At 40.7% G+C, this 115343-nt stretch carries 96 protein-coding genes, 4 tRNA genes and 1 pseudogene (2 of these 101 cut by a window edge); 54 read left to right on the top strand and 47 right to left on the bottom strand.

The genetic code is table 11. The features are described 5' to 3' along the window. Positions 1 to 412: the 5' end (the start) of a GLPGLI family protein gene (locus ACWPKD_RS07295; protein WP_455412024.1), read on the bottom strand. It extends 470 nt beyond the left edge of the window; only the first 412 of its 882 coding nucleotides appear in the window; its start codon is at positions 410 to 412; its stop codon lies beyond the left edge, outside the window. Between the two features lie 112 nt (positions 413 to 524). Between ACWPKD_RS07295 and ACWPKD_RS07300 the strand changes: the two genes are divergently transcribed. From ACWPKD_RS07300 to ACWPKD_RS07315, 4 genes are all read left to right on the top strand, one after another. Then, complete coding sequence (locus ACWPKD_RS07300; RefSeq protein ID WP_455412025.1) at positions 525 to 1316, top strand: hypothetical protein; 792 nt, start codon at positions 525 to 527, stop codon at positions 1314 to 1316. Next, positions 1316 to 1930, top strand: a complete 615-nt coding sequence (locus ACWPKD_RS07305; protein WP_455412026.1) for a deoxynucleoside kinase — start codon at positions 1316 to 1318, stop codon at positions 1928 to 1930. The genes ACWPKD_RS07300 and ACWPKD_RS07305 overlap by 1 nt, the downstream gene beginning before the upstream one ends. A 90-nt stretch (positions 1931 to 2020) precedes the next feature. After that, positions 2021 to 2428, top strand: coding sequence for a hypothetical protein (locus ACWPKD_RS07310; RefSeq protein WP_455412027.1), 408 nt, complete (start codon positions 2021 to 2023; stop codon positions 2426 to 2428). 124 nt (positions 2429 to 2552) lie between these two features. Next, positions 2553 to 2945 carry a hypothetical protein gene (locus ACWPKD_RS07315; RefSeq protein WP_455412028.1) on the top strand — a complete coding sequence of 131 codons (393 nt, stop codon included), beginning with the start codon at positions 2553 to 2555 and terminating at the stop codon, positions 2943 to 2945. Here ACWPKD_RS07315 and ACWPKD_RS07320 read toward each other — a convergent pair. From ACWPKD_RS07320 to ACWPKD_RS07360, 9 genes are all read right to left on the bottom strand, one after another. Next, on the bottom strand, positions 2942 to 5395 hold the full coding sequence (locus ACWPKD_RS07320) for a beta-mannosidase (protein ID WP_455412029.1): 2454 nt from the start codon (positions 5393 to 5395) through the stop codon (positions 2942 to 2944). The two genes, ACWPKD_RS07315 and ACWPKD_RS07320, sit on opposite strands and share 4 nt — an antisense overlap. Then, positions 5395 to 6063 (bottom strand): copper homeostasis protein CutC, encoded by a 669-nt coding sequence (locus tag ACWPKD_RS07325; RefSeq protein WP_455412030.1) that lies wholly within the window; start codon positions 6061 to 6063, stop codon positions 5395 to 5397. The genes ACWPKD_RS07320 and ACWPKD_RS07325 overlap by 1 nt, the downstream gene beginning before the upstream one ends. Next, positions 6063 to 7067, bottom strand: coding sequence for an isoaspartyl peptidase/L-asparaginase family protein (locus ACWPKD_RS07330; RefSeq protein WP_455412031.1), 1005 nt, complete (start codon positions 7065 to 7067; stop codon positions 6063 to 6065). The genes ACWPKD_RS07325 and ACWPKD_RS07330 overlap by 1 nt, the downstream gene beginning before the upstream one ends. A 43-nt stretch (positions 7068 to 7110) precedes the next feature. Continuing rightward, on the bottom strand, positions 7111 to 9378 hold the full coding sequence (locus ACWPKD_RS07335) for a glycoside hydrolase family 20 protein (protein ID WP_455412032.1): 2268 nt from the start codon (positions 9376 to 9378) through the stop codon (positions 7111 to 7113). Positions 9379 to 9472: 94 nt separating this feature from the next. Continuing rightward, a complete protein-coding gene (locus ACWPKD_RS07340) occupies positions 9473 to 12046 on the bottom strand; it encodes a sodium-translocating pyrophosphatase (protein WP_455412033.1) in 2574 nt (857 codons plus the stop codon). Positions 12047 to 12160: 114 nt separating this feature from the next. Beyond that, entirely contained in the window at positions 12161 to 12691 is a 531-nt protein-coding gene (locus ACWPKD_RS07345) for an inorganic diphosphatase (RefSeq protein WP_455412034.1), read from the bottom strand. Positions 12692 to 12798: 107 nt separating this feature from the next. Then, positions 12799 to 13401, bottom strand: a complete 603-nt coding sequence (locus ACWPKD_RS07350) for a DNA-3-methyladenine glycosylase family protein (RefSeq protein WP_455412035.1) — start codon at positions 13399 to 13401, stop codon at positions 12799 to 12801. Further along, positions 13401 to 15881, bottom strand: coding sequence for a DUF5686 family protein (locus ACWPKD_RS07355; protein ID WP_455412036.1), 2481 nt, complete (start codon positions 15879 to 15881; stop codon positions 13401 to 13403). The genes ACWPKD_RS07350 and ACWPKD_RS07355 overlap by 1 nt, the downstream gene beginning before the upstream one ends. 65 nt (positions 15882 to 15946) lie before the next feature. Continuing rightward, positions 15947 to 16924 carry a pyruvate dehydrogenase complex E1 component subunit beta gene (locus ACWPKD_RS07360; protein WP_455412037.1) on the bottom strand — a complete coding sequence of 326 codons (978 nt, stop codon included), beginning with the start codon at positions 16922 to 16924 and terminating at the stop codon, positions 15947 to 15949. A 324-nt stretch (positions 16925 to 17248) separates the two neighbouring features. Here ACWPKD_RS07360 and ACWPKD_RS07365 point away from each other — a divergent pair, with 324 nt between their 5' ends. The 7 genes from ACWPKD_RS07365 (at position 17249) to ACWPKD_RS07395 (ending at position 22517) form a co-directional block, all read left to right on the top strand. Continuing rightward, on the top strand, positions 17249 to 17995 hold the full coding sequence (locus tag ACWPKD_RS07365; RefSeq protein ID WP_455412038.1) for an electron transfer flavoprotein subunit beta/FixA family protein: 747 nt from the start codon (positions 17249 to 17251) through the stop codon (positions 17993 to 17995). 74 nt (positions 17996 to 18069) lie between these two features. Then, positions 18070 to 19038 (top strand): electron transfer flavoprotein subunit alpha/FixB family protein, encoded by a 969-nt coding sequence (locus ACWPKD_RS07370; protein WP_455412039.1) that lies wholly within the window; start codon positions 18070 to 18072, stop codon positions 19036 to 19038. A 91-nt stretch (positions 19039 to 19129) separates the two neighbouring features. Further along, the gene (locus ACWPKD_RS07375; protein ID WP_455412040.1) at positions 19130 to 19759 is read left to right on the top strand and encodes a bifunctional nuclease domain-containing protein; all 630 of its coding nucleotides are present in this window, start codon (positions 19130 to 19132) and stop codon (positions 19757 to 19759) included. Positions 19760 to 19829: 70 nt separating this feature from the next. After that, entirely contained in the window at positions 19830 to 20654 is an 825-nt protein-coding gene (locus tag ACWPKD_RS07380) for a thymidylate synthase (RefSeq protein ID WP_455412041.1), read from the top strand. 13 nt (positions 20655 to 20667) lie between these two features. Next, positions 20668 to 21618, top strand: a complete 951-nt coding sequence (locus tag ACWPKD_RS07385) for a TonB family protein (RefSeq protein ID WP_455412042.1) — start codon at positions 20668 to 20670, stop codon at positions 21616 to 21618. A 74-nt stretch (positions 21619 to 21692) separates the two neighbouring features. Next, entirely contained in the window at positions 21693 to 22031 is a 339-nt protein-coding gene (locus ACWPKD_RS07390; RefSeq protein ID WP_455412043.1) for a 2TM domain-containing protein, read from the top strand. Beyond that, positions 22032 to 22517 (top strand): dihydrofolate reductase, encoded by a 486-nt coding sequence (locus ACWPKD_RS07395; RefSeq protein ID WP_455412044.1) that lies wholly within the window; start codon positions 22032 to 22034, stop codon positions 22515 to 22517. It abuts the gene before it with no gap. Between the two features lie 72 nt (positions 22518 to 22589). On the opposite strand, the gene ACWPKD_RS07400 is transcribed toward ACWPKD_RS07395, so the two are convergent. Then, the gene (locus ACWPKD_RS07400; RefSeq protein ID WP_455412045.1) at positions 22590 to 22889 is read right to left on the bottom strand and encodes a hypothetical protein; all 300 of its coding nucleotides are present in this window, start codon (positions 22887 to 22889) and stop codon (positions 22590 to 22592) included. A gap of 236 nt (positions 22890 to 23125) precedes the next feature. Between ACWPKD_RS07400 and ubiE the strand changes: the two genes are divergently transcribed. Both ubiE and porT read left to right on the top strand, forming a co-directional pair. Beyond that, positions 23126 to 23857 (top strand): bifunctional demethylmenaquinone methyltransferase/2-methoxy-6-polyprenyl-1,4-benzoquinol methylase UbiE, encoded by a 732-nt coding sequence (ubiE, locus tag ACWPKD_RS07405; protein ID WP_455412046.1) that lies wholly within the window; start codon positions 23126 to 23128, stop codon positions 23855 to 23857. Between the two features lies 1 nt (position 23858). Next, positions 23859 to 24563, top strand: a complete 705-nt coding sequence (gene porT, locus ACWPKD_RS07410) for a type IX secretion/gliding motility protein PorT/SprT (RefSeq protein WP_455412047.1) — start codon at positions 23859 to 23861, stop codon at positions 24561 to 24563. A gap of 18 nt (positions 24564 to 24581) precedes the next feature. Here the strand turns inward: porT and ACWPKD_RS07415 are convergent, their stop codons facing one another. Beyond that, positions 24582 to 25313, bottom strand: coding sequence for a TrmH family RNA methyltransferase (locus ACWPKD_RS07415; RefSeq protein ID WP_455412048.1), 732 nt, complete (start codon positions 25311 to 25313; stop codon positions 24582 to 24584). A 36-nt stretch (positions 25314 to 25349) separates the two neighbouring features. Between ACWPKD_RS07415 and tamL the strand changes: the two genes are divergently transcribed. The 4 genes from tamL (at position 25350) to ACWPKD_RS07435 (ending at position 30812) form a co-directional block, all read left to right on the top strand. Beyond that, positions 25350 to 27911: a translocation and assembly module lipoprotein TamL gene (gene tamL, locus ACWPKD_RS07420; RefSeq protein ID WP_455412049.1), complete on the top strand. Its 2562-nt coding sequence runs from the start codon at positions 25350 to 25352 to the stop codon at positions 27909 to 27911. A 46-nt stretch (positions 27912 to 27957) separates the two neighbouring features. Continuing rightward, positions 27958 to 29025 carry a class II fructose-bisphosphate aldolase gene (gene fbaA / locus ACWPKD_RS07425; RefSeq protein WP_455412050.1) on the top strand — a complete coding sequence of 356 codons (1068 nt, stop codon included), beginning with the start codon at positions 27958 to 27960 and terminating at the stop codon, positions 29023 to 29025. Positions 29026 to 29104: 79 nt separating this feature from the next. Continuing rightward, positions 29105 to 29959 (top strand): acetyl-CoA carboxylase, carboxyltransferase subunit beta, encoded by an 855-nt coding sequence (gene accD / locus ACWPKD_RS07430; protein WP_455412051.1) that lies wholly within the window; start codon positions 29105 to 29107, stop codon positions 29957 to 29959. A 115-nt stretch (positions 29960 to 30074) separates the two neighbouring features. Next, positions 30075 to 30812 carry a hypothetical protein gene (locus tag ACWPKD_RS07435; protein ID WP_455412052.1) on the top strand — a complete coding sequence of 246 codons (738 nt, stop codon included), beginning with the start codon at positions 30075 to 30077 and terminating at the stop codon, positions 30810 to 30812. A gap of 25 nt (positions 30813 to 30837) precedes the next feature. On the opposite strand, the gene ACWPKD_RS07440 is transcribed toward ACWPKD_RS07435, so the two are convergent. Continuing rightward, on the bottom strand, positions 30838 to 32103 hold the full coding sequence (locus tag ACWPKD_RS07440) for an ABC transporter permease (protein WP_455412053.1): 1266 nt from the start codon (positions 32101 to 32103) through the stop codon (positions 30838 to 30840). 293 nt (positions 32104 to 32396) lie between these two features. Here ACWPKD_RS07440 and purH point away from each other — a divergent pair, with 293 nt between their 5' ends. From purH to rodA, 6 genes are read left to right on the top strand one after another with little or no spacing between them, the layout of a single operon-like run. Continuing rightward, entirely contained in the window at positions 32397 to 33923 is a 1527-nt protein-coding gene (purH, locus tag ACWPKD_RS07445; protein WP_455412054.1) for a bifunctional phosphoribosylaminoimidazolecarboxamide formyltransferase/IMP cyclohydrolase, read from the top strand. A gap of 55 nt (positions 33924 to 33978) precedes the next feature. Then, positions 33979 to 35007: a rod shape-determining protein gene (locus ACWPKD_RS07450; protein WP_455412055.1), complete on the top strand. Its 1029-nt coding sequence runs from the start codon at positions 33979 to 33981 to the stop codon at positions 35005 to 35007. Between the two features lie 10 nt (positions 35008 to 35017). Beyond that, positions 35018 to 35845: a rod shape-determining protein MreC gene (gene mreC, locus ACWPKD_RS07455; protein WP_455412056.1), complete on the top strand. Its 828-nt coding sequence runs from the start codon at positions 35018 to 35020 to the stop codon at positions 35843 to 35845. Continuing rightward, positions 35838 to 36344 (top strand): rod shape-determining protein MreD, encoded by a 507-nt coding sequence (locus tag ACWPKD_RS07460; protein WP_455412057.1) that lies wholly within the window; start codon positions 35838 to 35840, stop codon positions 36342 to 36344. Before mreC ends, ACWPKD_RS07460 begins: the two co-directional genes overlap by 8 nt. After that, entirely contained in the window at positions 36341 to 38347 is a 2007-nt protein-coding gene (mrdA, locus tag ACWPKD_RS07465) for a penicillin-binding protein 2 (RefSeq protein ID WP_455412058.1), read from the top strand. The genes ACWPKD_RS07460 and mrdA overlap by 4 nt, the downstream gene beginning before the upstream one ends. Next, positions 38344 to 39600, top strand: a complete 1257-nt coding sequence (gene rodA, locus ACWPKD_RS07470; protein ID WP_455412059.1) for a rod shape-determining protein RodA — start codon at positions 38344 to 38346, stop codon at positions 39598 to 39600. Before mrdA ends, rodA begins: the two co-directional genes overlap by 4 nt. Positions 39601 to 39607: 7 nt before the next feature. On the opposite strand, the gene ACWPKD_RS07475 is transcribed toward rodA, so the two are convergent. Then, complete coding sequence (locus ACWPKD_RS07475; RefSeq protein ID WP_455412060.1) at positions 39608 to 40435, bottom strand: DNA/RNA non-specific endonuclease; 828 nt, start codon at positions 40433 to 40435, stop codon at positions 39608 to 39610. Positions 40436 to 40500: 65 nt separating this feature from the next. Here ACWPKD_RS07475 and ACWPKD_RS07480 point away from each other — a divergent pair, with 65 nt between their 5' ends. Beyond that, entirely contained in the window at positions 40501 to 41049 is a 549-nt protein-coding gene (locus ACWPKD_RS07480) for a hypothetical protein (protein ID WP_455412061.1), read from the top strand. A 45-nt stretch (positions 41050 to 41094) separates the two neighbouring features. Here the strand turns inward: ACWPKD_RS07480 and ACWPKD_RS07485 are convergent, their stop codons facing one another. Then, entirely contained in the window at positions 41095 to 43272 is a 2178-nt protein-coding gene (locus tag ACWPKD_RS07485; RefSeq protein WP_455412062.1) for a carboxy terminal-processing peptidase, read from the bottom strand. A gap of 165 nt (positions 43273 to 43437) precedes the next feature. Between ACWPKD_RS07485 and surE the strand changes: the two genes are divergently transcribed. The 9 genes from surE (at position 43438) to ACWPKD_RS07530 (ending at position 54370) form a co-directional block, all read left to right on the top strand. Next, positions 43438 to 44199 (top strand): 5'/3'-nucleotidase SurE, encoded by a 762-nt coding sequence (gene surE, locus ACWPKD_RS07490; protein ID WP_455412063.1) that lies wholly within the window; start codon positions 43438 to 43440, stop codon positions 44197 to 44199. Between the two features lie 17 nt (positions 44200 to 44216). Further along, complete coding sequence (locus tag ACWPKD_RS07495; RefSeq protein WP_455412064.1) at positions 44217 to 44489, top strand: hypothetical protein; 273 nt, start codon at positions 44217 to 44219, stop codon at positions 44487 to 44489. Between the two features lie 2 nt (positions 44490 to 44491). Beyond that, positions 44492 to 45604, top strand: coding sequence for a lipid-A-disaccharide synthase (gene lpxB, locus ACWPKD_RS07500; protein WP_455412065.1), 1113 nt, complete (start codon positions 44492 to 44494; stop codon positions 45602 to 45604). Between the two features lie 114 nt (positions 45605 to 45718). Beyond that, positions 45719 to 46342 (top strand): response regulator, encoded by a 624-nt coding sequence (locus ACWPKD_RS07505; protein ID WP_455412066.1) that lies wholly within the window; start codon positions 45719 to 45721, stop codon positions 46340 to 46342. 127 nt (positions 46343 to 46469) lie between these two features. Next, complete coding sequence (locus ACWPKD_RS07510) at positions 46470 to 48893, top strand: ATP-binding protein (RefSeq protein ID WP_455412067.1); 2424 nt, start codon at positions 46470 to 46472, stop codon at positions 48891 to 48893. A 144-nt stretch (positions 48894 to 49037) separates the two neighbouring features. After that, positions 49038 to 51407, top strand: a complete 2370-nt coding sequence (locus ACWPKD_RS07515; RefSeq protein WP_455412068.1) for an ATP-binding protein — start codon at positions 49038 to 49040, stop codon at positions 51405 to 51407. An 11-nt stretch (positions 51408 to 51418) separates the two neighbouring features. Further along, positions 51419 to 51859, top strand: coding sequence for a response regulator (locus ACWPKD_RS07520; protein ID WP_455412069.1), 441 nt, complete (start codon positions 51419 to 51421; stop codon positions 51857 to 51859). A 26-nt stretch (positions 51860 to 51885) separates the two neighbouring features. Continuing rightward, positions 51886 to 52284 (top strand): response regulator, encoded by a 399-nt coding sequence (locus ACWPKD_RS07525; protein WP_455412070.1) that lies wholly within the window; start codon positions 51886 to 51888, stop codon positions 52282 to 52284. A gap of 61 nt (positions 52285 to 52345) precedes the next feature. Further along, the gene (locus ACWPKD_RS07530; RefSeq protein ID WP_455412071.1) at positions 52346 to 54370 is read left to right on the top strand and encodes a ComEC/Rec2 family competence protein; all 2025 of its coding nucleotides are present in this window, start codon (positions 52346 to 52348) and stop codon (positions 54368 to 54370) included. On the opposite strand, the gene ACWPKD_RS07535 is transcribed toward ACWPKD_RS07530, so the two are convergent. The 6 genes from ACWPKD_RS07535 to ACWPKD_RS07560 form a co-directional block, all read right to left on the bottom strand. After that, the gene (locus ACWPKD_RS07535; protein WP_455412072.1) at positions 54363 to 54842 is read right to left on the bottom strand and encodes a thioredoxin family protein; all 480 of its coding nucleotides are present in this window, start codon (positions 54840 to 54842) and stop codon (positions 54363 to 54365) included. The genes ACWPKD_RS07530 and ACWPKD_RS07535 overlap by 8 nt on opposite strands. 2 nt (positions 54843 to 54844) lie before the next feature. Beyond that, the gene (locus ACWPKD_RS07540; RefSeq protein ID WP_455412073.1) at positions 54845 to 55324 is read right to left on the bottom strand and encodes a thioredoxin family protein; all 480 of its coding nucleotides are present in this window, start codon (positions 55322 to 55324) and stop codon (positions 54845 to 54847) included. A 54-nt stretch (positions 55325 to 55378) separates the two neighbouring features. Next, positions 55379 to 56881: a peptide MFS transporter gene (locus ACWPKD_RS07545; RefSeq protein ID WP_455412074.1), complete on the bottom strand. Its 1503-nt coding sequence runs from the start codon at positions 56879 to 56881 to the stop codon at positions 55379 to 55381. 1 nt (position 56882) lies between these two features. Beyond that, entirely contained in the window at positions 56883 to 58535 is a 1653-nt protein-coding gene (locus ACWPKD_RS07550) for a peptide MFS transporter (RefSeq protein WP_455412075.1), read from the bottom strand. Between the two features lie 68 nt (positions 58536 to 58603). Further along, complete coding sequence (locus ACWPKD_RS07555; RefSeq protein WP_455412076.1) at positions 58604 to 60310, bottom strand: peptide MFS transporter; 1707 nt, start codon at positions 60308 to 60310, stop codon at positions 58604 to 58606. 30 nt (positions 60311 to 60340) lie between these two features. Continuing rightward, on the bottom strand, positions 60341 to 62512 hold the full coding sequence (locus ACWPKD_RS07560) for a S9 family peptidase (RefSeq protein WP_455412077.1): 2172 nt from the start codon (positions 62510 to 62512) through the stop codon (positions 60341 to 60343). Between the two features lie 223 nt (positions 62513 to 62735). Between ACWPKD_RS07560 and ACWPKD_RS07565 the strand changes: the two genes are divergently transcribed. The 3 genes from ACWPKD_RS07565 to ACWPKD_RS07575 are packed head-to-tail and all read left to right on the top strand — an operon-like array spanning position 62736 to position 71561. Further along, positions 62736 to 69260: a PAS domain S-box protein gene (locus ACWPKD_RS07565; protein ID WP_455412078.1), complete on the top strand. Its 6525-nt coding sequence runs from the start codon at positions 62736 to 62738 to the stop codon at positions 69258 to 69260. 46 nt (positions 69261 to 69306) lie between these two features. Then, on the top strand, positions 69307 to 70626 hold the full coding sequence (locus ACWPKD_RS07570; protein WP_455412079.1) for a hydroxymethylglutaryl-CoA reductase, degradative: 1320 nt from the start codon (positions 69307 to 69309) through the stop codon (positions 70624 to 70626). A 20-nt stretch (positions 70627 to 70646) separates the two neighbouring features. Beyond that, on the top strand, positions 70647 to 71561 hold the full coding sequence (locus tag ACWPKD_RS07575) for a GYDIA family GHMP kinase (RefSeq protein ID WP_455412080.1): 915 nt from the start codon (positions 70647 to 70649) through the stop codon (positions 71559 to 71561). Between the two features lie 62 nt (positions 71562 to 71623). Here ACWPKD_RS07575 and ACWPKD_RS07580 read toward each other — a convergent pair whose 3' ends face one another. The 5 genes from ACWPKD_RS07580 to ACWPKD_RS07600 all read right to left on the bottom strand — a co-directional run bounded on the left by ACWPKD_RS07580 (position 71624) and on the right by ACWPKD_RS07600 (position 76554). Continuing rightward, positions 71624 to 73729, bottom strand: coding sequence for a peptidylprolyl isomerase (locus ACWPKD_RS07580; RefSeq protein WP_455412081.1), 2106 nt, complete (start codon positions 73727 to 73729; stop codon positions 71624 to 71626). Positions 73730 to 73823: 94 nt separating this feature from the next. Continuing rightward, entirely contained in the window at positions 73824 to 74000 is a 177-nt protein-coding gene (locus tag ACWPKD_RS07585; protein ID WP_455412082.1) for a hypothetical protein, read from the bottom strand. Position 74001: 1 nt separating this feature from the next. After that, on the bottom strand, positions 74002 to 74565 hold the full coding sequence (gene lptC / locus ACWPKD_RS07590) for an LPS export ABC transporter periplasmic protein LptC (RefSeq protein WP_455412516.1): 564 nt from the start codon (positions 74563 to 74565) through the stop codon (positions 74002 to 74004). A 5-nt stretch (positions 74566 to 74570) separates the two neighbouring features. Continuing rightward, positions 74571 to 75827, bottom strand: coding sequence for a hypothetical protein (locus ACWPKD_RS07595; RefSeq protein ID WP_455412083.1), 1257 nt, complete (start codon positions 75825 to 75827; stop codon positions 74571 to 74573). After that, positions 75820 to 76554, bottom strand: a complete 735-nt coding sequence (locus ACWPKD_RS07600; RefSeq protein ID WP_455412084.1) for a type III pantothenate kinase — start codon at positions 76552 to 76554, stop codon at positions 75820 to 75822. The genes ACWPKD_RS07595 and ACWPKD_RS07600 overlap by 8 nt, the downstream gene beginning before the upstream one ends. 130 nt (positions 76555 to 76684) lie before the next feature. Between ACWPKD_RS07600 and ACWPKD_RS07605 the strand changes: the two genes are divergently transcribed. Continuing rightward, positions 76685 to 76757: transfer RNA gene (locus ACWPKD_RS07605), tRNA-Phe, on the top strand. Between the two features lie 71 nt (positions 76758 to 76828). Here ACWPKD_RS07605 and ACWPKD_RS07610 read toward each other — a convergent pair. Next, entirely contained in the window at positions 76829 to 77509 is a 681-nt protein-coding gene (locus tag ACWPKD_RS07610; protein ID WP_455412085.1) for a response regulator transcription factor, read from the bottom strand. Next, positions 77502 to 78911, bottom strand: coding sequence for a sensor histidine kinase (locus ACWPKD_RS07615; protein ID WP_455412086.1), 1410 nt, complete (start codon positions 78909 to 78911; stop codon positions 77502 to 77504). The genes ACWPKD_RS07610 and ACWPKD_RS07615 overlap by 8 nt, the downstream gene beginning before the upstream one ends. A gap of 121 nt (positions 78912 to 79032) precedes the next feature. On the opposite strand from ACWPKD_RS07615, the gene ACWPKD_RS07620 reads away from it, so the two are divergent. Beyond that, the gene (locus ACWPKD_RS07620; RefSeq protein ID WP_455412087.1) at positions 79033 to 80040 is read left to right on the top strand and encodes a TlpA family protein disulfide reductase; all 1008 of its coding nucleotides are present in this window, start codon (positions 79033 to 79035) and stop codon (positions 80038 to 80040) included. 206 nt (positions 80041 to 80246) lie between these two features. Here ACWPKD_RS07620 and ACWPKD_RS07625 read toward each other — a convergent pair. Continuing rightward, a tRNA-Leu gene (locus ACWPKD_RS07625) sits at positions 80247 to 80328 on the bottom strand. A 245-nt stretch (positions 80329 to 80573) separates the two neighbouring features. Between ACWPKD_RS07625 and ACWPKD_RS07630 the strand changes: the two genes are divergently transcribed. After that, positions 80574 to 81962, top strand: coding sequence for a dipeptidase (locus tag ACWPKD_RS07630; protein ID WP_455412088.1), 1389 nt, complete (start codon positions 80574 to 80576; stop codon positions 81960 to 81962). A gap of 36 nt (positions 81963 to 81998) precedes the next feature. Here ACWPKD_RS07630 and ACWPKD_RS07635 read toward each other — a convergent pair whose 3' ends face one another. Further along, a complete protein-coding gene (locus ACWPKD_RS07635; RefSeq protein ID WP_455412089.1) occupies positions 81999 to 82841 on the bottom strand; it encodes a hypothetical protein in 843 nt (280 codons plus the stop codon). 203 nt (positions 82842 to 83044) lie between these two features. On the opposite strand from ACWPKD_RS07635, the gene ACWPKD_RS07640 reads away from it, so the two are divergent. The 5 genes from ACWPKD_RS07640 to ACWPKD_RS07660 all read left to right on the top strand — a co-directional run bounded on the left by ACWPKD_RS07640 (position 83045) and on the right by ACWPKD_RS07660 (position 89137). Continuing rightward, positions 83045 to 83461 carry a hypothetical protein gene (locus tag ACWPKD_RS07640; protein WP_455412090.1) on the top strand — a complete coding sequence of 139 codons (417 nt, stop codon included), beginning with the start codon at positions 83045 to 83047 and terminating at the stop codon, positions 83459 to 83461. Position 83462: 1 nt separating this feature from the next. After that, positions 83463 to 83834 (top strand): BlaI/MecI/CopY family transcriptional regulator, encoded by a 372-nt coding sequence (locus ACWPKD_RS07645; RefSeq protein ID WP_455412091.1) that lies wholly within the window; start codon positions 83463 to 83465, stop codon positions 83832 to 83834. After that, entirely contained in the window at positions 83831 to 85558 is a 1728-nt protein-coding gene (locus ACWPKD_RS07650) for a M56 family metallopeptidase (protein ID WP_455412092.1), read from the top strand. The genes ACWPKD_RS07645 and ACWPKD_RS07650 overlap by 4 nt, the downstream gene beginning before the upstream one ends. Before the next feature lie 128 nt (positions 85559 to 85686). Then, positions 85687 to 86787, top strand: a complete 1101-nt coding sequence (locus ACWPKD_RS07655) for a DUF4407 domain-containing protein (protein WP_455412093.1) — start codon at positions 85687 to 85689, stop codon at positions 86785 to 86787. 67 nt (positions 86788 to 86854) lie between these two features. Then, positions 86855 to 89137, top strand: a complete 2283-nt coding sequence (locus ACWPKD_RS07660) for a TonB-dependent receptor (RefSeq protein ID WP_455412094.1) — start codon at positions 86855 to 86857, stop codon at positions 89135 to 89137. 28 nt (positions 89138 to 89165) lie between these two features. Here the strand turns inward: ACWPKD_RS07660 and ACWPKD_RS07665 are convergent, their stop codons facing one another. Genes ACWPKD_RS07665 through ruvC form a run of 5 tightly spaced genes read right to left on the bottom strand, consistent with a single transcriptional unit; the run spans position 89166 to position 92887 of the window. Then, positions 89166 to 89888: a PH domain-containing protein gene (locus ACWPKD_RS07665; RefSeq protein ID WP_455412095.1), complete on the bottom strand. Its 723-nt coding sequence runs from the start codon at positions 89886 to 89888 to the stop codon at positions 89166 to 89168. 55 nt (positions 89889 to 89943) lie between these two features. After that, positions 89944 to 90309 (bottom strand): MmcQ/YjbR family DNA-binding protein, encoded by a 366-nt coding sequence (locus ACWPKD_RS07670; protein ID WP_455412096.1) that lies wholly within the window; start codon positions 90307 to 90309, stop codon positions 89944 to 89946. A 35-nt stretch (positions 90310 to 90344) separates the two neighbouring features. Further along, positions 90345 to 91124: a cyclase family protein gene (locus ACWPKD_RS07675; RefSeq protein ID WP_455412097.1), complete on the bottom strand. Its 780-nt coding sequence runs from the start codon at positions 91122 to 91124 to the stop codon at positions 90345 to 90347. A gap of 12 nt (positions 91125 to 91136) precedes the next feature. Beyond that, positions 91137 to 92273, bottom strand: a complete 1137-nt coding sequence (hemW, locus tag ACWPKD_RS07680; protein ID WP_455412098.1) for a radical SAM family heme chaperone HemW — start codon at positions 92271 to 92273, stop codon at positions 91137 to 91139. Between the two features lie 59 nt (positions 92274 to 92332). Beyond that, on the bottom strand, positions 92333 to 92887 hold the full coding sequence (ruvC, locus tag ACWPKD_RS07685; RefSeq protein WP_455412099.1) for a crossover junction endodeoxyribonuclease RuvC: 555 nt from the start codon (positions 92885 to 92887) through the stop codon (positions 92333 to 92335). Positions 92888 to 92942: 55 nt separating this feature from the next. Here ruvC and ACWPKD_RS07690 point away from each other — a divergent pair, with 55 nt between their 5' ends. Both ACWPKD_RS07690 and ACWPKD_RS07695 read left to right on the top strand, forming a co-directional pair. Continuing rightward, positions 92943 to 93887, top strand: a complete 945-nt coding sequence (locus ACWPKD_RS07690; protein WP_455412100.1) for a hypothetical protein — start codon at positions 92943 to 92945, stop codon at positions 93885 to 93887. Further along, on the top strand, positions 93875 to 95002 hold the full coding sequence (locus tag ACWPKD_RS07695) for a glycosyltransferase family 2 protein (protein WP_455412101.1): 1128 nt from the start codon (positions 93875 to 93877) through the stop codon (positions 95000 to 95002). The genes ACWPKD_RS07690 and ACWPKD_RS07695 overlap by 13 nt, the downstream gene beginning before the upstream one ends. On the opposite strand, the gene ACWPKD_RS07700 is transcribed toward ACWPKD_RS07695, so the two are convergent. Further along, positions 94995 to 95720 (bottom strand): DUF4184 family protein, encoded by a 726-nt coding sequence (locus tag ACWPKD_RS07700; RefSeq protein WP_455412102.1) that lies wholly within the window; start codon positions 95718 to 95720, stop codon positions 94995 to 94997. The two genes, ACWPKD_RS07695 and ACWPKD_RS07700, sit on opposite strands and share 8 nt — an antisense overlap. Beyond that, the gene (locus ACWPKD_RS07705) at positions 95720 to 96202 is read right to left on the bottom strand and encodes a hypothetical protein (RefSeq protein WP_455412103.1); all 483 of its coding nucleotides are present in this window, start codon (positions 96200 to 96202) and stop codon (positions 95720 to 95722) included. Before ACWPKD_RS07705 ends, ACWPKD_RS07700 begins: the two co-directional genes overlap by 1 nt. A 40-nt stretch (positions 96203 to 96242) precedes the next feature. On the opposite strand from ACWPKD_RS07705, the gene ACWPKD_RS07710 reads away from it, so the two are divergent. Further along, a complete protein-coding gene (locus ACWPKD_RS07710) occupies positions 96243 to 96743 on the top strand; it encodes a DUF456 domain-containing protein (RefSeq protein ID WP_455412104.1) in 501 nt (166 codons plus the stop codon). On the opposite strand, the gene ACWPKD_RS07715 is transcribed toward ACWPKD_RS07710, so the two are convergent. The 6 genes from ACWPKD_RS07715 to ACWPKD_RS07740 form a co-directional block, all read right to left on the bottom strand. Further along, entirely contained in the window at positions 96740 to 97597 is an 858-nt protein-coding gene (locus ACWPKD_RS07715) for a DMT family transporter (protein ID WP_455412105.1), read from the bottom strand. The genes ACWPKD_RS07710 and ACWPKD_RS07715 overlap by 4 nt on opposite strands. A gap of 130 nt (positions 97598 to 97727) precedes the next feature. Beyond that, the gene (locus ACWPKD_RS07720) at positions 97728 to 97967 is read right to left on the bottom strand and encodes a GIY-YIG nuclease family protein (protein WP_455412106.1); all 240 of its coding nucleotides are present in this window, start codon (positions 97965 to 97967) and stop codon (positions 97728 to 97730) included. A gap of 47 nt (positions 97968 to 98014) precedes the next feature. Next, positions 98015 to 98091 (bottom strand) — tRNA-Asp (locus ACWPKD_RS07725). 270 nt (positions 98092 to 98361) lie between these two features. Further along, a tRNA-Asp gene (locus tag ACWPKD_RS07730) sits at positions 98362 to 98438 on the bottom strand. A gap of 87 nt (positions 98439 to 98525) precedes the next feature. Further along, on the bottom strand, positions 98526 to 99452 hold the full coding sequence (locus ACWPKD_RS07735) for a DUF58 domain-containing protein (protein WP_455412107.1): 927 nt from the start codon (positions 99450 to 99452) through the stop codon (positions 98526 to 98528). 211 nt (positions 99453 to 99663) lie between these two features. Further along, on the bottom strand, positions 99664 to 103572 hold the full coding sequence (locus tag ACWPKD_RS07740) for a tail fiber domain-containing protein (protein ID WP_455412108.1): 3909 nt from the start codon (positions 103570 to 103572) through the stop codon (positions 99664 to 99666). A 154-nt stretch (positions 103573 to 103726) separates the two neighbouring features. Here ACWPKD_RS07740 and ACWPKD_RS07745 point away from each other — a divergent pair, with 154 nt between their 5' ends. Next, positions 103727 to 104431, top strand: coding sequence for a LytR/AlgR family response regulator transcription factor (locus ACWPKD_RS07745; protein ID WP_455412109.1), 705 nt, complete (start codon positions 103727 to 103729; stop codon positions 104429 to 104431). Then, on the top strand, positions 104428 to 106482 hold the full coding sequence (locus ACWPKD_RS07750) for a tetratricopeptide repeat-containing sensor histidine kinase (RefSeq protein WP_455412110.1): 2055 nt from the start codon (positions 104428 to 104430) through the stop codon (positions 106480 to 106482). Before ACWPKD_RS07745 ends, ACWPKD_RS07750 begins: the two co-directional genes overlap by 4 nt. Before the next feature lie 50 nt (positions 106483 to 106532). Here ACWPKD_RS07750 and trxA read toward each other — a convergent pair whose 3' ends face one another. Next, entirely contained in the window at positions 106533 to 106850 is a 318-nt protein-coding gene (gene trxA, locus ACWPKD_RS07755) for a thioredoxin (RefSeq protein ID WP_313805038.1), read from the bottom strand. A 204-nt stretch (positions 106851 to 107054) separates the two neighbouring features. Next, positions 107055 to 111578, bottom strand: a complete 4524-nt coding sequence (gene dnaE / locus ACWPKD_RS07760; RefSeq protein ID WP_455412111.1) for a DNA polymerase III subunit alpha — start codon at positions 111576 to 111578, stop codon at positions 107055 to 107057. A 201-nt stretch (positions 111579 to 111779) separates the two neighbouring features. Between dnaE and ACWPKD_RS07765 the strand changes: the two genes are divergently transcribed. Both ACWPKD_RS07765 and ACWPKD_RS07770 read left to right on the top strand, forming a co-directional pair. Then, a complete protein-coding gene (locus ACWPKD_RS07765) occupies positions 111780 to 112163 on the top strand; it encodes a hypothetical protein (protein ID WP_455412112.1) in 384 nt (127 codons plus the stop codon). A 4-nt stretch (positions 112164 to 112167) separates the two neighbouring features. Then, the gene (locus ACWPKD_RS07770) at positions 112168 to 112683 is read left to right on the top strand and encodes a hypothetical protein (RefSeq protein ID WP_455412113.1); all 516 of its coding nucleotides are present in this window, start codon (positions 112168 to 112170) and stop codon (positions 112681 to 112683) included. Between the two features lie 160 nt (positions 112684 to 112843). On the opposite strand, the gene ACWPKD_RS07775 is transcribed toward ACWPKD_RS07770, so the two are convergent. Continuing rightward, positions 112844 to 113191 carry an RNA recognition motif domain-containing protein gene (locus ACWPKD_RS07775; RefSeq protein ID WP_455412114.1) on the bottom strand — a complete coding sequence of 116 codons (348 nt, stop codon included), beginning with the start codon at positions 113189 to 113191 and terminating at the stop codon, positions 112844 to 112846. 195 nt (positions 113192 to 113386) lie between these two features. Between ACWPKD_RS07775 and ACWPKD_RS07780 the strand changes: the two genes are divergently transcribed. From ACWPKD_RS07780 to ACWPKD_RS07790, 3 genes and pseudogenes are all read left to right on the top strand, one after another. Continuing rightward, positions 113387 to 113956: a 30S ribosomal protein S16 gene (locus ACWPKD_RS07780; protein ID WP_455412115.1), complete on the top strand. Its 570-nt coding sequence runs from the start codon at positions 113387 to 113389 to the stop codon at positions 113954 to 113956. 16 nt (positions 113957 to 113972) lie between these two features. Continuing rightward, entirely contained in the window at positions 113973 to 114500 is a 528-nt protein-coding gene (gene rimM / locus ACWPKD_RS07785) for a ribosome maturation factor RimM (RefSeq protein ID WP_455412116.1), read from the top strand. A 46-nt stretch (positions 114501 to 114546) separates the two neighbouring features. Then, positions 114547 to 115263, top strand: a pseudogene (locus ACWPKD_RS07790) (tRNA1(Val) (adenine(37)-N6)-methyltransferase); the annotation flags it as partial. Here ACWPKD_RS07790 and ACWPKD_RS07795 read toward each other — a convergent pair. Next, on the bottom strand, positions 115264 to 115343 hold the final stretch of the coding sequence (locus ACWPKD_RS07795; protein ID WP_455412117.1) for a response regulator. The gene runs 529 nt beyond the window's last position; 80 of the gene's 609 nt are visible here — the last part of the coding sequence; the start codon falls outside the window, past its right edge; the stop codon is at positions 115264 to 115266. It lies immediately after the preceding pseudogene.

A 115343-nucleotide genomic window follows, 5' to 3' on the forward strand; every position in this document is an offset into this window, starting at 1 on the left:
TCAGTTTCGGTAACGAATCCACTACTAGGAATTCCTTCCCCATAAACTCTTTGTCAACGGTAAAATTTCGCTCTTTTACATTTTTGTAGTACGTTCCGCCACCGCCCATCATGGAGCCCATCATACGGAAACCGCCACCACCCTGACCCGGTGCATCCAGTTTTTCTTCTTCTTTATAAATAGAGGAGGTTTTGTCAAAATTCAGGATAAACGTTTTTTCGAACATTTTCTTCATACGCTCTTCGATCATTTTTCGCATTTCCGGAGTAATATCTTTGTTACCCTCCATTCTTGCTTTGAAATCGTTGGTACTGGTTTTGGATTCATAAACCGCCATCCCCTGGAAATCCTGGGCATAGGAAACTAATGATGAAGCAATTAGCGCTATAAAGGTTACAACTGTTTTTTTCATGTTGAGTATCAGGTTTTTTAAGACTAATTAGACGATTGAAATGCTTTATTGTTACAAAAAATTATTTGTTAGACTTATACTATTGTAAAAGGTTTATTCGTAATTTGGCTTTATGCGCAGTTTTTTACTTTTTATTTTATTTCTTCAAGGCATACTCGGAGACGCTCAGATTCATTCCGGTGATTTGAAATTGATCAGCACGGAACCTACAACGGCCACTCTGTTCATCGGCAAAGACTCTTATGGCAATACGTATTCCGTTCAGGATAATGAAGTGCGCAAAGAAAACCCTCAAAGTAAATTAAGTTATAAAAACATCTCGCTGGGAAAAATTTCCCAGATTGACTTACAGAACCCGCTTCAGGTTGTCGTGTTTTATAAAGAGATGAATGCCGTGGTGCTGTTGGACAGCCAGCTGAACGAAACGTTTCGCGTCAATTTTTCGGAAACCAACCCGGAACTTCTTCCGCAACAGATTGGCTTAGCGGCTCAAAACCGGCTTTGGCTTTTCGATCTGTCTTCACAGAAATTAGGGCTGTACGATTACTCCAAAAAAACATTTTCACCGGTTAGCGTCGTTTTTGAACATCCAATCATCTACGCGCAATCCGACTATAATTATTTTTACTGGATGGACGATCAGCGCAAAGTGTTCGTTTCCAGTCTTTTCGGCAAAATCAATTATCTCGGTACCGTTCCGGAGCACGAGGCCATGCAGATTATTTCTTCCAAAGAAATTCTGTTAAGAAAAGGCAATGTTCTGAGTCTTTTCAATCTGGAAAAAGAAACTTCGCAAATCATACCGTTAAACGAAAAAAGCCTTAAAAGTTTTTACTATAAAGAACAAATTTTATCTATTTTTACCGACAACGAAATCAGAACATACAAAATAACATTACCATAATGCACATAGCAATAGCAGGGAACATTGGCGCAGGGAAAACAACTTTAACCCGACTTTTGGCGAAACATTTCAAGTGGGAACCGCATTTCGAAGACGTGGTGGACAACCCGTATCTGGATGATTTTTACCATTCGATGGACCGCTGGTCGTTCAATTTACAGATTTACTTCCTGAACAGCCGTTTCCGCCAAGTATTGCAGATTCGTGAAAGCGGCAAGAAAATCATTCAGGACCGTACCATCTATGAAGATGCGCATATTTTCGCACCCAACCTGCATGCGATGGGACTGATGAGTAATCGTGATTTTGAAAATTATTCTTCGCTGTTCGACCTGATGGAAAACCTGGTAGGCTCTCCGGATTTACTGATTTACCTGAGAAGTTCTATCCCGAACCTGGTAGCCCAGATTCACAAGCGCGGCCGCGAATACGAAAACAGTATCTCCATTGACTATTTAAGCCGATTGAATGAGCGTTATGAAGCCTGGGTACAAACCTATAACAAAGGAAAATTATTGATCATCGATGTCGACAATGTTGATTTTGTAAACAATCCTGAAGATTTAGGAAACGTTATCAACCGCATAGATGCCGAAATAAACGGATTATTTTAAAACATTCCACCCCGATTTCTTCGGGGTTTTTTGTACCTTTACACTTACAACCTACTGATGCTCATTAAGTTTAACTTAAAACTTCAAGACATGGGCCATCACTACAACAAAACAAAGCTTATCTGCTTTATCTTAACCTTTCTAATCCTTTTTGAAAGTTGCCATGTTTACAGGAACACGTCCATAACATTGGATCAGGCTTCCAAAACAAACGACCGCGTCAAAGTCAAAACCACGGATAACCGAAGAATGGTATTCAGAAAAATTGAAAAAATAGACAGTACCTATTATGGCTCAAAATATAAGAACCAGCAATACAAAGTTCCTTTAAAAGAATCCAATATTCGTGAGATACGACCCGTCAACAAAGGCCTGTCAACCACTTTGACTGTTATCAGCATTACTTTGAGCGTACTCACTGTAGTAGTTTCGATTGTGGTTGCCGAAACGCTAAATGATCTGGAAAATATCAATTTTGATTCTTCGAATTCTAAGTAACCTCTCTAGTTTTTCACTTTACCGTACTGATATCCCTTAGCCGTACCGATACCAATTTTAACGTATACAATCTGATTTACATCGGTATTTTTCATACCTTTAAATCCAATCAAAGGATTGAAAAATGGCAGTTTTAAAAAAACACAAATGGATTTTTTATCTTCTGACGATAAGTTTATTGTTCGGAAGTTGCCATATCTATCAAAAAGTACCGGTATCCCTGGATGATGCTGCCGCTTCAAAGCAACGGGTAAAAATTATCACAGCGAACAACCGGAAACTCTTCTACAAAAGAATCGAAAAAACAGACAGTACTTATTACGGCCTGGAGGAATCCGGATTTGACATCATCCGAAAACCGATCCAAAAAGAGGAAATCCAAAAAGTGCAACTCATCAATAAATCCAAATCCAGACTGGTAAGCATTGCCGGGGTAACCGTTTCCGTAGGAATCCTTGTAGCACTGATCAGTTCCGGCGGATCAAGCACGGGAGCAGGACCTGTTGGCGGTTTCTAAAGCCCAAAAAGACTTTTAACCTCAACCCCTTTGATATTACCTTCAAAACGAATTTCTTTTTTCTCACCCGGCAGCAAATCGAAATAATTGTCACTGAATTTCACCTTATCGGCTTTAAGAAAAACGTTTTTCGCCAACACATCGGTTGTAACTTCCACAGTAGTATCATCAATTTGCCTTACAATGATTTTTGGTTCTTTCAGTTGTAACACTTTAGGTTTTACAAAATAATGCAAAGCTCGTTTATCTTCGAATGCTGCAGAAAACACAATCTGATTCAGATGCAATCCTTCCCACTCTTTTTTATCCAAAGCAAAAAACAGCTGAGAACTGTTATCGCCGAACTTAATATTCATCGCTTTTTGCCAAACAATTTTTCCGTCAAAATCTAAAAGTTGTAGTTGCAATTTTCCGCTTTTAACAGCCAATCCATCATTAACCACATAGACTTTCAGCTGATTTTTTTCTTCTGTAACCGATACCAAAATATCCTCAAAACTTCGTTTCACCTGATAATGAAAGGCTTTCCAATTTCCAAGATAATCCACCGAACTCCATGAAGTGACCGGCCAGCAATCGTTTAACTGCCAATACAAGGTTCCCATACAATACGGCTTCGCACGGCGATGGGCTTCAATAGCGGTTTTCATGCCTTCCGCCTGCAACAGTTGCGAGACATAAATATAATCCTCGAAGGAAGAAGGAATTTTGTAATCCCACTCCATATAGGTTTGGATTGTCTGATAGCCCGTCGGATGTTTTTGATGGCTTTTTACCGTTTCGGAAGTCAGTTGCAGTTCGTCATTCGCGGCAAAAGTTTCGAAAGTTTCCTTATTTGGCATGCCCTGAAAACCGTATTCGCTCATAAAACGACCTATTTTCTCTTTATAGATTTCAAACGGTTCCATACCCCACCAAACGCCCCAGTAATGGGAATCGCCCTGCAGCAGGCTTTCTTTTCTGCCCCAACCGATCGATGGCGAAGAAGGCCAGTAAATATTCTTCTCTTTCGACAAAAGACTGTCCAGTGTCTTTGGGATCACTTCGTGAAATACCTTTTTATAATCGTTCCAGATTTTGGTGGAATCGGCTGCTGAATAGTTGTATTGTTTTTGCCAGCCCCAGTTGTGCCAGCCTTCATCATTTTCGTTATTGCCGCACCAAATGGCTAAACTTGGATGGTTTTGCAAACGATTTACATTATCGATCACTTCCTGCTTCACATTCTGCAGAAATGCTTCATCACCTGGATACATAGCGCAGGCAAACATAAAGTCCTGCCAGACCAAAATTCCGTTTTTATCGCAGGCCTCGTAAAAAGCATCATCTGCATACACCCCGCCACCCCAAACGCGAAGCATGTTCATATTGGCATCGACCGAATTTTTCACAACGCTCGCATACACCGAATCGGTAGCTCTTGGCAGAAAACTGTCCGGCGGAATGTAGTTAGCCCCTTTCATGAAAACCGGAACACCATTCAGTTTGAAATAGAAACTTTTGCCGGCCTTGTCTTTCTCCTGAACCAGTTCAAGGGTCCTCAGACCTATGTTTAAAATTCGCTGTTCCAGTGTCTTTTTATTCATTTCTAAAGAAATCTGAAACGGATACAGATAAGCTTCACCCAAACCGTTCGTCCACCAACGTTTTGGATTTGCTATTTCGTAGGCACTCTTTATAACATTTTTTCCTTTTTTCAGCTGATGCGATGATAACTGATTATTAATTTTCAACTGATACTTTCCGGATTTATAACAATCGATTGTGGTGCTAAAAACCAAGTCCGCTTTGGCGTCGGTTAAGGATTGCTGTTCGAATTTTACATTTTGGATTACTGCCGAGTTACTGAAACGCAATTGCACTTTTTTCCAGATCCCAGCCGTGATAAAACGCGGCCCCCAGTCCCAACCGTACTGATATTGGGCTTTTCGGGTGAATATTTTTTCATCCCCGGGTAAAGTATAAGGTAACCTTTTAGCGTTTTCTTTCCCTCTCATTACGGCAGATTCGAAAACGATTTGCAGTGTATTCACTCCTTTTTTAAGCAGTTTTTTCACATCGATTTTCCAGGTTCGGAACATATTGTCTGCTTTCAGGATGGATTTTCCGTTGAGCAAAACTTCGGCATAAGTATCAAGACCGTCAAATTGCAGTTCGATGGTTTGGTTTTTCAAATCCTCTGATGATAGGATAAAAGTCGATTCGTATTCCCAGGCTTCATTTTCAATCCATTGCAATTGTTTTTCATGGGTTCCAAAGAAGGGATTTTTGATAACTTCATTTTGCAGCAAATCCGTATGAACGGTTCCCGGCACCTTGGCAGCCAACCATTTGGAATCACCTTTTTTTCTGAAACTCCAGTTTTCTTTTGCTAAATCACGCTGAAAATTCTGCCCTGAAGCAATTATGGAAAAACAGAAAAACAATAAAAACGACAACGACTTTTTCATTAACCAAGATTCAATTTTAGCGCTTTAACTTCTTCAATATCGGCTTTTCCGTTACTATTGGTAATGGCTGAAGAATGGTAAAATCCTGCGTTGGTCTGCGATTGAATCAACTCGATATTGGTGGAACGTAGGCCTCCGCCCGGCATGATCACAATACGGTTATTGGCTTTTTCCACTAATTGTTTTAATACGGAAACCCCTTCCACCACATTAGGCATCGTTCCGGAAGTAAGTATGGTTGAAAAACCACATTGAATCACATTTTCCAACGAAGGAAAAACTTCCTGAACTTCATCAAAAGCACGGTGAAACGTACAGGGAATCGGTTTGGCCAATTCAACCAATTCTGCATTTTGCCGAATATGAACCGCTTTGTTTTCATCTAAAATTCCAAAAACAAAACCATTTACCCCTAACTTTTTATACTCGAGTATCTGTTGTTTCATCAAGTTGAATTCTTCTTCCGAATAAACAAAACCGCCACCTCTTGGCCGTATCATCACATAGAGATCGATATTCAACGTTTTTCTGGCCAGTTTGGTGATTTCGACAGTTGGTGTGGTTCCTCCTTCTTCAAGGTTATCACACAATTCCACACGATTGGCGCCACCTTCCTGGGCAATCAGAGCCGATTCTAAGTTAAAACAGGCAATTTCCAATTTTTTCATTAGGCTTTCAGATAATAGTTAGCATCAAGTAACTTGTTCCCGGTTTCATCGTATTTGGCGTAGTTGAATCCGCCCTGAACACAATAGGCCCCGTGTTCGCCTTTTTTATTTAACGCAATAAAGCCCACCTGAATATCCTTTAGGTTTTTCTTTCGATTTTGGGTCAGTTTCACGATGCGCATTACAGCCTCTTCACAGGCTTTTTGAGGTGATTTTCCCTGACGCATCAGTTCCACTACCAAATGACAGCCCGCAATTCGGATTACTTCTTCTCCATGTCCGGTTGCGGTTGCCGCCCCAATTTCGTTGTCCACGTACAAGCCCGCTCCGATAATCGGTGAATCACCCACGCGCCCGTGCATCTTAAATGCCATACCGCTTGTAGTGCACGCGCCGGATAAATTTCCGTGCTGGTCCAAAGCGATCATGCCGATGGTATCGTGGTTTTCAATATTTACAATGGGCTTATAATTACTGGTTTTCAGCCATTCTTTCCATTCTTTTTCGGATTCTTCCACCAGCAGGTTTTCCTTCTTATAGCCCTGTGACAAAGCAAATTGCAACGCCCCTTCTCCCACCAGCATGACATGCGGCGTTTTTTCCATCACCGCTCTTGCCACCGAAATAGGATGCTTGATATGTTCCAGACAAGCCACAGACCCAATATTGGAAAATTCATCCATAATACAGGCATCCAGGGTTACGCGTCCGTCACGATCGGGTCTTCCGCCGTAGCCAACACTTCGCTCTTTCGGATCTGCTTCGGGAATACGGACACCGGCTTCTACAGCATCTAGCGCCCGTCCTTTTTGCTTCAATACTTCCCATGCGGCTTCATTGGCCTGCATACCGAAATTCCAGGTGGAAAGCACGATCGGTTTTTTAACTTTCCCGGTAACCGGAATTTCTGTTTCAACCGCATCGGATTTACCTTTAAACGCGTTTAACGCAACGGCTACCGAAGCGATCGCCGTGGTTTTTATAAAATTTCTTCTGTTTGCCATATCCTTTTGATTAGCCTCGAATTACACAAATTTTCTTTTGAAATTATTCAACCATGATTTCATCTGCAAACAACCAGCTATCCGAACCGGCTCCTGCTTTTCCATCGGGTATTTTACCAGCATTTGGCGCGACAACTTTGATATATTTTGCTTTCTGTTTTTCAAAATTCAGACTTACAACACCCTTCAGTTGAGCAATTTCCGTCGCGCTTACTTTTTTGACCGAATGATACTTTTTCCCGTCATTGGAAACCAGCACTTCTATATGTTTTGGATAGTGAATCCAGCTTCCTTCACTGCTTAACACATCAACAGTCACTTTGGAAACTGTTTGCTTTTTTCCTAAATCGATGATGGCCTCTAAATCTTTTCCCCAGAAACCAATCCAGTCGCGGCCGAATTTCTGCATGTTCCCGCGCATACCGTCCACCAAAGTAAAACTGCCGCCGATAGCATAATTTTCATGCGGCGGATGCACCAAACTGATTTTCTTCCCTGTAGCTTTACTGACGAAAAAAAATTGTTCGATTACCGCGCTTTTCTGTTTGCCATTTTCAAAATACGCAGCTTTTACGGTTTGGTTTTTACTGATTAGAATCGGTTGCTTATACGGTTGTGAACTTGCTGTCGGAGCCGTACCGTCAGTGGTATACCGAATTCCCGGATTGCCTGACTTCAAACTGAAAAGCACGCCGTTTCCGTTTACACCGGGTGCTGCTTTTGAGGTTACTTCAAAAATCGCCCTGCTGTAATGGATGCCTTTTTTATCGTACACCGAAAAGTGCTGCATCAGGCGGTTTTGGAAATCATTGTATTTTTCTGGTTGTGAGGTGCCCCAAGTCACTTCGGCTAAGGCGGCCATTCTTGGCATGATCATGTATTCAACATGCTCCTGCGTATTGATGTATTCTGTCCAAAGATTGCCTTGGGCTCCTAAAATGTATTTTGCTTCCTCAACAAACAATTCTTTTGGTGTGGGCTGAAACGAATAGACTTTTTCTACAGTCGTGTAGCCTCCGAAGGCTAACGGTTCGTTTTTCGGTTCTCCCTGATAATGGTCGAAATAGCAATGTGAACCGGGACTCATAACCACATAATGCTTTTGCTTTGCGGCGGCAATCCCGCCTTCGGTACCGCGCCAACTCATTACGGCAGCGTTTGGTGCTAATCCGCCTTCCAGAATTTCATCCCATCCGATGATTTTTCGTCCTTTGCTGTTTACAAATTTTTCGATGCGCTTGATGAAATAGCTTTGCAGTTCGTGTTCGTCTTTCAGTCCTTCTTTCTTGATTAGTGCCTGGCAATGCGAACAGGTTTTCCAACGGATTTTCGGGCTCTCGTCCCCGCCAATATGAATAATTTCGGAGGGGAACAACGTCATCACTTCCGTTAAAACATTTTCCAAAAACTCAAAAGTGCTTTCTTTAGGGCAAAAAACATCGTCCAAAACACCCCATTGCTGCGCCACCTCAAAAGGCCCGCCGGTACAGGACAACTCCGGATACGAAGCCAAAGCCGCCATAGCATGGCCCGGCATCTCAATTTCAGGGACTACGGTGATGTGACGTTGTTTTGCATAAGCCACAATTTCTTTTACATCATCTTGCGTGTAATAACCGCCGTAGCGAATGTTGTCAAACTTCTGATCGTTATAATGGCCTACCATCGAGCCTTTTCGCCAGGCGCCGACTTCGGTCAGCTTCGGATATTTTTTGATTTCGATACGCCAGCCCTGATCATCGGTTAAATGCCAATGAAAAGTGTTCATTTTGTACATCGCCAGGTAATCGATGTATTTTTTTATGAATTCCTTCGGAAAGAAATGACGGCAAACATCAAGATGCATGCCGCGCCAGGCGTATTTAGGCTCATCTTTAATGGTTACACAAGGTAGTTTCAGCTCGTTCTTTTTTTCAGTGGGGAATAACTGTTGCAGGGTCTGAAAAGCATAAAACAAACCTAAATTACTTTTGGCAAATACTTCAATATGGTCGGAAGTAATATTCAGTTCATAATATCCAGATTTTTCATCTCCGGAATGCTCAACCTGAATCTGAATAACATTAGACAAACTCTTGGAATTATCTGTAAGCTTTAGTTCAAAGCCGTAACTGGTTTTCAGAAAATCGTTAAACAGTTTTATTTCGTTAGCGCTTTCCGAATTGGAAACTAAAATTATCGTGCCGGGATTAAGAGAAAAAGTGCCTTGATTTTGTTTTATTTCTTTAGGCTGCGGAATTAAAGGCAACGGATTTTGAGCCATAGCAAAATGCGTTACAACCAATAAAAGTAAGGTATAGATTTTGGGCATTGATGTTGTTTTGTTGTTTCGCTAAAGGTACTAAAATAAAAAAGCCTCATCTCGTTTTTTTAGAACGAGATGAGACTTTTATTTCCCATACAGGCTATTTATTCCCTAATGCGTCTATTTTTGCCTGAACTTCTGCTTCGGTTCCTTCAAAAACTTTTTCTTCCGTTGTGGATTTTCCGTTTACATCCGTAGTAATCGTAACGGTGGCTTTCACTTTTCCGTTTGTTACTTCTTTATTGATGGAAATCTGCTTGGAAATTTCATTTTTCATCATGCCGTCAGCACAACACGCCATTTTGCAATCGGCCTTTTTCATGAATTTTCCGTTTTCGTCGAAATGCGCCATACACAACGCTTTTTCTTCTTCGGAACAACCCATTTCCTCACACATTTTGGCACATTCATCTTTTGTCATCGTGGCCATTTTTGTCATGTCGCATTTCATGTGGTGACCTGCGTGCATTTCGGTTTTGGAACAACAAGAACTTTTTCCGTGTTGAGCACCATGTCCGTTACCGCTTCCTAAAATCGGTGCGATTACCAATCCTACCAAACAGGTTAATTTGATCAAGATGTTCATCGATGGCCCTGAAGTATCTTTGAACGGATCTCCAACGGTATCTCCCGTTACGGCTGCTTTGTGCGCATCGGAACCTTTAAAAGTCATTTCACCGTTGATCATTACACCGGCTTCAAACGATTTTTTAGCATTGTCCCAAGCGCCCCCGGCATTGTTCTGGAAAATCGCCCAAAGTACACCGGAAACACAAACACCGGCCATGTACCCTCCAAGTGCTTCTGGTCCCATAACCGCTCCAACGATGATTGGAGTGATGATGGTGATAGCGCCCGGTAACATCATTTCGCGTAAAGCCGCTTGCGTAGAAATGTCTACACATTTTCCATATTCCGGTTTTCCGGTACCTTCCAAAATTCCAGGGATTTCACGGAATTGACGACGTACTTCGTTTACCATGTCCATCGCAGCTTTTCCTACAGACTGCATCGCAAGAGCCGAGAAGATTACCGGAATCATGCCTCCGATAAACAAAGCGGCCAATACATCGGCTTTGAAAATATTAATACCATCGATTCCTGTAAAGGTTACATACGCTGCAAATAAAGCCAAAGCCGTTAACGCTGCTGAAGCAATCGCAAAACCTTTACCTACTGCCGCTGTAGTATTTCCAACCGAATCCAAAACGTCTGTTCGCTGACGTACTTCTTTCGGTAATTCGCTCATTTCGGCTACACCTCCTGCGTTATCGGCAATCGGTCCGAACGCATCGATTGCTAACTGCATCGCTGTAGTGGCCATCATTGCCGAAGCTGCAATTGCAACGCCATAGAAACCTGCCAATTCGTAAGAGCCCCAAATCGCTCCCGCGAAAAGGATTACTGAGGAAAAGGTCGATTTCATTCCTGTTGCTAAACCTGCAATAATATTGGTTGCTGCTCCGGTAGAGGAATTCTGAACGATGTTCAAAACCGGTTTTTTACCTAAAGCCGTATAGTATTCTGTGAACGCTGAAATTAACCAACCCACAGCCAATCCTACTAAAGTGGCATAGAAAATATGGCGACTTGGAATTTCTTTTACACCTTCTCCGAAGAATTTCATGTGAATGGTTTCCGGCAACATGAAGTCGATTAAGAACCAACACACTACTACCGTTAAACCTAAAGCGATATAATTTCCAAGATTTAAGGCACTTTGTACCTCAGCTTCTTTAGCATCATTATTGCTAATTTTCACAAAGAAGGTTCCGATAATCGACGATAAAATACCGGTTCCCGCAATTACTAACGGCAACAAGATCGGCCCCATACCGTTGAAAGCATCAGTGAATTGTGCCCCGGCAGCTTCGGTCATGTCCTTGATGATATAGTTTCCTAACACCATTGAAGCCAATACGGTTGCCACATACGAACCGAACAAATCGGCACCCATTCCGGCTACGTCTCCTACGTTGTCTCCTACGTTGTCTGCAATGGTCGCAGGGTTACGCGGATCGTCTTCCGGGATTCCGGCTTCCACTTTTCCTACCAAGTCGGCACCTACATCGGCCGCTTTGGTATAGATTCCTCCACCCACACGGGCAAATAACGCAATGGATTCCGCACCCAGGGAGAAACCGGCTAAACATTCCAGAGCAATAGTCATTTCCTCATAGAAATTACCGGCTCCGGTTACAAACATATTGGTGAATAAAATAAAGAAGATACTTAGTCCTAAAACCGCTAAACCGGCAACACCAAGCCCCATAACAGTTCCTCCGGAAAAGGAAACTTTCAAGGCCTGTGGCAAACTGGTTTTAGCAGCTTGTGTGGTCCGTACGTTCGCCTGAGTGGCAATACGCATACCGATGTTTCCTGCCAAGGCCGAAAAGAACGCCCCGAAAACAAAAGCCACAACAATAATCCAATGGGAGGTTTCCACAAATCGGGAAACGGTAAACAATGCAACGGATGCAATCACTACAAAGATTCCCAAAATTCGGTATTCGGCTTTTAAGAACGCCATCGCTCCTTCCTGAATACTTTTGGAAATGCCTTGCATTTTCTCGTCACCTGCGTCCTGGCTTTTCACCCAAGCGGCTTTAACGCCCATAAACGCAAGACCTAATATGGCCAGTATTATTGGCACATAAACAATCATTTTCTCCATAAATTTGGTTTTGGTATTTGGTTAATTTTCGTAAATATAACGAAACCAAAACAAATAAAAAAGCAACATTCTTTGCAGAACATTGCTTTTTTTATAAAATTTTAGGAAATCTTTTTATTTTATACTAAATAAGCCTTCCGGTTTATTCTCAATAGCCGCGAAACGATCCACACATTCTTTTAAAATTCTTTTGGCATCGTTAACATCACCCCAGCCTTCCACATCAACTTTTTTATTCTCCAAATCTTTATATACCTGGAAGAAATGTTCGATTTCTTTTACCAAATGTGGGTTCATATCTGCCAAATCATCCAATTTATTCCAGATTGGATCCGAAACCGGCACACAAATAATTTTCTCATCCGGTCCTTTATCATCGGCCATGTGGAAAACCCCGATTGGTTTTACTTCGATTACACATCCCGGGAAAGTCGGTTTGGTTACCAACACCAATACGTCAAGCGGGTCACCGTCTAAAGCCAAAGTTTCAGGGATAAATCCGTAATCTGCAGGGTACATCATAGAGGAGAACAACATTCTGTCGAAACGCATTCTCTTTAAATCGAAATCGTATTCGTATTTGTTTCGGCTTCCGCGAGGAATTTCAACCAATACATCAAAAGTGGTTACTTTATCAGCTGTCATTTTATATACTTGTTTAATTTTGAGGGTGCAAAAGTACTACAAAACGAACTGACTTACAAGAAATCTTAGTACTAAAAAATCAGATTTAGCACAATGTTGATGTAATTTTAATACGGATTTTTTCTTCCTCTTTTACGAAGATAATAATGCCAAAGGAAAAAAGTAGCTCCCGAGCGGTAGGGCTTCCATTTTTGGGCATAATCCGCCATCGCTTCCTTATCATGGATGTCGAACAATTCTTTAATCGTATTCACTACCGCGATGTCACCTAGCGGAATAATATCAGGTGACTGCAGACAAAACATGAGATAAACATCGATGGTCCAGTGCCCGATCCCTTTTATTTTTATCAGTTCTTCACGAACGGTTTCCGGATCTTTAAAAGCAAGACTTTCCACATCCAATTGTTTATCAAGAATAGCTTGGGAGAGCGCTTTCAAATAGGCGGTTTTCTGACGACTGACACCACACGCCCGAAAAGCTTCATCAGAGAACAACACAATAGTTTCAGGAATAAAATCCGGAATAGCGGTTTTGATTTTTAAAAACGTGGCTTTGGCCGAATCGATGGAAACCTGTTGCTCCAAAATAAGCAAACACAAGGTCTCAAAACCCGAAGGCCTTGTCACGAAAACAGGCTTTCCGAACTGTTCTACGATGTGCTTGAATTTTTCCTCTTTCTTCAGAAGAAAATCAATAGCCTGATCCATTAGAAATAGAATCCGAAAGAGGCTTTCACCCCGAATTTGTTCGCATCCGGTAAATTCATATAACTGCCTCTCCAGGCAAAATCAATACGAAGCACTTTGAAGATGTTCCCAACACCCGCATGGTATTCCCAATAGCCTTTTTCCGGAGCGAGATACGTAAGTCCGGAAGCATTGATGGCTCTGTTTTCATCGGAAACTGTTCCGTAAACGGCTTTTATGCCTACGATTTCACGCCAGTTCAGCTTACGCAATAACGGAATACGCGAGAACAAACGCCCGTTGAAATGATGTTCCAAATGCAGGGAAGCATACTCGTCGGCTACGAATTCATAATAATTCATCAGGTTGTAGGTATTCTCGATCTGGAAATAGGATTGATTCCCCGGAATTACCCCCATCAGCCCTAAAGGCACTTTACCGAAAATCTTTCCGGTTTCAAAAGTCGGGAACAAACGCCCGAACCCACCGATAAGAATCGGGTGACGGTAATACAACTGTAATTTCTGGTAATCAAAATCACTGTCAAGAACGCCTTTCATTCCATGGCTGTAATTCACGAAAACTCTCGGGAAATTATAATCCACCAATTGACGCTCCACACCGTGACCGATGGTCTTACGTTTCGGCGTATAATCTACCATTAAGTTAAGTTCCGATTGTTTTACCTGACTTTGAATGTTACCGTCCTCATCAAAATAATCAAGACTGAAGCGATCCCAGGCTGATTTTAAAGTACGATAGGTAAACCCGGTCTGGAAGGTCAGGTTTTTAACCGGCTCCATTTCAAGGGAAGCCATGGACAGGTTAATCGAAGTCAATTTATCATTATTCCCACTGGAAAACAACGAATTGGAAGCAAAACTTCTTCCTAAAACATCGTTAGTTGTCGTTAAACTTACCCCAATCTGCTCAATATCACGGCGGTTTCCTCCGGATAAGATCAAGCGGTTCCTTTTGTTAAGTAAAAATTTACCGGATATCCCGTATTTAAACTGGGTATCCTTAAAACCATAAGCGGTATAGGCCTGAATACGCCATTTATCATTTGGACCGAAATAGGTCCTTCCGCCGGCGCGCAAACGGAAACCTTCCACATTGTTATACCCAAAAGTAGAGAAAAGCGGCCCGTAATCCATTTTCCATTTCGGAATCTCGATATAACCACTGGCCAAAATGGTCGCAATGTTGTAGATCCTCTTGAATTTCGGAATGGTGTTCAAGGTGTCTAACAAACCATAAATACCTTTTTCGTTCTTGTTCAGGTTTTCAAAGCGGTTTTCTTCCCAGAAATCATCCGACTTGCTGTATATCTCGGCATCAAAATTATCGACCTCCTGTTTGTAAAACTTATCGTCTTTAGGAATATTGAATTGATGGTTGCGGTACAGCGACGTTCGTTTTCCGTAAACCCCTTTCGACTTTTCCTTTTTGGAAAAACTGAAATCAGACATCATGTGATCACGCTTCAGCAAAAACACAGAATCGTTCAACACTTCAAACTCCTGCTCGATATAAATTTCTTTTACCCAGTTGATGTTCGCACTTTTACTAGCTTCCAGATTGATCTTCTTGATGGCAAACGTCGTGTCATTTACCCAAAAATCCCCTTTAAAGGTAAGTTCGTTTTTACGTCTTGGATAATAGATGATATTAAAACACCATTTGTTGTCGATAAAAGCACTATCCGCCAAAACATAGTTATACACGTTAATCCCAGTTCTTGAGAGCGGGCTCACAAAATCCTTATCGAAAAACTTCAGGTAATTGTTGTAGATATCATATTCCGCATACAAATCTTTGATAAACGTACTTACCCCATCACCTTGCCCTAAACCGGAGTTCTTACTCGCGCTGACAATTTCTTTTTTACGGTTGTTTACGTTATCCCCATAGACCTGACTCAGGTTTTCGTTGATAAAAATCGGAAGGAAGGCTTTTCCGGTCACACGGGAAGTATCGATACGGTCCCAGATGAATTCCATGCCTTTAAAAATCTTATTGGCTTTGAAGGCGCTGTCAATCGAATTCAGGTCGAACTCAATTTTTTCATATTTATCGTATTGGTACTGATCGAACATGTTAAGCCCGTTCTTTCTTTTTCGTTCCCAGATTTTACGCAAGATATCGATGGCCGGATTGTTCTTTTTAGATGTTTTTCCGGCATATACTTTCACCTCCTGTAATTGGTTATCCGGCTTAATGGTAATCTTCAGATTAAGCATAACCGATTGAGTAATTGGAATTTCCACCGCTTTATACCCTACAAAAGAAGCTACCAAAGTTTTATACGTTTTATCGGACTGCAGATAGAAACGTCCGTTTTCATCCGACACTATCCCTTCGGTTGATCCTTTGAAATAAACGTTGGCATAGCCCATCGGCTGATTGGTTTCGTCATACACGATCCCACCGACTTTGGTTTGGGCGAACAACGAAACTCCGAAAAACAAAACAAAAAGCAGCAGTAATATTTTCTTCATATGTATCCAAAAAAAAACTTCACCAATGTTTTATTGATGAAGTTCCAAATATAAAGTATTTTTTCTTACTTGTACATTACTTTTTTTACGGCCTTTACCACATCATTTGCGTTAGGCAACCATTCTTTCAACAAAGTTGGCGAATAAGGCGCCGGCGTATCAGCTGTAGTGATTCTCTGAACTGGTGCATCCAAGAAATCAAAGGCTCTTTCCTGAACCATATACGTGATTTCAGAAGCTACCGAAGCAAACGGCCATGCCTCTTCCAACACTACTAAACGATTAGTTTTTTTCACCGAATTGATGATACAGTCATAATCCATCGGACGAACCGTTCTCAAATCGATGATTTCGCAGGAAATATTTTCTTTTGCCAATTCCTCAGCAGCCGCATACGCTTCTTTAATAATTTTTCCGAAAGATACGATGGTTACATCCGTTCCTTCTCTTTTGATATCGGCCACACCCAAAGGAATGGTGTATTCCCCTTCTGGCACTTCCCCTTTATCCCCGTACATTTGCTCAGATTCCATAAAAATCACCGGATCGTTGTCACGGATAGCCGATTTCAACAAACCTTTGGCATCGTATACATTCGACGGAACCACCACTTTTAAACCAGGGGTGTTGGCGAACCAGTTTTCGAAAGCCTGAGAGTGTGTCGCCGCTAACTGACCTGCAGAAGCTGTCGGACCGCGGAAAACCATCGGCATCGGGAATTGTCCGGCAGACATCTGACGCATTTTTGCAGCGTTGTTAATGATCTGGTCAATTCCTACTAACGAAAAGTTAAAAGTCATGAATTCAACGATCGGACGACAACCGTTCATCGCTGAACCTACTGCAATTCCGGCAAAACCAAGCTCTGCAATCGGCGTGTCGATTACACGTTTCGGCCCGAATTCATCTAACATTCCTTTTGATGCTTTGTAAGCACCGTTATATTCCGCTACTTCTTCACCCATTAAATATACCGATTCGTCGCGACGCATTTCTTCGCTCATCGCCTCACAAACCGCTTCTCTAAACTGTATCGTTCTCATGTATTTTTCTTTATCCAAAAATTATTGAAAGGCAAAAATAAAAATTTTATATCAGTTATGGCATACATATTAAAGTATAACACAAATTATTTACGGTTTATGATTAATTTACCGGACAAAACCGCATCAACATCACCTAAAAAACAATGTCACAACTGAGAAAAACGCACACCGCAGCCATTTCAAAAGACTCTTTTTAAAATTCTTCAAAAAAATCCTTCATTTTGTTGAAAAAATCGCATTTATTATGCATGCATAATAAATTATTAGAAATATTTCACTAAATTCGTAGCCCGAAATAATCAACATTATAACTTTATAACAATGAAAATATTAGTTTGCATCAGCCACGTGCCTGATACTACTTCAAAAATTAATTTCATTAACGGTGATACGGAATTCGACACTAACGGCGTACAGTACGTAATCAACCCTAATGACGAATTTGGTTTAACAAGAGCGATTTGGTTCAAAGAACAGCAAGGCGCTAACGTAACGGTTGTAAACGTTGGTGGTACTGATGCAGAAGCTACTTTAAGAAAGGCTTTAGCTATCGGTGCTGACGAAGCTATCCGTGTGAACGCAAACCCAACTGACGGTTTCTTCGTGGCTAAGCAATTAGCTGAAGTGGTTAAACAAGGTGCTTACGATTTAGTAATCGCCGGTAGAGAATCCCTAGATTACAACGGCGGAATGGTTCCGGGAATGTTAGCTGCTTTAACAGGTGCTGACTTCGTAAACTCTTGTATCGGTTTAGACATCAACGGTACCGCTGCTAAAGCAGTTCGTGAAATCGATGGTGGTAAAGAAACGATTTCTGCTAACTTACCATTGGTTATCGGTGGTCAGAAAGGTTTAGTGGAAGAGAAAGACTTACGCATCCCGAACATGCGCGGAATCATGACAGCAAGAACTAAAGCTTTAACTATTTTAGAGCCGGTTGGCGCTGACAACAACACGAAAGCAGTGAAATTCGAGAAACCGGCTGCAAAATCAGCAGTAAAATTGGTTAGCCCGGACAACCTGGATGAATTAATCAACTTATTGCATAACGAAGCCAAGGTAATTTAATTTTGAATTTTAAATGATGGATTATTCGGAAATCATTTAAAATTTAACATTCAACATTCAAAATAATAGAAATTATGTCAATTTTAATATACGCGGAATCCGCAGAAGGAAAATTTAAAAAAGTAGCTTTCGAGTTGGCGTCTTATGCTAAGAAAGTGGCAGAACAAATGGGAACTACTGTTACAGCCGTTACGGTTAACACAGGAGATGTTTCAGGTTTATCAAAATACGGAGTAGACAAAGTATTAAAAGTAACTAACGATAAATTAGGCGCTTTCAACGCTAAAGCTTACGCTGACGTTATCAAACAAGCAGCTCAGAAAGAAGGAACTAAAGTGGTTATCTTATCTTCCACTACAGATTCTTTATACTTAGCACCGCTTGTGGCTGTTGGATTGAATGCAGGTTACGCTTCTAACGTAGTGGCATTGCCGGAAAGCACTTCACCTTTCACAGTAAAAAGAAACGCATTTTCAAACAAAGCCTTCAACATTACTGAAGTGACTACAGATGTAAAAGTTTTGGGAATCGCTAAAAACTCATACGGATTAGTAGAAACTGCTTCATCTTTAACCGAGGAAGATTTCTCACCATCTTTAAACGATGCAGATTTCTCTGTAAAAGTAGAATCAGTAGAAAAAGTAACCGGAAAAGTAACGATTGCTGATGCGGAAATCGTGGTATCTGCAGGTCGTGGAATGAAAGGCCCTGAGAACTGGGGTATGATCGAGGAGTTAGCAGCTGTTTTAGGAGCTGCAACGGCTTGTTCAAAACCGGTTTCTGACTTAGGATGGAGATCCCACAGCGAGCACGTAGGACAAACTGGAAAACCAGTGGCGGCTAACTTGTATATCGCAGTTGGTATTTCAGGAGCGATCCAGCACATTGCGGGAATCAACTCTTCTAAAGTAAAAGTAGCCATCAACACCGATCCGGAAGCACCTTTCTTCAAAGTGGCAGATTACGGAGTTGTAGGAGATGCTTTTCAGGTTATCCCTCAGCTAATTGAAAAATTAAAAGCTTTCAAAGCGGCACAACATTAATATTTTTACTTAATTTGTGCCTATAAAAAGGCTGTCTGAATTGGAGATAGTTCGTATCTTTGTTTAGACAGCCTTTGTTTATTATACAACTATGAGCTTAGTAAAACTTACTATAAAAGGAATCTCTTACAGCCAGACGCAAAACGGCGCATATGCCTTAATTTTAAATGAAGTGGACGGCGAACGAAAACTGCCGATTGTTATTGGTGCTTTCGAAGCCCAATCCATTGCCATTGCCCTGGAAAAGGAAATCCGACCACCAAGACCTTTAACCCACGATCTGTTCAAGAATTTCGCAGACCGATTCGATATCGTGGTGAAACAGGTAATCATCCACAAATTGGTTGATGGTGTTTTCTTCTCAAGTATCATTTGTGAAAGAGACCGTATTGAAGAAATTATCGACGCAAGAACATCGGATGCTATTGCTTTAGCCTTACGTTTCAATGCTCCGATTTTTACCTATAAAAATATTTTGGACAAAGCCGGAATCTACTTAAAAGTAAACCCAAGCGAAGAAGGCAAAAACCCTGAAGAAAGTGATGACCCACTTACCAGCCCTGAAACTTTCGGCCTGGTGGGAGAAGAATCGGTAACGGGGGAATCCTACGGCCAATACACTTTGGCCGAATTATACGAATTACTGGAAACTGCCGTACAAAACGAAGATTACGAAAAGGCAGCCAAAATCCGTGATGAGATTTCAAAAAGAGAATCATAAATGATAATTTGGTTATTTGTCGATTTGGTTATTCGAATCCACAAATAACCCGATAACCAAATACACGACCATGAAGCAATATTTAGATTTAGTTAAGCACGTTTTAGAAAATGGCAATCAAAAAGGCGACCGCACCGGAACCGGAACCAAGAGTGTTTTCGGCTACCAGATGCGCTTTGATTTAAGCGAAGGTTTCCCAATGGTAACCACTAAAAAACTGCACCTGAAATCTATTATCTATGAACTGCTTTGGTTTTTAAACGGCGACACTAACATCGGTTATTTAAAAGAAAACGGCGTTAGGATTTGGGACGAATGGGCTGATGAAAACGGTGATTTAGGTCCGGTGTACGGCCATCAGTGGCGCAACTGGAACAGTGAAGAAATCGATCAGATAACCGAGCTTATCGAAACCCTGAAAAGAAACCCAAACAGCCGACGTATGCTGGTTTCCGCCTGGAACCCATCGGTATTGCCGGATGACAAAAAAAGTTTTGCCGAAAACGTAGCCAACGGAAAAGCAGCTTTACCTCCGTGCCATGCCTTCTTTCAGTTTTATGTGGCCGAAGGAAAATTATCGTGCCAGTTATACCAGCGAAGTGCCGACATCTTTTTAGGCGTTCCCTTCAACATTGCTTCCTATGCTTTATTTACAATGATGATTGCACAGGTTTGCGACTTACAGCCGGGTGATTTTATCCACACCTTCGGAGACGCGCACATTTACAACAACCATATCGAACAACTGGAACTGCAATTGTCGCGTGACCCGAAACCGCTTCCGAAAATGATTTTAAATCCGGAGATAAAAAACATCTTCGATTTCAAATTTGAAGATTACACTTTAGTAGATTACGACCCGCACCCGCACATTAAAGGTCAGGTGGCCATTTAGTTTATAAAAAATTATGCTTAAGAATATCGCTTTCCTTTTATTGTTGCTTTTCGCAACGACAGGCTTTTCGCAAAACACTTCTGACAAAACAATTTATCTGGATTCTTTAGGAAATGAAGTCTCGAAGGAAAGTCACAGTTTTTATCGGGTAATTAAAGACTATGAAAAGGAAATCCCGACCTATTTTATTCAGGAGTTTTACAAATCCGGCGCCATCAAAAATTCGGGAAACTCAACAAGAAAAGAATACATCATCAAAACCGGTGAATGGCTGCATTTTTACGAAAACGGAAATAAGAAAACCAGTATCTCGTATGGTGAAAAATCAAAACCTGTCGGAAAAGAAACCAACTGGTATGAAAACGGCAGTTTAAAAAGCGAAGAAGAATACATCGAAAACCCTCCCAAACCGGACTTCCAGAAAAAGATGCTGAACTTCTGGGACAAAAACAAAAAGCAAACCGTTAAGGACGGTAACGGCTATTGCAGCAACCAGAATGATGAGGAAACCTCCGAAGGTACATTCAAAAACGGATACAAAGACGGAGAATGGAAGGGCAAAATCCTTAAAACAACTTATAAATACTTCGACACATACCAGGAAGGTGTTTTCGTTTCCGGGTATACCATCAACGGTGATAATGCACGGACAGACTACACACTACTTGAAAAACAACCGAGACCGAAAAGTGGTTATGAAGATTTTTATGCTTTTGTAGGTGAAAATTTCACCTATTCCGATGAAGCCTTCAAAAAAAACATAAAAGGTAAAGTTTTAATCGGGTTTATTGTGGACAAAGAAGGTAACCTTACTGATTTCAGGGTTCATAAAAGCCTGCACCCGGATTTGGATCAGGAAGCTATCAATGTAATTTGGCGCTATGGCAAATGGCTTCCGGGCGAACGTCGTGGAAGAAGAGTCAGATATTCCTTTGCTTTACCATTGGCACTTCAGGGCCGCTAAGAACATTTTTCTGAACGATATACCTTTCAATATTAGGAAATAAATCCTATCTTTAATTCCGTAAAAAAATCTTTATGGACATCAATCAACATGAAATGTATGAATACGCAAGACAACGCTTGCGTCAGAAAAAACATTTGTATTTCCATTTTGTCCTGTTTTTCGTAGGAAGTATTTTCATGGTCGTAGCCAACAAACTTCTTAACGTAAAACCTGAAACAAACTGGTATGCCTGGGGAATTACTATTTGGGGTTTTCTGTTTGTATTACATTTTATAAGGGTTTTCATTACCGACAGTTTCATGAACAAGAAATGGGAACGTGCCCAAATTGATAAATTAATCCTGAAACAGGAACGCAAACTTGAGCAACTCGAAAAAGACCTGAATCAGAAAAACAATACTACTTCATAAATGATTATCTTAATTGCTGCCGCTGCAGAAAACAATGCCCTGGGAAAAGACAACGACCTTATCTGGCATTTACCGGATGACTTCAAAAGGTTCAAACAACTTACCACCGGCCATTACATCATCATGGGAAGAAAAACCTTCGAAAGTTTTCCCAAACCGCTTCCCAACCGCACCCATGTAATCATTTCACGTCAAAAAAACTACGCGGCTCCAGAGGGCTGCATTGTAGTGAGTTCTCTTGAACAGGCTCTTACTGCTTGCCCAAAAGAAGAAAACATATTCATCATCGGAGGCGGGGAAATTTACAGGCAGTCAATGGAAATCGCAGACTGTATTGAATTGACAAGGGTTCACACGGCTCCGGAAGCCGATACTTTTTTTCCGGAAATCGATTCGCAGGATTGGAAACTGGTGTTTGAAGAATTTCACAACAAAGATGAAAAACACCAATTTGACTTTACTTTTCTAACCTACAAAAAGGTATAAACGAAAAACATCCCGATAATAATTTACCGGGATGTTTCAACTAACAAACTAAAAATGTTCCAAACTAACGGATTATTCGAGGGAAAGTACCTGAAAACATAAAATAAAAATTACTACTGCCAGCAATATTCCTGAAATGAATATTACCACATTAGCAAATTTTCGAGAATACATCTCAAAAAAGCCCTTAATACCAAATACCACAAAAGTACTAAAGACAAAAAAAACTAAAATTTCCAAAAACAAATTTAACCCAAAGAACGTTTGCGGCACCCCTGAACCAGCAGTCTCAAAAAAGAAACTACTGTTGACACTTTCCACAAGAACTAACGAGATTACTAGTGCCAGTAATACCCATTTTAGTTCCGTCATAAAAAGTTTGAACAACATATTAGCCTATTTGTAACTTAGATGTAAAGTTCTGCATAAAAAGAACTCTAATCAATCGCCAAAATCGTGTATTTTTAGCATCACCAAATTTGGTGATGGACCAATTTTAACTTCTACAATAAGCTTAAGAACTCATTAATTGAATATTAAATTTACAAACTAATTCAGAAGCTGATATCATAAAGATTATATTATCTTTGTATAAATTAATTTTATCGATGAACGACAACATTACGCCATACAAAGACTCTAATCTTGGCAAAAAAGAGCAGGTTACACAAATGTTTGACACTATTTCAGGCAATTATGATGATTTAAATCGTGTAATCTCCTTTGGCATTGATGTAAAATGGCGTAAAAAAGTGCTTCAGTTGGTAACCGAACAAAAACCGGATAGCATACTCGATATTGCAACCGGAACCGGCGACCTTGCCATACTGATGGCTAATACCGGTGCTCAGAAAATAGTCGGTCTTGATATTTCTGCCGGCATGCTTGAAATCGGTAAAAAGAAAATCGCCGAGCGAAAACTTGACAACCGTATTGAAATGGTTTTGGGGGATTCAGAAAAAATTCCTTTTGAAGACAATTATTTCGACGCCATCACTGTTGGTTTCGGCATCCGTAATTTCGAAAACCTGGAACTGGGCCTCTCCGAAATCCTTCGCGTATTGAAACCCGGCGGCCGTTTTGTCATTCTTGAAACCTCCGTACCTACTAAATTCCCTTTTAAACAAGGGTATTATATCCATACCAAATTCATACTCCCGCTTATCGGTAAATTATTTTCCAAAGACAAAACCGCCTACTCGTATTTGTCGGAATCCGCTTCTCATTTCCCTTTTGGTGAAGCGTTAAACAATATTTTACGAAAAGTTGGGTTTATAGATGTAAAACACTTGCCTCAAACCTTTGGAGTAGCAACCATTTATTCGGCTTCAAAAAAATAGTATGAGAAAATTATTTGTTTTACTTGTCTTTACAGTATCGTTAAACGGTTTTTGTCAAAAAAGCCTGGGGATGTTCAGCAAGGATCCGATTGTCAACCTGGAAAATTTCGACAAGCAACGCGTGCATTGGGGCTATTATCTGGGCTTTAACAGTTATGATTTCAAATTTGACTATATAGATGTAGACAAAGATATCGAAGTACAAACCACTACAGGTTTCAATGTGGGATTGATCGGGAATCTTCGTCTGATGGAATATATAGACCTGCGTTTTGAACCCGGCTTATATTACGCCCAGCGTAACCTGACCTATCCGAATATCACAGACCAGTTCGACCGCTTACGTGAGGTAAAGTCAACCTATATTCATTTACCGCTCTTGCTGAAATTCTCCTCCAAACGAATCGGTAACTTCAGACCTTACTTGATAGGAGGCTATTCACAGTCGATGAACTTAGGAAGTAATTCCAAGTCCAAAGATGACAACTACAACGAACGTTTCCGTATGAAAAGAATGACCAGCAATTATGAGGTTGGTTTCGGAGTTGATCTTTATTTTGAATACTTCAAATTCTCTCCGTCCATTCGTGGTGTTTTCGGTATTGAGGACGAGTTGATCCGTGACAACAATCCGGACAGCCCGTGGACCGGAAATGTTTCATCCATGAAAACACGCGGTGTGTTTATCAATTTCGCCTTCCATTAAGAAGCCGTTTCACTGTCGCTAGCGCTCGAGTCTTCGGAACTCACTTAGGACGATTGCCGTCGCGGTAGCTACATTTAAACTTTCCGTTTGCTGCAACTTCCCAAACCGGGGAATGGAAATCCTGTGACTGCATAATTTCTCTACGGCTGTCGAAATGCCATTGGCTTCATTGCCCATTACGATTATTCCTTTTTGAGGCAAATCGGATTTATAAATAGTTGCCCCATCCATAAATGTTCCGAAAACAGGCAGTTTGGTTTTGGTTAGGAAAGACTCCAAATCAGTATACACTATATTCACCCTTGTAAGGGAACCCATGGTCGCCTGCACCACTTTCGGATTATAAACATCAACCGTTTCACCGGAACACACTACCTGCTCTACCCCGAACCAATCGCACAAACGCAGGATCGTCCCCAGGTTGCCGGGATCGCGGATATCGTCCAGCACCATTATCAGCCCTTCTTCTGAAACAGGTTTTTCCTGAGGCATTTCAAAAAGTGCCAAACAATTGTTAGGCGTGGTCAAAGCCGTTATTTTTTTCAACTCCGATTCCGTAATGGTCGAAATTTTACCCGACGGTACATTTTCAAAAACCGCATCCGTTACGAAAAGCTGCTGCAAAACAAAATTGGAATTCAGTAATTCCTGTATTACCTTTATCCCTTCAGCTATAAACAGCCCGTGCAATTTTCGGTACTTTTTTTGCTGTAGACTCGTTATTAATTTGATTTGGTTTTTACTAACCATAAAAAAACGTATTTTTGACTTACTATTGTAATCGCCTTGAAAAATAATTCATCAAAAATAGCACTATTTATCCTATTAGGTGCAATTTTATACTCCTGCTCCATTGTAAAAAGAGTTCCGGAAGGAAAACATCTTTTAACCAAAGCAGATATTGTGGTAAACAATGAAAAGCAAAAAGAGGAGATCCTGACCAATCAGCTTTATCAGAAACCCAACAGTTCCTTGGTATTGGGGTATCCCTTGCGTTTACACCTTTACAATCTGGCCAAACCGAATGCCGATTCCTCCTATCAGGCCTGGCTGGCAAAAAAACCAAACAGACATAAAAACCTGGCCAATTTACTTTCCGAAAAACAGGTACAACGTTTAGGGAAGTCATTTTTTGTGTCCGGGATGAGCAATTTTCTCAAAAAGAACGGCGAAGCGCCCGTAATCATAGACGAGACAAAAACCAAAAAATCCAAAAACCGCTTTTTGGCCTATTATTTCAACAAAGGTTTTTTTAACACCAAGGTAAATTACAAAATCGACACCCTTAAAAACAAGAGAGGTACGGTTCAATACGACATTATTACTGGCAAACCGTATATTTTAGACTCGATTTCATCCACGATAGAAACACCGGCACTGGATTCGTTATACCAGCAAATCAAAGGGAAATCCCTGATAAAAACCGGCAAACAATACGACTCAAAAGATTTTACAGACGAAAGAAAGAGAATTTCCGGTCATTTCAGAAACAACGGTGCTTATACGTTTCAGGAAACCTACATCAATTACGACATTGACACCCTTAACAGAAACTATAAGGCAAATGTCAATATCAATATTGAAAACCAAACCGTTAAAAAAGGAGATTCCTTGGTAAAAAAGCCTTTCAAGCTTTATAAAATTAGCGAAGTAAATATTTTCACCGACAACACGTCGAGCCGAAACATAGAGAAAGTAGCCGACAGTATTACCTACAACAATTTCAACCTATACAGTTCCGACAAATTAAACTATCGTCCAAAAGCCATTACGGATGCTATTTTTATCACCAAAGGAAGCAAATTCAGTGATAACCGCCGCGTACTGACCTCAAAAGCCATCAGTAACCTGAGAGTGTTCAACTATCCGTCCATCCAATATGTGGAAGACAAAAGAGACACCACGGGCACCTCGCTGATTACCAATATTTTCCTGACACCGAGAAAGAAATTCAACTTCAACATTACAGCGGATTTCATGCATTCCAACATTCAGGATTTTGGTATAGCCGGAAGTATGGCCTTATCGATCCGAAACATTTTTCGCGGGGCGGAAATTCTGGAAATCTCCACACGGGGTAATATCGGTGCTTCGAAAGACCTTGCCAATCCGAACGACGTTTTCTTCAACATTTCGGAATATGGTGCCGATGCCAAACTAAGTTTCCCGCGCATCTTTTTCCCGATAAAAACAGATAAGATCATCCCTAAAACCATGTTCCCGACCACTTTGGCCAGCTTTGGTGTTTCCCGACAGCAGAACATCGGTTTGGACAAGGAAAACTTCACCGGAATACTTAGCTACAACTGGCTTCCCAAGAAAAACAATTCCGCGCGATTTGACCTGTTTAATGTTCAGTTCGTCCGAAACCTTAATCCGGGGAATTATTTCAGCGTTTACAAATCGTCGTACAACACCCTGAATACCATTGCACAAATCTACAACACCGATCCCGACAACGTAGACAGCGAGGGAAACCTGACCATAGCCGAAGGTGGAACCGAGGGGTTTATCAGTGATGTCCTTTCCGGAAATACATCGCTTACGCCAAACAGTTCCGAATACAGTTCCGTTAAAAGCATAGAAGAGCGAAGAAGCAGATTAACCGAAAACAACCTGATTTTTGCCTCCAGTTTTACCTTTACGAAATCTACCAAAAAAGAATTGCTGGACAACAGTTTTTCCATCTTTAAAACCAAAGTGGAATCTGCCGGAAACTTTTTGTCACTGATCTCAAAAATAAAAGAAGAGCCGTTGAGTGCCAATGGCATGAAAACATTCTTGGATGTTGAATATTCACAATATGTAAAAACAGAACTTGATTTCATCAAACACTGGGATTTCGGTCACAAAACCGTATTGGCGATGCGCTCGTTTTTCGGAATTGCCATCCCTTACGGAAATTCGGAAAGCATCCCGTTTTCGCGAAGTTATTTTGGTGGTGGATCCAACGATAACCGTGGCTGGCAATCCTACGATTTAGGACCGGGACGAAGCGGCAGCGTGAACGATTTCAACGAAGCCAACATGAAGCTGGCCTTCAGTACCGAATACCGCTTCAACATCACCGGAAAATGGAACGGGGCACTTTTTGCAGATGCTGGTAACATCTGGAATACCATGGACAATGTCGATGACGAACGCTTCACTTTCAATGGATTCAAATCCCTTAAAGACATCGCTTTAGGAACCGGATTGGGTATTCGTTACGATTTCAACTTTTTCATTTTCAGAACCGATCTGGGCTTTAAAACCTACAATCCTGCCAATGAAGAAGACCGTCGTTGGTTTAAAGACATGCGCTTTGACAAATCGGTTATAAATATTGGAATTAATTATCCGTTCTAAGTATAGAAATTATTACTTTTGTCACCTATAATAAAATTACAACACAATGGCTCACAATATTAAACCCGGAGTAGCAACCGGAGATCAGGTTCAGGAAATTTTCAGATATGCGAAAGAAAAAGGTTTCGCTTTACCCGCTGTTAACGTAACCGGTTCCAGCACCATTAACGGTGTAATGGAAACCGCTGCAAAACTGAAAGCCCCTGTAATCATCCAGTTTTCCAACGGTGGCGCTTCATTCAATGCCGGAAAAGGCCTTTCAAACGAAGGACAGCAATCGGCTATTTTAGGAGCTGTTGCGGGTGCAAAACACATCCACACTTTAGCGGAAGCTTACGGAGCAACGGTGATCCTGCATACTGACCATTGTGCCAAAAACCTTTTACCTTGGATTGACGGCTTACTGGATGCCAGCGAAGAGCATTTCAAACAAACCGGAAAACCTTTGTACAGCTCCCACATGATCGATCTTTCGGAAGAACCGATTGAAGAAAACCTTGAAATTTCAAAAAAATACCTTGAGCGTATGAGCAAAATGGGCATGACTTTGGAAATTGAATTGGGTATTACAGGTGGTGAAGAAGACGGAGTAGACAACTCAGATGTAGACAGTTCAAAATTATACACCCAACCGGAAGAAGTAGCCTACGCTTACGAAGAACTGATGAAAATCAGCCCTCGTTTTACCGTAGCAGCAGCTTTTGGAAACGTACACGGTGTTTACAAACCGGGTAACGTAAAATTGACACCGGTTATCCTGAAAAATTCACAGGATTTCGTACAGCAGAAATTCGGTACGGGACACAATCCGGTGGATTTTGTATTCCACGGTGGTTCGGGATCAACCTTGGAAGAAATCCGTGAGGCTATTTCCTATGGCGTAATCAAAATGAACATCGATACCGACTTGCAATTCGCCTTTACAGAAGGAGTTCGTGATTATGTTAGCGACAAAATCGACTATCTGAAAACACAAATCGGAAACCCTGAAGGCGAAGAAGTTCCAAACAAAAAACATTACGATCCGAGAAAATGGGTTCGTGAAGGTGAACTTACTTTCAACAAACGATTAGAACAGGCTTTTGCCGATTTAAATAACGTTAATACACTTTAATTATGAGTTATGAATTATGAATTATAAGCCATACTTGTAACTCATAACTTATAACTTTTAACTCATAACTGAACAAATTATGGCTTGGTTTAAAAGAACAGAAAAAGGGATTCAAACCGCAACTGAAGATAAAAAAGACGTTCCGAAAGGACTTTGGTATAAGTCACCAACCGGAAAAATTGTAGATGCAGAAGAATTGGCAAAAAATCTTTGGGTAAGCCCGGAAGATGGTTTCCACGTGCGTATCGGCAGTAAAGAATATTTCCAGATCTTGTTTGACAATAACGAATTCAAAGAGTTGGATGCTAACATCACCTCAAAAGATACTTTAAAATTCGTTGACACTAAAAAATACAGCGACCGTTTAAAAGACGCGATGGAGAAAACCAAACTAAAAGACGCAGTGCGTACGGCAGTAGGGAAATCCAAAGGAAAAGATTTAGTGGTAGCCTGTATGGATTTCGCGTTCATCGGGGGATCGATGGGAGCTGTTGTGGGTGAAAAAATCGCTAGAGCCATTGATTATTCCATCAAAAATGAAGTACCGTTCGTGATGATTTCAAAATCCGGAGGTGCACGTATGATGGAGGCTGCCTACTCGTTGATGCAGTTAGCTAAAACATCAGCTAAACTGGCACAATTGGCAGAAGCTAAAATCCCATATATCTCACTTTGTACTGATCCAACAACCGGAGGAACAACCGCTTCTTACGCAATGTTAGGTGACGTAAACATTTCTGAACCAGGCGCTTTGATCGGATTTGCCGGACCACGTGTAGTAAAAGACACTACCGGTAAAGAATTACCAGAAGGCTTCCAGACGGCCGAGTTCGTATTGGAGCATGGTTTCCTGGATTTCATCACGCCAAGAAAAGAGCTTAAAGACAAAATCAACTTATATCTGGATCTGATTCAAAACCAATCCATTCGATAAAACAAAATCCCGATTCATCATCGGGATTTTTTATTTCCAGACCTGCCAAAAATATCTTGCAAAAAGGTATCCCAAAAACAATCCGGAATCTCTATTTTTACGAAAATCTTTCCTGATGTTTGCGAAAATAAAAACCACGGTACTCTTTATTGTATTGCTCTTCTTCAGCCAAAACCTGTTGGCGGATGCTACCCCATTCAAAAGAAGGTTAACCATAAACCTTGACATACAACATTCAAAGAAGGATGCAATTCAAAAAGTATGCATACTGGAGCATTTCGAAGGCAAAATAAAGGATAGTATTTGCGGTTGCCATGGATCAACCTGCCTGGTTCTGGAAGACAAAACCATCAGCATTTCAAGAAGTGTCCCTGAAGATTTCAGGCTTTTTTTCCTAATCGGCGGTAAACAACGGATTAGCCCCGTTTTAAACAAAACCGGTTCTGATTCGTTAATTGAATTAAAAATAACGGATAATGAAATCATAGAAACCACTCCTTTTTTCAGGGTTCCGTTTGATGACTACTTACTGGCGTTTTCTTTAACCATTTTGTTCGAGCTACTTTTCGGCTGTGCTTTTTTCATCAAACACAAAATCAAACTTTCCAATCTGAAGTTTATATTGCTTTGCAACCTGATTTCGCATCCTTTGTTATGGCTGAGTTGTTCTTATTTAATCGGATGGGATTTATTTCTTATACCGGCTGAAGGAATTGTAACTCTTTTTGAAGCGGTTTTGCTTTACTGGCTTATAAAACCAAAATTAGCCTTCCAAACATCGTTTCTCCTAAGCGTAATACTCAATGCGGCCAGTTTTATTTTCGGAGGAATTCTTTATTTGATTTTGAGTTAAATTGTTTTATTACAGAAATCCAAAACTACATCCCGCTTCTGATCGCCTCTACCGGATCCAGTTTCGAAGCAGCTATGGCCGGGATAATTCCTGAGACCAAACCGATAAAACCTGCTAGAGAAGTTCCGATCATGATGTTGGAGAAGCCAAGGACGAATTCAAAATCGAGGGCTTTGGTAAGTATCATGGCAATAATCCATACCAGAAGCATCCCAACAATTCCGCCGATTACTGAAAGTATGATGGCCTCGAACAAAAACTGAAACAGGATGAAACGGTTTTTAGCCCCCAACGCTTTTTGGATTCCGATCAGGTTGGTACGTTCTTTTACGGAAACGAACATGATATTGGCGATTCCGAAACCACCCACCAATAAGGAAAAACCGCTTATCGCCCAACCGATCCCGTTCATTTGCCCGACTATATTATCTACCGCGTCGGTAAACCCGGAAAGTACGTTGATAAAAAAGTTGTTTGGCTCGCTGATTTTCATCCCTCTGCTGGTGCGGATTTTTTGAGCCAATTCCCCTTTAAACTCATCCATATCAATTCCTTTCTGCGGCTTGATGGTAATAACCGGAGTCAGGAAATCCGTATTGTCCCCATAGAGTCGGCGGACAAAATTACACGGAAAGTAGGCGCGGGTATCATTACTCCCGAAAACGGTTTCCCCTTGTTTTTCCAATACACCAATCACCTGAAAACGTTGCCCGTACAAACGCACCTCTTTTCCAAGCGCATTAAAATTCCCAAACAGGGTTTTAGCCACTTCATAGCCGATTATAATTACAGGAGAACCGCCATTCGACTCGGCTTCGCTGAAAAAACGCCCTTCATCGATTTTCAGGGCTTCGATTTGTTCGGATTCATTGGTACACGGCACTACTTCGATACCGCTGGCGGTTTCTTTCTCGTATTTGATGCTTTCCCTTTTGGTAAAATACATATAGGCAATATTCTCTATATCGTTCATATTCTTCTTCAGATACAGGAATTCATCGTATTTTACATCGGGATACTGCCCAATTTTCCATTGCGGAATATCGGTAGGGGCAAACGAAAATTTCATTAAGTAGACCGTGTTTTTATCCAAACCGCTCAAATCGTTTTTGATTTTACGGTCCATGGAATCCACGGCGGCCAAAACGGCGATAATGGAAAAAATTCCTATGGTCACGCCCAACAACGACAACAAAGTACGCAACTTATTGTTTCGCAAAGCATTAAGTGCAAACCCAAGACTTTCTTTTAAAAGGCGTACATATAACAAGGTCGTATTTTGCTGACTCATGGAATTTTTCTTTAACGTTACCCAACGGGCTTTCCTGAATAAGTGTGAAAGATACTCAAAATGTTACAGAAATTCAAGACAAAAATTCCTTAGCCCCGGTTGTAGCGGCATCCTTTTTTCAGGGTTTGAGGCTTCCGAAATACCCTGGGAAAAGATACAGCGGAAGACGGGAAAACAGCTCCCAAATAAGCACAGAACCTCCGCTCCGAAAAAACTCTAAAAACTATGTTATAATCATTTGATTGTTAAGCCTACAATGACTATTTTTGCACCTCAAAAAAAACAACAACACAATGAGCACTGCAAAAACCATTCAATCGGCCTTAATTTCGGTATTCGACAAAGACGGATTAGAACCTATCGTTAAAAAATTACACCAGCACAACGTAACCATTTATTCAACAGGTGGTACGGAAGAATTCATCAAGAGTTTCGGTATTCCGGTAGTGGCGGTGGAAGATGTAACGTCTTACCCTTCTATTTTAGGTGGCCGTGTAAAAACGCTTCACCCGAAAATTTTCGGAGGCATTTTGAACCGTCAGGACCATGAAGGCGATGTGGCACAGATGGAAGAATTCCAGATCCCGCAGATTGATTTAGTGATTGTAGACTTGTACCCTTTTGAAAAAACAGTTGCTTCCGGAGCAAGCGAAGCCGACATTATCGAGAAAATCGATATCGGTGGTATTTCACTAATCCGTGCCGCAGCCAAAAACTTTAAAGATACCGTAATTGTTCCGTCGGTAAACGAGTATGCTCTTTTCCTTGAGATGATCACTAACGGAAACGGCGCAACTACTCTAGAAGAAAGAAAAGTATTGGCAACCAAAGCGTTCCATGTTTCTTCCCATTATGACGGTGCGATTTTCAACTATTTCAACACCGACGAAACGGTTTACAAAGCAAGTATTGACAACGGACAGGTATTACGCTACGGGGAAAACCCACACCAGAAAGGTTTCTTCTTCGGAGAATTCGATAAAATGTTCACCAAATTACACGGTAAAGAACTGTCATACAACAATTTATTGGACGTTGATGCTGCCGTAAACCTAATCAACGAGTTTAAAGGCGCTAACCCTACGTTTGCGATTTTAAAACACAACAACGCTTGTGGTTTTGCCACAAGAAACACAGTTAAAGAAGCGTATTTAGATGCTTTGGCAGGGGATCCGACTTCAGCTTTCGGTGGCGTTTTGATCTCGAATGCAAAAATCGACGAGGCAGCAGCGGAAGAAATCAACAAGTTATTCTGTGAAGTAGTAATTGCTCCTGCTTACGATGAAAAAGCGATTGCAATTTTAGAAGAAAAGAAAAACAGAATCATCCTGATCCAAAACGAGGTGGAATTACCTACAAAACAAGTACGCACTTGTCTTAACGGTTTGTTAATTCAGGAAAAAGATAATATTACAGACAATAAAGAGCATTTAAAAGTCGTTACCATTACAGCTCCGACAACACAGGAAGTGGAAGACTTATTGTTTGCCTCTAAAATCTGTAAACACACCAAATCCAACACCATTGTTTTTGCCAAAAACGGACAACTGTTAGCTTCCGGAACCGGACAAACTTCGAGAGTAGACGCATTGCGTCAGGCTGTTGAGAAAGCCAATTCTTTCGGATTTGACCTAAACGGGGCAGTAATGGCAAGTGATGCTTTCTTCCCTTTCCCGGATTGCGTGGAGTTAGCAAAAAATGCAGGAATCACCGCTGTAATTCAGCCGGGAGGTTCCATTAAGGACGAATTGAGTATCAACTATTGTAACGAAAATAAAGTTTCGATGGTATTTACGGGAATTCGTCATTTTAAACATTAATTTTACTATTTTTGTAAGCTAAATATTTATAAACGAATTAACCCCTTTGTAAGGTATGGGATTTTTTGATTTCATGACTGAGGACATCGCGATTGACCTTGGTACCGCTAATACGCTGATCATCCATAATGATAAAGTAGTTATTGACAGCCCTTCCATTGTTGCCCGTGACCGTATCTCAGGAAAAATCATTGCTGTAGGTAAGGAAGCTAACATGATGCAAGGTAAAACCCATGAGAACATCAAAACCATACGTCCGTTAAAGGACGGGGTTATTGCTGACTTCGATGCTTCGGAGAAAATGATCAGCATGTTCATCAAAAGTATTCCAGCTTTAAAGAAAAAAATGTTCACGCCGGCGCTTCGCATGGTCGTATGTATCCCTTCCGGAATTACCGAGGTGGAGATGCGTGCGGTAAAAGAATCCTGTGAGCGTGTAAACGGTAAAGAAGTATATCTTATCCACGAACCGATGGCTGCGGCTATCGGTATCGGGGTAGACATCATGCAGCCGAAAGGAAACATGATCGTCGATATCGGTGGAGGAACCACTGAGATTGCGGTAATCGCGTTAGGTGGAATTGTTTGTGACAAATCGGTTAAAATTGCCGGGGACGTGTTCACCAACGACATCATCTACTACATGAGAACCCAGCACAACCTTTTCGTTGGGGAAACCACTGCTGAGAAAATCAAAATCGCTATTGGAGCTGCCACGGAAGACCTTGACACACCACCAGACGAAATGGAAGTACAAGGACGTGACTTGTTAACCGGAAAACCGAAGCAGGTAAACGTATCCTACCGTGAGATTGCCAAAGCGTTAGACAAATCCATTCAGCGTATTGAAGATGCGGTTATGGAAACCCTATCCCAAACGCCTCCGGAATTAGCAGCCGATATTTACAACACCGGTATTTATCTTGCAGGTGGAGGGTCGATGCTAAGAGGATTGGACAAACGAATATCCCAAAAAACAGACCTACCGGTTTACATTGCGGAAGATCCTTTAAGAGCCGTAGTACGAGGAACCGGAATGGCACTGAAAAACATTCAAAAATACAGAAGTATTCTTATCAAATAACGAATAATACATGCAGCAAATAATTAATTTTATATTTAAAAACAGCCTTCGATTGCTGTTTTTGCTGCTTTTAATTACCTCGTTAACACTGTCGATTCAATCGCATTCCTACCACAGAAGCAAGTTCGTGAGTTCCGCAAATGAGGTGACCGGGGGTGTGTACCAGAGGATCAGCAATGTAAAGGAATATTTCAGCCTTCGTTCGCAAAACGACAACCTTGCCAAAGAGAATGCTTACCTGAAACAATTGCTGTACAACAAACCGGACACGGTGATTGCCTCTACGGAATTGATCCCGGCAGGATATGAAGACATCAAAGTAATTCAGTCGAAGGTAATCAACAACACTTTCAACGTTCACGAAAACTACCTGACCATTAACAGCGGTTCTAAAGACGGCATCAAAGTAGACATGGGCGTGGTAAACAGTTTGGGGATCGTCGGCATCGTAGAAAAGACTTCAAAAAATTTCGCCACAGTGCAGAGTGTCCTGAACGTGAAATCGGAAATCAATGCCAAGATCAAGAGCTCCAATCATTTCGGCTCCCTGCGTTGGGACGGAAAGAATGTCGGTTATGCCCAATTAATCGATGTTCCGAGACTGGCCACGGTTAAAAAAGGCGACACTATCGTAACGGGAGGCCGCTCCGTTATTTTCCCGGAAAACATCCCAATTGGAAAAATCGACAAGGTCTATATCGACAAAGTCACCAACTATTACACCATCAGCATACGATTGTTTAATGACATGACCAATTTAGGACACGTTTACGTGATTGAAAACGTGAAACGCAAAGAAGTCATCCAACTGGAAGAAGAAACGAAAAAGAATGAATAGCACACTTATTCTAAATATTTTCAGATTTGTAATCCTGCTTGCCCTTCAGGTTGCTGTTTTTAATAACATCAATTTTTTGGGGTACATCAATCCTTTGCCGTATATCCTTTTTATCATCCTTTATCCGGTAAATGGAAACCGCGCAGGACTTTTGGTAGCCAGCTTCCTTTTAGGTTTGGCTATGGATATGTTTTGTGATTCAGCAGGTTTCCACGCCACAGCCTGTCTGATTTTAGCCTATGCCCGTCCTTCCATTTTCCGTTTTGCCTTTGGTATCAGTTATGAATATCAGACGGTTAAAATTGCGGACAAACTTTCACCGGAACGTTTTACTTTCCTGTTAATTGCGATTCTTATTCATCATTTTACTTTATTTTTTCTTGAAATTTTCAGATTTAATTTCTTTTGGGAAATATTATTACGAACTTTACTAGCAACAGTATTCACTTTAGTACTTTCTATTATAACGCTATATCTGATTAAGCCAAGCAAACGATGAGAAAAATTCTTTTACCCGGGTTAATACTTGCAGCCACGGTTCTTATTCTGGCAAGGCTTTTTTATTTGCAGATTCTTGACGATTCGTACATTAAAAAATCCGATAACAATGCCATTAAAATTGTATACGATTATCCGGAAAGAGGCTATATGTACGACCGTAACGGTGAATTGCTGGTAGCCAATCAGCCTTCTTATGATATCATGGTAATCCCCAAGGAAATCAAAAATCTTGATACCCTTGAGTTTTGCACTATCCTGAACATCTCCAAAGAAGAGTTCGACAAAAAAATCCAGAAAGCTATTGTTTACAGCCCTCGACTGCCCTCGGTCTTTTTACCACAGCTGAACAAAGTAGAATATGCCGCTTTTCAGGAAAAAATCAGAAAGTACAACGGTTTTTACATACAGAAACGTTCCCTTCGTGATTATCAGGTAGAAGTGGGTGCTAACATTTTCGGCTATATCGCTCAGGTAAACGACGCCATCATCCAAAAAAAGCCTTACTACAAAAGTGGGGATTTGATTGGAATGCAGGGGATTGAAAGCGAATACGAAGAAATCCTGCGCGGGGTTAAAGGGGTTAAATACCGCCAGCGCGACCGTTTCAACAAAGACATCGGCTCGTACAAAGAAGGCAAATACGACACCATAGCGGTTCAGGGCAAAGACATAACCCTTACCATCGATGTGGAACTGCAAAAATACGGCGAAGCCTTAATGAAAAACAAACGCGGCGGAATCGTGGCCATCGAACCCAAAACCGGTGAAATCTTGGCTTTGGTTACCGCGCCATCCTATGATCCGGCTATTTTGGTTGGACGCGAACGCTCGAAAAACTTTACAACTTTATACAACGACACCATTTCCATGCCTTTGTTCGACAGAGGTTTATTGGCCGAATACCCTCCAGGTTCGCCTTTTAAAATCCTAACAGCCTTAATTGGCTTGCAGGAAGGCGTAATCGATGAAGAAACCCAATTCAGCTGTCATGGAGGATTTTCATACGGTCGTGGTGCTTTCATGCGTTGTCACTGTGGTGGCGGGGTTCGTAACCTGCATGTGGGGATATACAAATCCTGTAATGCCTATTTTGGTAATGTTTTCAAATTGACTATTGACAAATACCCTAAACCGCGTTTTGGTGTAAACGCCTGGAGCAGTCATATGAAGAGTTTTGGCCTTGGTGAGTTTATGGGTTATGATTTACCACCCGGGCGAAAAGGACACATTCCAACCTCGCAATATTATGATCGTTGGTATCCTAGCGGTGGCTGGAAAAGTTCGACCATTATTTCAAACTCGATTGGTCAGGGGGAAGTCCTGATGACACCGATGCAATTGGCCAACATGATGGCAACCATTGCCAACGAAGGGTATTACTACACCCCTCACATCATTAAAAAAATAAAAGGACAGGAGATTGACAAAAAATTCCGGACCAAACACATAACGACTATTGATAAGCAATATTTCAAACCGGTAATTAACGGATTGTTTGACGTTTACAACCTGGGTACTGCTTATGGATCCCGCGTGGAAGGCATCGAAATATGCGGAAAAACCGGTACAGCGGAGAATTTCACCAAAATAGACGGACACAGGGTTCAGTTACAGGATCACTCCGTGTTTGTGGCCTTTGCGCCAAGACAAAATCCTAAAATTGCTTTAGCGGTATTGGTTGAAAACGGGCATTATGGGGCGACCTGGGCGGCTCCTATGGCGAGTTTAATGATCGAAAAATACATCCGAAGAGACACCATCACAAGGGTAGATCTTGAAAAAAGAATGCTGAACGGCAGTTTACAGTTTGAATATGAAAAAGTAACCAATGGTTATTATCTGGTTCCTAAAGACAAACGCGCCGAATTAGTTGCCAAAAACGAAGAAGAGAAAAAAGCAGCAGAAGAAAAGAAAAAGGAGAAAAAAGACAACTCCGATAAAAATAACGCCAATATTAAAGCCACGACAGTGGAGCAAAGAAAAAAGGCCGATAAACGATGAAAAACCAAAGTGTTGTAAATAACATCGACTGGATCACGGTAATTATTTATACTATCCTGGTAATCATGGGATGGATGAATATTTATTCCGCTTCATTGCCTATTGAGGAAACATCGATTTTTGACATGAGCCAGACCTATGGCCGTCAGATGCTTTTTATCTTCCTTACCATTCCTTTGATTTTCATTATTTTATCGATGGAAGCCAAGATTTTCGAAAAGTACTCCACCGTCTTTTATATCATTGGAATTCTCTCATTATTAGGACTTTTTGCCTTTGGAAAAACCGTCAAAGGACAAACCAACTGGTACCAGTTCGGGGGCTTCGGTTTTCAGCCTTCAGAATTTGTTAAAACAGCCACAGCCTTATTGCTGGCCAAATTGGTGAGCGACTCGCAGGTCAATCTAAAAAAATTCAACCATCAACTCTTTGCGTTAGGGGTTTTCTGCTTTCCGGTTTTACTGATTTTGATGCAGCCGGACGCCGGAAGCGCCATGATCTTCCTTTCCCTGATTCTTGTATTGTATCGCGAAGGATTGCCGAGCTGGTATTTATGGACCGGTTTCCTCGGCGCTGCCCTGTTCATTTTAGCACTGATTGTCAAACCGACTTTCCTGATCGGATTTGCCGCATTGGTAATGATCATCCATTTCATTTTCAATACCCGGATTACACGAAACCCGATCATTTACGGCATCATCTTTATCATGATTTCCGCCATGGTTTTTTCAGTGGATTATGTGTACGAAAACGTATTGGAACCTCACCAGAAAGACCGTATCAATGTATTGATTGGTGAAGATGTCGATATGAAAAAAGAAGGCTACAACCTGAACCAGTCCATGATTGCTATTGGTTCCGGAAGCTGGCTGGGCAAAGGCTATCTGGAAGGCACACAGACCAAAGGAGGTTTCGTTCCCGAACAGCATACCGATTATATATTCACTACCGTTGGGGAAGAATGGGGCTTTGTTGGCGCCACTGTGGTTATCGGCTTATTCGTTTTATTATTTCTCCGCCTGATTCATTTAGCGGAACGGCAGAAAACAAAATTCAGTCGGGTGTACGGCTATTGTGTGGTGTCGTACCTCTTCATGCACTTCTTTGTGAACATCGCCATGCTGATACGAATGTTCCCCACCATCGGGGTTCCGTTACCCTTTTTCTCGTATGGAGGCTCCAGTTTATGGGCGTTTACCATTTTATTGTTCATCTTCATAAAAATGGATGCCAACAAAGTAAACGAGTGGTAAAACGCATTTAAAAACTCCAGCCTTTATAATCATACGCTTTTTCCATTCGACTTTCGACAGCATCCGGTAATTTTGGAAAAAAATCGATGCCGGTAAGTTTTTCTATGGTATCCACTTCCACCACTATATCATAAAGCTGTTGGTCACTACCCTGATGCGGCACCAGAAACCCGATCATTTTCGTTCTATCCTTTGTCATCAGGACCTTGTAAAAATAATTGGGCACCGACACATGCTCTTTTCCGATAGTTTTCAGGTTGTCACTCAAAACACCGCCGGTTACCACATATAAGCCATTGTATTTCTTGGCCCAATAGCGGGTTTTCTGCTCCAGACGATTCCAAATTCCATCGTTGAAATCATGGCGCTGTGGGGAAATATTCGAAGTATAAAAGGTTTCTTTAAAAGATTCGTACGAACTTTTTCTGTCGCCGGCCGGACAAAGATGTCCTTTATCATACCCTGATTTTTTATAATTGCGCCAATCTGCAGATTGGGTTTTGACTTTGGGATCTTCAATAAAAAAAGGGCGTTCGTAATCCCTGTTGGAAAAATCAGCGGAAGACAATTCGTAGGCCACCCACTCCGATTGCTCATGCTCTTCCGAATACGAAAAGGCAAAGCCGTCCCTCACCACAACTGATCCTGTCGTAGACGTTGGGAAATAATCAAACTTTCGAGATTCGGTTTCCATAACAGCTTCACTCCTATCCGGCTCTTCAATAGTGGTGCTTTCACTTTCTGATGCTTTTCGTTCAGAACAGGAAATCAACACCAGGCCCAGCGCAGTTACTGCAAGTTTTGGACGAAATATAAAACGCGTAGGAAAAATCATTTGTGGCTTAATATTTGTTAGTTTTGTAAAGATATTAAGATAATGTCTAATTTAAATCCGAATCTATGAAAATCAAAGCAATAGCCTTTTTCACTTTTATGGCCACCCAAATGGCTTGGTCCCAGGAAACCACAAAGGATTCTTTAGCTACAAAACCTACAGACGGTACCATGGTTGAAACCCCAAACAAAGTTGATGCTGAAAAATTGGCCGCCGAACAAAAAGCCAAACAACTGGAAGCTGAAAAAATAGAAAAAGAGCGCATCCGAATTTTAAAAGAATCGGAAAATCTGCGCAAAGAAGCCGAAAGAGAAAAAGAAAAAGCTGAAAAAGAGCGTAAAAAACTAGAAAAAGAACTCAAGAAAGCCGAAAAGGAAAAAGAGAAATTCGAAAAAGCCCAAAAGAACGTAGAAAGAGCCAAAGAAAAAATTGCTGACAATAAAAAGCAACTTGAAAAAGAACAGGACAAGTTTGACCGTCAAATGCGAAAAGGAAAACTGGATGCTGCTGAAGAACTCAAAGCAAGAGAAAAGCTCCTGAAATTGAGCAACAAGCAAAGAGAACTTCATCTTGATTTGGAAAAAGCCCAACACAAACTTGAAAAGTTAAGATAAAAAAAAAGAGCCATTCTAACGAATGGCTCTTTTTTGTTTAGCAGTTTATTGTTTTATTTCTGCCAATTTATTCTTCTTGTCTTTCAAGCTGATGGTACCTTTATTAAGTAAAGCTTTCGACTTCATATCGGAAAGCACGTTCAACGCTTCTTCCACGTAGATATCTTTTGAAAGGCTCTCATGCCATCTTACTCTTTTCTGCGCTAAAACAGTATCGTTTTTAAACATTTCCTGTTCGTATGGCAAAGAAGCAAACTGCAGGTTGTTTTTGTAATCCACTATCGCTTTGTATTTCTTAGCGGTAGTTTCCACAGCATCTTCCTCAGCTTTAAACTTAGCGTAATTCAAACTGTACACATTAACGTCTTTTCGCTCGTTAATCCATTTGGCGTTATCATCGATTAATTTAAACGTTGCATTGGAAGCCATACGTTCTTTACTCTTAGTGATCACATCATCAAAACTTGCGGTTTTAGACACTTTATATCCTGCTTCATCAATCTTATCCCAAGGCATGGCATTCTCGATGTCGCGTTCGCCCATATCGATATACGAATAACGATCCGGCATCACAATATCACTTAAAACACCTTCACGTTGGGTAGAACCTCCGTTGATACGGTAGAATTTCTGGGTAGTGGTTTTTAGCGCTCCTAAATCCCCGAAAGAACTGCTGCGCACGAACTGGTTCAGATCGATTACATTCTGAACGGTTCCTTTGCCATAGCTGTGTTTACTTCCGATCACGATACCTCTTTTATAATCCTGAATGGCTGCTGCGAAAATTTCAGAGGCCGAAGCTGAGAAATTGTTCACCATTACCACCAGCGGTCCGTCCCATTGTACACGGGAATCTTTATCATAAAGCACTTCTTTGCGTTTTCCTGCCGATTTGATTTGCACCACCGGTCCGTCTTCGATAAATAAACCAACCATGTCCACAACGGTTTGCAGCGAACCCCCTCCGTTATCACGCAAGTCCATTACAATACCTTCTACCCCGGCTGCTTTCAGGCGCTCAATTTCTTTGGCCACATCTTTAAAAGCATCGCGGTTGTCTTTATTTTCAAAGTTGATGTAGAATTTCGGCAGGTAAATTACCCCGAAAGTTTTATCGCCTTGTTTCACCACGCTGGATTTCGCATACGTCTCTTCCAACTCCACCACTTCACGAATGATGGAAATTATTTTTATGGTTCCGTCAACTTTTTTAACGGTCAGACGTACTTCAGTACCTTTTTTACCTTTGATCTTTTTCACCACATCGTCCAGTCGCATTCCCACTACATCAACCGGTTCGTCACTTCCCTGGGCCACTTTAAGGATCAAATCGCCTTGCTCCAGTTCTTTTCCGCGCCAAGCCGGTCCGCCCGGGATCAACTCGGAAATTTCAGTAATGTCGTTTTTCTTTTGCAAACGTGCCCCGATACCTTCCAAAGTACCGCTCATGGTTACATCAAAACGATCTTTTTCCTCCGGGGCAAAATAGAACGTATGCGGGTCAAAACGCTCCACAATAGCATTAATATAGATGGAAAACCAGTCGTTACGATCAAGATCGTCTACAAAATCAAAATACTCGTTCAAGGATTTCAAAGTGGTTTCACGGGAATCTTTTTCCATATCCGCCATGGTTTTCACTTTGTAACCTGCTTCATTCTTCTGTTTATCCTGCTCCAGTTTTTCCTTGTCTGTCACTGACGATAATACAGACAACTTCAGCTGTTTTTCCCAACGGCTTTTCAGCTCCTGTCTGTTTTTGGAGAACGGCAGTTTCTCATAATCCGTATCGATGGTCTCGTCTTTGTTGAAATCAAAAGGCTTGTCCAAAATCTCTTTGTAGATTTTTCTGGATTCGCTCATTCGCTCGATCAGACGGGAATAGGTCAATTCGAAAAATTTCAAATCCTTATTTCGGATCATGTCGTCAATCTGGGTTTCGTATTTTTTGAATTCCTCAATATCCGACTGTATGAAAAAACGTCTGGAAGGATCTATCGCATTGATATATTCTTTGAAAACACTTTTTGAAAACGTATCGTCCATTGCTATTGGATCGTAATGGCCTTTCTCCAATACAAACGTAAGAAGTTCCAAAAGAAGCCTGTCTTTTTCAGGGTCTTCTTTCTTGCTAGGCACAAAACTCCACAGTATAGCCGATAAAGCGGTTATCAGCAATACAATCTTATAATTTCTCTTCATAAACTGCCAAAAAGTATTCATTACTATTTTTCACTAAATTACATAAAAAAGGAAGCGTCTTTCTTAATGTTCCAATAATTTTTTGTTAAAGATTCCTTCAAGTTCTTAAAATCTAAAAAGCAAAAATTGTACCATACGAAAATAGAAATTGCTTACTTTAGCGAAAATAAACAATTAAGCGGTACCATGACAAAAAAACCTTTGATTTTAGTGACCAACGATGACAGTATTGTGGCACCCGGCATCCGGGCTTTAATCGAAGTCATGAAAGAAATCGGAGAGGTGATCGTGGTGGCTCCGGACAGTCCGCAGTCCGCCATGGGGCACGCCATCACCATCAACAATACGCTGCACCTTGAAAAAGTAACGATTGACAAGGAACTGGAAAACGAATACAGTTGTTCGGGCACCCCGGTTGATTGTGTTAAAATTGCGGTACATGAAATCCTGAAACACAAACCGGACTTATGTGTATCGGGCATCAACCACGGCTCGAATTCCTCTATCAATGTAATTTATTCCGGTACGATGTCTGCAGCTGTGGAAGCCGGTATAGAAGGCATACCCGCGATAGGTTTTTCGCTGCTGGATTACAGCTGGAATGCCGATTTTGAACAAGCAAAGCCATACATCAAGAAAATTGCGCTGGAAGTCCTGGAAAAAGGCTTACCCACAGGGGTGGTTTTAAACGTCAACCTGCCAAAGACCACCATAAACGGTATAAAAATATGCCGTCAGGCCAAAGCGGTATGGGAAGAGCGTTTTGACAAACGGGTGAATCCGCTGGGCAAAGAATATTATTGGCTTTCGGGAGAATTCGTTAATCTGGACAAAGGCGAAGACACGGATGAATGGGCCTTAAAACACAACTTCATTTCAATAGTACCAGTACAGTTCGACCTTACCGCACATCATGCCATTCAGGAACTGAACACCTGGAGTTTATAAAAATCAAATGATCAAAAATGAATAAAAAAGATTTGCTTATCGGGTTTATCATCGGATTGGTTTCCGCCACTTTAGGCTGCCTCCTTTTTCTGTTTTTTTTCACCAAAATCCGCTCAGTTGAAGCGCTGCAAACGATTCGGGACTATGGTTACATGGGCAAACTGATCACTTTGGGCGCAATTTTCAACATCATTGCCTTCTTCTATCTTCTGAACAAAGACAAAGAAGTAATGGCCCGAGGCGTAATCCTGGCCACCATCGTATTGGCTATTTTAACCGTAATTCTTTAAAAATGAAGTACTACATCATTGCAGGAGAAGCTTCCGGTGATTTGCACGGTTCGAATCTGATGAAAAATATTTTCAAGCACGATCCTCAGGCGGACATTCGTTTTTGGGGCGGCGACCTGATGCAACAAGCCGGCGGGACTTTGGTAAAACATTACCGCGATTTGGCCTTCATGGGATTTGCCGAAGTACTCATGAACCTGAAAACCATATTGGGGAACATAAAATTCTGCAAGGCCGATATCCAAAGATTCCAGCCTGATGTACTCATTTATATTGACTATCCGGGGTTCAACATGCGAATAGCCAAATGGGCTAAAAAAGAAGGCATTAAAAACCATTATTATATTTCTCCGCAAATCTGGGCGTGGAAAGAAAGCCGCATTAAAGCCATCAAACGCGATGTCGACAAAATGTATGTGATTTTGCCTTTTGAGAAAGATTTTTATGAGAAGAAGCACCATTTCCCGGTTGAATTTGTAGGACATCCGCTGATTGACGCCATTCACAACCGACCAGTGACCGATCCGGAACAGTTCAAAAAGGAAAATCATTTAGATAACAGACCGATCATTGCGCTTTTACCGGGCAGCCGAAAACAGGAAATTGCCAAAATGCTTACTGAAATGTTGGCGGTCATGCCGGATTTTCCTAATTATCAGTTTGTCATTGCTGGGGCACCAAGCCAGGAATTTTCGTTTTACCAGCAGTTCCTTACCAACGATCAGGTACATTTCATCTCCAACAAAACGTATGATTTACTGAGTGTGGCGCATGCTGCTTTGGTAACTTCGGGAACCGCAACCCTTGAAACCGCCCTTTTCAAAGTGCCGGAAGTGGTTTTATATAAAGGGAACTGGATTTCGTATCAGATTGCCAAACGGATCATCACCCTGAAATACATATCCTTAGTAAATCTGATCATGGACCGGGAAGTCGTTACCGAACTGATTCAGCACGACTGCAATCCGAAGCGCATAAAAGCTGAATTGGAAAAACTTCTTGCACCGGAACATCGTTCGGAAGTATTGCTGCAGTACGACGAACTGGAACATAAATTGGGCGGTGAAGGCGCCAGTGAAAAAACGGCCGAATTAATCATTGCAGCCTTAAAATAAAGTATTTTCTTATCATATATTGCATTTTGACGAGAAAAGGGGAAACTTACAGTCCTTTTTCAACTTTTCCGATGATTTGTTTGTAAATTAGAGTATGACTTGTATTTGCAAACCATGAGCGAGCACTTTAAAATACTAATCCTCGAAGACAATCCCAGCGATGCGGATTTACTGATGCGGGAACTGAAAAAATCAGCCCTGTTATTCGACTTTGAAATCGTAAGGAACCGGGAATCGTTTGAAGATGCTTTGCACCGTTTTAGTCCAAGCCTGATATTGTCCGACTTTAACCTGCCCACTTTTGACGGGTTAAACGCCTTCCTCATCAAACAAAAAATCTCACCGGATGTCCCCTTTTTAATCGTTTCCGGGGCCATCGGTGAAGAAAGAGCCGTAGAACTGATCAAAAACGGGGTAACGGATTATGTTCCAAAGGACAAACTCTTTACACTATCCCAAAAAATCGACAGGGCACTCAAGGAAGTGGAAGAAAAGCGGGAGAAAAAAATCGCAGAAGAAAAAATAACGGAACAGAACCAGAAATTGCTGGAAATTGCCAACCTGCAATCCCACCAGATCCGTAGGCCGGTCGCTGATATATTGGGGCTGATTGATTTGTTCAACACCGAAAATGCCGCCGATCCTTTAAACCTGGAGATATTGTCAAAACTTGAAGTGGCCGCAAAAGACCTGGACACGATCATCCGTGAAATTGTCGTGAAAACGGAGAACATCTGAAGCTTTTTATTTTCAACATGCCAGTTGTTATCGGCTAAAAATCAGTAGAAAAACTATCCATAGCCTTTCATTTTAGTATTACTATTCTTAAAAAATTCGTATCTTTAAAGGACGATATTTTTTTTTATTGAAAAAACTACTTTCAATATTTATATTTCTGGCTTGTGTTTTTAACACACAACAAAGTTGTATTGCGCAAAATTCAAAAATTGATTCCCTCCAAATCTTATTAAAAAAGAAAATTGCAGATACTACAAAAGTCAGTATACTGACGGCACTCAGCGATGAGTTCATTTCTTACGACATCAAAACGGCGGAAAACTATTCCGGTCAGGCTTTGGATTTAGCAAAAAAAAAGCATACCAAAGCGGGTGAAGCTTATTGTTATATAGTACTCTCAAAGATTGAACGTTCAAAAGGCAATCAGCTGGAATCGCTCAACAAAATCATTATAGCCATAAAAATATTCGAACAGTTACATCACAAAAAAGGACTGGCAGAAGCGTACTTTGAACTCGGCTATCTGTATAAGGACACCGATAATTATAAGAAATCCATAGAAAGCTTCACGAAATCCCTGACACTCTACAATGAAATTCATGACGAATTAAATGCAGCCTTATGCCAAATGGTTATGGGCCATGTAAATGCCGACCACGCCTGGGTTGTAAAAGATACCGCTTATTTGCGCAATACCTTAAATTTATACGGAAAAGCGCTCGACTATTACACCAAAATCGACAACAAGGAACGAATTTGCGTTTCCTTACTGAACCTTGCCAATTCTTATCTGGGTTACGACAGGCTGATCCCTTCGGAAGCTTTTCTGAAAAAATCCCTGGAGTATTCCAACCAATCTTTAAAGATTAGTATAAGCATGAAAGACAACACCCGAACCGCCATCAACCTGCTCAATATCGGGGAAGCATATCGGGCGTTAAAAAAATACCCGGAGGCCGTCAATTATTTATCAAAAGCATATGCCCTAACCGAAAAAAGCGTAGGCACTGATATCAAAATGGCTGCCATCCGCCAACTGATCCTTACTTACAAGGAGACCGGTTCGTTTGACAAAATTTTTAAATTGTCTGACCAAGCCGTTCCCATTGCTCAGAAAAACCACTACATAGGTTATTTAAAGGAGCATTACAAAATAATGTCTGAGATATATTCCGCGTTAAACAGTCCAAAAAAAGCCTATGAAAACCGTCTGCTTTACGAGGTATATACCGACAGCATCCTGAATGAAGAAAAGGCAAATGCCCTGATAAAATACCAAATCGAATTCGAATCCGAAGCCAAGGACAAAGAAATTGCTTTATTGAACAAAAACCAGGAGCTGCAGGACACCAAAATCGAACAGCAACAAACCATCCGTAATGCCCTGGCCGCTGCGGTAGCCTTGACTTTATTATTATTATTACTTCTGTACAGTCGGTTTAAAAACAACATCAAGACCAGCCGGATCATCAAAGAGAAGAACAAAAAACTTGAAAAACTCTCCATTGTGGCCCGCGAAACCGCCAACGGTGTTTTCATAACCGACAAAAACGGAAATGCCGAATGGTTCAACGAAGGGTTCTCAAAACTCTTCGGTTGGGAAAATCTTGAAGAATACCTTGAAAAAAGGGGACGGAACATCTCCGAAGTAAGCGGCAAAAACGACATTAAAGAAGTCATCAAAAAATGTGTCTCGGAAAAAAAATCAATTATTTACGACGCCATAAACCCGACTAAATACGGCACTGAAATTTGGGTCCAAACCACCCTTACCCCTATTTTCAACAAATCCGGAGAACTGAAAAACCTAGTTTTTGTTGATGCCGATATCACCGAACTGAAAAACAGCGAAGAACGCTATTCTAAGGTAAACAAGGAACTGGAGGCCTTCTCTTATTCCGTCTCCCACGACTTAAGGGCGCCTTTGCGGGCCATCAACGGATATTCGCAAATCTTAAAAAGCGATTACGGCCTTTTGTTTGATGAGGACGGGAAAAACATACTGGAAGCCATTTTGAACAATTCCAGAAAAATGGGGGAACTCATCGACGACCTGCTTACATTTTCAAGACTGGGGCGAACCGAACTCAATACCACTATGCTCAACATGGAAGATTTGGTAAAAGCTGTTTTAGAAGAACAGATCCGTCCGGAAGATCCTTCGGTTGAAGTTACGATAAACGAAATACTTCCAGCCAAAGGAAGCCCCTCCTTACTTACGCAGGTTTGGGTCAACCTTATCTCCAATGCCCTGAAATTTTCGAAAGACAAAGAAAAAATAAGGATTGAAATCGGTTCTTACCAAGAAGAGGACATTATCATTTATTACATCAAAGACAACGGAGCCGGATTTGACATGCAATATTATCATAAACTCTTCGGTGTTTTTCAGCGTTTGCATTCACAGGAAGAATTTGAAGGAACCGGAATTGGTTTAGCCATTATACAACGGATTATCCAACGGCATAACGGAACCGTCTGGGCCGAATCAAGACTGACCCAAGGATCATGTTTTTATTTCAGTTTACCTGCTGTTAGCGGTATAGTGTAAATAACAACAACAAAAATAACTTTTGCAATTTATTTTATTATGCGTAAGTAATTATTTATATTTATTAACCTTATATCAAGATTACGTAATTAATTGAAAAAAATATTTTTCATATTACCCACATTTATTCTAAGCATTTTTGTAATGCCGTTAGAAGTTATATCACAAAATTCAAAAAGGACAGATTCTCTTGAAAATTATATAAAAGCCCCAACTACAGATAGTATTAAAGCAAATGCATTAATAGTATTAAGTGGTGATTTAATCCAGTACGATATAAAAAAAGCGGAACGTTATGCTTCTGAAGCGTTGCATATAGCTCACAAAATAAAATCTCAAAAATTAGAAGCGGATGCGTTTTTAGCTTTTTCAAAAATTCATCGCATCCAAAACAACTTTTTACTTGCACACGATAAAGCAATTGCTTCATCAAAAATATTTGAAAACCTTAATGATAAAACCGGGCTTGCTAATTCTTATTTTGAACTGGGATGTATTTATAAAGGAATTGATAGTTATAAAAAATCCATGGAGAATTTCACCAAATCGCTCCAGCTATACAAAGAAACCGGAGATAATCTAAAAGCAGTCAATTGTCAAACATTAATGGGGCATCTGAATATAGATCGTGCCCATGAATTAAAAAAAACAATATACCTCGACAAAGCTTCATCTTTGTATATTGAAGCTTTAAACTATTATAAAAAAACACAAAATAAAAAGAAAATTTGTGACGGCCTGGTAAACATGGCCAATGTATATCTTAATTACAATCAGCTTTCGCCCTCTGAAACCTATCTGAATAAATCAATCGATTATTCTAATCAATCCCTGAAAATAAGCCATGAACTCAACGATCAATTAAGTATTAGCTACAACTTAATCAATATTGGGGAAGCCTATTATGCTCAAAAAAAATATGACATCGCTTTAGACTACTTCCTTAAATCGTATGAGGCTGCTAAAAAAAGTGGTAATGTCATTTCCTTACTTTTCCCTTTACAAGACATTACCATTACTTACAATGCAATCAAAGAATACCATAAAGCTTTAGAATTTTCTAAAAAGTATATCGAAACAGCCAAACAAAGTAATTATAATGGTGATTTGAAAAATCATTACAAATTACTTTCAGAGATTTATACGGCACAAAACAATTTTGAAAAAGCCTATGAAAACCGCTTGTTATATGAGAGCTACTCTAACATTATACTGAATGAAGAAAAGGCAAAAGCACTAATCAAATCACAAATAGAATTTGAATCTGAAAAGAAGGATAAAGAAATTGCCTTGCTTAGCCAAAATCGTGAATTACAGGATGCCAAAATAAAGCAGCAAAATACTATTCGCAATTATTTAATTGCAAGCATTCTATTGATCTTATTGCTTTTGATGGTAATTTACAATCGTTTTACCGTAAAAGCAAAAACCACTAAAATAATTGAAGAAAAAAACAAAGAACTTCAAAAGCTTTCCATAGTAGCACGCGAAACCGCCAATGGTGTACTCATTACCAATGCTCAAGGCAATTTAGAATGGTTTAATGAAGGATTCTCCAAATTATTCGGCTGGAAATCTATTGAAGAATATACAAATGAAAGAGGCCGAAACATTTTTGAGGTAAGCGGAAATGACAACATAGACAATCTGATTAAAGAAGCCGTTGAACAAAAAAAATCCATTATTTATGAAAATGCAGTAGCCACAAAAAATCATACTGAATTATGGATCCAAACCTCCTTAACTCCTATTTTTAATCAAGATTGGGAATTAAATAAATTAGTATTTATCGAAACCGATATTACAAAATTAAAAAACTCCGAAGAACAATTATTGGAAGCAAACAGAGAGCTGGAGGCCTTTTCGTACTCCGTTTCCCATGATTTGCGTGCACCTCTTAGAGCTATCAACGGTTATTCAAAAATTTTGCAGGAAGATTGCGCAACAAAGCTAAACGCTGACGATATGAATGTGCTTAATGCAATCCTGGAGAACTCAGGAAAAATGGCGGAACTCATCGACGATTTGCTCACCTTTTCCAGATTGGGAAGAACGGAAATGAATACTACTTTGCTGAATATGGAAGAGTTGGTACAATCCGTTTTAGAAGAACAGATCCGTCCGGAAGATGCTACGGTTGAAGTCACGTTAAACAAAATGCTGCCGGTCAAAGGAAGTCCTTCCTTACTTACACAGGTTTGGGTCAACCTCATCTCCAATGCCCTGAAATTTTCGAAAGACAAAGAAAAAATAAAGATTGAAATCGGCTCTTACCAAGAAGAGGACGCTATCATTTATTACATCAAAGACAACGGTGCAGGTTTTGACATGCAGTACTATCACAAGCTTTTTGGGGTTTTTCAACGACTCCATTCGCAGGAAGAATTTGAAGGAACCGGCATAGGACTGGCCATCATCCACAGAATTATTAAGCGCCATGGCGGAACGGTCTGGGCCGAATCGACTTTGGGTGAAGGCACTATTTTTTATTTCAGTTTACCAAGTATAACCTAATCGATAACCACATGAAATACAACAATATTGATATCGTATTTGTAGATGACAACATGGACGATGCCACGCTAACGCTGCGCGCACTCAGAAAAGGCGGCTTGAGCAACACCATTATCCATCTAAAAGACGGCGCGGAAGCCCTGAGTTTTATGTATGCACAAGATGAATTTAGTTCCCGCAACAAAAGCCAGCACCCGAAACTGATCTTGTTGGATTTAAAAATGCCGAAAGTATCCGGGCTTGAAGTACTGGAAAAGTTAAAAACGGATGCGGATTTTAAAACTATCCCAATAGTGATCCTGACCTCCTCAAAAGAAGATCCGGATGTAAAAAAATGCTATGAATTGGGTGCAAATAGCTACATTGTAAAGCCCGTAGAAAGCGAGAATTTTTTTTCAGCAATAAAGGAACTCGGTTTTTTCTGGATGATTTTAAACCATCCGGCAAAATAATAACCGGTAAATTATAACTTTGTGTTATGGACAAACCAAAAACTTTAGCCTTAATTGATGATGATGAAATCATCGTGTACCTGACCCAACGGATTGTTTCGGAAACCAATCTTGTTGAATTGATCAAGGTGTTCCGAAACGGCCAGGAAGCCCTTGATTTCATCAAAGAAAACCTAAAAAACCCAGAAGCGCTACCGGAAATTATTTTCCTCGACCTTTCCATGCCCATCATGAACGGTTGGGAGTTTTTGGAGCATTTCCATAACATTAAAGACCAAATCCAAAAACCCATTACGATTTACGTCATTACTTCCTCGACTTCTTCCGAAGACATGACCAGGGCCAAACAAATCAGTGAAGTACACGATTATCTTATCAAACCGGTCACCAAAGCAAATTTTATTGAAGTCATCAGTAAATTATAATTTTAAATAAAATTCTTACAAATATTGTAAAATTCTGATGGATTTTAGCTATTTTCGTTTTATGAAAGTAGCGAAATTTCCTATATTTATAATAAGTACTGGCTTTTGTTTAGGCATTACGGCAGACCATTTTGCCGCTTTCAAACCACTTACCGTAATTGTTTTTTGCCTTACTACCCTACTGATTTTAGTAGTAGCCGGAAGAATAGCCAAAAAAGATCTAGTCCAAAAAAATTATTTTGGATTTGCTGTGCTGCTTACGGCGGTTTCCTGTGGTTTACTAGCGCATTGCCTCCAGTCTGAAGTCAATTATGATCATCATTACAGCCATTATTCAAAAAAGGAAAACAACCTGATTATCGGAACCATTGCCGAGCGTTTGAAACCCAATGCTTATGCTGAAAAATACTATCTGAAAATATCACAAATCAACAAGCAGGGAGCCTCTGGGAAAATTTTACTAACTGTTCCTAAAAAAGAATTCCCTAAGCAATTCAAAGCCGGAAGCCAACTGATGATCTATGCTGATCTGCAAAGTATTCCAAAATCGATAAACCCATACCAATTCGATTATGCGGGCTACCTGGAAAAACAACAGGTGTACCATCAGATTTATTTAAAAAAACAAAACACCCATTTTCTTGCTCTTAAACAAAACAAGGATTATCACATTGAGCACTATAGAAACACCTTACTGAACAGTTTTCAGATCCATCATTTTTCAGAAACCCAACGCAACATCATCAAAGCACTGCTTTTGGGTCAGCGTCAGGATCTTGATGCAGCAATCAATCAGGAGTATACCGATACCGGCGTTGTACACATACTGGCCATTTCGGGTTTGCATATTGCCATACTGTACGCCATGCTGCAGCTTTTACTGACACCTTTATCGCGTTTCCGAAAGGGTAAACTTTGGCAATTAGTGATTTCACTTGGCTTGCTTTGGAGCTTTGCGCTCCTTTCAGGCATGTCTGCTTCGGTGGTTCGTTCTGTGGTGATGTTCAGTTTTATGAGTTTTGGACTGTATCTGAACAAAACAAGTAACATGTACCATGCCATGGCCGTTTCCGCGCTTACCATCCTGTTTTTCAAACCGAATTTCCTTTTTGATGTCGGTTTTCAGCTCAGCTATGCCGCAGTATTTGCCATTGTCTGGCTGCAACCTTTGTTCCGAAACTTTTACAGTGGTAAAAGCCGCATTGTAAGGTATTTACTGGATTTGGCAATCATTTCCATAATTGCCCAAATTGGTGTGCTGCCCATCAGCCTCTATTACTTTCATCAGTTTCCAAGTCTGTTTTTAGTGGCAAATCTGGTGGTCATTCCGCTGTCCAGTATTATCCTGGTTTTTGGTGTTTTTATACTCCTGATGAATTTCATTTGGCCACAGGCTTCTGTCTTTCTGGGACAACTCCTGTCTTTGTCTATTGAACTGATGAATACTTACATCGCCTGGATTGCTTCATTCAGGGATTTTACCTTAAAAGAAATCCCTTTTACGCTTCCTTTACTGATAAGCCTGTATCTTTTGATCGGGACAGGCGTTTTTTGGTTTTACAGAAAAACCTACCATCGTCTGACTGCTTTGCTTTTCAGCGGAATGGTGTTTCAGATAGTAGTGCTTTACAGCATGCATCAAAGTCGAAACCAAAACGAATTCGTCGTCTTTAACAACAAAAAAACAAGCCTCTTGGCGGAAAAAAGAAACAATACGATTTTAGTATATACGGATGAGCCACAAGCAGCACAAAACCAAAACCTAAAGGTGTATAACAGAGGAAATTTTAATCAGCGGCTGGAAATACATCCTCTTGAGAATACCGCTTTTTACAAGGACAAACGAATATTGATTGTAGACAGTACCGGCATTTACAATTCGCTGACAAAAAAGCCGGAAATCGTTTTGCTTACCCAATCGGCCAAAATAAACCTGGAGCGGCTAATCCTGACACTACATCCCAAACAGATTATTGCAGACGGTTCCAATTACAGAAAAACCGTGGTGCGCTGGAAAGCCACTTGCGAAAAAGAAAAAATCCCTTTCCACGCTACTGCCGAAAAGGGATTCTATAGAATTAATTGATTTTTTTGAGCTCGTCAATCAGCTGGTCTGCTGTTCTGTACCCGATAATGGCCGGTTTCACCTCTCCTTTCACATCCAGAACATAAACGGACGGATAGCCCTGAACCTTCAAAAAAGACGTGAATTCGTGAGCGGAATTACGGCCTTTTCGGTTTGGGTCAAAGTTTGGATTGGTATACTTCTTACCTTGGTGGTTCACTTCCGCAGTCCCTTCGCCGTTGAATTTTACCGGAAAATAATTTTCGTTGATGTACGCGACAAATTTCGGATCGTGAAACGTGTTCTTATCCAGCATTTTACATGGACCACACCAATCGGTATAAACATCCATAAAAATCGGTTTTGCTTTTTTAGGCTTTTTCTGTTGTAAAGCCAATGCTTCGTCGATAGTCATCCATTTTATTTCGGCCTCCTGTGCCTGAACCGCCAAACTTCCCAAAACTAAGAAGAAGGCAAATACCATTTTTTTCATTCTTATCCTTTTTTATTGTGTGTTAATATCTGATTGGCACCTTTTAACCATGCCTCAGGTCCACCGGCAACATATCCGGTACTGCCCAACTGGGTCAAATTGATGTTCCCTTCCGGTTTTTTCTCGGCGGTAACAAACCAAATAGTCGGGTAACCCTGTACCTTAAGTGCGTTTTGCAAACCATAGTTTTGCTGCATCATAGCGGGTTCCAACTGTTTTTTTCTTGGAAAGTCCAACTCCACCAGCACCACATTATCCTTTGCCCATTTTACAAATTCAGGTTGGTGAAAAACTTCTTTCTGCAAACGAATGCACCAGCCACACCAATCGCTTCCCGTAAAGAAAAGCAACATCGGTTTCTTCTCCTTTTGTGACACTTCCATGGCTTTGTCAAAACTGGTCAACCATGTCAATTCGCTTTCCTGCGCCTTAACAGCACTGAAACTTGCAAAAACAAATAAAAGTAAAAGTATTCTTTTCATCATCATTGTGGTTTTCAGCATACTAAATAACAAAAATAATGCCGATTTGCACTATTATTTAACGTCTTGCATTAATTTTTTAACCAATGGCGAGATTGCAATAAGCGCTACCCCGGCAATTAAAGCATATATCGCCAGCTGCTCGTAGCCATCGGCATACACGTTTAATTTTTCCAGATTGGTTGCATTTGCCGAAGCTTCCGCAATGTTCGCCCCTAGCAACCCTGCAAAATACTGTCCGTAGGCACTGGCCAAAAACCACATCCCCATGATTACCGCCTGGGTTTTCTGTGGCGACAGTTTTGTCATAGCACTCATCCCGATAGGTGACAGACACAATTCCCCGAAGGTTATGATAAACCACCCGAAAGTAAACAAATCCAAAGAGGTTTTCCCGTCCGGACCGGCAAAAAATTTCGTATAGTAGAACACCCAGAAACCACCGGCCAGGAATAAAAATCCTAATCCGAACTTTACCACGGTATTTGGTTCAATTTTCTTTTTGGCCATCCACAACCAAACCATTCCCACCAAAGCCGCGAAAGCGATTACAAACAAGGAATTTGCCGAATTGTTAACGCCGTTGGGATCCAACTCAAAACCTAAAACGGTATTATGAAGGTTATTAGCAGCAAAAAGACTTAAAGAGCCACCACTTTGTTCAAAAAAGGCCCAAAAGAAAATGGAAAAAATGATAAAAACCAAAGCGGCCAATAATTTCAAATTCTCTTCTTTTGAGAAATTTTTCATCTCATAAAAAAGATATAAAATCGAAGCCGGACCAATCACCATCATGAAATAATCCGTGTATTCTGTATTAGCTACCATCAATATGATAACCGGTACAATTGCCAAAGATCCTATATAAGTAGCAATTTCAAAAATTTTACGTTTTGAAGCTTCCAGATGCATTAAAGGTGAAAGCCCTATTTCCCCAAGACTTTTTTGGGTTTGTGTAAAGGTCAGCAAACTGATAATCATTACAACGGAAGCAAATCCGAAAGCAAAATTCCAACGCAAATGCTCCGGAACAAATGAAGCCCAAAGATTCCCATTAGCAACTGCAATACAGATATAACCTCCAATTAAAGCCCCCAAATTAACTCCGGCGTAAAACAAGGAAAACCCTGCATCACGTCGCACATCGCCATCCTTATACAACTGTCCTACCATTGAGGAAATATTAGGCTTAAAAAAACCGGTTCCTACAATAGTAAACGAAATTCCTAAAAAGAAGAAGTTCTTAGGGTCTACAGCCAGAATAATACTTCCGACAATCATCAAAAGCCCACCCCAGAAAAGAGAACGGCGCAATCCTAAAATCTTATCGGCAAATAATCCTCCAATAAAGGTGAAGGCATATACCCAGGCCTGAGTAGCTCCGTACTGCAAATTGGCAGTAGTTTCGTTCATCGTTAACTGACTTACCATAAATACAGTAAGCATCCCACGCATCCCGTAGAAACTGAAACGTTCCCACATTTCACTGAAAAACAAATACCAAAGCTGCTTTGGATATTTTCCTTTAAAATCCTGAATTTGTTCTATACTGGTCATCTTAATTCAATCCTTTTTCACGCATTACGGCGTTTAAGCGTTTCAAAATCGAAAGCCCTAACAACGTTGCAAATAATAATAATCCACAGTTTACAATAAAAAAATTGGCCTTGTTCTCATAATCGTACCACATACTGGCCAACACCCCTGATAATTTATTCCCGATGGAAATCGACAGGAAGAAACCTCCCATCATCAAAGCCGTTAAACGCGGAGGGCTTAACTTGGACACGATGGACAATCCCATTGGAGACAGGCACAATTCCCCTACGGTAATCACACCATAAGTTCCTACCAGCCATAACGGTGATACTTTTACAGCGCCGTTACTTCCAATATACACCGCAGCTACCATGAACAAACATGATAAAGCCGATATGAATAATCCCAATACAATTTTAGACGGCGTGGTCGGTTCTTTCCCTTTACGACGTAACAATGCAAAGAAGCCTACAACCAAAGGTGTCAACACTATAATCCAGCCCGGGTTGATCGATTGGAACAATTCGGTATTGATTAACGATACTTTCTGCTCCGGATTGGCTTCTAAAGCCGCTCGCTGCTGCTCTGAAACATTGGTAAAATACACGTCTTTTCCTTGTACTTTTATCGGTTCTCCAGCATCGTCTTTCTCGGCCTGAAACTGACTGTCGTATTTCTGCACTTCCTTGGTCTGGAAATCTTTCTGATCCACCAGGTAAATATTTTCTAAAGCACTTTCCGTTGCACCGGTAACCTGACGGTCCGTATAGTAATTTGCCCATCGGGTTAGCGCTGTTCCGTTCTGTTTGAATACCGCCCAGAACAACATCCCTACCGCAAAAATGGCCAATAGAGCACCCAAGGGTCTTTTGTCTTCGTGATTAGCCTTCAGGTACAATCGAACGTAGAAAATAATCACCGGGATACACGCAAAAATGAACGCATCGGTAGAATCACTTTTGAAGATATTCCCCGGAATGATCCATCCTATGACCCCTGCAACAATCGCCGGTAAAAATACACTTGATAAAATACGGTTCAAACTGATATCGCCTTCCTGCTTTGGTTTCATCACGTTGGCATGTTCCAAATGTTTTTTACCTAAGAAGAAGATAATCAAGCCTAGGAACATTCCTACTCCAGCCGTTATGAAAGCGGCACTCCAGCCGTACTGGTTGCGCATAAACGCAGCAATGATGTTACAGATAAAGGCACCAATGTTGATCCCCATGTAGAAAATGTTATACCCTGCGTCTTTATTGGCTTTGTATTCTTCGGTAGAATATAAATTCCCCACCAATGTGGAAATACTCGGTTTAAAGAATCCGTTCCCCACAATAATCAATGCCATGGAAACGTAAAAAGCGGTCAGGTTGTGAAACCCTAATCCTATGTAACCGCATCCCATCAGGAAACCTCCTAAATAAATTGCTTTGAAATACCCTAAAACCCTATCGGCAAGGAAACCTCCTAAAAACGGGGTTAAGTAAGTCAATGCGATATAGGTTCCGAAGATATCATCGGCATATTTGTCTGAAAAAGCCAAACCACCAGTGGCAGCAGGGTCAATCATGTACAAAACAAAAATCCCGATAATCAGATAATAACCAAAACGCTCCCACATTTCGGTAAAAAACAAAAAGAGTAATCCTTTAGGGTGTTTATTTTTCATAGTTATAAATTAAAAAAGCCTGTAACTGGGTTACAGGCTTGAAAGATATAAAATATTTTCGAATGGGCTTATCTTACGCCGTGCATCATTCTTTTTAACATTGGCGTCAATAAGAATAAAATAACCGAAGCTACTCCACACAACACCACAAATACCATGAAAAATTCAAACAAATTGTGAATTTCAAAACCGGCAAAAGTCTTATAATGATCACTGATCTGATTATCTGCTAACAATTTAGCCTGTTCTGCGGTTAAGGCAACTTTCTTATCTAAAACTTCCTGTAGATTAATACCAAGCTCTTTCGCTTTTTTGAATTTATCTCCGGTAGCCGGTAAAATAGAACCCAATGTTCCTGCTAAGGCGTAACCTGCAGCATTCGAAATAAAGAAAACACCATATAGTAATGAAGCGAAACGTTTTGGCGCCAATTTACCTACCAATGAAAGACCGATTGGTGACAGACACAATTCTCCACAAGTCTGGATAAGGTATAACAAAACCAACCATTTTACTGCTAACAATCCTGAAGTCCCTAAATCTTTAACATTATGAGCGATGATAAAATAACTCAACGCAATAATTGCCAAACCAAGCGCTTGTTTGTTAGGGGAAATCGGCTCTTTTCCTTTTGCTCTTAAAGTATCCCACATGATACTGAAAGGAACTGCCAACAACACTACGAACAATCCGTTAAAAATCTGAACCATTGAGGCTGGCATCTCCCAATTAAAGAAGTGACGATCCGTCTGGTTGGAAGCAATAAAGGTTAACGATGAACCTGCTTGCTCAAAAGCTGCCCAGAAAAAGATGATAAAGAATGAAATAATATAAATCACACAAATCCTTTGGGTTTCAATTTTAGTTAAAGTAGAGTCTAACAAAATCAACACTGCCAAAGAAATACCAGCTCCGTAAATGATCGGATAAATAATCCCTTTTACTAAAGTTCCGATTTCAAAATTGCTGAAACCAAACTCTCCTACAAGAAAATACCTGAAGGCAAAAAACAAAATCACGAACAAAACAGCAACGATTCCGATAGATTTCCCAGAAAACTTAGCCTGCTCGTCTACTTCACCATGCGCTACATTTTTGTTTGGTTTTGCACCGATTGCTTTTCCTTCCGGTGTAACTACATATTTATTTTTAAGGACGAAGAAAATCACCGTTCCTAAAATCATCGCGATACACGCCATTAAATATCCCCATTTGAACACTGTAGGATCTTGCACATCATTAACTTTTACATCAGCAAAAAGCGGTACAAAATATTGGCTCAATAATGCTCCGATGTTGATTCCCATATAGAAAATCGTAAAAGCAGAATCTAATTTCGTTTTAGCTTCAGCCGGGTATAAACTACCTACCATCGAAGAAATATTCGGCTTAAAGAAACCGTTACCAAAAATGATCACTAAAAGTCCAAGCCAGAACAATCCTTTGGACAAATTCAGATTGGTATCATAATTTGTTGCACTGTAAAACAATAAAAACTGCCCAATAGCCATTAAGGTACCTCCCAGCATGATACAGTTTCTGTTCCCTAAATACTTATCTGAAATGAATCCTCCAAGTAAAGGTGTCAAGTAGCATAATGCCAAAAATCCTCCGTAGATAATAGAAGCATTCGATTCCCCCAACATCAGGGCATGCACCATAAATAAAGTTAATATGGCACGCATTCCGTAGAAGTTGAATCGCTCCCACATTTCTGTTCCGAATAGTACCCAAAGCCCCTTTGGATGCCCTTGTTTAGCAGTAGTTTCGCTCATTTTTAGTTTTTGGTTTAAAATATATAGTTATTATAGTTTCTCCTTAATGAAATTGGTCATCTTGGTATACAACTGTAAACGGGTTTTACCCCCGAAGATCCCGTGATTTTTGTCCGGATAAATCGCCCAGTCAAACTGTTTGTTGGCCTGCACTAAAGCTTCAACCATTTTCATGGTATTCTGCACGTGTACGTTGTCATCAGCCGTTCCATGGATTAAAAGGAAATTCCCTTTAAGTTTACTTACGTGGTTGATCGGTGAATTGTTATCGTATCCGCCACTGTTCTCCTGAGGCGTCTGCATGTAACGCTCGGTATAGATACTGTCATAAAATCTCCAGCTGGTTACCGGAGCCACAGCGATAGCCGTTTTGAACACGTCTGCGCCCTGGAACAAACAGTTAGACGACATAAATCCTCCATAGGACCATCCGAAAATACCGATTCTCGATTTGTCTACATATGCATAGGTTCCGAACAATTTCGCCGCATCAATTTGATCTTCCACTTCGAATTTCCCCAATTCTTTCTGGGTACATTTCTTGAATTCCGCGCCTTTGAAACCGGTTCCGCGCCCGTCCACACACGCTACGATATAGCCTTGCTGCGCCAACATCATAAACCAATAATCATCGGTACTGTTCCAGTTGTTGTCCACTTGTTGGGATCCCGGACCGGAATATTGGAACATGAAAACAGGGTATTTTTTAGTCGGATCGAAATCTTTCGGTTTGATCATCCATGAATTTAGCTTATGCCCTTTTTCCGTGGTGATTTCGGTAAATTCTTTCGTTGGTAAATCGTATTTTGCCAGTTTCGTTTCAAGCGCTTCATTGGAAACAATCGTCTTGATTACTTTTCCGGTTTTGGTTTCCACTAAAGTATACTTAGGCGCATTTTTAGCGCTGGAATACGAATTGATAAAGTACTGGAAGTTAGGGCTGAAAGTCGCTCCGTTGGTACCGGTCAATGGGCTTAAACGCTTTTTGCCGGATCCGTTAAGTTTTATGCTGTACACATCGCGGTTGATTGAACCGTTTTCTGTAGATTGGAAATAAATAGTGCCGTTTTTCTCATCAAAACCGTAATACGCGGTCACTTCCCATTTCCCTTTAGTCAACTGATTTTTCAGTTTCCCGTTTTTGTCGTAGTGATAAATATGATTGAAACCGTCTTTTTCAGAAGTCCAGATAAAACTGTTGTCTTTTAAGAACGTAAGATTGTCGGTTACATCCACATACGCTTTGTCTTTTTCATTCAAAACCACTTTTGCAGCACCGGTAGTTCCGTCCACAAACAACAAATCAAGGTTGTTCTGGTGACGGTTCAGTACCTGCGCGCTTAACGTATTAACTTCATTAGTCCACTCGATACGCGCAATGTAGAAATCGTTGTATTTATCTAAATTTATTTTTTTGGTTGCTGCTGCTTTCACATCATAAACATGTAGCGAAACCTCAGAATTTTTCTCTCCGGCTTTCGGATACTTAAACACGTTCTGCGTTGGGTATAAGCCCTGAACATAAAGGTCCATTGAAAACTCCGGCACATTGGTTTCATCAAAACGGATGAAGGCAATTTTATCTCCCGAAGCATTCCAGTCAAAAGCGCGTACAAACGAAAACTCTTCTTCATATACCCAATCCGTGATTCCGTTGATTACGGCATTCTTTTTACCGTCTGCAGTAATTTGCGTATGTTTCTTTGACGCTACATCATACACAAACAGATTGTTTTGGTAAGCATAAGCGATTTTGGTACCGTCCGGTGAAAAAGTAGGCTCCTGCACTTTATAGTCGGCTAATTTCACTAAAGACTTTGACGCGGTATCGTAAATAAAATAATCGGCTACAAAGGAATGACGGAAAATCTGTTCCGAATTATTGGCAATAAGGATTTTCTTCTCGTCTTTGCTAAAGGTATAGGCATCAATCCCTTGCAATTCCTTGTGGTTTTTGGAATCTATCAAGGTGGCTACTTTTTCAAGCGTGGCGAAATCGTACAAGTCGATTTGGTTGGAACGAGTTGCCCTGTCAAAATTTAGTACGGTATACTGATTGGTATTTTTCATGGCCTCCAAGGCAGTCATACCCTGGGTTCTGAAAGCCCCTCCCCAAATTTCTTCAAGGGTAAGTTTTTGTTGCCCAAGTGCGGTGAACGATGTCAGCACCAATAAAAACAGACATTTTGTGATATTTCTCATAAGATTGATGATAAAAAAACTTCCAATTTTAGTGAAAATTTATCAATTGCTGGAAATTAATTTGTTAAAAGGCGAAAAATCAAATGATTTGCATTATATTTTATCGATGATTTTTAACACTTTATCGATATATTTTTAAAAATAAACACAAACAAACTGATAATTATTAGTTAAAGTGTTATATTTATTAGTCACTTGCTAAATCAGACTCCATACCCGTCGTATGATAAAAAAAATAGCGTTTTACAGCCTACTACTTTTTTTAGCTTGCCAAAACACATTTGGTCAGGTCTTCAACTATGAAATACTTGACCAAAACTCAGGATTACCTTCTTCTTCGGTAATCAGCATTACCCAAGACAGCCGCAATTTGATCTGGATCGGAACAGATGGCGCCGGGCTCATCCGTTATGACGGGCAAAATTTCCGCATCATCAACAAATCTAAAAAAGCGGAAGGTTTCTTTGTGACCGACATCGCCGAAGACTGCAACAAAAACATCATAGCCGCAACAAAGTTCACTGGCCTGCTGATATACAACGGCCAGGAATTCATCAAAGAACTGGATTATAAAAATTCCCCAATAAAAGGCTCTTATGTCCAGAAACTGATTCCTGCCCTTAACGGCACCTACTGTTTCACAGACAAAGAAGTTATTTTCCTTAAAAAAGATTACACACCGGTAGTTATTGCTGAATTCAACGGGGAATTTCCGGAAATCAATTCTGCTTTAATTGACGGGCTCTCTACCATATTTCTGGGCACACAAAACGGGATCCTTAAAATACAGGGCAAAAATGTAACTCGGTTCGAACCTGAAAAGTTTAGTGGCTACACCTGCCTGACCGCCATTGGTCCCGACCGGTTTGCCATCGGGAATTCGAAAGGCGAGGTATACAAATTAGTCTCCAAAAGCAAAACCAACTTTGAAATTTCTTTCGTCGACAAAGTGATGGTTTCCGAAAAAGAAGCGTTTTCCATCACCAAAATGCTTAAAGGGCGAAGCGGTTTTATATGGATGGCCGGCACCGGAAAACAAGGCCTGGCCATGCACATGAAAGGCTACACGAGTTTCATTAACGAAAAGAACGGGTTTACGGGAGAAAACGTTTTCTGTATGTACCAGGACAAAGGCGGCCAAATGTACATCGGAACCTACGGAACCGGGCTTTTCAGGACAAGCTCCCAAAATTTTTACAACTACAGCAATATCCCCGAATTAAAATCCCCGTATATCTTTTCGGTTTTAACCACTGAAAAAGGGTTGTATGCAGGGGTCTTAAACAAAGGGGTCTACTATTTCGAAGGCGACGAAGTGGAAGAACTCCGGCTCAAAACAAAACACCTTAACGGAAAAGGGGCTTCCTGTCTTTTCATGAATCACAAAAAAGAAGTACTGGCCACAACAACAGGCGGTGTATTCGTCGTAAGTGAAAGAGGATTGCTTCCGACACCGATCAACAGTAAACTTCCAAAGAATTTAGGCATCAGCAGCATCAAACAGGACAAGCAGAACCGGTATTTTATAGGAACCACAAAAGGTGTTTTAATAACAGATGCTGCCTTCAAACAAGTCGCTTTCCTAACCAAAATGAATGATGGACAGGAACTGGGAAACACCACCAGTCTTGAAGAAATAAACCCGAAACAATGGTATATCGGTACCAATATGGGACTTTTCAGGGTTACCGAAAAAAACTCCGGTTCCTTCGAAGTTTCCGCACCATTAATCGCCAAAACCGTAACCACTTCCTGTAAGGACAGCAATGGCAATTATTGGTTTGCCGGCTCCAACAAACTGCATTTCGTGAGCGGATCTACCATTAAAGCGTTCACTACTGAGCAAGGCCTGACGTCCACCTTTATCTACACGCTTTCTGCCGACAAGAACTCAAATATCTTTATCGGTTCGAATTTAGGAATCGACAAAGTAACCGTTACCAAAGAAGGTAAAATCACCAACATATACAATTACGATTCCGAGAACGGTTTTAAAGGACTTGAAACCAATGTAAGAGCACAGACTACCGACGAATACGGTAATTTGTTTTTCGGCACACCTAAAGGGCTCTACAAATACCTAACCCAATACAAGCCCCGCAACAAAGAGCAGGCCGTTTTAAAATTAACCGGCGTGGATGTTTTCAACCAGTCCAGAAACTGGGCTACCGAAACAGCCTCCAGTGATTATTGGTTCAACATTCCTGATCAGGGACATGTTTTTGACTCCAAGGACAACCAGCTTACCTTCCGGTTTGGCGTCATCAATTTTAAAAACGATTCCGAAGTCTATTACACCTATTACCTGAAAGGCGCAGACAATGCCTGGTCAAAACCGCTCAAAACAAGAGAAGTCACCTATACCAACCTAAACCACGGCGATTATACCTTCGAGGTAAAAATGGTAGATAAACTGGGGAATATCACAGGGCCGTCAGCCAATTTCCGTTTTGAAATCGAAGCACCTTATTATTACAAATGGTGGTTTCTGTTACCCGTTTTCTTTTTTATTGGACTGTTTGCAAAAATTGCTTTCGAAAAAGCTTCCACCTACAACAAAGATTTCATCAAGAATTTTGCGGAAGATTACGACAACTCCAACGAATTCCGTACCTACTATTTCTTCCTCGGTATCATTTTCCCACTGACGGAAGTCATCAACCTTTTCTTTATTGAACGGAGCAATTTCGACCTGATCGCCAACCTTATGGTAGGGATTTTTTGCTTCGCGATGTACTATTTCTCCAAAGACAATAAAAAAATACGGAATGCCTTAGGACCGGTTTTCATTATCTTCATCTGCCTTTACACCATCGTGGTAGTATACAAGATCATCACGGAGCCGTTTGATTTAATCACGTTTACTGAGTTCCTGCTGATTCTGTTCTTTTCATACAGTATTTTCAAGAAAGTGAACTACTACCTGTTTTTTGTCATATCACTTATTGCGGTTTTAATCGTTTTATTGTTCAACCTGACAGCGGAAACCAAACAAATCATCACACTGATTAACACTTCCTTTATTGTTCTGGTTATTAACTACGCCCGCCGGATTGCGATATTAAATGCCAACGACAAGATTATTTTCACCAACAGTATTATCAACAATTCCAACTCACTTACCATTGCCACCGACAATCAGGGGAATTTAACATTTTGTGGAAAATCGATAGAAAAGATTCTCGGCTATACCTCTGAGGAGGTAATGGGGCAGAATTTTTGGAAACTAACACAAGATGAGTATTTTAAAGAAATAGATTACAATTCCATCTATGTACCTGAATCAGTTTACATCCGAAAACTCCGCTGTAAAAACGGAGAATACAAATACATCCAATGGGCCGATCAAAAGTACAGCGACAACCTTTTTGTGGCCAACGGACAAGACATTACCGGCAAAGTATTGGTGGAAGAACAATACCGGAACCTGGTGCAATACGCCTCGGATATCATTTTCGAAATCGACCAGAAAGGGTTTTTCACCTTTGTAAACCAATTTGCAGAAAAATCCCTTGGTTACCCGCTGGATTATTTTATAGGTAAGCATTTCTCAGAGCTGATCCCGTCAGAATATGCCAAAATGGTGAACGACTATTATGTTTTACACAATTTAGACGATTCCGAATTTGATGTGATTGAATTCCCGATTGTAAAAAAAGACGGAGAAAAACTATGGGTTTCCCAGAAAGTAACCGTCAAAAAGGATGACAAAGGCAAAACCATCGGCTATTCGGCTATCGTAAGAGACATTACTGCTTCCAAAAAAAGTGAACTGGAAGAAAACCTGCGCAAAGAAAGAAGCCTGAGCCTGAACCAAACCCTGAACAAAATTTCCACCATTAATTTCCTGCAGTATGAAAGCCAGGAAAAACTGATTCATCATATTATGAAACAAGCGGCCTTAGCCATGGGGATTGACCGCTCAAGTTTATGGAACAACTACAACGATTATATCGAACTTTACACCTTATATGAAAAGGCAACGGACTCCTATCATTCCGGAAAAACACTGCACAAAAAAGACTATCCCATTTACTTCAATGCCATTGAAAACAGGGGAAGTATTGTAGCAGACGATGTGGAAACCGATCCGGACACCGTAGAATTCACAAACGATTACATCAAAACCTACAACATAAAATCACTGCTGGATTTCCCGATTATCGTTTCCGGGGAACTGGTGGGCGTAACTTGCTATGAAACCATCGGACAGGCTAAAAAATGGAGCCTTGATGAAATCAATTTTGCCCGAACCGTAGCCGATATTATCGCTTTGGCCATAGAAACCATAAAACGTAAAAACGCCGAAGAACAGATCATTTTCAAAAGCGAGATCCTTACCTCGATTGCCATTACTACCGACCGCCTTTTAAAAAGTGAAAACGTAGGGCAGATTTTCGAGGAATCCATGCGCTACATTGGAGAAGCCACCAAAGTGGACCGGGTGTATTATTTCGAAAACGATCCGAACAGCAATCTGATGAGCCAGCGTTACGAATGGACAAAAGACGACAGTTTAAAAGAAATCGACAATCCGGAACTGCAAAACATTCCGCATGACGCTTATCCGGAGTTCATGCACAAACTGCTTAAAAACAAACCTTACATCGCCAAGGTTAAAGAAGTGAAAGATGAAAGTTTGAAAGAAATCCTTCAGGAACAGAAAATACAATCGGTATTAATCCTGCCGATCTTTATCAAAGAAACTTTTGGCGGGTTCATCGGTTTTGACGACTGCACCATCGAAAGGGAATGGACCTCCGACGAAGTAAACATCCTTCAGACCTTCACCAACAATATTGCTTCGACCATCGAGCGGATCAACAGTGAAAAATTCATTAAGGAAAGTGAAGAAAAATTCCGATTGCTGGCCGACAACATTCCGGCAGCCGTATATCTTGTAAAATACAATCCGGAGCGCACCAAGGTATTCCTCAACGATGAGATCGAAAAGTTAACGGGCTATCCGAAAGATGACTTCTTTCAGGGAAAAATCTCCTTGTTCGACTTATACCATCCGGACGAACGCGATCGTGTTTCAAAAGAAATTGAGAAATGCATCAAACTAAACAAACCATTCCATATTTCCTGCCGATTAATCCGAAAAAGCGGAGAAATCATCTGGATTGAAGAATACGGGGAAGCCATTTCCATTGAAAAGGACAGCAAATACATTGAAGGGGTTGTTATCGACATAACGGAAAGACGCAACATTGAAGATGCCTTAAAAGCCAAACAAGTGGCAGAAGCCGCCAACAAAGCCAAAACGCAGTTCCTGGCCAATATGAGTCACGAGATCCGCACACCTTTGAACGGTATCATCGGTTTTACCAACCTGTTACTCAAAACGGAATTGTCCTCCGTTCAGGAGCAGTACACCGTGACAGTTAACCAATCAGCGGATGCATTGCTGGAAATTGTAAACGACATTCTCGACCTTTCAAAAATCGAGGCCGGAAAACTGGAATTAGATGTCACCAAAACCAATCTGCACGACATTGTCAATCAGGTAATTGACATGGTAAAATATTCGGCTCATGAAAAAAACCTGGAGCTTATCGTAAACATACGAGAAGACATTCCTTGTTTGATTTGGGTGGATGAAATACGCATGAAACAAATTCTGGTAAACTTATTGGCCAATGCTGTTAAATTCACCCTGGAAGGCGAAATCGAACTGGAAGTACAATACGAACCTGTGAGCGAGCACAAATCGAAAATGAAGTTCTTCGTTAAAGATACCGGTATCGGCATCAAACCCGAAAACCGAAAACGTATTTTTGAAGCCTTTTCACAGGAAGACAATTCCACGACCCGAAAATTTGGAGGTACCGGTTTGGGTATCCCGATTACCGACAGTTTATTACAGCTCATGAGCAGCAAACTCCAGATTGAAGACCGTCCGCAGGGAGGAACGATTTTTTTCTTTGAACTGGAATTCAGAGCTGAGCATTGCGGCTCCTTAAAACAGCTGGAAAACAACAAATTCAAAAACATGCTGATCGTGGAGGACAACGGAACCAACCTTGAAATCCTTCAGCGTATGTTGACGCATTTCAAAATCAAATCCGTGGCGAATAAAAACTATCAGAATGCCTATAAATTCAATACTAAGGCAGACCTTTTCATTGCCGATTACGAACTGATCGGAAAAGAAGGCCTGGAAGAATTGTCAAAATTTGGCAAACCGATCATCCTGATGCAGAATTCCAACGCCAATACGATAAACCTGCCGACAGATGCTGTGATTAAACCGCTGGTAAAACCAATAAAAATACACGTCCTTCAGCAATTGCTAACCGAGCTGAACAATCCGGAGTACATTCAGAAAGTAACACAAATACCTGCGCAGAACGTAGTACATTTTGACAGTGATATCCGAATACTAATCGTAGAGGACAACAAAATCAACATGTTACTTTCCAAAACCTTAGTGGAAAAAATATTCCCGAAAGCCCAAATTTATCAGGCAAAAAATGGTGAAGAAGCCGTTGAACAGCACCTCGCGAATAAGCCGCACATCATTCTGATGGATATCCAGATGCCGGTTATGAACGGGTATGAAGCCACACAAAAAATAAGGGAAGTAGATTCCGATTGCGTTATTATTGCCCTTACTGCAGGAATCATTAAGGACGAACAGGAATATTGTCGGGAAATAGGTATGAATGACTATCTGGCCAAACCGATCAATCGGGAAATCCTTGAAAAATCACTCATGAAATGGGCAAAAACAATCCGTTTTTAAAACGCTAAAAACGTATCTTTGTCCTAAGATTTAAATGCACTTTATAATGACAAAAGCGGTTAGTGGGTTTTCAAAACTTTCCAAAGAAGAAAAAGTACAATGGATTGCGAAACAACATTTTTCAGATCCTGAAACAGCCATTTCGGTAATCCAACAATACTGGAATACTGATGCGGATCTGCAAAGGTTACACGATGAATTCATTGAAAACACCATTTCAAACTTTTACCTACCGCTTGGCGTGGCGCCCAACTTTCTGATAAACGGCAAAACCTATACCATCCCGATGGCAATAGAAGAAAGTTCTGTCGTGGCTGCAGCAGCAAAAGCAGCTAAATTCTGGGCAAACAGGGGCGGCTTCAAAACCACCATTATCGGAACCGAGAAAATCGGTCAGGTACATTTTATTTTCAAGGGCGAATTTCAAAAACTTCAGGGCTTTTGTACTGCCATCATGCCGAAATTTTACAATGCTACAGAAAGCATTACCAAAAACATGCAGAAACGTGGCGGCGGTATCCAATCCATTGAATTGCGAGATAAGACCGAAGCATTGGAACATTACTTTCAGCTTCATGTCACTTTTGAGACCAAAGACAGCATGGGAGCTAATTTCATCAATTCGTGTTTAGAGCAGTTTGCCAAAACCCTTAAAGAAGAAGCACTCAATTACGCTCATTTTTCCGAAGAAGAAAAAAACATTCAGGTCGTGATGAGTATTTTGTCGAATTATGTTCCGAATTGTATCGTACGTGCGGAAGTTTCCTGCCCTGTATCGGATTTGAAAGAAGACAAAAACATTTCACAGGAAGAATTTGCAGAAAAATTTGTCCGCGCCGTACGCATTGCCGAAATAGAACCTTTCAGAGCCGTGACCCACAACAAAGGCATCATGAACGGAATTGACGCCGTAGTGATTGCCACCGGAAACGATTTCCGCGCGGTTGAAGCCGGAGTCCATGCGTATGCCTCCCGTAACGGCAACTATTCAAGCCTTTCACACGCCAAAGTGGAAAACGGCATTTTCTCCTTTTGGATCGAAGTACCACTTGCACTGGGAACCGTAGGCGGTTTAACAACTTTGCATCCGTTGGTAAAGGCTTCTTTGGAAATGCTAGGCAACCCTTCAGCCACGGAATTAATGGAAATCGTAGCAGTAGCCGGATTAGCACAGAATTTTGCAGCTTTGCGCTCGCTTACCACAACCGGTATTCAGCACGGACACATGAAAATGCACCTCATGAACATCCTGAACCAATTCAAAGCTACTGAGGAAGAGAAAAAACAAGTTGTGCAGTACTTTGAAAAAAATACCGTATCGCATTCCGGTGTGGTGGATTACCTTGAAAGCCTGCGCAAATCATAATTCAGGATGCTTCCAAAACTATGAAACAAACGTTCTACAGCAACGGAAAACTACTGATAACAGGAGAGTATGTGGTGCTTGATGGCGCCAAAGCACTTGCCCTACCCACAAAATTCGGACAATCGCTAGAGGTTGCGCCCGCAGAAAAAGATAAAATCTCCTGGAAAAGCCTTGATGCGGATGGTACGGTTTGGTTTGAAGCTATCCTCACTTTTGAGGACATCAAACAGAAAAACAACTTTGGCAAAACTGCAGCGGTTAAAAATACTTTAGTTGAAATACTGCATCACGCCTATCAACTGAAAAAATCATTTCCGGAAGATTCACAAGGTTTTCAAGTGACCACAACACTTACGTTTCCGAAACATTGGGGACTTGGTACTTCGTCGACCTTAATCAATAATATTGCGCAATGGTTTGCCATCGACGCTTTTGAACTCTTACAGAACAGTTTTGGCGGCAGTGGTTACGACATTGCCTGCGCACAAAATGATAATCCAGTGCTTTATCACCTGGAACAACAAAAACCAATAGTTGAACCTGTATCGTTTGACCCCGTTTTTAAAGAAAACCTATATTTTGTTTATCTGAATAAAAAGCAAAACAGCAAAACTGCCATTAAAAACTATTACGAAAAGAGACAGGACATCGACCGGATCCTTCCAAAAATAAACAAGCTCACTTTGGAATTACTGACAACCACTACCCTTAAAGAATGCGTTCAAATTCTTGAGGAACATGAAGCCATTATGAGTGCTGTTTTAGATACAGCTACTGTGAAGGAAGCGTTGTTCGGTGATTTCAAAGGCACTATTAAAAGCCTTGGTGCCTGGGGTGGTGATTTCGTTTTAGTAATAACCGAGGAAGATCCGCTGCCTTACTTTAAAGCGAAAGGCTATGAAACCGTGATCCCTTACGCAGCCATGATCAAATAAAAAAACAATAAAAAAAGGCTTACTTCTCAGTAAGCCTTTTTTTATATTTATTCAGATATCAATTATTGAAAATCCGCTCTGTTATCTTCGATATCCGCAGCTGCTTTAAGCGCTCCGAATGCTCTTCCGTAAACCGAACCTTGGTTCTGGGATTTAACTTTAGTGATATACGGTACGTAGTTTGGTAAAGCTGGTGCTTTTACTACATTCTTAGTTCTGATCATATATACACCCGCTTGCCCTTCAATTAACTGAGACGTTTTTCCGTTAGCCAATCCAAATGCTTTTCCTACCACTTTAGGCTCAGGACCTACAGCAGGAATGAATGGATTTTCCAAAGAAACCGCCGCAGCAGGAAGGATAGACGCTCCTGTTTTCTGAGATACAGCCTCTAAAGTAGAACCAGTCATTTTAGCTTTGATCATAGCAGCTTTTTTCTCGTTTCTTAAAATTGGCGCTACGCTGGTTTTAGCTTCTTCAATTGACAATAAGCCAGATTCGTTTTTCGATTTAACACGTGCAATGATGTGCCCTTGTAAATTATCAAACTTCTTCACATCCCCTTCAGCAGTTTTATTATTGAAAGCCCAAGTAATAACAGCTCTCTGACTTCCAACTGTTGGTAAATACTCGTCGATAGCTTTTACCGTAGCAGGGGTTACGGCCAATTTTAATTCTTTAGCCACAGCCGCGAAATCTTTCTCATTGGCATCTGCCTCAAATTTTGCTGCTTTAGTATAGATTGCATCTGAAGTCGCTTCAGAAGGCTCAATTTTTCTTGCGATAGTTGCTAAACGAACTGCATCGTTTTTCCCGTCAACTTTGATTACGTGGAAACCGAATTCCGTCTCCACCACTCCGATTTTACCTACCGGGTTGCCGAACAAGAAATTATCAAACGACTTAACCATTTGTCCCGGTACTACGTTATCGTAAGAACCTCCATTCTGTTTTGAACCTGTGTCATCAGTATTGGCCATAGCCAACATTGGGAACATTCCAGGATTAGCCTGCGCCTGAGCCAACAACTCATTTGCTTTAGCCTGAGCTTCTTCTTTAGTACGTTTAACGGTCAGGTTAGGTGTTTTGCTTCCTTCGTAACCGATAAGTATATGACTCACTTTTGCTGTTGCTCCTGATTTTCTTCCTAACATTTTAGAAAGACAGTAGTAACCGTTGTGGATATACGGTCCGAAAACTTCTCCCTGAGGCAAGTTGAACAACTGCTCCTGGTTTTCTAACGGTAAATCTTTTTTCGCTACATAGGTCGAATCGAATTTAACATCAGAGTTAGCATTTACAAACTCTGCTACGTTAGCAGCCGCTTTAAATCCAGGTAATGTATCGTTTTTCCCTGTCTGGTTGTTGTAAACCACTCTTCCGGTCAACAAACCGTTGATTGTAGTTTTCATCTCCGTTTCGTCTTCAACAGAAGGTTTGTTTTCTATGAATACGAATTCAATATCTCTTGAGTTATCAGATTTGTATTTTTTAGGGTGTTTTTTCATATACTCCACAAGCTCACTGTCGGAAATTTTCACATCCTCATCTTTGATTGTAGAATAAGCCACCGTTACATAATCAAAATCAACTTTATTGTTTTCTCTCTCGTATGCGTTTTTCCCGTCCGCTTTGGTAGCCACCATACCCGATTTGATCATGGTGTAGTACATTTGCTCCAATGCATAGTTTTCGATGTTTTTCTCATCTTTTAACCAAGCATTCCATCTTTCAGGATCTGAACTCTTAAGCGTATTTAAAAATTCATTGAATTTGTTTACGTCAAAAACTCCGGCTGCATTCAAAAACTGAGGGTTTTGAGCAAAACTTGGATTTTGCTTCATTATGTTCACCAACTGGTCTTTACCAATTTTCAAACCTAATTTATCAAACTCCTCACTAAAAAGGATTCTTTTTACTTCCTGCTCCCAAACCGAGTTTGCAGCCTGGGTGTTACTGATACCCTGCCCACCTTTCTCAGCATTGTTTACTTTTTCCAAAAATTCCTGAGCCAGGATGTTTTCACCATTAACACTTCCTACATTTCTAGAAGTCTGGTTAAACCCTCCACTCTGGATTATATCACCAATTACAAATGCCAATAAACAAAACCCAATTACACCTATAAGTAATATCGAGCGTTGTCTGATTTTTGATAAAACTGCCATTATATTTCGTTAATTTTTTTATTCAGAGGGCGAAAATACAATTATCTATTTAATAATAAAACAATCCTAAAGGTTTTTTCGACTCTCGTTTTAATTATTTTTTCATTCTGTTCAAAAACCTTCTTCGAAAGAAAAACATAAAAACCGCTAATCCCGTGAAAAGAAAACTTACAACCGGGTTTTTGTCGTTTTGAATCCTGTCTATAGCATCCACCAGAAACAAAACCGCGAGGATAAGATAAAGATAATGTGTGTATTGAAGTATTTTCATTTTATTCGATTTTTGTAACCTGTCCGTGACTGTTCTGCATACTGAACACCTTAAAATCCTTACTGAAGTCTACGCCCGGGCCTTCTAAATACCCCCCGGCCGCATCAGTATACTTAAAGTGTTTTTCTGTAAAAAACCATTCGTTTTTCTGATCGTAGTACAACTGATCGGTTTCCAAAACCTTACCGTCATGCGAGGTAATCTTCACGTGCCCCTGCAAGTCTATGATATCCGTCTTGGCATAAGTAATGGCGTAATCCGAAACCACATAGCTCTTCTGCGCTTTATCGTCATACAAGGTCACATGAATTCCTTTTGGAAATTCCGTAAAAGGATATTTCAGATTGGAATAATCCAGCAGCTTCGGGCTAACCAAAATCGCCTTCACTTTCCCGGAATCGGTGTATTTCAAATTTACATTTTCGGCTTCTCCCGTCGGGGCGAATGTGGTTTTATTGATATTTTGGACATCTTTAAAATTAGTCTCGCAGGAAACAGCAAATGCTCCTGTCAACACCATCAAAGGCAGCAAAAAAACCTTATACCTTGTAAATTGCCCCAAAATCAGTCTTAGTCGTATTTTGTTTTGATAAACCAACGGTCACTGAACGAAAGCCCTACGCTAACATTAAAGTAGTTCTCCTCGATCAATCCGTTACTTCTTGTTCCTCGCTTACCATATTCTAACCCAAGGTTGATTTTCGACAGGATATTCCCTACCGGAAGCCCAAGACCTACTGTAACCCCGTGATCTACGATGGATTTATTGTTAATCACCAATCCGGTTTCTTCAAATTTATATCCGGCTCTATAAGTAATTCTGTCGAAATAATTCGAGAAGGAGTCATACTTTGGAATATAGTAGCCTCCTAACGAAAATCGCTTTGAAGCTTTTTGCTCTACTGAATAAAAGCTGTTCTGATTGTATTTTGCAAAATCCCCTTCTCCTTTAAACACAATTTCCGCCCCGGCAAACCATTTCTTTACATTACCGTATCCGGCAGCAAAAGAAAGTTTTGAAGGCAAGGTGAATTCCGTATCTTCATGAATGGTATTTACGTGGTCATTGATAATTTCCGAACCGGAAGAGGTAAGGGTAATAGTCGCCACATCTCTTTCATTTGAAGATTTGATTGTACTTTCCGGTGAAAAAACAACACTGGACTGAAAAGTATATCCTTTAGCCAGTTTCTTTTTATAAAAAACACCAAAATTGCTTGAAAAACCGGAATGTTTTGAAGTATTTCTGGTTCTTGAAGCCAAAACAACATCAATTGGTTTCACAATAGCTTTTGTTTCATGACTTCCAAAATTGTACTGAAAATCAGCTCCAAAACTAAAATCCGGAGTGAAATTATAGGCCAAACCGGCAAAAACCCTGTTAACACCACCCGTACCGGTAAACTCCTTCGCCATATCAATACCGTTTTCAGTTTCGAAATAATTAACCTTATAACCCACAGACGAATAAGGCATTAAGCCGAAAGCTGCTCCGAATTTTCCCATAGGCAATCCGACAGCGATATAATCCAGAGTACTTCTTTGTGCGCTTTCCTCTTGGTCATTAGTCTTAAAATTGGTTCGGTTGTTAGTCCCTCCTACAGTGAACGAAGTAAATTTCAATCTGGAATAACTGGCAGGATTCTGTAAATTAACACTGGTACTGTCAATAACTAGACCCAATCCTCCCATTGAACGGTTTTCAACGGTTCCTTTAAATCTTACATCTCCAATCCCGAAAAAGGAATAAGGTGAAGCGGAGCCCTGTTGTGCAAAAGTTGCTGTTGAAAAAAGTATACTAATTCCTAAGATTATCTTTTTAATCATTGTTTAAAATATAATGGTGTATATGATTCAAACTTTCCAAGAGAAAATTTGGATTGGCAAATATGGTGTTTTTTATGTTTTTAGCCAAAAATTCCGCATCGCCTCCTGTTAAAATTACTGTTAAATGTTGATATTGTTCACGATACCTTTCAATAAACCCGTCAATTTCATTTAAAACACCATTCACCACTCCAGAATGAATCGACCCCTTCGTTGAATTTCCGATAAAATTTTCAGGTTGCTCCAAGGTCAGTAACGGTAATTTAGCGGTATAATTATGTAACGACTCATACCGCAATCGGAAACCCGGAGAAATGGCTCCGCCCCGATAATTATTTTCCGCATCGACAAAATCATAGGTAATACAGGTTCCCGCATCTATTATTAAACGATTCTGGTTCGGATAAAGCAAAGTGGCGCCTGTAGCCAAGACCATACGGTCCACCCCTAAAGTTTTCGGCGTTTCGTATTTATTTTCAAAAGGAAATTCGGTTGCTGAAGAAATCACAGTCAATTTTGACTTTTTCCGGAGCAAATCCACAACCGATTCGACCAGCTTTCCCACCGATGAAAACACAGAATTTTCGATTTCAGGAAATTTTTCAAAAATATTTTGAATTTTTTTTTCGGCTTCTTCTTTCAGAAAAACATCTTTCCACAAAAGACTATCTTTCTCAAAAACAGCAACTTTAATTCGGGTATTCCCCACATCGATGGCTAAAAGCATATTTTACAGATTGTGCAAACAAAGATACAAATTGATTTTTTTAAAAATTTGTTTTGCATAAATGAAAAATGGTTCTATATTTGCACCCGCAATCAACAAGCAATACACGCTTAACGAAAGCAGACATAATGGTGCCTTAGCTCAGTTGGTAGAGCAATGGACTGAAAATCCATGTGTCCCTGGTTCGATTCCTGGAGGCACCACTTACAACCCACTCTTCGAGTGGGTTTTTTGTTTTTATTCAACTCCGGCATGTAGTACCTCTGGAAAAAATCTAATTGGTAAGCCTATACCCTCTCCCTCTTACATTGATTATCTGAATAGAAGGATCGAAGGCTAATTTTTTTCTGAGTTTGGAAATGAAAACATCCATACTACGACCATTAAAGAAGTCATCATTACCCCATATTTGCAATAAAGCATCAGATTTGTCAACTATTTCATTTTTATGCTCCAAAAGCAGTTTCAAAACAGCAGCTTCCCTGTGGGTCAAATTGAAAACACCATCCGCACATTGTAAAATCTGCTTGGTATAATTAAAAGTATAAACACCTATATCGAATTGACTCTCGGTCGTTTTTTGTGAAATCCGGTCTAAAAGGGCATGAATTCGAACAATGAGCTCTTCCATACTGAACGGTTTTTTAAGATAGTCGTTTCCTCCATGATGAAAACCATCTAAAACATCCTGTACCTGAGATTTTGCGCTTAAAAAAATTATCGGAGTGGATTTATCTGTTTTTCGAATTTCCTGAGCCAATGAAAACCCGTCTTTCTTGGGCATCATAATGTCTAAAACAATGACATCAGGTTTTTCACGGGTATAGCACTCGTATGCTTCCTGCCCGTTCAAGCAGTGAGTAACATTGAAGTTACGGGTTTCCAGACTCTCTTTTATAATCATCCCCAAAGTAGCTTCGTCTTCCGCCAGTAATATGTTTATCTTTTCATTCATTTGGGATTGAAATTTTAAAAGTGGTTAATTGTTCCTCAGAAACAAGCTCCAATGTTCCGCCATGCTTTGCGATGATGTTTTTCGCATAATACAAGCCAATACCAAATCCTTTTTCGTTGTGCAGGTTGTTTTGCGGAATACGGTAGAATTTCTCGAAAATTTTCTGTTGGTGTATTTTCTCAATCGCCATACCGCTATCTGAAATTTCAACAACCAAATTCTTATTATCCTTATTAATGGTAATTGTTATTTCTTCACCACCGTATTTTATAGCATTGTCGATAAGGTTAGAAACTACATTCTCAAAATGAAAACTATCAATATGGGCAACAATTTCCTGTTTTGAAGTGTTCAGTAAAATCTTTTTTTCAGTATTGATTCCCAGTTTTTCAATAGTATGATTAACCAAACCAACAATCTCGGCATTTTCTTTCTGCAACTGCAACTTATCACTCTCCAAAACAGAGGTTTCCAATATTTTTTCGACGATTTGATGAAGCTTGGATAAATGCTGTTTGGAAATTGCCACGTATTTTTTGGTTTTCTCCGGCTCATTATCGGTATTAAACTTTTCTATTCCTTCCAGAGCACTACTAACCACTGCAATTGGCGTTTTTAATTCATGTGATATATTACTGATAAAGTCATTTTTTATGATGGCCAGTTGTTTCTGCTGACGAATTACGGAAAGCAGATAAAAAAGGCAAAAAACAATGCTCAAAGAAAACAGCAACGAAAGCAAAATACCTGTCAATCCCTCTCTTAGTGTTTTGTAAAAGATATCGGGAAAAAAAAGTTTCAATTCACTTTGTCTTGGCAAATAGGATGATTTGGAAAGTGATGAAAAAAGAAACTTTTTATTATCCGGATCATGGAACTTTACTGCTACTTTCCCAGGCCTTTTATAAAGAAGCGCATATTCAAAGTTTAGCTTTTTATTAGCGAATTCAGCATCAAGATAAGTTGCCATTTTAGCAAGATCAACACTGTCTTCTCTTATAGAAACGATGGTTTTCTCCGCAAGAAATTTCATGTTTTTAACTTCTAAAAGAGAATCTTTTCTATTCGTACCTAAATTTTCGATAACAACTCGACCATTATCTAACTGCACTATTCCCGATTCAGTTTGCGGTTCGAAGATTATTACTTCTTCTGAAATATTAAAAGGGGGTTTTTCTTCAATATTGGGAACACTCAGGGTAAAGTTCCGGATGATGTTCGATTTTACCTTATCGTTATAATAATTATCCACACTGTTGTCTAAAGCTAACTGTACAACACTGAGAATCTGATTTTTATTATTTTGATAGCTTTGAACATTCCAATACACCTGCATGCTCACCGTTATCAAAACCGTAAGTACAATCAAAGGGACAATATTCTTCCGAAAAAATGATTTCATAAACCAAAGATAACAACTGCACAAACATCTTTTACCCCATTAACACTCGTTAACACTCATTATCATTCAGTTAGAACTTAAGACGGTACTTTTGGACATGTAAAACAATAAAAACAATACTATGAAAAAACTTTTTTTACTCATTGCCCCGTTATTATACGCACTATCGGGTTGTGCTCAGAATAAAGATCATGTAACCTTTAACGCTACTGTTACCAATTGTTCCAGTAATGAAATTGTTATTTCTTCACACGGAAGACCAATCGCAACCATAAAAGGGAATAATGGTGTATTTAAAGACACTTTTAAGGCTGATGAAGGGCTATACCAATTACAACTAGGCGAAGAAGGCACAGATTTGTACCTTAAAAACGGCATTGACTTAAAATTGAAGTTGGATGCCAACCAGTTCGATGAATCCATAGCCTATGAAGGGAGCGCAGCGGTTGAAAACAATTTTTTAGCTAAAGAAATCTTGTTTGACAAAAAAGCAGATTTTGGAGGATTATTTGCCTCGAATGAATCGGATTTCGACCGCAAATCCGCAGAAATTCTTAAAAACAAATTGGCCCGTTTAAACGATAAAAGTTTACCAGAATCCTTTGTGGCCCTCCAGAAAAAAGATACCGAAGCGCAATTTTCGCAGTTGAAAATGGTATACAATAGCATGAAAGAAAGTGCGGAAATAAGCAAAGCCATGAAAAATAAAATGGCTCCTTCGTTCGATTATGTAAACTACAAAGGCGGAAAATCAAAACTGGAAGATTTCAGAGGGAAATATGTTTACATCGATCTTTGGGCCACTTGGTGCGCACCGTGTCGCATGGAAATTCCTTTTCTGGAAAAAATAGAGAGTAAATACCATGATAAAAACATCGCGTTTGTCAGTATTTCCATTGACAGGCAATCCGATATGGAAAAATGGAAAAAAATGATAGCCGATAAAAAAATGGGTGGTGTTCAGCTGTTTGCCGACAATGATTTTAATTCAAAATTTGTTCAGGATTTTAAAGTGATGAGCATTCCAAGGTTTATACTTATCGATCCGAACGGAAAAGTGGTTAATGCCGATGCACCAAGACCTTCTTCTCCAGAATTGACATCAATACTGGATGAATTACTAAAATAAGAGTAATAAATAAAAGTTACACCTCAGTATCTCGCTACTGTAAAACGAGATAGTATAACAAATAAAACCCATCAAAACCCATGCGCCCAGCGAGATGGGTTTTTTATTTTTTTTATCTCCTTTCCCAAAACCAATTATATCCACCCTAACCTAAAGTCATAAAAAAATCCCTTAAACATCTTTACAATGTAAAAGGGATTCTCTTGTGCGGGTGATAGGACTCGAACCTACACACCGTGAGGCACCAGATCCTAAGTCTGGCGTGTCTACCAATTTCACCACACCCGCAGGCTTATAAAACAAGTAGTTGTTTCAGTAAGTGGGTGCAAATATAGACATATTTTTCAAAATCCAAAACCTAAATCCCAAATTCCAAAAAACTTTTTGCTAAGTCTTTCATTTCTAAAAAAATAAAAATTGCTTTTTTTTGACTTCATAACCGTTACAACATTCATAATGATTTCAAATTTTGGAATTTAGAATTTGGAATTTGTTTTTTCGTATATTTGGCTTTCATCATTTTAAACAACATAATGGACAACATCAAACAGTACGTTCAGAACAACAAAGAACGTTTTCTTACTGAGTTAATCGAATTATTAAAAATACCATCCGTTAGTGCCGACAGCGCTTACACTCAAGACGTTATCGACACGGCCAATGCTGTAAAAGCAAGCCTTGAAAAAGCAGGTTGCGACGTGGTGGAACTTTGCGAAACACCGGGTTACCCAATCGTTTTTGGCGAAAAAATCATCGATAAAAACCTGCCGACTGTTTTGGTTTACGGACATTATGACGTACAACCGGCCGATCCTATTGAATTATGGACTTCCCCTCCGTTTGAACCTGTAATAAAAGCTACCGAATTACACCCGGAAGGCGCCATTTTCGCGCGTGGTGCCTGTGACGATAAAGGTCAGATGTACATGCACGTGAAAGCCTTCGAATACATGATTCAGAACAACTGTTTGCCTTGTAACGTCAAGTTTATGATTGAAGGAGAAGAAGAAGTTGGTTCTGCCAGTTTAGGTTGGTTCGTGGAGCGTAATCAGGAGAAATTGGCCAACGATGTGATTTTGATTTCCGATACCGGAATGATTTCCAACCAGCAGCCTTCCATCACTACAGGTCTTCGCGGCTTGAGCTATGTGGAAGTGGAGGTTACCGGTCCTAACCGCGATTTACATTCCGGATTATATGGTGGTGCTGTTGCCAACCCAATCAACGTATTGACCAAGATGATTGCTTCGATGCACGATGAAAACAACCACATCACCATTCCGGGCTTCTATGATAAAGTAGAAGAGCTTTCTATAGCAGAAAGAGAAAAAATGGCACAACGCCCTTATTCTGAAGACGCTTATAAAAAGGCATTAGATATCGAAGAAGTATACGGCGAAAAAGGTTATACCACTAATGAAAGAAACTCCATCCGTCCTACGCTTGACGTAAACGGAATCTGGGGTGGTTATACCGGAGAAGGAGCTAAAACCGTGATCGCAAGTAAAGCGTACGCAAAAATTTCGATGCGTTTGGTGCCGAATCAGGATTGGGAAGAAATCACCCAATTGTTCAAAAAACATTTTGAGAGCATTGCTCCAAAAGCCGTAAAAGTAAAAGTAACACCACATCATGGAGGCCAAGGTTATGTTACACCGATTGATTCCATTGGTTATCAGGCAGCAGCTAAAGCTTACGCCGAAACATTTGGAGTTCAACCGATTCCGGTGCGTTCCGGCGGAAGCATTCCGATTGTAGCTTTATTTGAAAAAGAACTGAAATCCAAAACCATCATGATGGGCTTCGGATTGGACAGCGATGCCATCCACTCGCCAAATGAGCATTTTGGGGTTTTCAATTATCTGAAAGGAATCGAAACCATTCCATTGTTCTACAAGTATTTTACAGAACTTTCGAAATAAACACAAAAAAAGGCATCGGATTGATGCCTTTTTTTATTATTTCTGCTGAACCATTTTAAACAATTCCGGAACCGAGCGGTAAATATAATCCCCGTGCTGACCGGTAAAATACTTATCCACTTTTTTACTGAAGGCCTCCCTAGCCTTTTCATCTTTCCATTTTGCTTTAAAAAGCTCTTCATCTTTTTCCCAGGCTTTTTCCAAATCCCCTAAATTGTCCACCGCAAACACTTCCACAAATTCCATATTGTTGGAACCCCAGGCGTGTGTATAGGCAAAATAAGCTTTGAGGATATCATTTTTCAGAATAAGATTATCGTAAATTTCTTTTTGGCTTTCGTTAAATTCTTTCTCAGTACCGTCTTTGGGACCGGCGAAAATACTCTTCCGAACATAGAACACCATAGGCTTATCAGGCGCTTTGGCAAACAATTTACGATCACCATAACTTACATAAATTTCATCAGAATGATTAGGCGCATAATACTTGTTCCGTTTTTCAAAAAAGGCTTTCCCTTGTTTCTCGTCGGGCCAGGCTTGCTTCACCAATTCTTGATTTTTTTCCCAGGCTTTTTCAATATCCGCCCAACTTTCATAAACGTTTACAAAAATAATTTCGCTGTTGTCTTCTGTAAAGTAATGATTCAACACATTGTATCCTTTAATAAGATCGTTCTTCTTAATCACTTTGTCGAAGTACTCTTTTTCCAACGCTTTCCATTCCTCAGCCTTGGCATTTTCAGCAGCAAAATCCCTATGGGTTTTGGTAACGGTAATGTAATACATTTTGTTTTCTTTCTTTTCCTGAGCGGAAAGAAGTGACGGGAGCAGGTTTAAAAGAAAAAAAAGGGCATAAAGACACGTAGTTGCAGTTTTCATAATTTCAAAATTTAGTATTGATGAATCCGTGAGCATTCTCTTTTGAAATTCGAGGCGTGTGGCTTTTGAAAACGTGCGGTATTTGATACAAATTTAACAATTATTTTAACACAAATATTTGTTTATCAGTATTTTACAAAAATTTACAAAAAAATATCATTGTTTTGTTCTACATTTGTAGAATATATTCTATATTTGTAGAGATGAAAATAAAACTTGCAATACTATTCTGTTCCGTTCTTTTCCTGCAATGCAGCATTAACAAGCAGCACAAGGGGGTTAAAACCGGAAAATGGGTTTTTAAAGACACCCTGGCAGGTTTTTATTCGAAGTCGAAAGGACGGTATGACAAAATGGGGAACGAAAAAGGCGTCTGGAAGCAATATCTGGATGGCAAATTGTATAAAAAAGAAAAATACAAAGGCCCGATTTGCACCACCATTCTTTATTATCCGGATGGAAAAATAAAAGAAATGGGGCTGACCCGAACCGATGAGACGGAGCAATACATCAATTGGTATTATACAGGAGACTGGTTTTATTTCGATGAAACCGAAAACCTGACCGAAGTAAAAGTTTTTGAAAAAGGAGTAATTATCGAAGAACTAAAAGTACAATAAGATGCAACTTACCAAAGCAGAAGAACAAATAATGCACTATTTGTGGGAACTCGAAAAGGCTTACATGAAAGACCTGTTGGAAGTTTTTCCCGAACCAAAGCCGGCGACCACCACTGTAGCCACGCTATTAAAAAGGATGACCGACAAAGGTTTTATCAGCTATACTGAATTCGGAAAATCGCGTGAATACTTCCCGCTGATCCGAAAAGAAGACTATTCCAAAAAAGAAGTAACGAATTTCATTAAAGATTTCTTTAATAATTCATCAGCGCAGTTTGCATCATTTTTCACAAAAGAAACCGATATGACGGCCACTGAACTGGAAGAACTTCAGAAAATCATCGAAAAAGAACTTCAAAAAAAGAGAAAATGATACTGTATCTAATCAAATCAGGACTTTGTCTGCTGGCACTTTTCGGAATTTATCATTTTGTGCTCGGCCGTGAAAGAATGTACCAGTTCAACCGGTTTTATCTGTTGGTCAGTCTGGCGTTCGGCTTATTGATCCCTTTCAACACCATTGAAGAGGAAGCCGCTCCGGTTCAGCAAATCGCAAATGCACCGGAACTAACGGCAATTATAGGACAGCCGGCAGTCGTTATTTCAGAGGCTCAGGAATATTTCACCTTAGAAAATATACTTTTAGGTATTTATTCCATCATCACTTTGCTGTTGCTTTTTCGCTTTGCTAAAAATTTAGTAGCGATGTTTTTAAAGATTCGCCGTAGCAAAAAACTGATTATGAAGGGCTATACGCTGATTTTGACCCCTGAAAAAACACTACCGTATACCTTCCTCAGTTACATCTTCATGAACGAAGACGACTTCAACCACGATACGATTGAAACCGAACTGTTGGACCATGAAAAAACACATGTCCAACAGCGTCACAGCGTTGACATTCTTTTTATTGAATTGCTTCAGGTATTCTTCTGGTTTCAGCCGGCGTTATATGGTTTTAAGAACGCATTGCGCTTTAACCACGAATTTTTGGCCGATGAAGCCGTATTGCAAAAAGCTGTTCCGGCGGAGCAGTATCAAAATCTGATTTTAGCTAAAATTACCCATAAAAAACCGGTTCCATTTTCCAGTAATCTGGCCTATTTAGTAACCAAAAAAAGATTTATTATGATGACACGACAAACATCAAAAATTAAAGAGTTTGCCTTAAAACTTGCCGTTCTTCCGCTTTTGACCGGGTTAACCGTTTCCTTCAGCACTTATGAAGAAATCGAAACAACTGCTACTAAAACCACTACAACAGTACAAAAAACGGGGACAAAACCAAAAACAAAACAACAGGAACGAACTGTAACCGATGCAGAATATTTTGCAGGCGTTCGTTTTAATGTGTGTGAAAAAATACAGGGTTCTGAAGAAAAACCATTAAAATGGAGTAAAACCTATGAAGAATTCACCCCTGAAGATCATGAGAAATTCGGGAAATGGTTTGCAAATTTTCGTCAAAAACCAACGCCAAAACAATCGCCTACTTCAAAAGAACTGAACGATTTCAAAAACAGCAAAAAATACGCGATTTGGATTGACGGTGTAAATGTCCCAAACAGCAAATTAAACCAATACGAGCCCAAAGATTTTGCTTCTTTCTCCGGAAGTGTCATCTTAAAAAATGCGCGCACTAAAAAACATCCGCAACCGTTTCAATATTGGTTTTACACCCAAAATTATTACGTAAAAAACAAAATGGGTGAGCCGATACTGAAATATCCGGGAGAAACAATCGACCTTACAATAAGTAAAAAACCGGAAAAAAAGACAACGAAAACGACTGTAATTCAGGAATCAAAAAACCCTGACTTTCCGGGTGGAATTGGCGAATTCATGAAATACTTTGCGACCAATTTCAAATATCCGGAAAACCTAAAAACCACAGAACCTTTACGTTTGGTCGCCAGCTTCAATGTTACAAAAGAAGGAACCGTTAACGACATCAAAGTACTGAAAGGCTACTCACCGGAAATCGACCAGGAAATCATCCGTGTACTGAAAGCATCACCAAAATGGATCCCAGGGGAAAAAGACGGTAAAAAAACCGACGCCCAAATGACAATCCCGATACAGTTACAACCAAGATAAATGACTAAAAATCCGTTCGCTCCCGAGCGGATTTTTTGTTTAACTAAAATTGTATCAAATATTTACACCAAAAAATAAAATTTGGCGTTACATTTGCAGTATCATCATCAATCAATCTTATCATCATCATGTTAAAACGTTTCTTTATCCTGTGTTCCGGCGCAGATAGAACTTTGCTCGACTCTTGCAGCGAAGGCGAACAAACCAAGTATGTAGGCGTAGGTGCCACTGTTTTCTTTACGGCTGTGATGGCTTTCATCGCCGGAAGTTATGCGCTGTATACCGTTTTCGACAATGTGTATTATGCGGTTTTCTTCGGGATTGTCTGGGGATTACTGATCTTCAACTTAGACCGTTTTATTGTGTCGACCATCCGAAAGCGCGATAAATTCAGAAGTGAACTTTTACAGGCGTCCCCACGAATCATATTGGCCATGATTATTGCTATCGTAATTTCAAAACCGCTGGAAATCAAAATCTTCGAAAAAGAAATCAATACGGTTTTACTGAAAGAAAAAAACGAAATGGCCATTGCCAATAAAAATCAGGTGACCAATTATTTCAAAGGTGATGTCACGAAAAACCAGATGGAAATCGACAGCATCAAATCAGGCATCAAAGCCAAAGAAAAAGAAGTCGCTGATTTGTACCAATCCTATATCACCGAAGCCGAAGGAACCACGGGAACCAAAAAAATGGGAAAAGGACCTATTTATAAAGAAAAACGTTCCGCGCACGATTTGGCCTTAAAACAGTTGGATTCTTTAAAAACAGTTTCTGCAAAAACAATCACTGAAAAAGAAACCAGAGCCAAAACCCTGCAGGCCGATCTGGACAAAAAAGTAGCCGATTCCAAACCTATTATCGACGGTTTCGACGGACTGATGGCGCGTATTAATGCCTTAGGAAAATTACCTTGGCTGCCGTCATTCTTCATCATGCTATTGTTTTTAGCGGTGGAAACTTCGCCGATTATTGCCAAATTGTTGTCCCCGCGCGGTGAATACGATTTCAAACTGGAAGACAATGAAACAGCACTGAAAGTCCATATAGAACAGAATGTACACCAGCGTAATCTGCAGAAACAAACCGATGCGTCCATTTATGACAAAGTCTATGCTGATATTCGGGAAGACAAAGAAATCTACGATTACAAACGCAAAGCTGCTTCAGAATTACTGAAACTGCAGTCGGATGCGTACGTGGAAAAGCAGAAGAATGTCATGTAATTCACGTAATACGTCCCAAAAAACTGTTAAATAAACCGGAATTTATATTTTTGCTGAAAATGCTTCAATGAAACCTATATTTATTTTCGTTTTCTTTCTTTTTTCGAACCTTATACAATCGCAAAGCATACAAGGCAACGTAAAAGACAAAACCTCTAACGAACCCTTAGCCGGCTCAACGGTCTTTATTGTTGAGAAGAACAAAACTGTTGCATCCGACGCCAATGGAAACTTTGAAATCAACAATCTTGCTTCAGGGACTTATGTCCTTAAAGTAAGTCATGCAGGATATCTGACTGAAATCAGAAAAGTGAACATTAATAAACGTGAAGCTTTGTCATCGGTTATTATTCCTTTGGAGAAAAACTCCAATCAGTTAGAGGAGCTTGTGATTTCAAGTGCTTTTTTCAACAGTACAGCAAAAAACACCTATCAAACGGCAGTTGTCAAAAAAGAAAATTTACAGAAAATTGGCGCGATCACCATTATGGATGCCATCAGAAAAGTCCCGGGTGTAGATGCTATTTCGAGCGGAACCATAGTCGCAAGACCTATTATCCGCGGCTTGTCCGGGAACAGGGTTTTAACCATAACCGACGGGATGCGTTTTGAAACCCAACAATGGGACGACGAGCACGGAATCGGCCTCAACGAACTGGGTATCGACCGGGTAGAGATTATAAAAGGTCCGGCCAGTTTTTTATACGGACCGGAAGCGATGGGCGGAATCGTCAACTTCATCAATGAGCAACCCACTGCGGTAAACACGAAGAAGACTTCTGTTTCAAGCCGATTGTTTTCCAACAACCTGGGGGCGAATTCTGAAGTTTCCTATCAGAGTTCCAAAGAAAAATTCAATTGGGGCATCAGTGCATTAGGACGCTTGCATTCCGATTACTTCTATAAAGGGTACAGCTTTAGAGTTCCGAACACAAGGGTTCTGGAATATGGCGCAAAAGGCTATGCCGGCAAAAACTGGAAGTGGGGTTCTTCCACTGTGAATTACACCTTCAACAAAGCGTATTACGGGATTTTGGACGGAAAAGACATTGTCAAAAAACCGGACGGCAGTATTGTTAACATTGACAGTCTGGAAGCTGAAAAATTCCCATTTGAAATCGAAGCGCCTTTCCATACCGTAACCGATTACCGATTAAGTAACAAATCGACTTTCCTTGCAGGTAAATCCAAATTTACTTCAATCATTGGGTATCAGATTAACAATCGTACGGAGAATGAGGAATCCAAAAGTTCCAAGAAAGGTTATAGATACCTGAATATGAACCTGAATACGTTTACTTACGATTTAAAATGGTACGTACCGGAATGGAAAAAAATCTCCTCCATTTTTGGGATTCAGGGACTCGAACAAAAAAACCGCAACCTGAAAAATGCCGCAGCAAAACTAATTCCGGATGCCCGCATAAGTGATTTAGGTTTTCTAAACGTCACCAAAATGGATCTGGATTTTGTCACCTTCAGTGTAGGACTTCGTTATGACAAACGCTGGCTGTCTTCCGGCTTTATCGACAGCAACACTTCGGTTCACAAATCATATGATAATTTCAGCACTTCTTTTGGCAGCAGTTTTAAAGTAGGCAAGAATTTTACGGGACGCATCAGCTACGGTTCCGGATACCGAACCCCGAATTTAAACGAACTGTTTTCAAATGGTGTTAAACTGGAAAGCCAGCACTATGAAATCGGGAATTTGAATTTCACCAAAGAAACCAACAATGAAATCGATTTTAATTTTGTGTACAACGACAAAGATTTCAGTATTGAAGGAGCTGTTTTTAACAACGCCATCAACAATTACATTTTTATTGCTCCGACCGGTTTAGAGGTTCCAAGCAATTTGGATCCTACCGTTGACGTTCCGGAATACAAATTCTATCAGACTGACGCAAGAATATACGGTTTTGAAGCCGGCATTACCATCCATCCCACTGCCGTAAACTGGCTTGCTTTAGAGTCCAAAATATCAGCCTTAAAAGGAAGACGACTTGACAATGATTCTTATTTACCGATGATGCCGCCTACCAAAATAATGAATTCGGTCACCTTAAACCTAAAAGACTTCCACCATTTCACTAACAGCTTAATCATCCTAAGCACAACCTCGGCTTTAGAACAAAACAAAGTTGCGGAAAACGAAAGTAAAACGAATTCCTATACGCTGTTAAATGCGACCATCGGAACCACGTACAAAAAAATTGAATTTACCTTGGCCGGAACCAACATCCTGGACAAACAATATTTAAATCACATGTCGAGATTTAGGTCGTATGACATTATCGAACCCGGCATCAACGTTACCTTAGGGGTTAAGGTACCGCTCAATCTATAAAAAAGGAGGTTTAAAACCTCCTTTTTTATTACATATACTGTAAAACTTCCGCTTTCAGTTTGTCGTATTCGCCCTGAAGGATCAAACCGTTATCTAACAGTTTTTTATAGTTCTGCAGTTTCGCGAACAATTCTTCGCTGGACATTTCGTTTAGTTTTTTCTCCCCTGTAGCGGCTTGCTGTACCGGTTCTGTATAAGTTTCCTGAACTGCCGGTGTGGTTGGCATGATTTCCGCGAAAGACGTTACTTCTTCGGTTTCCACCTCTTCCACAATGTCTTCCTGGATTGGCGCAGCCTCTACTACCGGAGCTGTTTCCGCAACAATTGGAGCAGCCGCAGCTGTTGCCACAACTGGATTTTTCAGAGCATCCATTTGTTCTTTCGCGAACGTATACAATTTTCGCGCTTGATTTTTAGGCAGATAATCCACCGTATGGGTCAACTCATTTTTAGTGGTAAATGTATATTCCGAACCTAAAATACCTTCTTTTACAAAAGACGCGGCAACCTCATCCCAGTTGAAATCGATAAATTCCATGGACAATCCCAGGTTTTTCGGCTTACAGATGATAATACGTTTGTTCGTTACCACGATGCTGTCCGGAAACACGGTGATCGCAGGTTTTTTCTGTACGGCGATGTACCCTACTTCTTCGTTGGTCATTAATAGGTTTTCCAGTTTCGAAGTGATTTTTTCAATCGCTTTCGGATCCTGGTCTTCGTTTAATATTTTCTTTAAATTGTCAATCATACTGTTTTAATAAAAAGTTTAGTCGTCGAATTTGTCGCAAAAGTAATGCCTATTTTTAAGATTCTATAATTTCCTGCTGTTGTTTTTTCGTTAAACTCTTAAAAACCAAACCATACGAATGGTCAATAAGCTCCTTAACAAAAGTATCCGGAACCGAACCGTTAATTTTTACCGTATTCCAATGCACTTTGCTCATGTGATAACCCGCCTGGATATCGTCATACTGGCCTCTCAATTCCAAAGCCCAATCGGGATCGCACTTTAAATTCACGCCCGGCGTTCCTTTTTCCCATTCCTGCAAGGAAGACAAGGCGAACATCTTCCCACCTACTTTAAACACCAAAGTATCTTCATCAAACGGAAAATGTTCGGTCACGCCTTTTTTGGAGAGGCAATAGTCGTAATACACATCAATGGTCATTTTCTATTATTTTAAATGTTTCCGGAATTCAGAATTTAGAATTCATCATTCAAAATAGTATAAAGTATCGGTTTACTCGGGCTCGCATCATTTTCAAACGACGCAATCTGAAGGTTTAGTATATAGCTGCCGTCTGCGATTTTATCATCCACATATATCAGTTCCGTGATGGTGCTTTGCATTCTCGCGTCGCTGTTCAGTTGGTTCACGTCTCTCACATTCCAGAAAGCTTTGTGTGCTAACAGTTTTCCCTCGTCGTGTTCTTTATCCACACTAGGCAAATCAATCAGTAAATGTTGGATGTCGCTTTCGCGGATGAAGGTCGCGGCTTCTTCCAGCAAATAAGGCCAATTGGTATTGGAATATTTTTTGGATTCTTTTTCAGCGGAATTTGGCAAGGTGCGAATGACGATGGCTTCCGGTGATTTTCCTTGTAAAGCCTTTTCAATATGACTCTTAGTGATTACAAAATCATCCCCTAATGCTTCCGGCTGAACCGAAATGACTTCGACCGTAAAAAAGAATTGCTTCAGGTATTGATTGATACTGTAAAACTCCCGCGTGATATGACCTAAACACTCCGTATGCGTCCCGTGGCCATGCGGATTGAAAAAGATATTGTTGAAATTGGTAGACGAACTGCCTTCCGATACTTTTCCCACCCAATCCCCAAAACGAACGGGTTCGATCTCCGGTTTTTCGATGTACCAGGCAATTGGATTTTGATCGGTATTGGAAAGGGGTAACGAGATATCAAGTGGTTTCGACAAATCGATTTTAAATTCTTTATTCTGATGGGAAATGGTCGCTAACATTAAGGATTGGATTTATTCCTCCAAATTTAAATAAAATAAATCCGAAGCAATTCCGTCGCAGAAGAATTTTCCTTTTTTAGTGGTGCTCAGGATGTTGTTTTCGATTAGCAGCTTTTCATCTTTCAGATAACGTTCCGAATTTTCCAGCAGGTAATGCAGCATGTTTTCGCCAAATTCGGTTTTAATTCTTTCCAGCGAAACACCCCAAACCGTTCGCAATCCGGTCATGACGTATTCGTTATAGCGGTCGGTTATAGTAAGCGTTTCGATTTCTCGGGGCAACTTATCTTCGGCTAAAGCATTGATATAAATTGCATTGTTAGCAATATTCCAGCTTCGGTTTGTTCCGTCATAACTGTGCGCCGACGGCCCGATTCCCAGATATTTTTTTCCCAGCCAATACGCGGAATTGTTCTTCGAAAAATACTCCGGTTTCCCGAAATTGGACAACTCATAATGCACAAAACCATTAGCCTCAAGTTTATCAACCAACAATAGAAACTGTTCATGGGCTACTGCATCGTCGGGTTGTGGTACGATTCCCTGTTTGATGAATTTCTGTAAAGCGGTTTTCGGCTCGACTGTTAAGGCATAACTGGAAATGTGCGGGATATTCAAATCCAGCAGCGTCTGAATGTTTTGCTGCCATTTTTCGTTGGTAAGCCCCGGAATCCCATAAATCAAATCGGCGGTGATGTTGTCGAAATAACGCGTGGCTGTTTCCAGGCATTTTTTAGCTTCATCGGCGTTGTGTGCACGGTTCATCAGCTTTAAATCTTCTTCATAAAACGACTGAATCCCAATGCTCAAACGATTGACTTTGTTTTCCGATAAGGCAATGATTCGTTCTTCAGACAAATCATCCGGATTGGCTTCCACCGTAATTTCCGGATGTTCAGCGACCGTATAATTCTTATATACTTCATCAAGCAACAACCGCAAATCTGCAACCTCTAATATAGAAGGTGTTCCCCCGCCAAAATAAATGGTTTCAACGGTTTCATCGGCAAATTCATCTTTGCGCAGACGGATTTCTTTGGCCAAGGCCAGCACCATTTCGTCTTTCTTCTTCAGGGAAGTCGAAAAATGAAAATCGCAGTAATGACACGCCTGCTTGCAAAAGGGAATATGGATGTAAATGCCGCTCATATTAGTATACCATCGCAGCCGCAGTTAACAGTACTGGGACTGAAAACCGAGACTGAAAACTATTTTTTTACTCTGTTCTCGTTCTGTTTCACAAAAGCATCCCAGCCGGAATAACTTTTTCCGATCTCGACTTTTCCCGAATTGAAAAAATGACAAACCGCCGCCGCCAAACCATCGGTAGAATCGAGATTTTTGGGCAATTCTTTCAACCCTAACAACTGCTGCAGCATTTTTGCAACCTGCTCTTTACTAGCATTTCCGTTTCCGGTGATGGCCATTTTGATTTTCTTGGGTTCGTATTCGGTAATCGGGATGTCACGTGACAAACCTGCCGCCATGGCAACGCCTTGTGCGCGTCCTAACTTTAACATTGATTGGACGTTTTTTCCGAAGAAAGGCGCCTCGATCGCAATTTCATCAGGATGATAAGTGTCGATCAATTCGATAGTACGCTCGAAAATCCTTTTCAGACGCATATAATGATCGTCCATTTTGTTGAGCTGCAATTCGTTTAACTGAATGAACTCCATTTTTTTGTTTACCACACGTATGAGTCCGAAACCCATAATGGTCGTCCCGGGGTCGATTCCTAATATGATGCGTTCGTTTGCCACTCTTTTTTGTTTAAAAGTACAAGGTTTAACCGTTTAAGTTTGTTTCTTTGTACTGATGATTTCCGTATCCGACAAAGCTAAACAATTCCTGGTTCTTATGGTCAAACTTTTGATTGTAAGCGGGGCATTTTATTTTATTTACAACCATCTGGCCACGAACTCAGAAATGGACTGGCCGAAATTCGTTTCGCTTTTAAAAGAAAAACAATCAATCGGAAACATCACCCTGATTTTGTCGCTTACCTTTCTGAACCGCTTTCTTGAAATTTTAAAATGGCAGAATTTAGCCGGAGTGGTTCGCAGGATTTCACTCGGAGAAGCCACAAAACAGGTGTTGGGCGCGCTGACGGCAAGTTTGTTCACGCCTTACGGTGTTGGGGAATACATTGGCAAAACCTTGTTTTTTGAAAAAGACAAGGCCAAAAAAATCATTTTCCTGAACCTGATCTGTAACGGCATCCAAATGGCCCTGACGACCGTTTTCGGGATTTTCGGCTTACTGTATTTTAACGCCTATTTTGAGGTGATCACTCCAAAAATCATTTATTTTATCTTTGGTTTTTTCACCCTGCTGGGAGCGATTTTGCTTTTTCGGAACAAAATTACCTTCAGGGGCTATTCTTTTGAAAAACTGATCCACAAAATCAACCAGATCCCTAAACCCGTTCATCGGAAAAACATTTTCTTGGGTCTTGGACGCTATTTGGTTTTTTCACATCAGTATTATTTCCTATTTTTAATTTTCGATGTGCAACTGCCTTATTTACTGTTGATGGCCGCCATTACCAGTGTCTATTTTGTTGCCTCGTGCCTGCCCAGCTTCCAGTTCCTCGATTTTGCGGTAAAAGGAGGCGTTGCGGTCTATTTTTTCGGACTGTTGGGTGTAAACGAATGGGTAGTTGTGTTTATCAGTATGCTGATGTGGCTGCTCAACACCATGATCCCGGTGATTATCGGAAGTTATTATGTTTTAAATTTTAAAGCGCAATGGAAATCGTAAACTTATTGTTCGTCCTGATTTTTATAAATTATGTCCTTTTTATCGGATTGCTGATTTGGGGGTTTTCCAAGGTAAAATCATTTGAGAAAACCAATGCAGAAGTCAAAACCGGTTTTTCCGTGGTGATTCCGTTTCGCAATGAAGAAAAAAACCTTCCGGATTTACTCGAATCGTTTTCCAGGCTACAGTATTCCAAAGATTTATTCGAACTGATTTTCGTCAACGATGATTCCAAAGACGAATCCGAACGGGTGATCAACCGCTGGCGCATAGAGAACCCGTGGGTACATTTGACCATTCTGGACAATGTCCGTATTTCCAAATCCCCTAAAAAAGATGCCATCCAACGTGCCGTGACCATTGCTAAACACACTTGGATTATCACTACCGATGCCGATTGTCAGGTACAACCCGACTGGCTTTCCACCTTTGACAGTTACATCCAGCACAACGATGCCGAAATGATAGCCGGAGCGGTTAACTTCCCAATGAAAGGATTCTTGCTTTCCCATTTCCAGCAAATGGATCTGTTAAGTTTACAAGGAGCGACCATCGGAAGTTTTGGTTTGAAAGAAGCGTTTATGTGCAACGGTGCCAATTTCGCATACAGCAAGCAATTGTTTTGGGACCTGGAAGGATTCAAAGGTAACAACCATATCGCAAGCGGGGATGATGTTTTCCTCCTGCAAAAAGCCTTTACAAAAGTCCCTGAAAAAGTACATTATCTGAAATCCCGAACAGCTATTGTGACAACAAAACCTGAAAAAAGCTGGGTACAATTATTCAAGCAAAGAGTACGTTGGGCGTCTAAGGCAACTGCGTATCAGAGTGATTTTTCAAAAGGGCTTGCCATTATCGTTTTACTGGCCAACCTGACCTTATTGGTTTGCGGAGCATTAGTTGTTTTCAAAATACTGCCTTGGGAATTTTTAGCCGTGTTGTTCGGTGTAAAAGTACTTACGGACGGTATCCTGATGTTCAAAACCAACCGTTTTTTGAGCATGTGCCTTTATTCGTTACCGATTAGCAGTTTACTGTATCCTGTTTTCAGTACAATTGTAGCGGTTTATTCTTTGATAGGAGGATTTGAGTGGAAGCGGGAGAATATTAAATAACCGTTTCCTTTTTCTTCAGAACCATATACAGCAGACAAACCACTGTTAAGGACACAAAAAACATGCCCATTGAGCTTACAATCAAATTCCCGATTTTAAGTAACATTGCTCCTGCCATAAAGCGCAGACTTTGAAGTATAATGGTCCCCAATACGACAAAAGCCCAAAAATTCAAACTTGGAGCGCTTTTTACATTTAATGTTCGTGGTTCTTTCCCAAAAACATAACCGATAACGATAAAACCGAAAAGGGTACTGGTGTGCTGTACTAATTTATACACCGGAATTCCTGATACTTCTAATTGCAGCACTGCCAACTTCCCCACAAAATATCCTGTCTTATGGGTAAAAGCATCCCAAAAAAGATGGGAAACAGCCCCTATCAGTACTGAAACGGACACGACAAGAAAATTTCTTCTGAAATAAATCCACCAATCCGTATCCTTCAACAATTGCAGCCGCGACCGAAAAAATAAAGGCAGGTTGTCAACCAATTTCTTTTTAATAAGCTGATGAAACATCAAGGAGACAATAATCGCGACGGGTAAGTTAAAAACCAACAACCCTAAAAAAGTATGACTGATGGAACTCTGCACTTTCAGCCTCAAAAAATATTCGAAGTCCGGAGCCATTGCCCCTGCTATGAGTCCTGTCGCCGAAACGTTTCGCCATTTCGCAAAAGGAAGTACGATGGCCGGATGGGCAAATGTAAAGGGCATTATTCCGTTTTTAAAATAACCGGCAAGACAAACTGTGTTTTCACGGGAATCCCTCTTTTGATCGCCGGATTGATTTTTGGGAAATCTACTAATTTAGTGTGCAAGATGCTGTCAATCTTTATTGTATCGTAGGCCACGCTGTCTTTTGGAAATTGCGGCTCAAATTTCAGGGTGGCATCCGGGAAGACGGTCACTTTTACTTCTATGGTATCCATTTCCGGATAAAGGATTTTCAAGGTATCCACACTCAATTTATCCTGAATGGTCTGGGTTAAATATTCAAAAAAACATTGTCTGCGCTGGGCTTCGTCGGTGATTACTTCGCAGGCATCCACGGTCGGGAAGGCATCAACTTTTTTCCAGTCGATTTTCTGCAGTTCGTTTTGCAGCAATTCCTCTTCAGACGGGGTTTTCTTATCAAAAAGTTGACAGGACGCCAGCATCAGCGAAAAGAAAAACAGCACCAAAAGTTTTTTTAGCATGAATATTGTACCTTTAAAGGTCAAAAATAGTAAAAAAAATATGGAATACTTTTTATTGATCACCGGATTTATCTGTATGCTTGTTGGAATAGCGGGCAGTTTTTTACCTGTACTTCCCGGACCACCCATCAGTTGGGTAGGACTTTTATTAATTTACCTCACAAAAGCTGTCCCAAACGATTACCTGGTATTGGGAATCACACTGGCTATTGCAATCTTTGTAGGTATCCTTGATTATGTCATTCCGGCTAAAGGCACTAAGCGTTTCGGCGGGAGTTCTTACGGCATCTGGGGCACGAATATCGGATTAATCGTGGGGCTTATCGTCCCAATTCCTTTTGGGGTGATCATCGGGCCTTTCGTAGGAGCATTGGTTGGCGAACTGATTTACGATAGCCAGGACCATAGGCGTGCCATGAAAGCGGCCACAGGTTCATTCATAGGTTTTTTGGCCTCCACTTTTATAAAATTTGTAGTGTGCGTAATCTATTTAGGATTATTTCTGATGAAAGTTTGGGAATACCGAAGCAGTTGGTTTTAAGTCCCCTTGGCCGGAAGAAATGTAATGGCAATCCCCGCTAAGATGATTACGCCACCGACAAGCATCTGAACCGTAATGATTTCCCCTAAAAAAAACCAGGCGATGATTGACGTTACCAACACTTGAGAAAGCAGACTCAGCGAGACACGGTTCGCTTCCATTTTCTGAATGGCGAAACTAATCAGGGTCCAGGCAATCAGCTGACAGACTATGCCCTGCACCAACAAAACACTCCATACCGAAGAGGAAAATCCGGTAAACGGCTGATCAAGAATCAGACAAAGCAATCCTAAGAAAACACTCGACACCGCCATACTGTAGGTTATAAAACTTACGGAAGACAGCTGGCGCAAAACATATTTGCTGAACAGCATATACGCCGCATAAAAAAGCCCGGACAAAACCCCGAACACAAATCCGAGGTCGAATTTTAACTGCCGAAAGGTTTCGACACCAATCAATACCACCATACCGACGAGTGCCAAAAGGGCACCTATCCAAAAATTACGGTTGGGCTTGTTGGGCAGAAAGAAAAACATGCTGAGCCCTACCCAAACCGGTGCCAAATTGGTAAGCAATGTCGCTTGAGTGGCCGTAGATGCTTGAATAGCAATATTCCACACGGCAATATCGGAACCAAAACAAACGCCGCACAATACAAGAATCCAGGTAGTTTTGGTGTTGGGTTTTTCCAGTTTCTTCTGAAACAATACGATCGGAAGGATCACGATAAAAGCAATCGCCATGCGGTAAAAAGCAGAAGTCAAACCGGCAACAGGCGTTCCTTTCACCAAAACCGGAAAAATGGAAATGCAGAAAATCCCGATTGTCAAAGCCACTTTTTCGTTCCTCATCGTTTTGCAGATTTCCTTTAAAGATATAAAAAAAGCCCCGATAATCGGAGCTTCTTCTTTACTTGTCCCGTCTCAAAACGGGAGGATTCAAACCCGTCTCGTCCTTAAGACGAGATGACAGGCCGGTATACTAACCGCTAATCATGCGTTCAAGCGAGGCTCTGTTTAGCTTTTTTATTCTTTTCTCTTCGATTATAGCAGCTTTCTTGGATTCGTAACCGAACTTATAAACAAGTTCCCAATCTTTTGCTCTGGAAGTATAGGTGCTCAATCCCAACAAATGCGATTCAAGTCTTCCTTCAACACCAGAAGTAAACCCTTTATAATAAACGTCCAATGATTTTAAGTAAAGGATATAAACGTAGTACATAATTTCACAAATAAAAAAAGCCCCGATAATCGGAGCTTCTTCTTTACTGGCGGTCTGGACGGGACTCGAACCCGCGACCCCATGCGTGACAGGCATGTATTCTAACCAACTGAACTACCAAACCAGTGCTGTATTTCGAGTGCGAAAGTACTATGCTTTTTGGCTATTTGCAAGTATTTTGAAAAGAAAAATCAATAAAAATTATAAGTCACTGAAAGCCAGTTTTTAAAAAAGGAAAAGGGTTGAAATCAAAAAAGCCTTCCAAAAATGGAAAGCTTTTCATTGGTCTAACTACTAAACCTGGTACTTTCGTACCTAAACAACACAACTAATTTTAAATTTCTTAAGAGGGCAAAAAAGCCTTTCTTTGTATCGAAAGGCTTTCCTCTTTTACTGGCGGTCTGGACGGGACTCGAACCCGCGACCCCATGCGTGACAGGCATGTATTCTAACCAACTGAACTACCAAACCAGTGCTTTATTGCGGATGCAAATATACAACCCTTTTTTACTTCACCAAATATTTTTTCAACTATTTTGAAATTATTTTCCACAAACCTTACCCAAACCTTTGTTTTTCAATCAAATAGGTCGTCATTATTTTTTCAAATTTCTCGTCCACCGACACCGGAACGTACTTAATTTTGTACTGTGAACAAGTGTTCGCTACCTTATCAAAATAGGCTTCCACGAGTTTTTCATACTCCGTTTTAACGTTTTCGGCAAAAAGATTGACCTGCTCACCCGTTTCCAGATCGATAAACTTACGCGGCGCATTGTCGAAATCGAATCTAAATTCCGTTTTCTTATCTATAACGTGAAACAAAATTACTTTATGTTTGTTATGCTTCAAATGTTGTAAGGCCTTAAACAAACGCTCATCGTCTTCGCCCTGAAACATATCCGTAAAAAGAACAATCATGGAACGACGGTGCATTTTTTCGGCAATATGGTGCAGGTACGTGATCGTATCGGTCGCTTTGGTTTCCTTTGGCGTTTCCAATACTCGCTCCAACTGATCGAGCAACATGCGGTGGTGGCGCTCGCTTCCCTTTTCCGGCGCATAATATTCATAGGAATCCGAATAAACACTTAAACCAACAGCATCGCGTTGTTTTTTTAAAAGATTCATTAAAACCGCCGAAGCCAGTACCGAAAAACCGATTTTGTTCTCGTAAAACAATTGCCCATCCTGAAGCTTTGGATAATGCATGGACGAGGAATTGTCGATGATTAAATGACAACGCAAATTGGTTTCTTCCTCGAAGCGTTTGGTATACAGACGATCGGTTTTAGCGAACAGTTTCCAATCGATGTGCTTGGTGCTTTCCCCGGCATTGTAGATTTTATGCTCAGCAAACTCAGCGGAAAAACCATGGAACGGCGATTTGTGCATCCCGGAAATAAAGCCTTCCACGATTTGGTTGGCCAATAATTCAAGATGCTGAAAACTGGATATTTTTGCGATTTGATTGTCTAAGTTCATCTCTCAAAGATATTGAAAGATTTAAAGATTGAAAAATTAAACGATTCCAAAAATAAAAATGGCTTCCTTTTAGCCCTGATAGGGCCGAGTGTTAAGAAACAGTCCAGTGGACTGTTTTAACGAAGGAGCCAGGTGGCGCAATGGCCGCTACCGTGTAGCGCGGATAGCAGGGACAAGGATTCCAAAAACGCCGGAACCCTTCGCTCAAAAATTATTTGTTTAGTTTTTCCTCAATTGCTTTCAGCCTGTCTTCCAAAGACTTTACTTTATCCTCAAGCTGTTTGTTTTTTTGCTGTTCTTTCTCGATGATTTCCTGCTGCTCCTGAACCGCTTTAACCAACGGAACCACAAACTCTGCATAACGCAAGCCGTAGAAATCGGCCTGGTTTTTAGGCTTGTCCACGCCACTGAAGTCAAAATTGACCGCTTTAGCTGCCTGTTCCACTTCCTGCGCGATAAATCCAGTGGTAGTCTCGGAATAACGGTCGCCACGCAACGGAGTTCCTTCTGTTTTACTTTTGGAAACGCCTGTCATTTCGTTGATTTTTTCATTGTTCAGACGATACGTAACCGGACGCAGTTGCTGAATGAATTTTAATCCCGGCACATCTTCTTTTATGTTTTCCTTGAAACGCCCGTCTGAAATATTGGTCCAGTTCTGGTAACCGCCAATCGAAGTCACAAAAACATTTCCAATGCGTACCGAATTACTAGCGGTAGCTGTTGCATCAATCCCTAAACAAGTGGTATTGAAGAAAGTATTCGTATTAGGCCCTGTGTTATACCCTAAAGCCGTATTGTACGATCCTGTGGTTGTGGTGGTAAGTGAAGCGCCTCCAACTGCCGTATTTTGGAAACCGGTGGTATTAGCAACAAGGGAAGAAGTTCCGTTAGCAACATTATAATACCCCGTTGAATTGGCAAAAAGTGACCCATTCCCACTTGACACGTTATAATTCCCTGTCGTATTGGCCACCAAAGCACCCCGTCCTATCGCAGTATTACCAACTCCGGCAGTATTAGTATAAAGCGCATTCAACCCAACAGCAACATTATCACTTCCTGTTGTATTGGACCTAAGCGCCTGAGTTCCGACCCCTAAATTATAACTCCCTGTTGTATTGTATGCCATAGTGTTCCATCCACTGGCGGTATTATAACTCCCTGTAGTATTCTCATTAAGCGCACCTACCCCCGTAGCGGTATTACCAATTCCTGTTGTATTGGCATTTAACGCCTCAAAACCTATGGCGGTATTCTCATTTCCGGAAGTATTAGCCCTAAGTGAAGCATACCCACTGGCCGTATTACTTACCCCGTTGGTATTCGAATAGAGTGCATAACTTCCGTCAGCAGTATTATTATTCCCTGTGGTATTAGAAAACAATGCGCTCGCACCGGCAGCAGTATTTCCCGAACCCGTTGAATTAAAGTTTAAAGCTTCAGCCCCGGTGGCCGTGTTTCGGCTTCCAGTAGTATTATCACGTAAGGTCGCTATTCCGGTTGCTGTATTAGAACTTCCCGTTGTGTTACCATAAAGCGCACTGTTACCGGTTGCAGTATTGTCGTTTCCGATGGTATTGGAAAACATGGCATTTAGTCCGGTTGCGGTATTTTCACTTCCAGTCGTATTGGTATAAAGGGCCGCATACCCGGTCGCAGTATTATAGCTACCGGTTGTGTTGAGATTCAACGAATACCCTCCGGAAGCCGAATTAAAACTCCCTGTTGTATTGGCATAAAGCGTACCACTTCCGTTGGCTGTATTAGCCGATCCTACAGTATTGGAATACAAGGCATTATATCCTGTCGCTACGTTTTCGACTCCGGTAGTGTTGGCACGAAGAGATCTGTAACCCACTGAGGTATTGTTGTTCCCTGTGGTATTGAAATACAGAGCTTCTACCCCATTGGCTGTATTATTATTCCCGGTCGTGTTACTCATTAATGCCTGCACACCAGTCGCACTGTTATCGTTTCCGGTGGTATTCCAATACAAAGCGTTTCTACCTGTGGCCGTGTTCTGATATCCCGTGGTATTTGAATTTAATGAAAAATACCCACTGGCTGTATTGCTGTGACCTGTAGTATTGTAACGCATTGCATTAGATCCTGTTGCTACATTATAAGAACCTGTTGTATTAACGTTTAATGCATTATATCCTGTAGCGGTATTAGCATCTCCAGTCGTATTATACCGAAGTGCCTCAAATCCTGTTGCCGTATTTCCCCCTCCTGAAATATTCGCCTGAAGCGCATAACCCCCCACAGCCGTGTTTGAAAACCCTATTGTATTAGCAAACAATGTACTGTATCCCAAAGCCGTGTTTGAAGCCCCCGTAGTATTATTATTTAATGAGCCATAGCCAACTGCAGTATTATTCGTCCCTGTAGTGTTAAAACGGAGTGCAAAAACCCCATTCGCTGTATTATTGCTTCCTGTTGAATTATTGTACAAAGCTAAATAGCCAGTTGCTGTATTGTAATTCCCAGTCGTATTGGAGTACAACGCGTTATTCCCACTGGCAGTATTAGCACTTCCTCCTGTATTGGAATAAAGCGATTGTGTTCCCAGGGCCGTATTATTCGTTCCACTTGTATTGCTGTACAAGGACTGATAACCAACTGCCACAAGGTGAGAGGTTCCAGTATTGGAAAATAAAGCAAAAGTCCCCAAAGCTGTATTATAAAACCCTGTGGTATTGCCATAAAGGGACTGTGACCCCATTGAAATATTCCCGTATCCGGTTGTATTTTGAAAAAGAGACTGGTACCCGTCAGCCGTGTTTCCGCTTCCGGTGGTACTGGAAGTCATTGCATACGTACCGGTAGCTGTATTAAAAGAGGCCGTTGTACTAGATTTCAGAGCAGAATATCCGTTTGCCACATTTTCCATTCCTGTCGTGTTCGCCGCCAAGGCATAGCCACCTCCTGCCGTATTTGACAAACCAGTAGTATTAGAGCCCAAAGAGTAGTTTCCTGTCGCTGTATTATTAAATCCAACGGTGTTGCTAAAAAGAGCATGTTCCCCAGTAGCCACATTATAATACCCTGTTGTATTTTGGAAAAGTGCAAAATGACCTACTGCAGCATTACCTCTCCCTGTAGTATTGGAACGTAATGCAGAAATCCCAACCCCTACATTATCGTATCCGCTTGTGTTAGAAAACATAGCACCAACTCCGATTGCTGTATTACCATCACCAGTTGTATTACTAAACAAAGCCGCATACCCGTTAGCCACGTTACTGTCTCCATCGATATTGCTGTATAGAGCATTAACCCCAATAGCTGTGTTTTGGTGACCAAAATTATTATTATACAAAGCCTGAAACCCTACTCCTGTATTTCGCATACCGCCGATGTTGGCAAATAATGACCTGTACCCTACACCAGTGTTTTCAATACCTGTGGTATTGTTGTACAACACATCATGTCCAACCCCCACAAGATTTGAAGTGGTCGTATTGGAAAATAAAGCATTATCTCCCACCGCAACATTAAAATTCCCCGTTGTATTGGAACCCAATGCTGCATATCCGTTGGCGGTATTGGCATTTCCGCCCGTATTTAAGGAAAGTGAATTCGCACCGTGAGCAACGTTGTAACTCCCTGTTTCATTAGCAGCAAGCGACGAAGATCCAAAACCGGTATTAAAGTTACTTACATTATCTCTTCCCGACTGATAACCAAAAAAGGCGTTCCCGATCTGGTCAATACTTCCTGCTTTTTGATTGTTCACTCTAAAATTTAAAGGAGTATTATCTTTAGTTCCTATAAAATGGGTGCCGTCAACTGTTCCTGAATTACCGGTAAGCTCCCAGCCCGCATTTCCTTTTACGCCAACCCAGCTTACCAAACCATTATCCCAATAATAAAATCCCGGTTGTTTCCCCGCAACTGTTGTGGTAAGATAGACCATCATCCCTGTTTGTGCGGCTGTCGGATTAACGGCAGGAAAGGCGTCAATTTTAGGAATAAGGATTCCGTCTGTATTGGAAGGCGCTGCCTGATTACTGGATTTAATATCCAATTGAGCGTTGGGAGAAGTGGTGTTGATTCCTACCTGAGAAAAGGATTTCAAGGAAAACAATACCAGAAGAACTAGAATTTTTTTCATAAGTGATTATACGACTGATTATACTTATGGGGCATGCAAAAATGGCGCTACTTTGTTTCTTAAAAAAATGGTAATAGACGAACGACTTTTTAAATAGACGGACGACCTGGTTTTTCTTAAAAAATTTATACATTTGGCTCATTGGCAATCCCTTATGAAAAAACTAAATTGCATCATAATCGACGACGACGAAATCGACAGGCTGACGGTGGTTTCGCTTGCCAAAAAATTTCCGGTTTTACACATAGCCGGAGTTTTTGAATCAGCCGAAGAAGCGCTGCCTGCAATAGAAAATGAAGAAATCGATGTGTTGTTTTTAGACATTGACATGCCCAATCTCAGCGGGATGGATTTCAGAAAAAAAACCATACACATTCCCGTTTGTGTATTCATCACTTCGCATCCGGAACATGCCGTAAAGAGTTTTGAACTGGAAACCCTAGACTTTATAGTAAAACCTGTAAAACTGGATCGCTTTTCCCAGACCATGAGCCGCATTGAAGAGTTTATGGAAATCAAACACAAAGCCTCACTATTTGAAGCCAGTATCGGCGGGGACACTGTTTACATAAAGGAAGGGCATCAACAAACAAAGGTTAAACTCCACGACATCCTCTACTTAGAGGCATTAAAAGATTATACGCTGATTGTAACTTCACAAAAAAGACATTGTGTTTTGTCCAGCATCGGCACTTTGCTTAAGGAAAGTCATTTTCAGTCTTTTGTCAGGATCCATCGCAGTTTTGCCGTACAGAAGCAATATGTGAAAAAAATCGGCGCGCAGGAAATTGAACTGAACAATAATGTTATGATCCCTATTGGCAGAAGTTATAAGGACAATTTAAGTTTGATTGCATGAAAAAAACCAGTTTGATTCTATTCTTACTGTTTTCCGTTGTGGTTTTTTCCCAGAATCAAAACCATGCTACCAAGCTGTTACTCGATGCCTGTGAAACAGCCAAAAACGATGGCAATTACAAAGAACTGATCGTATTGGCCAACAAAGGCATTGCCTCAGCCAAAAACGATTCTTATTTAATGGCGCGTTTCTCTTTTTACAAAGCTTACGGCTATGAATACGACAACAACCAGTACGAAAAAGCCATTCCGCTATTTGAAGCCTCATGGAATTTCGCAAAAAAAAGAAAAAACCTGAAGGAAGAAACACTGGCCATCATGCGCCTGAACTACCTGTACTATTCCACCAAACAGTTTCAGAAGCGTAAAAATTTAATCCGTCATATCGAAACGGTATTGGACACTACTAAAAGTGTGTATACGCAAGGCATCCTGAACGGTAGCTTAGGCGAATACTATCTGGACAACTCGGAAATCGAAAAATTCATCGGTTACAAACTGAAAGCCATCGAATACCGTAAAAAATTCCCGAAAGACGACACGAAAAACATCGTTAACATTGGTATTTCCTATTCACAGATTGGTCAGGCCTACATCAAAATGAAACAGTTCGACAAAGGCATTGAGTATTCCAATTACGCTAAACCCTATCTTACAGGATCGCCTAATGCAATGGCTTTTTTATACAACGATTACATCAAATGCTACACTGGCAAACAAAATCTGGACAGCCTTTCAAAATATTATAACGGTATTTACAAATTGGTTTCCGAAGAAGATTCGCTGCACATCAGTGTCAGTGGTGCCAATCGCTATATGGCCGAATATTATATTTCGAAAGAAAATCTTGAAAAGGCAGCATTCTACACCAGGAAAGCCATGTTTTTCGCTAAAAAATCCAACGACGATGAAATTCTCATGGAAGCCCGGGTTACCGAAGGCAAACTGCTTTTCAGGCACGGGAACTATGCCAAAGCCATCGACGTTTTTAAGCAAGCTTCCACGCACGCCTACGAGTTTGATAAAAATTCGTTCATTGTGATCAACCAGTTGCTTTCGGAAAGTTATGCGCAATTGGGAGATTGGAAACAGGCCTTTGCTTACCATAAGATTTACACCCAGGCCAATGAAAAAATGCTGAACGAATCAGCTAAACAAACAATTGCCAATGCGGAAGCCAAATTCCAGAACCGAAACAAACAGGAGAAAATCAATCTTTTGTCTGCGGAAAATCAGTTAAAGAACCTTCAGATTGAAAATACGCGTAAAAAACAGATTTATCTGGGGATCGGGTTTGTCTTTCTTTTGACCATTGCGGGCTTATTGTACCGACAGAACCTCAACCGAAAACGCACCAACAAAAAACTCAAACGCTTAAATACCGAACTCGATCAGGCCAACAAAATCAAGACACAGTTTTTCAGTATCTTAAACCACGATTTGCGAAGCCCGGTAGCCAACCTTATTCATTTTTTACACTTGCAGAAAGAAAATCCGGAACTTTTTGATGAGGAAAGCAAAAAACGCCTGCAAAACAAAACTCTGGCCGGTGCAGAAAACCTTCTTGACTCCATGGAAGACCTCCTGCTTTGGAGCAAAGGTCAAATGGAAAATTTTAAACCGCAGCCTAAAAACATAGCCGTGGCACTACTCTTTGAGGACACCGCAAAACATTTTTCCAGTGAGGAGCAGGTGAAAATTATTTTTGAAAACAGCCAAAACGTTCATCTCTTTACCGATGAAAATTATCTAAAAACCATCATCCGGAACCTTACCGCCAACGCTGTAAGAGCACTGGAAAAAACCCAAGATCCAAGTATTATCTGGAAAGCCTGGGAAGAAAACGGACAATACTTTTTATCCGTAACCGACAACGGCCCCGGCGGTACCCAGGAACAGTTCCGTGCGCTGTATGATGAAAAAGAAGTGGTCGGGATTAAAACCGGTTTGGGACTCCATCTTATCCGCGACCTTGCCAAAGCCATCAATTGTAAAATTACCGTGGAGACCCATCTGGAGCAAGGCACCCGTTTTACATTAAGCTTTGCATAAAAAAAGCCTAACTTTCGTTAGGCTCCTATCCGTATACTGAAAAAATCAGATTATAATAACGCGTCGATTGCTTCCGTGTAAGTGTTTTTAGGAGCAACACCTACTTGTCTTCCAACCACTTCTCCGTTTTGGAACACCAATACTGTAGGAATGTTACGCACTCCGTATTTTGCAGCAAACTCCTGGTTCGCGTCTACATCAACCTTACCGATTACGGCTTTACCAGCATACTCTTCACTGATTTGATCGATAATAGGCGCTACCATACGACATGGTCCACACCAAGCTGCCCAAAAATCCACTAATACCGGTTTATCTGATTTTAATACTACTTCTTCGAAAGTAGCATCTGTAATTGCTAATGCCATTTTAATGTTGTTTAAAATTGTTGAACAAAAATAGTACTTTATTTTAAATCGCAACCGCTTTGAAAATCAGTTTTGATTATGCTGTGATTGGTATTTTTTATCAGGAGCTTTTTCCCGCTGTACGCTCTATCTTTTTCTGTCATCCCGATTCTCGGGATGCCCGAAAAAGGATGCCGCTCCCATCGGGGCTAGGGCATTGTCTCCTTAATTCAGTTTAAAATTGATCTGCAAACGCTCAAGCTCTTGAAGCACTGCGTTGGAAATACCGATTTTCAGTTTACGGCTCGGCATACTGAGTTTGGTCACCACACGGATTTCTTCTTTTTCTTCCGGCATGGTGATTTCCACTTCCTCAAGATTTTCGTCTGCATCGCCCACCTCATCGGACTCGTTCATTTCGCTTACCACCGGAACCTCAACAATCGTTTTCACCCGCTCCAATTCCATCACCTCAAAGGTAACCGAAGCTTCCCCTGCATTCATTTTAAACAATTCGTTCAGTTCCATAATCAGTTGCTCACGCAAATCACCTATAGAAAATTGCAGGATCAGTTTTTTTCCGAACTTTGGCAACACATCCTGTAATTGCAGCACATCCACAAACTGTAAACGCGGATCGGATTTCTTACCGGTTTCCTTATTCGTCCAGCCTTCCTTCACATTCAAGCGGATGTAAACGAAATGGTTCTGCCCCAGATAATGGCGGAAACGCAAATATTCCTCATCAAAAATCCGGAATTCATAACTCTCGTCGTAGCCTTCCAAATTAAACGTTGCCCAGCCTTTACCATTTTTAGCTACTCGGTGTTGAACATTAGTTACAATTCCTCCAACGGCTATATTTTTACCCACAAACGGGTTCAGATCTTTCAAAGCTTCCAAACGTGTCGGACAGAAATATTTCATTTCAAACTTATAATCGTCCAGCGGATGTCCGGAAATATAAATCCCGACCACTTCTTTCTCTTTGGCCAGTTTTTCCATAGTGAACCATTCTTCGCAAGGCGGAACAGTTGGCTCCGGAATCTGTACTTCGGACGCATCGCCAAACAAACTTACCTGTGAGGAATTTTCGTTTTCCTGCGTTTTAGAACCGTAGCGCATCGCCTTTTCCAAAAACGTGATATTGTCACCATCATGATGAAAATATTGCGCCCGGTGTGTATTCTCAAAACAATCAAAACCTCCAGCCAATGCCAGATTCTCAAAGGCTTTTTTATTGGCGGCACGCAAATCGATACGTTTGGCCAAATCGAAGATGGATTTGTATTTTCCGTCTTTACGGGTTTCCACTATCGTTTTTACGGCACCTTCCCCCACCCCTTTAATCGCTCCCATTCCGAAACGAACGGCGTAATTTTCGTTAACCGTAAATTTATAAAAGGATTCGTTCACATCAGGTCCTAATACATCTAAGCCCATGCGCTTACATTCTTCCATAAAAAAAGAAACCTGTTTGATGTCGTTCATATTATTGGAAAGTACCGCCGCCATGTATTCCGCAGGGTAATGCGCTTTCAAATATGCGGTTTGATAAGCGATCCATGCATAACAGGTCGAGTGGGATTTGTTGAAGGCATAACTCGCAAACGCTTCCCAATCTGTCCAGATTTTATCCAGCTTTTTCTCATCATGCCCGTTGGCCATCGCCTGATCGATGAACTTGGATTTCATTTTATCCAAGACATCTTTCTGCTTTTTACCCATCGCTTTACGAAGGACGTCGGCATCACCTTTGGAGAAGTTTGCAAGTTTCTGTGACAAAAGCATCACCTGCTCCTGGTATACCGTAATTCCATAGGTTTCCGCAAGATATTCCTCATTGGCATCTAAGTCATAAGTGATTTCTTCCTCGCCGTTTTTCCTACGGACGAAAGACGGAATGTACTCCAACGGCCCCGGTCGATACAACGCGTTCATTGCAATCAAATCCCCGAAAACGGTTGGTTTCAGCTCTTTCATGTATTTCTGCATCCCGGGCGACTCGTACTGGAAAATCCCGACGGTCTCACCTCTTTGGAACAGTTCGTATGTTTTTTGGTCGTCAATTGGGAAGGTATCCGGATCGAGCTGGATTCCGGTGCGGTATTTCACCAATTTGACCGTATCTTTTATTAAGGTTAAGGTTTTTAAACCCAGGAAGTCCATCTTCAACAAACCGGCACTTTCCGCTACGGAGTTGTCGAACTGGGTTACGTACAAATCGGAATCTTTTGCCGTGGTTACCGGTACGAAATTGGTAATATCGTCCGGCGTAATGATTACCCCACAAGCGTGAATTCCGGTATTTCGAAGCGAACCTTCCAGCATTTTTGCCTGCTGAATGGTTTCTCCGGCTAAATCTTCTTCCCCGGCTATGGCAATCAACTCCTTAACGCGATCAAATTCTTCGGACGATTTCAAAGCCTTTTTCACTTCGCTTTCGTCTTCTGCCAGAAAACGGGCTAAGTTCCATTTGGACGGCATCATCCCCGGGATCAACTTAGCGATTCTGTCCGCTTCAAACAAAGGTAAATCGAGTACACGCGCCGTATCACGAATCGCGGATTTGGTCGCCATCTTACCATAAGTAATGATCTGCGCCACCTGATTCGCACCGTATTTGTTGATTACGTAATCCATAACCAAACCACGGCCTTCATCATCAAAGTCAATATCGATATCGGGCATGGACACACGGTCCGGGTTTAGGAAACGCTCAAAAAGCAAATCGTATTTAATAGGGTCGATGTTGGTAATTCCCAAGCAATATGCTACCGCAGAACCCGCAGCCGATCCACGACCAGGCCCCACCGAAACACCCATTTTTCGTGCCTCGGCAATGAAATCCTGTACAATCAAAAAGTAACCCGGATATCCTGAGTTGGAAATGGTAAGCAATTCAAAATCAAGTCGTTCGCGAATGTCTTCCGTAATTTCAGGATATCGCTTTTCAGCACCACTGTAGGTTAAATGACGTAAATAAGCATTTTCTCCTCGTACACCGCCATCGGCCTTATCCTCTTCCACTTTAAATTCATCCGGAATGTCGAATTTGGGAAGCAATACGTCACGGTACAGTGAATAGGCTTCTACTTTATCGATGATTTCCTGTATGTTGATGATGGCTTCGGGCAAATCGGCGAAAAGTTTTTTCATCTCCGCTTCCGACTTGAAATAGTATTCCTGATTTGGCATCCCGAAACGGTAGCCGCGACCGCGACCGATGGGTGTAGCCTGTTTTTCGCCATCTTTCACACACAATAAAATATCGTGGGCGTTGGCGTCTTCTTTGGCGACATAATAGGTGTTGTTGGTGGCAATCAGTTTTATGTTGTGCTTGCGGGCGAAGGCAATCAGGGTTTGGTTCACGCGGTTTTCATCTTCCTGATTGTGACGCATTACTTCAATGTAAAAATCATCCTGGAATTGGGATTTCCACCAAACAAGTGCTTCTTCGGCCTGATTTTCACCGATATTTAAAATTTTGCTCGGTATTTCCCCATACAGGTTTCCGGACAAAACGATAATGTCTTCTTTATATTTTTCCACTACCGAACGGTCGATACGCGGCACGTAATAAAACCCTTCCGTATAGGCAATGGACGCCATTTTGGCCAGATTATGGTAGCCTTTTTTGTTCTTGGCCAGAAAAACCACCTGATACCCGTTGTCTTTCTTGGTTTTGTCTTTATGGTCTTCACAAACGTTGAATTCGGCACCAACAATAGGTTTTACAATGGTTTCCGATGGTTGTTCCCCGTTTTCTTCAGCAGCTTTATTTTTGGCTTCGGCGCCTTTGTTGTGGTTCAGGACGGCACTTACAAACTGGAACGCCCCCATCATGTTCCCCACATCGGTCATGGCCACGGCCGGCATTTTATTTTTAATGGCTGCATTCACCAAATCGTTGATGGCAATGGTGGACTGTAATACTGAAAACTGGGAATGATTGTGCAAGTGCGCATAAGCCGCATGCTCAAGATCTTTCTTATCTTCTTCCGAAATGGTCTGTCCGACTTCTTCCTGCTGGATCTGTTTTAAACGGGCACGAATCTCGTCTGAAGCTTTTTTAAGGTTGATGTGCTTTAACCCGATCAACTGGATTTCCTGCGGATTGTTTTCGCGGAAACGGTCGTAATAGTCTTCGGTAACATCAAGTTCTTCTTTGGTGAAAACCTCGCGTTTGATTAATTCCAGAAAACAGCGTGTCGTAGCTTCCACGTCGGCGGTCGCGTTGTGGGCTTCGGCAAACGGTTCCCCGAATAAATATTGGTGTAACTCGGTAAGGGTTGGCAATTTGTATCGTCCGCCTCGCCCTCCGGGTAATTTTAACAATTCAGCAGTGGTTTCGGTACAGGTATCCAAAACCGGCATTTTGACCATATCGGAACCGATGCTCATCCGGTGGAATTCACACCCCATGATGTTCACGTCGAAACCAACATTCTGACCTACAATGTATTTGGCTTTCGATAAGGCAATATTGAATTTCTCCAACACTTCTAACAACGAAATTCCCTGTTCCATAGCCAATTCGGTGGAAATTCCATGAATACGTTCGGCATCATAGGGAATGTTGAAGCCCTCCGGTTTCACCAGATAGTCCTGATGCTCGACAAGATTTCCCATCTCATCGTGCAATTGCCAGGCAATCTGGATACAACGCGGCCAGTTATCGGTATCGGTAATGGGTGCCGACCAACTGCGTGGCAATCCGGTGGTTTCGGTATCGAAAATTAAATACATGTATCTGAGTTTTAAGCCGTAAGCGATATACTACAAGCCAATTTTAGATTGAAACAAAAATACGTTTTCGGATGCGGAATGTCAATTTTAGTTATTAACAAAAGGAAAGTGTTTTGTTATTATTGTAGGAAAATTTTGTTGTTGTTTTTTTAATCAATAATTATGTAATCTAATTCTTATAAATCATTTAAACTTTAAAAAATGAAAAAAACGTATTTTTTTGCAGCTCTGCTTTTTGCGGCCATAGGCACAACAAGTATTAGCTCTTGCAGTAGTGAAGAGACAGCTGCCCAACAAAGTAAAGCAGCCGTTAGCGTTGAAAAAACAGACGAAATGCTAAAATTTGAAAACTCTTTAAAAATCTGGATGCAATCCAAACGTGAAAGCGGCTCCTCCCAAAATGTAACAGCGGAAGTAACCGAACTTATTAAAAAAGACGCCAGTGAACTTTTGACCTCACTAGGAAAAAACGGAGCCGAAGCTACAGGCAAAGCAAATCCGAACACTGACGAACTGGTTCGTGCTGCAATCAGAGAATACTCCAAGAAACTAACAAACATGTACCACCAACAAAAAAACAACTAACAACATGAAAAAGATTATCCTTATTGCAACACTTTTGATTGGTTTACAAAATTTTGCACAGAAAACATTTGAGGTTTATAATTTAACCGGTTACACATTTAACCTAACCGACATTATTACAAGACCTGTAGGAACAACTTATCCGGAGTTCCACAGTAAACCTTTTGGTAACATCCCTCTTGGCCCTACATCAGCACAAACATCCTATGTACTGGAGAACACTTCTAATGTTTATCGTTTCCCTTTTAATTCACCTTCAAGCTCACCGGTGATTACAACTTGGGAAAGACTTTCTTCTCCATCAACCGTAACAACTTTTACAAGTAATGGGGCTTGGGTTCTAGGAAATGCTCAGGAGTTTTATAAATTAAAATATTTCGACAACGATAATATTTTACGCGAAATCGATGCCAATAACCCTATCTATACTTCTCCAACATATGGCTGGACTATAGAATATTCCTTTTACCAGGACCCAAACAATGCGAACATCAAAATTTACACTATTTTGATTTATTAATTTAAATCTCCGGGCCGGATGGATTGCAAAGCCTTTTCACTGGACCCTGAGACGAGGTTAGCAACAAACTTAACTGAAGCAATATCCTTTAACCCCAAAAAATGCAACAAAAAAAGCCATCCTTAATCAGGATGGCTTTTGCCTATTGAAAATACAGTGATTAATATCTACCTCTATTATTTCCGCCTCCGTAGTTCCCACCACCGCGGTTGTTTCCATAACCTCCGCCTGAACGGTTGTTGTTGAAACTTCTTCTTTCACCTTCCGGTTTCGGCTCGGATTTGTTTACTACGATTGGGCGACCTCCAACGGTTGCTCCGTTTAATTCTTCAATGGCCTTTAATGCATCTGCATCATTTTCCATTTCCACAAAACCAAATCCTTTACTTCTTCCAGTAAATTTATCAGTGATGATTTTAACTGAAGTTACTTCCCCGTATACCTCAAAAGACGATCTTAAGTCTGCTTCGTCAATAGAGAACGGAAGACTTCCAACAAAAATGTTCATATAACTATTTTAAAAATTTTGGTAAAGGTAGGTTATTAAAAATCTAAATCACTCATTATTAAGCTTTTTCTTTTAAAATAATTGTTGTATATAAAACATATTTTGTGAAATTTAATTATTTTGTATGCTAAACTTTCATATATTTGCACCCTTAAATAACCGAGGTCGTGTACCTCAAATTAATCATTAAAGATTATGTCAGTAAAAATCAGATTACAAAGACATGGTAAAAAAGGGAAACCTTTTTACTGGATCGTAGCAGCAGATGCTCGCGCGAAAAGAGATGGTAGATTCCTTGAGAAAATCGGAACTTACAATCCAAACACTAACCCTGCAACTATAGACTTGAACTTGGACAAGGCAGTTACTTGGTTATTCAACGGTGCTCAGCCAACTGACACTGCAAGAGCTATCCTTTCTTACAAAGGTGCTTTATTGAAACACCACCTAGAAGGCGGAGTTCGTAAAGGTGCTTTAACTGCTGAACAAGCGGAAGCTAAATTAGCTGCTTGGTTAGAGTCTAAAGCTGGTAAAGTTGACGCTAAAAAAGACGGTTTAGCAAAATCTAAAGCGGATGTTAAAGCTGCGGCTTTAAAAGCTGAGAAAGAAGCTAACGCTAAGCGTGCTGCTGCTCAGGCTGAAGCTTTGAAAGCTGCTGAAGCAACTGAAGAAGAAGTAGCTGAAGAGGCAACTGAGGAAGTAGCAGAAGCTGCAACTGAAGAGACTCCAGCTGTTGAGGAGAACAACGAAGAAACTCAAGCTTAATTTTTAAAGCGGTTCCATGCGTAAAGAAGAGTGTTTCTATTTAGGTAAAATCGCAAAAAAATTTAGTTTCAAGGGAGAAGTCCTTATCTATTTAGATACGGACGAACCCGAAATGTATGAAGATATGGAATCAGTTTTTGTCGAATTCGGCAAAAACCTGGTTCCATTTTTTATTGAAAAAAGTGCACTTCACAAAGGCGACTTCTTAAGAGTCAAATTTGAAGAAGTGGACAGCGAAGACGATGCCGACCGAATCCTGGGAAGCGAAGTCTATCTCCCCCTGACCATGTTACCGAAACTGGAAGGCAAAAAATTCTATTTCCATGAAGTGATCGGCTTTGATGTGGAAGATGTTCGTTTGGGCAACATCGGAAAAATCGTTTCCATTAACGATTCTACCGCACAGGCTTTATTCGAAATCATGAAAGACAACACGGAAATTTTAATTCCTATGATTGATGATTTCATAGTGGAAATCGACAGAGCCAATAAAAAAGTGGTTTTAGACACTCCGGAAGGATTGGTAGACCTTTACTTAGGATAGTTTTACTTCGTCAGTTCGCTACGCTCGTGTCAGTCGCAGTAAACAGAAAATCCAAATCATGTTTCAATTCAAACAATTTACCATTCAACAAGACCGTTGCGCCATGAAAGTGGGTACGGATGGTGTTTTATTGGGTGCCTGGACACCGCTAATAAATAATCCGTTCAACGTTTTGGATATTGGTGCCGGAACAGGTTTGATTGCCTTGATGTTGGCACAACGCAGCAACGCAGAGCAAATCGATGCTATTGAAATTGACGACGACGCCTACGAACAGGCTACCGAAAATTTTGAAAACTCCCCATGGAACAACCGTTTGTACTGTTACCATGCCGGTTTGGATGAATTCGTAGATGAAGTAGACGAAGAATTCGACCTGATTGTATCCAACCCGCCTTTTTACACTGACGAGTACAAATCCGGTGATGACCAGAGGGACAATGCCCGTTTTGAAGATTCCTTACCTTTTGAAGAATTGGTGGAAGCTGCCGATTTTTTCTTATCGGAACACGGTATTTTTTCGCTGATTATTCCTTTTAAAGAAGAAGAAAAAGTAAAAGCCCTTTGCAAAGAAAGAAGTTTATTCCCTTTAAAAATTACCCGCGTTAAAGGCACACCAACATCAGAAATCAAGCGTAGTTTGTTGGCATTTTCCAGAATTGAGCAAGCGCCTTTAGTAGACGAATTGGTAATCGAAACGGCGCGTCATCAATATACACCGGAGTACATTGAACTAACTAAAGACTTCTATCTGAAAATGTAATCAGAAAGTAAATTTACGATTAATCAGTTCCTCCTTACTACTCACCTGCAGTTTTTCGTAGATGTTTTTTACATGGGTTT

It is taken from the genome of Flavobacterium pedocola, assembly GCF_053764385.1.

Excerpts from the sequence above, each read along its gene's own strand:
- ACWPKD_RS07660 (WP_455412094.1), top strand. The coding sequence starts at position 86,855 with ATGAAACCTATATTTATTTTCGTTTTCTTTCTTTTTTCGAACCTTATA.
- rodA (WP_455412059.1), top strand. The coding sequence starts at position 38,344 with ATGAAAAACCAAAGTGTTGTAAATAACATCGACTGGATCACGGTAATT.
- surE (WP_455412063.1), top strand. The coding sequence starts at position 43,438 with ATGACAAAAAAACCTTTGATTTTAGTGACCAACGATGACAGTATTGTG.
- ACWPKD_RS07400 (WP_455412045.1), bottom strand. The coding sequence starts at position 22,889 with ATGACGGAACTAAAATGGGTATTACTGGCACTAGTAATCTCGTTAGTT.
- ACWPKD_RS07715 (WP_455412105.1), bottom strand. The coding sequence starts at position 97,597 with ATGAGGAACGAAAAAGTGGCTTTGACAATCGGGATTTTCTGCATTTCC.
- hemW (WP_455412098.1), bottom strand. The coding sequence starts at position 92,273 with ATGAGCGGCATTTACATCCATATTCCCTTTTGCAAGCAGGCGTGTCAT.
- ACWPKD_RS07355 (WP_455412036.1), bottom strand. The coding sequence starts at position 15,881 with ATGAAGAAAATATTACTGCTGCTTTTTGTTTTGTTTTTCGGAGTTTCG.
- ACWPKD_RS07585 (WP_455412082.1), bottom strand. The coding sequence starts at position 74,000 with ATGAAAATACTTCAATACACACATTATCTTTATCTTATCCTCGCGGTT.
- ACWPKD_RS07415 (WP_455412048.1), bottom strand. The coding sequence starts at position 25,313 with ATGGTTAGTAAAAACCAAATCAAATTAATAACGAGTCTACAGCAAAAA.
- dnaE (WP_455412111.1), bottom strand. The coding sequence starts at position 111,578 with ATGTATTTAATTTTCGATACCGAAACCACCGGATTGCCACGCAGTTGG.
- ACWPKD_RS07300 (WP_455412025.1), top strand. The coding sequence starts at position 525 with ATGCGCAGTTTTTTACTTTTTATTTTATTTCTTCAAGGCATACTCGGA.
- ACWPKD_RS07395 (WP_455412044.1), top strand. The coding sequence starts at position 22,032 with ATGATTATCTTAATTGCTGCCGCTGCAGAAAACAATGCCCTGGGAAAA.
- ACWPKD_RS07520 (WP_455412069.1), top strand. The coding sequence starts at position 51,419 with ATGAAATACAACAATATTGATATCGTATTTGTAGATGACAACATGGAC.
- ACWPKD_RS07560 (WP_455412077.1), bottom strand. The coding sequence starts at position 62,512 with ATGAGAAATATCACAAAATGTCTGTTTTTATTGGTGCTGACATCGTTC.
- ACWPKD_RS07310 (WP_455412027.1), top strand. The coding sequence starts at position 2,021 with ATGGGCCATCACTACAACAAAACAAAGCTTATCTGCTTTATCTTAACC.
- ACWPKD_RS07375 (WP_455412040.1), top strand. The coding sequence starts at position 19,130 with ATGAGCTTAGTAAAACTTACTATAAAAGGAATCTCTTACAGCCAGACG.
- ACWPKD_RS07460 (WP_455412057.1), top strand. The coding sequence starts at position 35,838 with ATGAATAGCACACTTATTCTAAATATTTTCAGATTTGTAATCCTGCTT.
- ACWPKD_RS07640 (WP_455412090.1), top strand. The coding sequence starts at position 83,045 with ATGAAAATAAAACTTGCAATACTATTCTGTTCCGTTCTTTTCCTGCAA.
- ACWPKD_RS07555 (WP_455412076.1), bottom strand. The coding sequence starts at position 60,310 with ATGAGCGAAACTACTGCTAAACAAGGGCATCCAAAGGGGCTTTGGGTA.
- ACWPKD_RS07330 (WP_455412031.1), bottom strand. The coding sequence starts at position 7,067 with ATGGCAAACAGAAGAAATTTTATAAAAACCACGGCGATCGCTTCGGTA.
- ACWPKD_RS07305 (WP_455412026.1), top strand. The coding sequence starts at position 1,316 with ATGCACATAGCAATAGCAGGGAACATTGGCGCAGGGAAAACAACTTTA.
- ACWPKD_RS07595 (WP_455412083.1), bottom strand. The coding sequence starts at position 75,827 with ATGATTAAAAAGATAATCTTAGGAATTAGTATACTTTTTTCAACAGCA.
- ACWPKD_RS07615 (WP_455412086.1), bottom strand. The coding sequence starts at position 78,911 with ATGAAATCATTTTTTCGGAAGAATATTGTCCCTTTGATTGTACTTACG.
- rimM (WP_455412116.1), top strand. The coding sequence starts at position 113,973 with ATGCGTAAAGAAGAGTGTTTCTATTTAGGTAAAATCGCAAAAAAATTT.
- ACWPKD_RS07705 (WP_455412103.1), bottom strand. The coding sequence starts at position 96,202 with ATGCTAAAAAAACTTTTGGTGCTGTTTTTCTTTTCGCTGATGCTGGCG.
- ACWPKD_RS07720 (WP_455412106.1), bottom strand. The coding sequence starts at position 97,967 with ATGTACTACGTTTATATCCTTTACTTAAAATCATTGGACGTTTATTAT.
- ACWPKD_RS07450 (WP_455412055.1), top strand. The coding sequence starts at position 33,979 with ATGGGATTTTTTGATTTCATGACTGAGGACATCGCGATTGACCTTGGT.
- ACWPKD_RS07540 (WP_455412073.1), bottom strand. The coding sequence starts at position 55,324 with ATGAAAAGAATACTTTTACTTTTATTTGTTTTTGCAAGTTTCAGTGCT.
- ACWPKD_RS07610 (WP_455412085.1), bottom strand. The coding sequence starts at position 77,509 with ATGAATGAAAAGATAAACATATTACTGGCGGAAGACGAAGCTACTTTG.
- ACWPKD_RS07550 (WP_455412075.1), bottom strand. The coding sequence starts at position 58,535 with ATGAAAAATAAACACCCTAAAGGATTACTCTTTTTGTTTTTTACCGAA.
- ACWPKD_RS07620 (WP_455412087.1), top strand. The coding sequence starts at position 79,033 with ATGAAAAAACTTTTTTTACTCATTGCCCCGTTATTATACGCACTATCG.
- ACWPKD_RS07655 (WP_455412093.1), top strand. The coding sequence starts at position 85,687 with ATGTTAAAACGTTTCTTTATCCTGTGTTCCGGCGCAGATAGAACTTTG.
- ACWPKD_RS07435 (WP_455412052.1), top strand. The coding sequence starts at position 30,075 with ATGTTTGCGAAAATAAAAACCACGGTACTCTTTATTGTATTGCTCTTC.
- ACWPKD_RS07745 (WP_455412109.1), top strand. The coding sequence starts at position 103,727 with ATGAAAAAACTAAATTGCATCATAATCGACGACGACGAAATCGACAGG.
- ACWPKD_RS07630 (WP_455412088.1), top strand. The coding sequence starts at position 80,574 with ATGGACAACATCAAACAGTACGTTCAGAACAACAAAGAACGTTTTCTT.
- ACWPKD_RS07645 (WP_455412091.1), top strand. The coding sequence starts at position 83,463 with ATGCAACTTACCAAAGCAGAAGAACAAATAATGCACTATTTGTGGGAA.
- ACWPKD_RS07750 (WP_455412110.1), top strand. The coding sequence starts at position 104,428 with ATGAAAAAAACCAGTTTGATTCTATTCTTACTGTTTTCCGTTGTGGTT.
- ACWPKD_RS07385 (WP_455412042.1), top strand. The coding sequence starts at position 20,668 with ATGCTTAAGAATATCGCTTTCCTTTTATTGTTGCTTTTCGCAACGACA.
- ACWPKD_RS07325 (WP_455412030.1), bottom strand. The coding sequence starts at position 6,063 with ATGAAAAAATTGGAAATTGCCTGTTTTAACTTAGAATCGGCTCTGATT.
- ACWPKD_RS07370 (WP_455412039.1), top strand. The coding sequence starts at position 18,070 with ATGTCAATTTTAATATACGCGGAATCCGCAGAAGGAAAATTTAAAAAA.
- ACWPKD_RS07765 (WP_455412112.1), top strand. The coding sequence starts at position 111,780 with ATGAAAAAAACGTATTTTTTTGCAGCTCTGCTTTTTGCGGCCATAGGC.
- ACWPKD_RS07475 (WP_455412060.1), bottom strand. The coding sequence starts at position 40,435 with ATGATTTTTCCTACGCGTTTTATATTTCGTCCAAAACTTGCAGTAACT.
- ACWPKD_RS07735 (WP_455412107.1), bottom strand. The coding sequence starts at position 99,452 with ATGAACTTAGACAATCAAATCGCAAAAATATCCAGTTTTCAGCATCTT.
- ACWPKD_RS07690 (WP_455412100.1), top strand. The coding sequence starts at position 92,943 with ATGATTTCCGTATCCGACAAAGCTAAACAATTCCTGGTTCTTATGGTC.
- ACWPKD_RS07380 (WP_455412041.1), top strand. The coding sequence starts at position 19,830 with ATGAAGCAATATTTAGATTTAGTTAAGCACGTTTTAGAAAATGGCAAT.
- porT (WP_455412047.1), top strand. The coding sequence starts at position 23,859 with ATGAGAAAATTATTTGTTTTACTTGTCTTTACAGTATCGTTAAACGGT.
- ACWPKD_RS07440 (WP_455412053.1), bottom strand. The coding sequence starts at position 32,103 with ATGAGTCAGCAAAATACGACCTTGTTATATGTACGCCTTTTAAAAGAA.
- lpxB (WP_455412065.1), top strand. The coding sequence starts at position 44,492 with ATGAAGTACTACATCATTGCAGGAGAAGCTTCCGGTGATTTGCACGGT.
- ACWPKD_RS07350 (WP_455412035.1), bottom strand. The coding sequence starts at position 13,401 with ATGGATCAGGCTATTGATTTTCTTCTGAAGAAAGAGGAAAAATTCAAG.
- ACWPKD_RS07710 (WP_455412104.1), top strand. The coding sequence starts at position 96,243 with ATGGAATACTTTTTATTGATCACCGGATTTATCTGTATGCTTGTTGGA.
- ACWPKD_RS07600 (WP_455412084.1), bottom strand. The coding sequence starts at position 76,554 with ATGCTTTTAGCCATCGATGTGGGGAATACCCGAATTAAAGTTGCTGTT.
- ACWPKD_RS07535 (WP_455412072.1), bottom strand. The coding sequence starts at position 54,842 with ATGAAAAAAATGGTATTTGCCTTCTTCTTAGTTTTGGGAAGTTTGGCG.
- ACWPKD_RS07315 (WP_455412028.1), top strand. The coding sequence starts at position 2,553 with ATGGCAGTTTTAAAAAAACACAAATGGATTTTTTATCTTCTGACGATA.
- ACWPKD_RS07545 (WP_455412074.1), bottom strand. The coding sequence starts at position 56,881 with ATGACCAGTATAGAACAAATTCAGGATTTTAAAGGAAAATATCCAAAG.
- accD (WP_455412051.1), top strand. The coding sequence starts at position 29,105 with ATGGCTTGGTTTAAAAGAACAGAAAAAGGGATTCAAACCGCAACTGAA.
- trxA (WP_313805038.1), bottom strand. The coding sequence starts at position 106,850 with ATGGCATTAGCAATTACAGATGCTACTTTCGAAGAAGTAGTATTAAAA.
- ACWPKD_RS07340 (WP_455412033.1), bottom strand. The coding sequence starts at position 12,046 with ATGGAGAAAATGATTGTTTATGTGCCAATAATACTGGCCATATTAGGT.
- ACWPKD_RS07480 (WP_455412061.1), top strand. The coding sequence starts at position 40,501 with ATGAAAATCAAAGCAATAGCCTTTTTCACTTTTATGGCCACCCAAATG.
- ACWPKD_RS07580 (WP_455412081.1), bottom strand. The coding sequence starts at position 73,729 with ATGGCAGTTTTATCAAAAATCAGACAACGCTCGATATTACTTATAGGT.
- ACWPKD_RS07565 (WP_455412078.1), top strand. The coding sequence starts at position 62,736 with ATGATAAAAAAAATAGCGTTTTACAGCCTACTACTTTTTTTAGCTTGC.
- ACWPKD_RS07775 (WP_455412114.1), bottom strand. The coding sequence starts at position 113,191 with ATGAACATTTTTGTTGGAAGTCTTCCGTTCTCTATTGACGAAGCAGAC.
- mreC (WP_455412056.1), top strand. The coding sequence starts at position 35,018 with ATGCAGCAAATAATTAATTTTATATTTAAAAACAGCCTTCGATTGCTG.
- ACWPKD_RS07345 (WP_455412034.1), bottom strand. The coding sequence starts at position 12,691 with ATGACAGCTGATAAAGTAACCACTTTTGATGTATTGGTTGAAATTCCT.
- ACWPKD_RS07390 (WP_455412043.1), top strand. The coding sequence starts at position 21,693 with ATGGACATCAATCAACATGAAATGTATGAATACGCAAGACAACGCTTG.
- ACWPKD_RS07780 (WP_455412115.1), top strand. The coding sequence starts at position 113,387 with ATGTCAGTAAAAATCAGATTACAAAGACATGGTAAAAAAGGGAAACCT.
- ACWPKD_RS07575 (WP_455412080.1), top strand. The coding sequence starts at position 70,647 with ATGAAACAAACGTTCTACAGCAACGGAAAACTACTGATAACAGGAGAG.
- ACWPKD_RS07740 (WP_455412108.1), bottom strand. The coding sequence starts at position 103,572 with ATGAAAAAAATTCTAGTTCTTCTGGTATTGTTTTCCTTGAAATCCTTT.
- ACWPKD_RS07360 (WP_455412037.1), bottom strand. The coding sequence starts at position 16,924 with ATGAGAACGATACAGTTTAGAGAAGCGGTTTGTGAGGCGATGAGCGAA.
- ACWPKD_RS07495 (WP_455412064.1), top strand. The coding sequence starts at position 44,217 with ATGAATAAAAAAGATTTGCTTATCGGGTTTATCATCGGATTGGTTTCC.
- ACWPKD_RS07695 (WP_455412101.1), top strand. The coding sequence starts at position 93,875 with ATGGAAATCGTAAACTTATTGTTCGTCCTGATTTTTATAAATTATGTC.
- ACWPKD_RS07515 (WP_455412068.1), top strand. The coding sequence starts at position 49,038 with ATGCCGTTAGAAGTTATATCACAAAATTCAAAAAGGACAGATTCTCTT.
- ACWPKD_RS07665 (WP_455412095.1), bottom strand. The coding sequence starts at position 89,888 with ATGATTGACAATTTAAAGAAAATATTAAACGAAGACCAGGATCCGAAA.
- ACWPKD_RS07335 (WP_455412032.1), bottom strand. The coding sequence starts at position 9,378 with ATGCCCAAAATCTATACCTTACTTTTATTGGTTGTAACGCATTTTGCT.
- ACWPKD_RS07670 (WP_455412096.1), bottom strand. The coding sequence starts at position 90,309 with ATGACCATTGATGTGTATTACGACTATTGCCTCTCCAAAAAAGGCGTG.
- fbaA (WP_455412050.1), top strand. The coding sequence starts at position 27,958 with ATGGCTCACAATATTAAACCCGGAGTAGCAACCGGAGATCAGGTTCAG.
- ACWPKD_RS07505 (WP_455412066.1), top strand. The coding sequence starts at position 45,719 with ATGAGCGAGCACTTTAAAATACTAATCCTCGAAGACAATCCCAGCGAT.
- ACWPKD_RS07635 (WP_455412089.1), bottom strand. The coding sequence starts at position 82,841 with ATGAAAACTGCAACTACGTGTCTTTATGCCCTTTTTTTTCTTTTAAAC.
- ACWPKD_RS07675 (WP_455412097.1), bottom strand. The coding sequence starts at position 91,124 with ATGTTAGCGACCATTTCCCATCAGAATAAAGAATTTAAAATCGATTTG.
- ACWPKD_RS07700 (WP_455412102.1), bottom strand. The coding sequence starts at position 95,720 with ATGCCCTTTACATTTGCCCATCCGGCCATCGTACTTCCTTTTGCGAAA.
- mrdA (WP_455412058.1), top strand. The coding sequence starts at position 36,341 with ATGAGAAAAATTCTTTTACCCGGGTTAATACTTGCAGCCACGGTTCTT.
- ACWPKD_RS07365 (WP_455412038.1), top strand. The coding sequence starts at position 17,249 with ATGAAAATATTAGTTTGCATCAGCCACGTGCCTGATACTACTTCAAAA.
- ACWPKD_RS07485 (WP_455412062.1), bottom strand. The coding sequence starts at position 43,272 with ATGAATACTTTTTGGCAGTTTATGAAGAGAAATTATAAGATTGTATTG.
- ACWPKD_RS07525 (WP_455412070.1), top strand. The coding sequence starts at position 51,886 with ATGGACAAACCAAAAACTTTAGCCTTAATTGATGATGATGAAATCATC.
- ACWPKD_RS07770 (WP_455412113.1), top strand. The coding sequence starts at position 112,168 with ATGAAAAAGATTATCCTTATTGCAACACTTTTGATTGGTTTACAAAAT.
- purH (WP_455412054.1), top strand. The coding sequence starts at position 32,397 with ATGAGCACTGCAAAAACCATTCAATCGGCCTTAATTTCGGTATTCGAC.
- ACWPKD_RS07530 (WP_455412071.1), top strand. The coding sequence starts at position 52,346 with ATGAAAGTAGCGAAATTTCCTATATTTATAATAAGTACTGGCTTTTGT.
- ACWPKD_RS07650 (WP_455412092.1), top strand. The coding sequence starts at position 83,831 with ATGATACTGTATCTAATCAAATCAGGACTTTGTCTGCTGGCACTTTTC.
- ACWPKD_RS07320 (WP_455412029.1), bottom strand. The coding sequence starts at position 5,395 with ATGAAAAAGTCGTTGTCGTTTTTATTGTTTTTCTGTTTTTCCATAATT.
- ubiE (WP_455412046.1), top strand. The coding sequence starts at position 23,126 with ATGAACGACAACATTACGCCATACAAAGACTCTAATCTTGGCAAAAAA.
- ACWPKD_RS07570 (WP_455412079.1), top strand. The coding sequence starts at position 69,307 with ATGACAAAAGCGGTTAGTGGGTTTTCAAAACTTTCCAAAGAAGAAAAA.